Annotated in this window: 81 protein-coding genes, 1 tRNA gene and 6 pseudogenes; 43 read left to right on the top strand and 45 right to left on the bottom strand. The window is 44.6% G+C overall.

All coding sequences use genetic code 11. The annotated features are described in order from the left end of the window. Positions 1-164: 164 nt before the first annotated feature. Both F6K37_RS03740 and F6K37_RS45345 read right to left on the bottom strand, forming a co-directional pair. On the bottom strand, positions 165-641 hold the full coding sequence (locus tag F6K37_RS03740) for an FHA domain-containing protein (RefSeq protein ID WP_229414261.1): 477 nt from the start codon (positions 639-641) through the stop codon (positions 165-167). Between the two features lie 536 nt (positions 642-1,177). Further along, positions 1,178-1,648: pseudogene (locus tag F6K37_RS45345) on the bottom strand (IS1 family transposase); the annotation flags it as partial. 366 nt (positions 1,649-2,014) lie between these two features. Between F6K37_RS45345 and F6K37_RS03730 the strand changes: the two are divergent. From F6K37_RS03730 to F6K37_RS03720, 3 genes are all read left to right on the top strand, one after another. Then, positions 2,015-2,551, top strand: a complete 537-nt coding sequence (locus F6K37_RS03730) for a phycobiliprotein lyase (RefSeq protein WP_008184568.1) — start codon at positions 2,015-2,017, stop codon at positions 2,549-2,551. Positions 2,552-2,636: 85 nt separating this feature from the next. Further along, complete coding sequence (locus F6K37_RS03725; RefSeq protein WP_008184570.1) at positions 2,637-3,248, top strand: chromophore lyase CpcT/CpeT; 612 nt, start codon at positions 2,637-2,639, stop codon at positions 3,246-3,248. A gap of 268 nt (positions 3,249-3,516) precedes the next feature. Then, positions 3,517-3,840 carry a hypothetical protein gene (locus tag F6K37_RS03720; protein ID WP_008184573.1) on the top strand — a complete coding sequence of 108 codons (324 nt, stop codon included), beginning with the start codon at positions 3,517-3,519 and terminating at the stop codon, positions 3,838-3,840. A gap of 85 nt (positions 3,841-3,925) precedes the next feature. Here the strand turns inward: F6K37_RS03720 and F6K37_RS03715 are convergent, their stop codons facing one another. Next, positions 3,926-4,177 carry a hypothetical protein gene (locus tag F6K37_RS03715; protein WP_131827233.1) on the bottom strand — a complete coding sequence of 84 codons (252 nt, stop codon included), beginning with the start codon at positions 4,175-4,177 and terminating at the stop codon, positions 3,926-3,928. A gap of 687 nt (positions 4,178-4,864) precedes the next feature. On the opposite strand from F6K37_RS03715, the gene cpeB (F6K37_RS03710) reads away from it, so the two are divergent. Continuing rightward, positions 4,865-5,398 carry a phycoerythrin subunit beta gene (cpeB, locus tag F6K37_RS03710; protein WP_287248245.1) on the top strand — a complete coding sequence of 178 codons (534 nt, stop codon included), beginning with the start codon at positions 4,865-4,867 and terminating at the stop codon, positions 5,396-5,398. 104 nt (positions 5,399-5,502) lie between these two features. Then, the gene (gene cpeA, locus F6K37_RS03705; protein ID WP_287248243.1) at positions 5,503-5,997 is read left to right on the top strand and encodes a C-phycoerythrin subunit alpha; all 495 of its coding nucleotides are present in this window, start codon (positions 5,503-5,505) and stop codon (positions 5,995-5,997) included. 197 nt (positions 5,998-6,194) lie between these two features. On the opposite strand, the gene F6K37_RS03700 is transcribed toward cpeA (F6K37_RS03705), so the two are convergent. Further along, positions 6,195-6,425: a hypothetical protein gene (locus tag F6K37_RS03700; RefSeq protein ID WP_287248241.1), complete on the bottom strand. Its 231-nt coding sequence runs from the start codon at positions 6,423-6,425 to the stop codon at positions 6,195-6,197. Between the two features lie 51 nt (positions 6,426-6,476). On the opposite strand from F6K37_RS03700, the gene cpeY reads away from it, so the two are divergent. From cpeY to F6K37_RS03675, 5 genes are all read left to right on the top strand, one after another. After that, the gene (gene cpeY / locus F6K37_RS03695; RefSeq protein WP_287248239.1) at positions 6,477-7,760 is read left to right on the top strand and encodes a C-phycoerythrin alpha-cysteine-82 phycoerythrobilin lyase CpeY; all 1,284 of its coding nucleotides are present in this window, start codon (positions 6,477-6,479) and stop codon (positions 7,758-7,760) included. Positions 7,761-8,339: 579 nt separating this feature from the next. Continuing rightward, positions 8,340-9,188, top strand: coding sequence for a Uma2 family endonuclease (locus F6K37_RS03690; protein WP_071106827.1), 849 nt, complete (start codon positions 8,340-8,342; stop codon positions 9,186-9,188). Positions 9,189-9,391: 203 nt separating this feature from the next. Then, positions 9,392-9,925, top strand: a complete 534-nt coding sequence (cpeB, locus tag F6K37_RS03685) for a phycoerythrin subunit beta (RefSeq protein ID WP_287248235.1) — start codon at positions 9,392-9,394, stop codon at positions 9,923-9,925. A gap of 75 nt (positions 9,926-10,000) precedes the next feature. Next, positions 10,001-10,489 (top strand): C-phycoerythrin subunit alpha, encoded by a 489-nt coding sequence (cpeA, locus tag F6K37_RS03680; protein WP_287248232.1) that lies wholly within the window; start codon positions 10,001-10,003, stop codon positions 10,487-10,489. 450 nt (positions 10,490-10,939) lie between these two features. Beyond that, positions 10,940-11,560, top strand: a complete 621-nt coding sequence (locus tag F6K37_RS03675; RefSeq protein ID WP_044492899.1) for a HEAT repeat domain-containing protein — start codon at positions 10,940-10,942, stop codon at positions 11,558-11,560. A 114-nt stretch (positions 11,561-11,674) separates the two neighbouring features. On the opposite strand, the gene F6K37_RS03670 is transcribed toward F6K37_RS03675, so the two are convergent. Then, the gene (locus tag F6K37_RS03670) at positions 11,675-12,994 is read right to left on the bottom strand and encodes a coiled-coil domain-containing protein (protein WP_287248229.1); all 1,320 of its coding nucleotides are present in this window, start codon (positions 12,992-12,994) and stop codon (positions 11,675-11,677) included. A 149-nt stretch (positions 12,995-13,143) separates the two neighbouring features. Here F6K37_RS03670 and F6K37_RS03665 point away from each other — a divergent pair, with 149 nt between their 5' ends. Then, a complete protein-coding gene (locus tag F6K37_RS03665; protein WP_287248227.1) occupies positions 13,144-13,272 on the top strand; it encodes a hypothetical protein in 129 nt (42 codons plus the stop codon). 239 nt (positions 13,273-13,511) lie between these two features. Here F6K37_RS03665 and F6K37_RS03660 read toward each other — a convergent pair whose 3' ends face one another. From F6K37_RS03660 to F6K37_RS03630, 7 genes are all read right to left on the bottom strand, one after another. After that, entirely contained in the window at positions 13,512-15,338 is a 1,827-nt protein-coding gene (locus F6K37_RS03660) for a phycobilisome rod-core linker polypeptide (protein ID WP_287248225.1), read from the bottom strand. 355 nt (positions 15,339-15,693) lie between these two features. Next, a complete protein-coding gene (locus F6K37_RS03655) occupies positions 15,694-15,897 on the bottom strand; it encodes a rod-capping linker protein CpcD domain-containing protein (RefSeq protein ID WP_287248224.1) in 204 nt (67 codons plus the stop codon). A 423-nt stretch (positions 15,898-16,320) separates the two neighbouring features. Continuing rightward, a complete protein-coding gene (locus F6K37_RS03650; protein ID WP_287248221.1) occupies positions 16,321-17,082 on the bottom strand; it encodes a phycobilisome rod-core linker polypeptide in 762 nt (253 codons plus the stop codon). 330 nt (positions 17,083-17,412) lie between these two features. Further along, on the bottom strand, positions 17,413-18,207 hold the full coding sequence (locus F6K37_RS03645; protein WP_287248219.1) for a phycobilisome rod-core linker polypeptide: 795 nt from the start codon (positions 18,205-18,207) through the stop codon (positions 17,413-17,415). Between the two features lie 156 nt (positions 18,208-18,363). Beyond that, positions 18,364-19,158, bottom strand: a complete 795-nt coding sequence (locus tag F6K37_RS03640; protein ID WP_287248216.1) for a phycobilisome rod-core linker polypeptide — start codon at positions 19,156-19,158, stop codon at positions 18,364-18,366. 45 nt (positions 19,159-19,203) lie between these two features. Beyond that, a complete protein-coding gene (locus F6K37_RS03635; protein ID WP_287248214.1) occupies positions 19,204-19,995 on the bottom strand; it encodes a phycobilisome rod-core linker polypeptide in 792 nt (263 codons plus the stop codon). 190 nt (positions 19,996-20,185) lie between these two features. Continuing rightward, positions 20,186-21,055 carry a phycobilisome linker polypeptide gene (locus F6K37_RS03630; RefSeq protein WP_287248213.1) on the bottom strand — a complete coding sequence of 290 codons (870 nt, stop codon included), beginning with the start codon at positions 21,053-21,055 and terminating at the stop codon, positions 20,186-20,188. 299 nt (positions 21,056-21,354) lie between these two features. On the opposite strand from F6K37_RS03630, the gene F6K37_RS03625 reads away from it, so the two are divergent. Then, positions 21,355-21,540, top strand: coding sequence for a hypothetical protein (locus F6K37_RS03625; protein ID WP_287248211.1), 186 nt, complete (start codon positions 21,355-21,357; stop codon positions 21,538-21,540). Here F6K37_RS03625 and F6K37_RS03620 read toward each other — a convergent pair. Together F6K37_RS03620 and F6K37_RS03615 are read right to left on the bottom strand one after the other, a co-directional pair. Next, positions 21,528-22,391: a HEAT repeat domain-containing protein gene (locus F6K37_RS03620; protein ID WP_287248207.1), complete on the bottom strand. Its 864-nt coding sequence runs from the start codon at positions 22,389-22,391 to the stop codon at positions 21,528-21,530. The two genes, F6K37_RS03625 and F6K37_RS03620, sit on opposite strands and share 13 nt — an antisense overlap. A gap of 29 nt (positions 22,392-22,420) precedes the next feature. Then, positions 22,421-22,651 (bottom strand): DUF8630 family protein, encoded by a 231-nt coding sequence (locus tag F6K37_RS03615; RefSeq protein WP_287248206.1) that lies wholly within the window; start codon positions 22,649-22,651, stop codon positions 22,421-22,423. Between the two features lie 242 nt (positions 22,652-22,893). On the opposite strand from F6K37_RS03615, the gene F6K37_RS03610 reads away from it, so the two are divergent. Then, a complete protein-coding gene (locus F6K37_RS03610) occupies positions 22,894-23,076 on the top strand; it encodes a hypothetical protein (protein WP_287248204.1) in 183 nt (60 codons plus the stop codon). Here the strand turns inward: F6K37_RS03610 and F6K37_RS03605 are convergent. After that, the gene (locus F6K37_RS03605; RefSeq protein WP_287248202.1) at positions 23,064-23,927 is read right to left on the bottom strand and encodes a pentapeptide repeat-containing protein; all 864 of its coding nucleotides are present in this window, start codon (positions 23,925-23,927) and stop codon (positions 23,064-23,066) included. The genes F6K37_RS03610 and F6K37_RS03605 overlap by 13 nt on opposite strands. 133 nt (positions 23,928-24,060) lie before the next feature. Between F6K37_RS03605 and F6K37_RS03600 the strand changes: the two genes are divergently transcribed. Beyond that, positions 24,061-24,654, top strand: a complete 594-nt coding sequence (locus F6K37_RS03600) for a phycobiliprotein lyase (protein ID WP_287248201.1) — start codon at positions 24,061-24,063, stop codon at positions 24,652-24,654. Between the two features lie 101 nt (positions 24,655-24,755). Further along, positions 24,756-28,433 (top strand): two-partner secretion domain-containing protein, encoded by a 3,678-nt coding sequence (locus F6K37_RS03595; RefSeq protein WP_287248198.1) that lies wholly within the window; start codon positions 24,756-24,758, stop codon positions 28,431-28,433. Between the two features lie 669 nt (positions 28,434-29,102). Here F6K37_RS03595 and F6K37_RS03590 read toward each other — a convergent pair. Further along, positions 29,103-29,270, bottom strand: coding sequence for an NblA/ycf18 family protein (locus tag F6K37_RS03590; protein WP_008183188.1), 168 nt, complete (start codon positions 29,268-29,270; stop codon positions 29,103-29,105). A gap of 477 nt (positions 29,271-29,747) precedes the next feature. Here F6K37_RS03590 and F6K37_RS03585 point away from each other — a divergent pair, with 477 nt between their 5' ends. From F6K37_RS03585 to F6K37_RS03575, 3 genes are all read left to right on the top strand, one after another. Further along, a complete protein-coding gene (locus tag F6K37_RS03585; protein ID WP_008183190.1) occupies positions 29,748-30,398 on the top strand; it encodes a phycobiliprotein lyase in 651 nt (216 codons plus the stop codon). Continuing rightward, positions 30,355-30,945 (top strand): hypothetical protein, encoded by a 591-nt coding sequence (locus tag F6K37_RS03580; protein WP_008183192.1) that lies wholly within the window; start codon positions 30,355-30,357, stop codon positions 30,943-30,945. Before F6K37_RS03585 ends, F6K37_RS03580 begins: the two co-directional genes overlap by 44 nt. Before the next feature lie 355 nt (positions 30,946-31,300). Beyond that, on the top strand, positions 31,301-32,092 hold the full coding sequence (locus F6K37_RS03575) for a phycobilisome rod-core linker polypeptide (RefSeq protein ID WP_008183195.1): 792 nt from the start codon (positions 31,301-31,303) through the stop codon (positions 32,090-32,092). Here F6K37_RS03575 and F6K37_RS03570 read toward each other — a convergent pair. From F6K37_RS03570 to F6K37_RS03560, 3 genes are all read right to left on the bottom strand, one after another. Next, a complete protein-coding gene (locus tag F6K37_RS03570) occupies positions 32,072-33,034 on the bottom strand; it encodes an RluA family pseudouridine synthase (protein WP_008183196.1) in 963 nt (320 codons plus the stop codon). The genes F6K37_RS03575 and F6K37_RS03570 overlap by 21 nt on opposite strands. Positions 33,035-33,168: 134 nt before the next feature. Continuing rightward, entirely contained in the window at positions 33,169-35,961 is a 2,793-nt protein-coding gene (locus F6K37_RS03565; protein ID WP_008183199.1) for a PAS domain-containing sensor histidine kinase, read from the bottom strand. A 294-nt stretch (positions 35,962-36,255) separates the two neighbouring features. Next, the gene (locus F6K37_RS03560; protein WP_008183202.1) at positions 36,256-36,945 is read right to left on the bottom strand and encodes a C40 family peptidase; all 690 of its coding nucleotides are present in this window, start codon (positions 36,943-36,945) and stop codon (positions 36,256-36,258) included. Between the two features lie 524 nt (positions 36,946-37,469). Here F6K37_RS03560 and F6K37_RS03555 point away from each other — a divergent pair. Beyond that, positions 37,470-38,591, top strand: coding sequence for a hypothetical protein (locus F6K37_RS03555; protein WP_287248190.1), 1,122 nt, complete (start codon positions 37,470-37,472; stop codon positions 38,589-38,591). Continuing rightward, positions 38,581-38,826, top strand: a complete 246-nt coding sequence (locus F6K37_RS03550; protein ID WP_008183206.1) for a hypothetical protein — start codon at positions 38,581-38,583, stop codon at positions 38,824-38,826. Before F6K37_RS03555 ends, F6K37_RS03550 begins: the two co-directional genes overlap by 11 nt. A 182-nt stretch (positions 38,827-39,008) precedes the next feature. Here F6K37_RS03550 and F6K37_RS03545 read toward each other — a convergent pair. After that, a tRNA-Ser gene (locus tag F6K37_RS03545) sits at positions 39,009-39,097 on the bottom strand. A 584-nt stretch (positions 39,098-39,681) separates the two neighbouring features. Here F6K37_RS03545 and F6K37_RS03540 point away from each other — a divergent pair. The 3 genes from F6K37_RS03540 (at position 39,682) to F6K37_RS03530 (ending at position 46,100) form a co-directional block, all read left to right on the top strand. Beyond that, a complete protein-coding gene (locus tag F6K37_RS03540) occupies positions 39,682-41,046 on the top strand; it encodes a glycosyltransferase (protein WP_008183208.1) in 1,365 nt (454 codons plus the stop codon). A 425-nt stretch (positions 41,047-41,471) separates the two neighbouring features. After that, a complete protein-coding gene (locus F6K37_RS03535) occupies positions 41,472-43,760 on the top strand; it encodes a GumC family protein (RefSeq protein ID WP_287248185.1) in 2,289 nt (762 codons plus the stop codon). 150 nt (positions 43,761-43,910) lie between these two features. Next, on the top strand, positions 43,911-46,100 hold the full coding sequence (locus tag F6K37_RS03530; protein ID WP_287248183.1) for a thioredoxin domain-containing protein: 2,190 nt from the start codon (positions 43,911-43,913) through the stop codon (positions 46,098-46,100). A 28-nt stretch (positions 46,101-46,128) separates the two neighbouring features. On the opposite strand, the gene F6K37_RS03525 is transcribed toward F6K37_RS03530, so the two are convergent. From F6K37_RS03525 to F6K37_RS03515, 3 genes are all read right to left on the bottom strand, one after another. Beyond that, positions 46,129-47,817: a peptidoglycan D,D-transpeptidase FtsI family protein gene (locus F6K37_RS03525; protein ID WP_287248181.1), complete on the bottom strand. Its 1,689-nt coding sequence runs from the start codon at positions 47,815-47,817 to the stop codon at positions 46,129-46,131. A gap of 363 nt (positions 47,818-48,180) precedes the next feature. After that, positions 48,181-48,714, bottom strand: coding sequence for a hypothetical protein (locus F6K37_RS03520; protein ID WP_287248180.1), 534 nt, complete (start codon positions 48,712-48,714; stop codon positions 48,181-48,183). 587 nt (positions 48,715-49,301) lie between these two features. Further along, positions 49,302-49,445, bottom strand: coding sequence for a hypothetical protein (locus tag F6K37_RS03515; RefSeq protein WP_287248178.1), 144 nt, complete (start codon positions 49,443-49,445; stop codon positions 49,302-49,304). Here F6K37_RS03515 and F6K37_RS03510 point away from each other — a divergent pair. From F6K37_RS03510 to F6K37_RS03495, 4 genes and pseudogenes are all read left to right on the top strand, one after another. Further along, positions 49,444-49,743 (top strand): hypothetical protein, encoded by a 300-nt coding sequence (locus F6K37_RS03510; protein ID WP_287248176.1) that lies wholly within the window; start codon positions 49,444-49,446, stop codon positions 49,741-49,743. The two genes, F6K37_RS03515 and F6K37_RS03510, sit on opposite strands and share 2 nt — an antisense overlap. 30 nt (positions 49,744-49,773) lie before the next feature. Beyond that, positions 49,774-51,726, top strand: a pseudogene (glgB, locus tag F6K37_RS03505) (1,4-alpha-glucan branching protein GlgB); the annotation flags it as partial. Positions 51,727-52,264: 538 nt separating this feature from the next. Next, entirely contained in the window at positions 52,265-52,387 is a 123-nt protein-coding gene (locus tag F6K37_RS03500; RefSeq protein ID WP_267871974.1) for a hypothetical protein, read from the top strand. Positions 52,388-52,415: 28 nt separating this feature from the next. Then, positions 52,416-53,921 (top strand): UbiD family decarboxylase, encoded by a 1,506-nt coding sequence (locus F6K37_RS03495; RefSeq protein WP_287248170.1) that lies wholly within the window; start codon positions 52,416-52,418, stop codon positions 53,919-53,921. Positions 53,922-53,993: 72 nt separating this feature from the next. Here F6K37_RS03495 and F6K37_RS03490 read toward each other — a convergent pair whose 3' ends face one another. Then, complete coding sequence (locus F6K37_RS03490) at positions 53,994-54,200, bottom strand: hypothetical protein (protein ID WP_287248169.1); 207 nt, start codon at positions 54,198-54,200, stop codon at positions 53,994-53,996. Positions 54,201-54,374: 174 nt separating this feature from the next. Here F6K37_RS03490 and F6K37_RS03485 point away from each other — a divergent pair, with 174 nt between their 5' ends. Together F6K37_RS03485 and F6K37_RS03480 are read left to right on the top strand one after the other, a co-directional pair. After that, positions 54,375-54,929 carry a phage tail protein gene (locus F6K37_RS03485; RefSeq protein ID WP_229414482.1) on the top strand — a complete coding sequence of 185 codons (555 nt, stop codon included), beginning with the start codon at positions 54,375-54,377 and terminating at the stop codon, positions 54,927-54,929. Next, the gene (locus F6K37_RS03480; protein WP_287248167.1) at positions 54,929-55,735 is read left to right on the top strand and encodes a hypothetical protein; all 807 of its coding nucleotides are present in this window, start codon (positions 54,929-54,931) and stop codon (positions 55,733-55,735) included. Before F6K37_RS03485 ends, F6K37_RS03480 begins: the two co-directional genes overlap by 1 nt. 99 nt (positions 55,736-55,834) lie before the next feature. Here the strand turns inward: F6K37_RS03480 and F6K37_RS45340 are convergent. Continuing rightward, positions 55,835-55,972, bottom strand: a pseudogene (locus F6K37_RS45340) (Uma2 family endonuclease); the annotation flags it as partial. Positions 55,973-56,627: 655 nt separating this feature from the next. On the opposite strand from F6K37_RS45340, the gene F6K37_RS03470 reads away from it, so the two are divergent. Both F6K37_RS03470 and F6K37_RS03465 read left to right on the top strand, forming a co-directional pair. After that, positions 56,628-61,043, top strand: a complete 4,416-nt coding sequence (locus F6K37_RS03470; protein ID WP_287248165.1) for an nSTAND1 domain-containing NTPase — start codon at positions 56,628-56,630, stop codon at positions 61,041-61,043. A 61-nt stretch (positions 61,044-61,104) separates the two neighbouring features. Next, positions 61,105-61,311 carry a hypothetical protein gene (locus F6K37_RS03465; protein ID WP_131826990.1) on the top strand — a complete coding sequence of 69 codons (207 nt, stop codon included), beginning with the start codon at positions 61,105-61,107 and terminating at the stop codon, positions 61,309-61,311. A 1,176-nt stretch (positions 61,312-62,487) separates the two neighbouring features. Here the strand turns inward: F6K37_RS03465 and F6K37_RS03460 are convergent. The 5 genes from F6K37_RS03460 to F6K37_RS03440 all read right to left on the bottom strand — a co-directional run bounded on the left by F6K37_RS03460 (position 62,488) and on the right by F6K37_RS03440 (position 67,158). Continuing rightward, on the bottom strand, positions 62,488-62,946 hold the full coding sequence (locus F6K37_RS03460; RefSeq protein ID WP_008181329.1) for a BON domain-containing protein: 459 nt from the start codon (positions 62,944-62,946) through the stop codon (positions 62,488-62,490). Positions 62,947-63,133: 187 nt separating this feature from the next. Next, positions 63,134-63,853 (bottom strand): fasciclin domain-containing protein, encoded by a 720-nt coding sequence (locus tag F6K37_RS03455; RefSeq protein ID WP_008181327.1) that lies wholly within the window; start codon positions 63,851-63,853, stop codon positions 63,134-63,136. A 290-nt stretch (positions 63,854-64,143) separates the two neighbouring features. Then, positions 64,144-64,476: a hypothetical protein gene (locus F6K37_RS03450; RefSeq protein WP_131826965.1), complete on the bottom strand. Its 333-nt coding sequence runs from the start codon at positions 64,474-64,476 to the stop codon at positions 64,144-64,146. A 167-nt stretch (positions 64,477-64,643) separates the two neighbouring features. Continuing rightward, positions 64,644-65,915 carry a sensor histidine kinase gene (locus F6K37_RS03445; protein ID WP_008181323.1) on the bottom strand — a complete coding sequence of 424 codons (1,272 nt, stop codon included), beginning with the start codon at positions 65,913-65,915 and terminating at the stop codon, positions 64,644-64,646. 565 nt (positions 65,916-66,480) lie between these two features. Further along, the gene (locus F6K37_RS03440; protein WP_008181320.1) at positions 66,481-67,158 is read right to left on the bottom strand and encodes a response regulator transcription factor; all 678 of its coding nucleotides are present in this window, start codon (positions 67,156-67,158) and stop codon (positions 66,481-66,483) included. 453 nt (positions 67,159-67,611) lie between these two features. On the opposite strand from F6K37_RS03440, the gene F6K37_RS03435 reads away from it, so the two are divergent. Then, positions 67,612-71,724 carry a cobaltochelatase subunit CobN gene (locus tag F6K37_RS03435; protein WP_008181318.1) on the top strand — a complete coding sequence of 1,371 codons (4,113 nt, stop codon included), beginning with the start codon at positions 67,612-67,614 and terminating at the stop codon, positions 71,722-71,724. A gap of 878 nt (positions 71,725-72,602) precedes the next feature. Continuing rightward, complete coding sequence (locus F6K37_RS03430; RefSeq protein ID WP_008181315.1) at positions 72,603-73,079, top strand: CYTH domain-containing protein; 477 nt, start codon at positions 72,603-72,605, stop codon at positions 73,077-73,079. Between the two features lie 61 nt (positions 73,080-73,140). On the opposite strand, the gene F6K37_RS03425 is transcribed toward F6K37_RS03430, so the two are convergent. Next, a complete protein-coding gene (locus tag F6K37_RS03425; protein ID WP_008181312.1) occupies positions 73,141-73,485 on the bottom strand; it encodes a DUF4351 domain-containing protein in 345 nt (114 codons plus the stop codon). Positions 73,486-73,743: 258 nt separating this feature from the next. Between F6K37_RS03425 and F6K37_RS03420 the strand changes: the two genes are divergently transcribed. From F6K37_RS03420 to F6K37_RS03395, 6 genes are all read left to right on the top strand, one after another. Then, positions 73,744-73,959, top strand: a complete 216-nt coding sequence (locus tag F6K37_RS03420; protein WP_287248155.1) for a PDDEXK family nuclease — start codon at positions 73,744-73,746, stop codon at positions 73,957-73,959. 694 nt (positions 73,960-74,653) lie between these two features. Next, positions 74,654-74,815 (top strand): hypothetical protein, encoded by a 162-nt coding sequence (locus tag F6K37_RS03415; RefSeq protein WP_229414427.1) that lies wholly within the window; start codon positions 74,654-74,656, stop codon positions 74,813-74,815. After that, on the top strand, positions 74,742-74,927 hold the full coding sequence (ndhL, locus tag F6K37_RS03410; protein WP_229414425.1) for an NAD(P)H-quinone oxidoreductase subunit L: 186 nt from the start codon (positions 74,742-74,744) through the stop codon (positions 74,925-74,927). Before F6K37_RS03415 ends, ndhL begins: the two co-directional genes overlap by 74 nt. A gap of 30 nt (positions 74,928-74,957) precedes the next feature. Beyond that, positions 74,958-75,323: a DUF3007 family protein gene (locus tag F6K37_RS03405; RefSeq protein WP_008182190.1), complete on the top strand. Its 366-nt coding sequence runs from the start codon at positions 74,958-74,960 to the stop codon at positions 75,321-75,323. Positions 75,324-75,337: 14 nt separating this feature from the next. Then, positions 75,338-76,135: a tryptophan synthase subunit alpha gene (gene trpA, locus F6K37_RS03400; RefSeq protein WP_008182188.1), complete on the top strand. Its 798-nt coding sequence runs from the start codon at positions 75,338-75,340 to the stop codon at positions 76,133-76,135. A 334-nt stretch (positions 76,136-76,469) separates the two neighbouring features. Next, positions 76,470-77,882 carry an RNA-guided endonuclease InsQ/TnpB family protein gene (locus F6K37_RS03395; protein WP_287248152.1) on the top strand — a complete coding sequence of 471 codons (1,413 nt, stop codon included), beginning with the start codon at positions 76,470-76,472 and terminating at the stop codon, positions 77,880-77,882. A 45-nt stretch (positions 77,883-77,927) separates the two neighbouring features. Here the strand turns inward: F6K37_RS03395 and F6K37_RS03390 are convergent. Together F6K37_RS03390 and F6K37_RS03385 are read right to left on the bottom strand one after the other, a co-directional pair. Next, positions 77,928-78,617 (bottom strand): annotated as a pseudogene (locus F6K37_RS03390) (HAD family hydrolase); the annotation flags it as partial. Positions 78,618-79,040: 423 nt separating this feature from the next. Next, complete coding sequence (locus tag F6K37_RS03385) at positions 79,041-79,241, bottom strand: hypothetical protein (RefSeq protein ID WP_287248150.1); 201 nt, start codon at positions 79,239-79,241, stop codon at positions 79,041-79,043. A gap of 305 nt (positions 79,242-79,546) precedes the next feature. Between F6K37_RS03385 and F6K37_RS44465 the strand changes: the two genes are divergently transcribed. Then, positions 79,547-79,681, top strand: a complete 135-nt coding sequence (locus F6K37_RS44465; protein WP_353736812.1) for a hypothetical protein — start codon at positions 79,547-79,549, stop codon at positions 79,679-79,681. A gap of 283 nt (positions 79,682-79,964) precedes the next feature. Continuing rightward, entirely contained in the window at positions 79,965-80,750 is a 786-nt protein-coding gene (locus tag F6K37_RS03380; protein WP_287248147.1) for a Sir2 family NAD-dependent protein deacetylase, read from the top strand. 180 nt (positions 80,751-80,930) lie between these two features. Here the strand turns inward: F6K37_RS03380 and F6K37_RS03375 are convergent, their stop codons facing one another. The 11 genes and pseudogenes from F6K37_RS03375 to F6K37_RS03330 all read right to left on the bottom strand — a co-directional run bounded on the left by F6K37_RS03375 (position 80,931) and on the right by F6K37_RS03330 (position 93,840). Next, positions 80,931-81,680 carry a class I SAM-dependent methyltransferase gene (locus tag F6K37_RS03375; protein WP_287248144.1) on the bottom strand — a complete coding sequence of 250 codons (750 nt, stop codon included), beginning with the start codon at positions 81,678-81,680 and terminating at the stop codon, positions 80,931-80,933. A gap of 167 nt (positions 81,681-81,847) precedes the next feature. Continuing rightward, the gene (locus F6K37_RS03370; protein ID WP_502887725.1) at positions 81,848-82,654 is read right to left on the bottom strand and encodes a formyltransferase family protein; all 807 of its coding nucleotides are present in this window, start codon (positions 82,652-82,654) and stop codon (positions 81,848-81,850) included. Then, a pseudogene (locus F6K37_RS45335) lies at positions 82,631-83,005 on the bottom strand (ectoine synthase); the annotation flags it as partial. The gene F6K37_RS03370 and the pseudogene F6K37_RS45335, both read right to left, overlap by 24 nt. Continuing rightward, positions 83,002-84,264 (bottom strand): diaminobutyrate--2-oxoglutarate transaminase, encoded by a 1,263-nt coding sequence (ectB, locus tag F6K37_RS03365; RefSeq protein WP_287248141.1) that lies wholly within the window; start codon positions 84,262-84,264, stop codon positions 83,002-83,004. The pseudogene F6K37_RS45335 and the gene ectB, both read right to left, overlap by 4 nt. A gap of 249 nt (positions 84,265-84,513) precedes the next feature. Next, a pseudogene (locus tag F6K37_RS03360) lies at positions 84,514-85,579 on the bottom strand (IS4 family transposase). Between the two features lie 230 nt (positions 85,580-85,809). Beyond that, on the bottom strand, positions 85,810-86,475 hold the full coding sequence (locus F6K37_RS03355) for an HAD family hydrolase (RefSeq protein WP_287248139.1): 666 nt from the start codon (positions 86,473-86,475) through the stop codon (positions 85,810-85,812). A 92-nt stretch (positions 86,476-86,567) separates the two neighbouring features. Next, the gene (locus tag F6K37_RS03350) at positions 86,568-87,653 is read right to left on the bottom strand and encodes a 2-aminoethylphosphonate aminotransferase (RefSeq protein WP_071104512.1); all 1,086 of its coding nucleotides are present in this window, start codon (positions 87,651-87,653) and stop codon (positions 86,568-86,570) included. Positions 87,654-87,704: 51 nt separating this feature from the next. Continuing rightward, positions 87,705-88,850 carry a phosphonopyruvate decarboxylase gene (gene aepY, locus F6K37_RS03345; protein WP_287248135.1) on the bottom strand — a complete coding sequence of 382 codons (1,146 nt, stop codon included), beginning with the start codon at positions 88,848-88,850 and terminating at the stop codon, positions 87,705-87,707. Further along, entirely contained in the window at positions 88,851-90,542 is a 1,692-nt protein-coding gene (gene aepX, locus F6K37_RS03340; protein WP_287248133.1) for a phosphoenolpyruvate mutase, read from the bottom strand. A 304-nt stretch (positions 90,543-90,846) separates the two neighbouring features. Next, complete coding sequence (locus F6K37_RS03335) at positions 90,847-91,866, bottom strand: LicD family protein (protein WP_287248132.1); 1,020 nt, start codon at positions 91,864-91,866, stop codon at positions 90,847-90,849. Between the two features lie 765 nt (positions 91,867-92,631). Continuing rightward, positions 92,632-93,840: an HhoA/HhoB/HtrA family serine endopeptidase gene (locus F6K37_RS03330; protein WP_287248130.1), complete on the bottom strand. Its 1,209-nt coding sequence runs from the start codon at positions 93,838-93,840 to the stop codon at positions 92,632-92,634. 449 nt (positions 93,841-94,289) lie between these two features. On the opposite strand from F6K37_RS03330, the gene F6K37_RS03325 reads away from it, so the two are divergent. Continuing rightward, the gene (locus tag F6K37_RS03325; RefSeq protein ID WP_008177474.1) at positions 94,290-94,634 is read left to right on the top strand and encodes a metal-sensing transcriptional repressor; all 345 of its coding nucleotides are present in this window, start codon (positions 94,290-94,292) and stop codon (positions 94,632-94,634) included. Here the strand turns inward: F6K37_RS03325 and F6K37_RS03320 are convergent. Further along, positions 94,631-95,026, bottom strand: coding sequence for a hypothetical protein (locus F6K37_RS03320; RefSeq protein WP_287248127.1), 396 nt, complete (start codon positions 95,024-95,026; stop codon positions 94,631-94,633). The genes F6K37_RS03325 and F6K37_RS03320 overlap by 4 nt on opposite strands. 182 nt (positions 95,027-95,208) lie before the next feature. Between F6K37_RS03320 and hslO the strand changes: the two genes are divergently transcribed. Next, positions 95,209-96,093: an Hsp33 family molecular chaperone HslO gene (gene hslO, locus F6K37_RS03315; protein WP_287248125.1), complete on the top strand. Its 885-nt coding sequence runs from the start codon at positions 95,209-95,211 to the stop codon at positions 96,091-96,093. The last annotated feature ends 262 nt before the right edge of the window (positions 96,094-96,355 follow it).

Genomic DNA, 96,355 nt, shown 5'->3' with positions numbered 1-96,355 from the left:
AGCGCATTTAGTGCCCAGTTTCAGGTAAGTCCTATTTGAATGACGAATTACCAATTACCAATTACCAATTACCAATTACCAATTACCAATTACCAATTACCAATTACCAATTACCAATTACCAATTATCATAAATTACCAATTATCATAAATTACCATAAAAGTTCAATCTTCCATTTCAGTTGACTCAGTTTGATCGGATTGGGTGCTTTCGGCATTTATTAACGTATTATTGAATGAATTGATGTTCCGCTTTCCTTCAGAGGCACGCTTATCCAAAATTGTCTTCAGCCTTGCTGAAGGCATTTCTCCATTAATATGAATCTGAATTTTCGGACCCGAACTAGCTAGACGAATAATCATCCCATCGATAACCGGCATTTGGGTAATCCGCTTGCCATCCATATAGGTGCCATTGGCACCTAAACTGATAATTTCCCAACCATTAGGATTTCGCCGTAGTTCTACATGGTGACGGGAAACTACAGCGCTATAGAGAATAACATGATTATCGGTTGACCGGCCAATCCGAATCACTGATTCTGTTTCAAAGGGCCAACTTTGAACAGGCACAGACTGGAGAGGATGCAGTAGGGTTAGGGTAATCGCCGGTGTCACATCTTTCAAGGATTTTGTCCTCACGGCCTGATACTGTTAACTATCCCCCACCGACACGACGTGGGATTTCCTTGCTTATACAGCCAAAAAGGCTGCCAGAGTTAGTCATATCTGCTTAGATTGGCAAGGACTGACATGCACCCCAATTAAGGCACACCTATATTAATATAGAATTTACTGTAAACAGTGACATACTACCGACGCTGACAAGCACGGTACAGCGCGGGCTTCTTACCAACTCCAGCTATCCCTATCGGGCTTTGCCCGACGCGGGGCGCGTTCGGATACTCGATAAGCTTTATTAACGACACGGGATGCCCCTCCGCGCCGGAACAATACAAAAAGTTCTATCTCCAATGTAGCTGCAGGTGCGACCTGTGGCGAATTTAATTCGCCGACGGAAAGCGCACCTATGGAATTTTACCCATTCACAGATAACTCAAACTATTGAGTCTTTTTTCTGAAGGTCACCCTATATTCCAGGTTTTTAAGGTACAGGCGCGTAGGTGGGGCACTGGTTCCGTTGCATGGGACAGGTATAGCCCTTGTCTAGTAGGTGGTTACAGAGCAGATCGAATACTAAACAGTCCAGACCAAGACAGACCTGTTTCCATAATTCCTAACTTCACTGCAGGAACAACTTTAGTTGTGAAATGTACCCGAACAAAATTGTGAACCACCCAAAACACATCCAGGGTTCAAAGCAAATGTTGACGGGACTTAGCATAGGTATTGGCTCGACGCCTATTGGCACTATTGCGCCGCCGCATCGATGGATTAAATCCATCGATATGATTGGCATTTTTCTCGTGTTCTGGAACCTCTGAGTTTGTTTGCGGATGCTCTGGTACGGGAGCTTGGTACTTCTTGCGAGGACGACCGACCCGCTTTTTGGCTCCCTTATTCAAGAGTCTGACCCGTATGCCTTTGGGCAAGCGTTTGGGTGGACGACCCGGCTTGCCATCACGCACCAATTCATGGCAAATCTCAAACAGCAAGTTACCATAGCGGCGTTCCCCATCTGTAAACAGGCCCTCGGTCTTGGGTTTGCTCTATATAGCAGAAGTCAGAAGTCAGTGCGGCTTGTTCCTACTAGGAGCCTCTAGAAAATAGAGGGGTATGAGTAGGGGACTTCGCGAGGAATAAAAACCTCAAAAGTCTAACTGTCTAACGGATGCGGGTGAAAACCCCGCCCTTCAGGAGACATAACTGTCACAAAAGTTTACAATTACTAATGTTGAAGGATTGGAGCCACGGTGTATAACTGAAGATGTAAATCCGGGTAAAGGCTCTAATTTACTAGATTTGCGTGAGCTACAACACCACCCCCGCTGATCATTCAGCTGCTATACGCAAACAAAATTGTTAACTTTTTTAAATTAAACTACACATAGCAGATGGAGCTTACTGAATTTATAGAACGTTCTATTGGACGTTGGCGATCGCAACGCAGCGGTCATCACTTAGCGTTTAGTCACTTTGAGGAAATACGGTCAACTATTGATATCGTTGCCCTTGAGGCTGATGACTCAGCTGTGATTGACATTTGCAAACTATACAACATTGATCCCACAACTGCCTTGCATCCCTTTCGCATGAGTTGGGAAGGTGAATCAGATTGGGATGAAGACGACATCCAGTCTGGAAGTTGCGTTCTAGTCCCTATCCCCGATCCTGAAAACCCCGATCGGGGAAAACTCCTCAGAGAGCAAGGCTATGCTGAGACAATTGCAGCAGTGGGCAACTATCACCTAAGTAAAGATGGTACCTTCACTTTGTTAACGGAGTATGACCGAGCAGCTGCTGAAGAACGGATTTGGTTTGCCACACCAAATCTACGTTTTCGGGTGTCCTTGATTAAAACTAGTTCTGGTCAAGGGGTGACTACAGCCTCGTTTTCTTCAGAAATCCGTGACCTATCCCAATCGGACTGAAAGTGACCCGGTTGAACAGTTAAGGTCATAATTTAGATTTTTTTTATCTTTTTTAACCCTAAGTTTTCAATAGATTAATACACCAATGTTGTCTAGTACTACCGATAAAACTACTAGTAATTTACTCACTCTAGCTAGTTGGATGGCTGGAGATTTTAGTAACCAAAAACAAGCGATTGATAATCCTCAGCTTTACGCTCACATTCATGTTTTCTTTAGGCCCTTACCCTTTGATTTCTTTTCGGGTATTGGTTTCTACTCTGAGCAAGCCTATGACTACGATCTTTGGAGTCCCTACCGTCAGGGAGTGCATCGCCTGATTGATAAAGGTGATCATAGTTATATAGAAAATTACAGCCTTAACGATCCAATTCTTTATGCCGGGGCGGCGCGAGAGCCAGATATTCTCAAAACCATCACCCCTGATGTTATAGAACGTCGCTACAACTGTTCAATGATTTTCTGGCGAGAGGGTGACATGTTTCGCGGCAGTGTAGAACCTGGTTGCCAGTGTTTCATCCAACGTAATGGGCGTAAAACCTATCTGGTCAGTGATGTGGAATTGACTGAAACCACTTGGAGCAGCCTAGATCAGGGTATGGATGTCAATACTCATGAGCACGTATGGGGCTCAGCAGCTGGTCATTTACGATTTGAAAAACGGCAAAGTTTTGCTGACGAATTACCTGATTTGTAGCGCCGATTTCTAGTGCCTAGTTATCAGCAATAAGGGATTTGGGTGTAACCCAAATACCAACAAATACCAAGTGAATCAGGGTGGGCAAAGTCATCTAATCTAGACTACTAAAAATAAAATAACCAATTTTTTTTGTCAACCTAAAAGCTAAAATCTGATATTTTATTTTTTTGCTATTCCCTAACTGATGATTTGGTATTAGCCTAAAGCCCAAAATCTAAAACCTAAAACAACTATCATAAAATATTAATTATCATTAGAGTTGAGGATGATTTGTGTACAGCTAATGCTACCGCCGAAAGCTCAAAAAAAGATGCAGTGCTGGATTAGGAGCAGACATTTAATCTGCTCCGGTCACTTTTTTATCTTTGAGACGGTAGAATATACAACAGTTGAACGATTCTCGGAATGTGTCGAGAGTCTCGGAGGAAGTGTAATATCCGTTAAACCCATTAAAAAAATTTGGATTGGCTCCCATCGCCAAGTTATTTTGTATCAAGCTAAAGCGAGCTTACATACACCTCATCATGACCTGAAACAATACTGGATAAAATACGGGAGCTTCCGTACCAGATTTGATGAACGTTCGTGAAAAATCCCCCCACTAAACCAGTTTATAGGTAAGCTATCAGCCGTCAGCCGTCAGTGGTCAGTGGTTAGTGGTCAGTGGTTAGTGGTTAGTGGTCAGCCGTTAGGTCTAGTGACAGTTGTGATATCAAATCCAGATAATTGGGCATTGCTGAATCTTCGCGCTGAATAGGAGTAGAGTGGGCATCCTGCCCTCCCGAAAATATCCCTGTTCTGTCGGCGTTGCTGAACCAAGTAATGAATAGGAGTAGAGTGGGCATCTTGCCCGCTCGACCAGATCTCGAACGGGTGCATCTCAATGCATGCTGTTTGACATGGTGGTGCGTTACGGGCAGCAACATAACCCTGACTACGAGGCGAAAAATGAAGCCCCCCCTAACGCACCCTACGCAAAATTTTCAAAAATGAGATGCACCCTCTCGAACGGGCAAGATGCCCATTCTACAGGTGCAACCCAAGGCCGCGAGCAATCCCTCACGGCCTTGGAGGCGCGCACCTACTTTTAAAATCATTCCATTATTAATATCAAGTCCGGTTGAATACTCATAATAAAAGTGTGTCGAAGGCAGAGGGCATTTGGCAGCTATGCTGAAGCAAAGGAGTAAGGTTTCAAGGGTAATGGTTTTTGATCACTAATTATCCCGACATGATATAAGCAACGCCGATAATTGCGCACACTTACGATATCCAGACCAAACCTTTGTCCCCCTGGTCCCCTGGTCCCCTGCTCCCTTGCTCCCCTCCTGTCATAACCATGCAATTTATTAATGGATGGTACCTGATCACAGCTAAGTACATGTAAGTACATCTAATTATTAAGTTTTGTATATAGCTGCCGAGTCGGTTAAGCGACTCCTGTGTGATCGACTGGTGAGCTGGTAACGAATATTACAAATTATTACTTTGTTGTTAATAAATGAGACGGCGGTTCCGATTATCCTCTAATGTTCATATTGAGCTGGTCAAATTTAATAAATAACCAGCAAGATAGCAAACTAGTTAAGTACCTTTAATTTAAGGAGATTTCAATGCTTGACGCTTTTTCCAGAGCTGTAGTTACAGCAGATAGCAAAACCGCATGTCTCGGTGCTGGAGACCTGGCTGCTCTAAAAGGCTTTATTGCTGATGGTAATAAGCGCCTTGATGTTGTAAACGGTATCGCTAGCAACGCCAGCTGCATCGTTTCCGACGCTATTTCTGGCATGATCTGCGAAAACACTGGTTTAATTCAAGCCGGTGGTAACTGCTACCCCAACCGCCGCATGGCTGCTTGCTTGCGTGATGGTGAAATCATCCTCCGCTACGTGACCTATGCGATCTTGGCTGGTGATGCTTCTGTACTCAGCGACCGCTGCCTGAATGGTCTTAAGGAAACTTACAGCGCTCTGGGTGTACCCACCACCTCCACAGCTCGTGCTGTTGGAATCATGAAAGCTGCTGCAGTTGCTTTCGTTAACAACACCGCTAGCCAGCGCAAGTTTGACCTCACTTCCGGGGATTGTTCCTCCTTAGCTTCTGAAACTGGTGGCTACTTCGATGCAGTAGTTGCTGCTATCAGCTAGTCTTTACCTTCTGCCTAAGATAACCAAGCTCCTGCCAAAGTGAGCTGGGGAAGCCAAAAGCTAAGTATAACCTTTGTCAAAACCCATTCAGGAGATATATAAAAATGAAATCAGTTATAAGCACAGTTGTTACTGCTGCCGATGCTGCAGGTCGTTTTCCTAGCAGCTCTGACCTTGAGTCCGTTCAAGGTAGCCTACAGCGGGCTGCTGCTCGTATGGAAGCTGCTGAAAAGCTAGCAGAAGGCATTGATAAAGTAACCAAAGAAGCTGGTGATGCTTGCTTTAAGAAGTATCCTTACCTGAAAGAGTCTGGTGAAGCTGGTGATTCTCAAGTCAAGATTGACAAGTGCTACCGCGATCTTGGTCACTACCTACGCTTGATCAACTACTGCTTAGTTGTTGGCGGTACTGGTCCTCTAGATGAGTGGGGTATTGCTGGTCAGCGTGAAGTTTACCGTTCTTTGAACCTACCTACCCCTCCATATATTGCAGCTCTTGAGTTCACTCGCGATCGTGGTTGTGCTCCTCGTGACATGTCTGCTCAAGCTTTGGTTGAGTACAAAACTTACCTCGACTATGTAATCAACTCCCTGTCCTAAGGAGATCACGGTGAAAATCCGTCGCTGATTGACTAACATTTCGATCAGTACCTGGGGACTCTTAGTACGTTGCTTTGCCTGAATTGGTTGAGTACCGTCAAAGAGTCCCCTAATTGTTTTGGGGGGTTAGGGGGGTAAAACTAACTGTAAGCTACGCGAACAGCTATCAGCTATCAGCCGTCAGGTTATTATTTTATTCAAAAGTACCTCAAGTAGCGTGGCCAAAAGCCCAAAGCGGATAGCTGATGGCCAAAAGCCCAAAGCTGATAGCTGATGGCTGATAGCTGATGGCTGATGGCCAAAAGCCCAAAGCTGATAGCTAATGGCTGATAGCTGATGGCTGAGAGCTGATGGCTGAGAGCTGATGGCTGAGAGCTGATGGCTGATGGCTGAGAGCTGATGGCTGATAGCTCAATGCTTACAACCAACTAAACTTCGTAAGTCCTATTGTATATTCCTAAATCACGACTAAATCACTGATGGATAAACGTTTTGCCAATATATTTAATTTGACCGAAGATCAAGCGATCGCACTTTTAAAGACCCCCTTAGACCAGCTGGAAGACCAATCTGATCGCTATCTGGCTGCATCCCATTTAATTAACTTTCCCAGCGAGCAGTCAATCAATGCCCTGATGGAAACGGTGCAAGAACAAAATTCAGAAATGTACCATCGTATCGCTCGACGCAAGGCAGTGGAAAGCTTAGGTCGTTTGAAAGCCTCTGTAGCCTTACCCATCATTCGCTCATGTCTAGGGGATGAGGATTGTTACACGGTGGAAAATGCTGTCTGGGCAATTGGGGAAATTGGCACTCAAGATCCCGAAATTCTCGAAGAAATTGCCCAGCTACTGGAGAAGCCAGGTCAGACTTATCGAGTGATTATCCAAACTCTGGCTGCACTAGACTATAAACCAGCCCTTGAGAGGATTAAGACCTTTACTAAATCCGATAATGAACCCATAGCCAGTGCTGCGATCGCAACGGTTTGTCGGTTCACAGGGGATACCAGCGAGATGCACAAAGTGATGGCATTCCTACAACACTCTAGTGTCAATGCCCGACGAGCCTGTATTCAAGACCTGATTGATGCCCGATACTACCAAGCAATTCCTCAAATTGCCACCTGTCCTATTTCCATGGTGTTTCGAATACGAGGAATTCGCCTCTTGGCAGAGGCTGGGTTGCCAGCGGGTGATATCACCTTTGAGGAGATCGAACCATCACTGGATCAAGTGATTCGTGATCATCCTGATCACCTAGAGCTGGTTCATGAATATGACCAAATGCCCAGTTTAGAATTCTTGATTAACGAGCTATACCACACAGATTTTGGGCGATGTTATCTAGGCAGTAAAACTCTGCTCAAGTTGTCCCCAGACGCTGTTGCTGAAGCGCTACTTGCTACCTATGCTGACAAAGCCCATAACGATTATGGTGCTCACTACCATGTTGTCAAACTTTTAGGCTGGCTGAAATACGCCGATGCGTACGATTTGATAGTGGAAGCCCTACACAATAAAGCACCCCAGTTTCAGAAATCCCGTGCTGGTGCTGCTATTGCTTTGGGGAATTTAGGGGATGAACGGGCAATTCCCTTACTCCAAAACAGCCTCAATACCAAGATTTTTGACTTGAAATATGCCAGTTTAATGGCATTAGAGCAGTTAGGGGATACCAGTAGTGGTCAAGATCTGGCAGCTAATGATTCAGATTGGTTGATTCGGGAGAAAGCAGTTACTAAAGCAATTGCTAGTCATTAGCCATTAGGATTAGTCATTAGGTAAGCTATCAGCTATCAGCTATCAGCTATCAGCTATCAGCTATCAGCTATCAGCTATCAGCTATCAGCTTATGGGCAAGCTACACCGAACAGCTTTTGAATAAGCGATGCAGTCGGCCAAAGGGGGTTTCCCCCACTCGCGCTTGGGATCAAGACAACAGGTAAGCATTCGAATAATGCTGAGTTAAGTTGGCATGATAGCTTACCGCTAACGTCACATCAAGTAGCGTGCGCGTAGCGCATATGCTTAGATGGGCAAATCCCCAGACTTTCAATTCGAGAAAATCTCGAACTATTAAATTCTACCGTTTGCGCATTGCGCATAGGGGCACGCTACTTGAGGTGCGCACCCTACGCGAACGAGGTTTATTTTAAGCATGATAGCTGACGGCTGACAGCTGACGGCTGACAGCTGACGTCATTAGTAACCTTGGAAGAGCATCTTTAGTGTACTAAGCACTATTACCATGCTCTAATAATTGGTAATTGCGATCGGCTATCAAACTAGAGCAGCCAGAATAATATATAGAATCATCACCGCAATAGTCTAGGCCAGACCATGACTGAGATAGTACCTCGAGTCAAATTACCTCCTCCCTTCCCTGACCACACCCAGCTACCGGAGTCAGATGGTACATTCGTGAAAAACTTTCAAGAGCATCCCCAAAGCATAATTCTAACGGATTCGATGGGAGAGATCTTACAACAGCGACATCCTGATGGACAATATGCCATTGGGCAAGACTGTGGTATCTACTGGCGAGAAACTGACCCACCTGAAAAAGGAGCCGAAGCGCCTGATTGGTTCTATGTGCCCAATGTCCCTCCTCAGCTAGATGGTAAAATTCGTCGCTCCTATGTGGTGTGGCGGGAACATATAGCACCATTAATTGCATTAGAATTCGCCAGTGGCAATGGCGAGGAAGAACGGGACAAAACCCCGTTATCCCTCTCGACTCAAGGAGAAGTAACTAAGCCAGGGAAGTTTTGGGTATATGAGCAAATTATCCGAATTCCCTACTATGGTATTTATCAAATCAACAATGGCTCTCTTGAAGTCTATACCTTGGTCAGTGGGTTTTATCAGAAATTAACCCCTAATGAACGAGGGCATTATTCTATTACACCCTTGGGTGTAGAACTAGGCTTATGGCAAGGAAGTTATCAGAATCAAACTCAACTGTGGCTAAGGTGGTGGGATGAGCAAGGAAATCTGTTGTTGATTGGTGATGAACGAGCTGTTCTCGAAAGGGAAAGAGCTGAACAGGAGCGACAACGTGCTGAAGAAGCAGAGTCTATAGTCGAGCAGGAGCGCCAACGAACTCAAGCTGCTTTAGCAAGAGCGGCTCGGCTGGCTGAGCAGTTACGAGCAGCAGGTATTGACCCTGATCTTGAAGATACTGTTTAGCACTTAACCAAACACTTAAAAGATTATTGATACAAAAGTATACAATTAGACGGATAGAAGGAAATTTTTGTAATGTTTTGTTGCTTTGTTTCTCATAAATGGGACTAGAGTGTCAAATAGCTTTTATCGTCTAAATTGGTTAGTCAATTCATAAACGACAAGACCAATAATTTTAAGTCCTTGTTATTGATAAGGAGATTTTAATGCTAGACGCTTTTTCAAAAGCCGTAGTTGCTGCCGATTCCGCCGGTGGATTTGTTGGCGGTGCTGATTTAGATGCTCTAAAGGGATTTGTTGCTGATGGCAACAAGCGCCTTGATGCTGTCAATTTTATCGCCAGCAATGCTAGCTGTATCGTTACTGATGCGGTTGCTGGTATCGTTTGCGAGAGCCCTGGTTTAGTTGCTCCCGGTGGCGGTGTTTACACCAACCGCAAGATGGCTGCTTGTCTACGGGATGGCGAAATCGTCTTGCGTTATGTGTGCTACGCCGTTCTCAGCGGAGATAGTTCTGTACTGACTGACCGTTGCTTGAATGGTCTTAAGGAAACCTACGCTGCTTTGGGCGTTCCCACTGGTAATACTTCCCGGGCTGTGGGCATCATGAAGGCTGCTGCTGTGGCTTTTGTTAACAACACTGCATCTCAACGCAAAGAGTCTGTTACTGCTGGTGATTGTGCCTCTTTGGCTGCAGAAGTCGGTGGCTACTTCGATGCAGTCGGCAGTGCTATTAGCTAGTCTCCCTGCTTAGGAGAATTTAAATTACACTGACCTTTTGCCGAAATCAATTTTAAGACAGGAGATATCTTAATTATGAAATCAGTGTTAACCACTGTTGTTGCTTCCGCTGACCTGGGAGGTCGTTTTCCTAGCGCTTCTGACCTAGAATCAGTTCAAGGTAGCTTGCAACGTTCTGCTGCTCGTATGGAAGCTGCTGAAAAGTTGGCAGGTAACTACGACGCTGTAGCTCAAGAAGCTGTTGATGCTATCTATAAAAAGTTCCCTAACGGTAGTGGTCGGGACATCGATGCAGGTACTCAGAAAGAAAAGTGCAAGCGTGACATCGTTCACTACCTGCGTTTGATCAACTATTGCCTAGTTGTTGGTGGTACTGGTCCTCTGGATGAGTGGGGTATTGCTGGCGCTCGTGAAGTCTACAAAGCCCTAGGCATCGATGCCGCTACCTATGTTACTGGTTTGACCGTCCTCCGGGATCGTGGCTGCGCTCCTCGTGATATGTCTGCCCAAGCCTTGGTTGAATACCGGGGTTACCTTGACTATGTAATCAACTCCATGTCATAGGATTATTGCTATCCACTGTCTGTAGTGGCTAGCTGCCTCTAGTACTTTCGACTAAAGGGGTATCTTAGGAGAGTGCTGTGCCTGAAGCAGGTTCAGCACTTTCCTAAGAACCCCTTAGTTGTTGTTATCGAAAATCCTGAATCAAGTTAGTTTTCTCTAACTCAGGTTATAGACTGATGTCTACTCATATTTTTGTAAGCAGTCAGCAGTCAGCAGTCAGCAGTCAGCAGTCAGCAGTCAGCTTTATGAATCCCTGACAGCAGAGATAACAGAGATTAAACGAATGCTTACCTATTTTATTCAAAAGCACCTCAATTAGCGTGGGCTATGGGCATAAGCTGATAGCTGATAACTGATAGCTGATAACTGTTCGCGTAGCGTGTGCGTAGCACATAAGCTGATGGCTGAATGCTTACCTATTTGTATACTGATATTTACTACTATCTACTAATGTCTACAGAAGAGTTATATCAACAATTAAAACATAAAAATCCTAGACTCAGAGAAAGAGCCATGCGGCAGATTGCAGCAGAGCGCACCGAGAATACTATTCCTGAGTTGATGGCAATTTTGGGTGATGAGGATGTGGTTTATCGGCGAGCAGCAGTGCAAACTCTAGGTGTGATTGGTCTTGATGCTGTACCGGTATTGGCAGAAACTTTAACAACCAGTGAAAATAACACTGTACGAGCTAGCTGTGCTAAAGCGCTGGCTGCGATCGCTCTTAACTACTCAGAAGAAACCTTCCCAACTGTGGGGTTGCAGAGTCTACAAACCGCCCTTAAAGACCCAGATCCCGTTGTCAAAATATCGACAGTTGGCGCACTGGGAACCATTGGTCCACCAGCTTTTGAAGCCCTAGTGGCTGCTTTGGACATCGATGATATTGCCCTTCAAGTTGCTGTGCTACATGCCCTAGGTTCTTTGGGAGATGAGAGAGCTATGGAAGTGCTATCTGCTACCGCTGAAAATCAGGAAGCCGACCCCTATATCCGAGAATCAGCGGCTAGTTCGATATCACGCTTGGAACAGGTGATCAACTTTGGTTCAAGCAGAAAACGATCTCCATAATAAGACCAGAATAATCCAATTATTTGTTGTCCTTGAATGCCAAAACTATCCCCAAAACTATCAACTAAGAAAGCCAGGGGACTTGACATTATTATTGATGCTTTCGGGCACTAACTAAAACAATCTCCGGCTACGCCTCTTATTCAACTCTGCTTTGCCAAGGGTTGCCCAACGCTTTAACTCAACAATTTGTTTTTGTAAAGTGGCGATACGATCCTCTTGCTCTTGATTATGCTGTGTCAAAGACTCATAACTCTCGGTAGGTTGATTAGCGGGAGATTGTTGCTCAGACAACTGATGCTCTAACTCAGCAATACGCTTCTCTTGGTCTTGAGTTTGCTGCTGTAGAAACTGATTACTTTCTACTTGTTGCGCCGCCTGAGATTTTTGCTCTGCGAGCTGCTTCTGTAACTTTTCGACCAGATTAGATTTTTCTTGAGCCTGCTGTTGTAAAGACTGATAGCTTTCGGTTTGTTCAGCAGTTTCAGATTTTTGCTCGGCTAACTCCTTCTGTAATTTCTTAACCAGAGTAGCTTGCTGTTGAGTCTCCTGTTGTAAAGACTGATAGCTTTCGGTTTGTTCAGCAGTTTCAGATTTTTGGTCAGCTAGCTGCTTCTGTAATTTCTTAACCAGAGTAGCTTGCTGTTGAGTCTCCTGTTGTAAAGACTGATAACTTTCTGTCTGTTCAGCAGTTTCGGATTTTTGCTCGGCTAGCTGCTTCTGTAATTTCTTAACCAGATTAGATTGCTCTTTAGCCTGCTGTTGTAAAGACTGATAGCTTTCGGTCTGTTCAGCAGTTTGAGATTTTTGGTCAGCTAGCTGCTTTTGTAACTTTTTGACCAGATTAGATTGCTCTTTAGCCTGCTGTTGTAAAGACTGATAGCTTTCGGTCTGTTCAGCGGACTGAGATTGTTGCTCCGCTAGCTGCTTCTGTAATTTCTTAACCAGAGTAGCTTGCTCTTTAGCCTGCTGTTGTAAAGACTGATAACTTTCGGTTTGTTCAGCAGTTTGAGATTTTTGTTGAGCTAACTTCTGTTGTAAGTCTTCAATCAAATTAGCTTGCTGTTGAGCTTGCTGTTGTAAAGACTGGTAATCTTCTTGGGATACACCAGAACCACCAGGCTCAGACACATCAGGTTGTAGCGGTTGCTCACCCTCTATAACTTGAATCTTGGTTGGAGATTTTGTGGCTCCATTGTTGGGGGATGTTTCCTTTGCCTCCGGTGGATTTTCAACGGTGATGGTCATCCTTGCCTGCTGGCATGCGATCGCAATATTACCTCTGGCGATACGCTCAATTAGTTCCGAGCGGGACAATCCAGTATTCTGAGCCATCTGAGTCAACAAGCCAATGCCTGTAGGGGTCAGGGATATCCCCACCTTAGACTTACCTTCTGAATACTGGCTAGAAGTTTTACGGCTTTTCTTGGCCATTGGCTTTTCCTCCGGATCGGCTATTTAAAGTCTATATATTTTACTGTTAAAAGTACCTCGTTCAAAGCTTTAGTTGAAAGGTAAGCATATGCGCTACGCGCACGCTACTTGAGGTGCGGTCAGCGGTCAGCGGTCAGCTTAGAATAAAATTGAAAGTCTGGGGAAAAGCCTATCAGCTTTGTGGCACAGGCTTTGGCCTTGGCCGTTGGCCACGCTACGCGAATGGCCACGCTGTGCGAACGACGCTGGGACTTCACTCAGCATTATTCGAATGCTGACCTCTTTTATGCAAAAGCTCTTCGCAAAGCGTGCGCGTAGCGCATAGGCTGATAGCTGAATGCTGATAGCTGAATGCTGACGTTGAAAGCTTTAGTTAAAAGCTTATATTTTCCAGGTAGTTGTTGAAGGTTGACCGCTGTCAGTAAACTCTCAACAGTCAACCTTCAACAACCTACACATTTCTATGGCAACTGGCCATAGAGCTAATAGCAGCTCTAATAAGTACTAAGTTTTTCCTCTAATAACTACGAGGACGCCATTTATTCAACTGGGTTTCTGCAATCATAGCTAAACGGCGCTGATCAGCAATCTTTTCTTGTAAGGTGGCAATTTCGTTCGTTTGTTTTTCAGACTTTTGTTGCAGAGCTTCATAACTGTCTGGCTCTACAGTTGCTGCTGCCATGGGGATTTGGTCCGCAATGCTGGTGAAACCACTACCACCATTGGTCGAAGAACTGTAAGACTGCCATTTGCTATACTGTGATTCTCCAAAGCTAGCCAATGGTCGTAACTCTGCCAGCTGTTGCTGCAAGGTTTCCAGCAGTTCTTCTTGCTCTTGGCATTTCCGTTGGATGGCTTGATAGGCTTCTGAGCGTTTTTTCTCCGCTTCTGGGAGAGCTTGCTTCGGTTGGATTTTGGGCTTGAGTACTTCATCCAATAAGGCTTGAATATCAGTAACTGGGGCTTGCCCAAGGGGATTATTGTAAATAATCGATTTATTCAGCCTTGATGGATTCCCTGACAAATTGTCTTTATCAGAGCTAGAAACGCTGGGCATCAGCACCAACATGTTAGTAAACCCAAGCAGCTTTTTGCCTGTTTGGGTTTTATAGCCCCGGTAAAAGGGTACAGTATCCTCCCCAAACACCTCTTGGTACTCGTCACTATCGATATAGGAATCAATATCCGCCTCGAAACCTCCTTGATCAAGTACTTGGCTGTGATAGAAGGTCTCAGAGTAGTCATCAGGAGCACGACCGAGCAAATGCTTAAAATTCAGCTCGATTGACCGGTAGCGGGGACAGATATCGAAAAACCTTGACCGATACAACTCGGACTTGGCCACCTGACGCACAAACTCACGGACAGTGATTTGGCCCCGCTTGATCTGGGATTCGGGGACAATTAGCCGTTCACTCTCCATGACATGGGCATTTCCCAAAACCTGACGGTAGACTGCTCGAATCACAGTCTCGATTTCTGCTTCCGAGCGACCTGGCCACAGCTCAATCGGATCAATTTCTTCCCAGGCTTGATACTGGCGTTGCCAGGTTTGAGTCGTGTTTTGTTCGAGTTTTTCAGCTTCTGTGAGAATCTTAGGTGCTGTTTGAGTTTCTGCCGGACCTGCTGGTTGGGCTTTCTTGAGACCTAGAACATTAGCCAGGAGTTTATTGACATCAGTCGGTTTTACTACATCACCAGCTCCAGACAGCGGCTCCATATTACTGGGGCTATTGGTCATCAGGGACTGATTCAACCGAGACCAATTCCCCCGCCAAACATTTGCTTGATCGCTACCGGCTGCACCACGCAACAGTTTTAAGATATGGGTAAATCCCACTGTACTCTTACCTATCTGGGTTTTGTAGCCCCGATAATAGGGAACCTGGTTTTCCCCAAAAGCCAGCTGGTATTCTTCGCTATCGATATAAGAATCGATTTCAGTCTCATAACCACCTTTATCAAGCAGCGTAGTATGCTCAATAATTTCCTCATAGCTTTCGGGAGCTCGACCAAGGAGATGCTTGAAATTCAACTCAATGGCTCGGTTACGAGGGCAACTGTCGAAAAATCGGGAGTAGTAAAGCTCAGATTTAGCCACTTGCCGCACAAATTCCCGGACAGAAATTTCTCCGTTTCTGAGTTGAGATTCGGCAACGGTGAGCCGCTCACTGTCCATGACATAGGTATTCCCCAACACTTGCCGATAGACAGCCCGAATCACAATTTCTATTTCTTCTTCAGAATGACTAGGCCACAGTTCAACTGGGTCTGTTTCTTGAAATGCTGCCACCCCTAATTGTGCGGCTCGTGTCAGTACAGGGTTTATAAAACCAATTACCATCTAAAAGACCTCCCAATCCATTGTTGTCAAAGACAGTTAATCAACAACTAATAAACAACTTTTTTTTGACGAAGACTACCTTCTTCAATAATTCATCTTCAATTCAATAGTATTTATCCTTGAATGTCCAAAAAATTGATTGAACACTGTAAGTATTAATTTATTAACGGTCAAGTATTATTGGTTAAGGTGACGCTTTCCATATCGTCTTGGTTGACTGACACGCTAGTTGCACTCAGAGATTTAATTGATTTGTAAAACTGTTGACCATTAACAGTCAACAGTCAACAGTCAACAGTCAACAGTTAAACGAAAAAATTTGTACGGTGCAGTAGTCAGCTCAACCTACTTTGTTTTAACTAACGTGGACACTAGCCACCTTAGCACCCATACGGCTAATGTTCTTCATTGCCTCAGCTATACAGCTATAAGGAACCTTCATCGTATAGTTACTTGTGCGCATTACATCTTGGCGACACAGACCTGTCACCTCTAGTACAACTGTGCGATCGCTATAATCACTCAGAGTGCTAGTTCCATCTGTAATCATTCCTGACATCGCTAAAGTACCTCTAATTTATTAAGTGTTGAATTCAAAAAGTCTCAATCTAACTGCCAATAGTTAATCAATAGTTAACCAATAGTTCACTAGGCAATAGTGTTAGTTTTTGGAAAATAGCTGTTGATTGTTCACAACCTATTTCCAAAAACTAACATCTAGATACTTAGCTCAGATCAACTACTGAATCCGTAAGCATTCAGCCGTCAGCATTCAGCCGTCAGCCGTCAGTCTTCCGCTTATGCCCATAGCGCACGCTACTTGAGGTGATGCGCGAATAAGCGATGCAGTGGCCTCACGGGGTTTTCCCCCACTCGCGCTTTGCATCAAGAAAAGAGCTAAGCATTCGAATAATGCTGAGTTACGTAAAGCTGATAGCTGATAGCTGATAGCTGATAGCTTACCTGAATCCTGACAGTCAACCTAACCGATTTCAGTAATACTGACAATTTTGCTGCCCATTTTGTGGATATTTTGAATCCTCGCCGACAGCTGATCGTAACCCACTTCATAGGTAGCATTACTCCGCTTAAAGCGAGAACCAACACCAGCTTTAGCTACAGTAACCTTATAGCGTTTGCCAGTATTGGCGTAAGTACCTGAACCCCCAGCAGGAGCAGTAATCTTGGTAGACAGATTAGAGGCTAAATCACTAATCAGGGTAGCTTGGTTACTGCTATCACTGGTAGCATATCCCCGCATCAAAGAAAACGTCCGATTAAAGGCTACGTTCTTAATCCCAACTTCGGTAGTATTACTACGAGGATAGGGGACAATAAACTCCCCAAAATTCAACTGATACTCTGCGCTATCGATATAAGAATCGATTTCCGCATCGTAGCCAGCAGTGTTATAAATTTGAACGTGTTCGGAAATTTCTGTTTGATCCTGGGGAGCACGACCTAGAAAATGCTTGTAGTTGAGCTCAATGAAACGATATTGGGAAGCAGAATCAAAAAACAGGGACTTATACAAGTCTGATTTAGCCACCATGCGCACAAAGCCCCGTACACTGATGTCTCCATTGCGCAGCATCGCTTCAGCGGTAGTTAAGCGATCGGATTCCAGCAAGTGCGGGTTACCTAGAACCTGTTTGTAAACTGCGCGAATCACTGTCTGCACATCATCTTCTGTTGCACCAGCACGTAACTCTACTGGGTCAGCATCCATTACCCAAAGTGACATTTAAATTCCTCCTAAATTCTTTGCTCAAATTTAGCTGACTTACACAGCTATTCACTTACCAGTTATCAGTTATCAGTTAACAGTTAACAGTTTTTCTTGATTACCATTAACTGTTGACTTGTAAGCATTCAGCTATCAGCTATCAGCTATCAGCTATCAGCTAGCAGGCGCTTTAACTGAACGGGGTGGGATGAGTAAAACGAGCAGGGATTTTCAACTAGCTGTACCAGCCCGTAAGGTTGTTTACTAATTCCCGTTGATTAGCTGACGGCTGACAGCTGACGGCTGAATACTTACGTTGACTTAGTAACTGATAACCGGGCTCCTAGATCAAGTTAACTCAGTAACACTGAGAATCTTGCCACCGCTTTTATGAATACTCTTCACTTGTTCAGAGAGTTGTTCGTAGCTAACCTGATAGTTCAGCTGGCTATATTTATTCAAGCGGGCTACACCAGCGCATGTGGAAACAGCAATCTGGTAACGCTTGCCAGTATTACCATAACCTGCACCATTTCCAACTGCTGGAGCTTTAACTTGTGGAGATATATTACCAGCTACAGAAGTAATTAGCTGGGCTGGTTTTCCACTATCACTGGTAGGAGAGCCTCGCAGTAACGAGAACATCCGATTAAAGCCCACATTCTTTATTCCAGGTTGGCTACGGATGCTGCGGGGATAGGGAACGATGTTATCGCCAAAATTCTCAAGATATTCGTCACTATCGATATAGGAATCGATTTCAGCTTCATAACCCTCTTGATTGTAAAGGCTGACGTGCTCAGAAATTTCAGCTTGATCTAGGGGAGCACGACCTAGCAAATGCTTGCAATTAAGTTCAATGAACCGATAGGGAGAAGACACCTGGAAAAATCGGGATTGATACAGGGCTGATTGAGCCACCATGCGCACAAAGCCACGGACACTAATATCCCCATTCCGCAACATTGATTCCCCATTGGTGATTCGCTCGCTATCCATCAGATGGGCATTGCCCAAAACCTGCTTGTAAACGGCTCGAATTACCGTCTGCAGATCCTCTTCAGTAGCATAGGGTCGCAGTTCTACTGGGTCACCTTCAAAGGCATCTAGACCAAGGGTGGCTGATACCGTTAAATTCCCCATTCTTATTTCTCCTAAAGTGAGTTTGATAATGATATAATCGTTGGTTAAACCTAGTTTGAGGTAATTTCCCCAAACCTAGGGTCAGCTATTAAGGAGCTATTAAGCTATTATTAGCCGACCCTGAGTTTATATCAAATGGTCAACGTTCAACCAGCATTACAAAACCTCAGTAATGCTGGTAATCTTTCCACCACATTTATGAATGTTCTGAAATTGTTGAGACATTTGACTGTAGTTAACTACCCGCTCGGTCTTGCTAAACTTATTGAGTCGAGCAGCAGCAGTTGAGGTAGAGTAAATAATCCGGAACCGCTTCTCTGTGTTACCACTAGCTGCGCCATTGCCAATCGCTGGTGGAGTAATTTTCGTGGACATATTCGCAGCCAAAGAAGAAATTAACTTTGCCTGTGTATCACTGTCACTGGTAGGAGAGCCCCGTAGCAATGAGAACATCCGATTGAACCCTTCATTTTTGATCCCCACTTGAGTGCGGATAGACCGTGGATAAGGGACGGTGTACTCACCAAAGTTTTGAATGTATTCGTCGTTATCGATATAAGAGTCGATTTCAGCGTCGTAGCCCTCTGTATTATATAGTTGGACGTGTTCAGCAATCTCTGCCTGGTCCTGAGGAGGGCGTCCTAACAAGTGTTTGAAGTTCAGCTCAATGAACCGGTACTGAGAAGAACTGTGAAAGAAAAGTTTCTGATACAATTCAGATTTAGCCACTACCCTGACAAACTGACGCACTGTAATATCGCCATTCCGAAGTAGGGCTTCAGCACTGGAGAGGTGATCGCTCTCCATAATATGTTCATTGCCCAAAACCTGCTTGTAAACAGCTCGAATTACCGTTTGTAAATCCTCTTCAGTGGCAAAAGGCCGTAATTCTAATGGATCACCTTCAAAGGCATCCAAGCCTAGAGTAGCTGAGCGAGTTAAATTTCCCATTTCTATCTCTCCTTTAAAACTTCCGAAAAGACCAAACCCCAGACATTAGGAGATTTCTGTAATGCTGACGATTGTCCCGCTAGTGCGATTAATCCGTTGAATTTGGGGTGTCATCTTGCTGCCAGGAACAATGTACTCAGTGGTACTACGACGGCGACGACCGCTGTACATCGCACCGCGCACTACAATTTTGAACATCTTTTCGGTAGCATCAGCATAAGCTGCAGCACGACCACCTGCCAGTGGCACAATTTTGCTGGTGCTATTGGTGGCAACTGCTTCTACCAAGCAAGAGCTTTTTATGGAGCTATCAACTTCTGAATTACCCCTTACCAAGGAGAGGGTACGGTTATAGCCCACCTGCTTTTGACCGATTTGGCTACTAGAACCACAATAGTAGGGTACGGTATCATCCCCAAAATTATTTTGGTATTCGTCACTATTGATGTAAGAATCAATCTCAGCATCGTAGCCCTGCTCAATACAGATGCGGATGTGTTCCGCAATTTCTGTCTGATCCAGGGGAGCACGACCCAATAAATGCTTAAAGTTCAGCTCAATAAATCGGTAGGGCGCACAGGATTCAAAATACCGAGCGCGATAGAAATCTGATTTTGCCACAGCCCGGACAAATTCCCTGACAGTGATGCTGCCATCGCATAATTGCGATTCAGCATTCACTAGCCGCTCGCTCTCCATAATGTGGGGGTTGCCCAAAACTTGACGATAAACTGCCCGAATTACAGCTTGTACTTCATCAATGCCACTAGTGGGCCATAGTTCAAAGATCAAATCTGAATCTAGACCAAACTTGGCAGTAGGCGCTGTACTGACCATTTAAATTTCTCCTTGCAAAAAACTTATTCAAACTAAAGGGGATTTTCCTTGCCAAAACAAAGCAACCAACCCTTAATTTCACTGCACCTCTACCTTCTTTGGCAGCAAACTAGTTGGCTTGCTGCCAAAGCACGCAGACATACACGAACTTTTCCAGATTAGAAACGTTTGAATCCCGATTGAATCCTAATTACACAACGGTGATGCTGGCAATCACGCCACCTTGCTTATGAATCCGCTGGTACTCTTTGGAGAGCTGATCAAACGGAACCAGGTAGACCTGGTTACTGCGCCGGAATTTGGATACCCGATTCACTGCACCAGGGGACTTATAGCCAGTTACCTCAATGCGGTACACCTTACCTTCAGCAGTAGCTCCAGCACCATGACGAGTTCTGGCACCCAATGGCGTCTCTTGGAAAGACCAGCCAGATACACCACCAGATGGGGGAATCACTGCTGTAGGAATTTCTTGAATTACATTCTTATTTAGGCAGGGAGTATTGCCAGCCAAGCTCCCTTTGAAATCGCTACTAGATGCTCCTCGCAACAGTTGGAACATGTGGGTAAACCCAACCATCTTCTTGCCTGTTTGGGTTTTGTAGCCCCGGTAGAAGGGAACGGTGTCTTCCCCATAGACTTCCTGGTATTCGTCACTGTCGAGGTAGGAATCAATCTCTGCCTCGAAGCCCCCTTCATCCCAGATAATACTGTGAGCCTTCATCTCATCGAAGCCATCGGGAGCCCGACCAAGTAAATGTTTGAAATTCAGCTCAATTACCCGGTAGCGGGGGGATTTGTCGAAAAACCGGGAGCTGTAAGCATCGGATTTAGCTACTGCCCGCACAAATTCCCGAACGCTGAGTTCACCTAGTTTGAACTGAGACTCTGGGACAGCGAGGCGCTCACTTTCCATGACATAAGCATTGCCCAATACTTGCCGATAGACCGCCCGAATCACGGCCTCAGCGTCCTCGCTTGAGATACCTGGCCACACTTCAATTGGATCTGTGTCTTCAAATAGGCCGACACCTAGCTGTGATGCTGGTCCGAATGCCATTAACAGATTCTCCTAGATAGCAACAAATTTTTTAATCAGAGTTTTCTCAGGGTGTTTAAAAAACTTTACAAGCTTTTAAACAACAACATAACCTCTCTCGCGACTCCTGATGGAGGAATCTTGGGAGCTCATAGCTCCTGTGAGCGAGATTGTGTCAGTGTTTTACACCTTCACACATTTATTTATACAATGCCCTGATCACCCTAAATTATCAAGATTTGTAAACTTCTGGGATTCTCTGTGATTGAAACTGACGACTATCTTAGAAATTCTGAATTATAAAGTATGAATTATGAAATATGACTTATGAAGTATCGAATGATTGTTTTATTTTTCACTCATGCTTTTCAAGCTACTCTCAACCTAACCCCAAGGTCAAACAACCTCTAACCTTTAACCTTCAACCCTTCAACCCTTCAACCCTTCAACCCTTCAACCCTTCAACCCTTCAACCCTTCAACCCTTCAACCCTTCAACCCTTCTGAATTTGTGCGATCGCTACCTTGACCAGTTGGCGAATTTCCTCTCGCTCATCGGATAACTTGGCTGTTAAGGCAGGTAAAGCCGCTTCATCCTTCAGCTTCCCTAAAGATAAGATTACCCTCCGCCTCACTTCTTGGCTGGGGTCTTCCAGTAACGGGATTAAATGGGGAACCCCTACCTGGGGGTTAAGTTGGCTCACCGATGTCGCTGCTTCTGCACGAACATTGACAGATTCATCTTTCAGTGCTACCAGGAGAATTTCTGTAGCCTGGTCATTACCCGGTTCATCCACCAAATTAGCGATCGCACCGACTACTGCCATCCGCACATCTTCTGATTCCGAGTGGATTGCCTGATACAGGTGCTCTGCTGCTTCTGATCCAATGAACGCCAGTGCCCAAGAGGCATGACCTTTGGCAGTTTGGGGATAATCTGCTGATTCCAACACCTCAATCAACTTTGGCACAGCCGCTTCTCCCATTCTGGCTAAGGCTCCAGCCGCTGAACTCTTGACCACTGTATCCTCATCATTTAACAAAGCATTGATCAGGGTAGGAACCCCCTGGGGATCCCTGATTTTTGCTAAAGCCTTGCCACAAGACCTGCGCACCACCGGGTTTGGGTGATTAGCTAGTGCTTCGAGCAAAAACGGAGAAGCTGGCTTACCAATTTTGCCGAAGGCTTCCACGAATCCCAGTCTGACCATGCCCCGGCTATCAGCCAGGGATTCAACCATCTGTTTTAACTGTTGCGCATTAGTAATATCAACGTTTCCCTCAGTAAGTTGGCTATTGACATCAGCCAGCAAACGGTCAGTTTCAGAGGGAGCTGGTGGTTGAGTTTCCGTAACCATGGGTAATTCAGTTGCTTGAGTCAGTTGCTTCAGGATGATGGCAAAGAGGATTCCTGGGGGCGGAGATCTTCCAGAGCAGTGTCAATCTTTACAATTTCCGGGTGTTTTTTGATATGCTCCATGACCGCTTTTTTAGGCAATTTCACCTTCTCGGCCATTTTCATCACATCATTAACGAGTCTTTCGCGATATTTCTCTAGTTCAGTAATAACTTCCTCAATTTCTGCCGCTGATGGCTTTGCTTCTTGACTCTCAGACATTTTGGTGACGTTCTTAAATGGTGATTATTGTATAATAAGGTTACAGCTTTCAAGTTACAAGTTACAAGTTACAGGTTACAGGTTACAAGTTACAGGTTACAGGTTACAGGTTACAAGTTACAGGTTACAGGTTACAAGTTACAGGTTACAGGTTACAGGTTACAGGTTACAGGTTACAGGTTTCAACCTTCAACCTTGGCCAAAAGGCCACGCGTGCGCGTTCAACCTTCAACGCTTCAACCTTGGCCAAAAGGCCACGCGTGCGCGTTCAACCTTCAACCTTGGCCAAAAGGCCACGCGTGCGCGTTCAACCTTCAACGCTTCAACCTTCAATCTTCAACCTTGGCCAAAAGGCCACGCGTGCGCGTTCAACCTTCAACCCCTTAACCTTCAACCTTCAACCCCTTAACCTTCAACTACGATGACTGGCCCCTAAGCTTTCCCGAGTATTGCTGCGAGTATAGGGATTCCAGGTGTCTAGATCTTTATATGGTTGATTCAAGAGCATGGAACGGGTGGCTTCACTGATGCCTTGAGCCATGGTAAAGTCAGCGCCAGCAATATTTTGTACATGGTTTAAATCTGCTCCAGTCAGGTCGGCTCCTCGCAAATCCGCTCCCTCCAGCTCCACTCCACTCATACGGGCATTGCGCAAGCAAGCCCCGGTCAGGAAAGCCTTCCGTAAGTTGGATCCACTCAAAGCAGCATCCTGCAAATTAGCACCGGTTAAATCCGCTCCGCTGAGATAGCCTCCTATTACTCTAATCCCTTGCAAGTCAACTCCCCTGAGATTAGCAGTATTGAGAAAAGCACCATTGAGATTAGCACCAGGCCCAACAGCCCCAGAACTTTTGTAGCGAAATCCTTCTGGCCAATTGGTTTCCCGGTCATACAGGGCTACTTGTAGGTTGGTTTCATTTAAGTTAGCCATGGTCAAATTAGCCTTCCTTAAATCTGCCCGGTTTAGATAAGCCCCTTGCAAATCAGCGCCAGTCAGGTCAGCGCCAGTGAGATTAGCTCCCCTGAGATCAGCTCCCCTCAGATTCGCTTCCCGCAAAATTGCCTGACTAAGATTAGCCCCAGTCAAGGTAGCTTGGCTCAAATTAGCTTTATGTAGGTTAGCACCACTGAGGTTAACCTGGTACAAGTCTCTCTGACTCCAATCAACGCCCTCAAGATTAGCATCAGAGATATACTCTCCGGCTTGGAACCGTTTTAAGATATCCATAGCTTGGTTGTTAGTGCGATCGCTTAACCGAGTTTGACTAATTGTCATTACTAAACTCTACCTGGAACTGCCAGGGTTATTTTACCGTTCTGGTGGGAACACAGGATATTAAAAACCATTACTATTTCTAGGGTAGGGGCTAGCTCTACCCATCTATCACTAATAGGAGGTTCAAGCAAAAATGCGACTCAAGCCACCCATGACCATGATGGACTTCTTTCGCAAAAGCGAGGGCAAGTGGTTTACTCAACGCACAGTTCATCACTTTGATAACGCTGCCGATGAATCCGGAGAATCCAATCTGATTGTTCAAGTCATCGAAAAAGATAACCCTAAAGTCAAAGCCGTGTGTGACCTCCAAAGCATTGACCCAAGCCAGGCGATGGGGGGAGCGAGCTTTATGTGGCAAATCAATTTAGATGACCGGGAACCAAATTCCAAATATGCCGCAATTCTGATTGATGTTCCAGACGATGAAACTAAGCTTAGTGGTAAATTGATTCGAGACCAGGGCTATGTGGAAAGTATTCCGGTAGTGAGTCGGTATTGGTTTGGCAAAGACGGCATCCTCACCATTGATACCAATTATCAAAACAATCAGGGTCAAGAACGTTGTTGGTTTGTCACCGATGATTTTCGTGTGCGAGTCAGCACTGTGCGCATGATGAATGGTATCAATCTCATGACTTATTGCTCTGAACGCCGCTGTGTTTCTAGGGAAATGCTGGAGCAAATGATTGAAACTAATCGCGCTAGAGCTATGGCGGCACAATAGTAATTAAGTCATTAAAACTTAATTATCTGATCAAAATAATTCAACTCGGAGCATATTTACTTAGATTACTCCTAAGTTTACCTATAGGAGGCTAAGTAAACATGAAAATATTGCAATCGCTAGTAATTTTTGGTGCCATCAGTCTGAGTGGATACTATGGGATTACCCATTCAGTGAATCCCGTTCTAGCTCAGATTGTTCCGGATCATACCTTGGGGGATAATCCAAGTGTTGTTAAACCCAATGTAGAGGTTAAAGGACTTCCTGCTGACTTGATTGAAGGTGGAGCAACCAGAGGGGAGAACCTATTCCATAGCTTTTCTGATTTTAATGTTGGGGACTTGCAGCGGGTTTACTTTGCCAATCCCGCTGGCATTAACAACATTCTCAGCCGAGTAACTGGTAGTAACATCTCCAAGATCTTCGGAACCCTGGGAGTAGATGGTGCCGCCAATTTGTTTTTGCTCAATCCTAATGGTATTGTTTTCGGAGCCAATTCCCAATTAGATGTAGCCGGTTCCTTTGTCGGAAGTACCGCTAATAGTGTAGTGTTTGGCAATGGCACCGAGTTTAGTGCTACCAATCCCGAAGAACCACCCCTGTTAACCATTAACATTACTCCGGGATTGCAGTATGGCCAGAATCATCCTCAGCCGATCGTAAATGCTGGCAATTTAGCTGTGGGACAGGGACAGAATGTCACCTTAGTTGGTGGGAGTGTGATTAGCACTGGGGATATCCTAGCATCAGGGGGTGAGATTAATATATTAGCGGTCCCTGCTGAAACCTTAGTGCAATTGGGGCAAGCTGGACAGATTTTGACACTATCCACCCCAAAGGTGCCATTAACACCATCCGCTCCGGCCTCTGTCACTGAATTTTTGAGTAGTTTGGACCATGACACTGGCGTAACAGTTTCCAGTGACGGTCAGGTAACACTTACCGATTCCGGTACTGTAGTGCCACTTGAGCCAGGAACGGTGATGATCTCTGGTACCCTAAGCGCTGCCAACCTCTCCCCAGGACAAACCGGCGGCAAAGTAACGGTATTAGGAGATAACGTTGGCTTGTTTGACAGTGCATCAATTGACGTTTCTGGAGACAGTAGTGGTGGAAATGCACTAATTGGTGGGGATTTCCAAGGTCAAGGACAGCTGCCATTGGCCACAGCTACCTATATCGCTCCTGAAACCACCATCAAGGCTGATGCGGTTAGCACTGGTAATGGTGGTCTGATTCTGATTTGGTCCAATCAATCGACTCGCGCCTATGGCACCTTAACGGCACTGGGGGGATCCCAATCAGGCAATGGCGGTTTAATCGAGACATCCAGTGCAAATTTTCTCGATGTTACGGGAGTTAGAGTCGATGCTAGCGCCCCAAATGGTTTAGCAGGAACATGGTTACTTGACCCGAGGAATGTTACTCTTGGCTTTGCCGATACATCCAATGGCACCTTTGATAGTAATTCCAATATCTTCACTCCCACTGGAGATGATGCCGTGGTGAATATCCCAGATATTGAAGCTCAACTCAATGCTGGCACTAATGTCACTATCACTACTGGAACCACAGGCGCTCAGGAAGGAAATATCACCGCAGATGGCTTTGGCATTACCAAAACTACACCAGGGGAAGTCACTCTAAGTTTGCAAGCGGCCAATGATATTAGTCTCAAAAACTTTGGCATCAATGCCAACAGTGGTTTCCTGAATCTAGTCCTGGAAGCGGATAGTGACAATTCCGGTAGTGGTGATGTGGAATTGATGAATGCGGGAATTGATACTGGCGGAGGAGCAGTCACCATTACTGCGGCTGGTGCGATCGCATTGGAAAGTATCGGAATTAATAGAAATAACAACCGTACCGATCAGGCACCACCAATCACCGTGATCAGTGATGAATCCATATCCCTCAAAAGTGCTGGAATCAATAGCCTCACCTCTGGGAATAATGGAAATGCTGGAGACGTTATCGTTCAAACCGGTACCCTTACCCTAGAAGAGGCGGGGATTGGTAGTACGACAGAGGGTAAGGGGGATGCTGGCAATATCACTGTTACTGCTGCTGACTCAGTTGTGGTCACAAACAACAGTGGTATTAGTACCAACACTCAAGATAACAGTAGTGGCAATGCTGGAGAGATCACCATCACCGCCGGTTCTTTATTGTTTGAAAATCAAAGTGGTCTTGGCAGCGATACTCGAAACAATAGCAGTGGGGATGCTGGAAAAATAACCATTACTGCTGACTCACTTGTGTTCAGAGAACAAAGTGGTATTGGTACCAACACAAGAAATAACAGTAGTGGCAATGCTGGAGAGATCACCATCACCGCCGGTTCTTTATTGTTTGAAGGCGAGGATAGTGGTATTGGCAGCGATACTCAAGACAATAGCAGTGGGGATGCTGGAAAAATAACCATTACTGCTGACTCACTTGTGTTCAGAGAACAAAGTGGTATTGGTACCAACACAAGAAATAACAGTAGTGGCAATGCTGGAGAGATCACCATCACCGCCGGTTCTTTATTGTTGGAAGGTCAGGAAAATGGTATTGGCAGCGAGACTCAAAACAATAGCAGTGGGGATGCTGGCATAATAACCATTACTGCTGACTCACTTGTGCTCAGAGAAGGCAGTACTATTGGTACCAGAACGATTAATGACAGTACTGGGGATGCTGGCATAATAATAATTAATGTTGACTCCATCTCCCTAGAAAACAATAGTGCTATTCTAAGTACTACCGAAACTACTGGCGAAATAGGAACAATCACACTCAATGCCAACTCCATTTCCCTCTCAGACAGCAGAATTACTACAGCTGTAGAGGAAACAGCAGTTGTTAACTCTCAACCAGACCCAGAGCCTAACATCATCATTCGGGGAAGCTCGCTCTCCTTAACTAATAACGCTCAAGTGACTGCTAGTAGTTCTGGCCAAGGAAATGCTAGTGACATCTTGGTAGAGGCTGACTCTATCTTCCTTGAAGAAAGTAATATCTCTACTGAAACCGTTAGCGGAGACGGTGGCAATATTACTCTGACCCTACAGGATTTATTACTATTGCGCAACGGTAGTCAAATCACCACTAGCGCCGGTACCGAAGACCAACCAGGAGATGGTGGCGATATCACCATTAATGCTGATTTAATTGTGGCCTTCCTGGAAGAAAATAGCGACATCACCGCTAATGCCTTTGAGGGCATGGGGGGTAATATTACACTTACCGCTGAAGGGATCTTTGGGTTCAACTTTCCGGATCAACTAACCAACTTGAGTGATATCATCGCCAGTTCTGAGCGTGGTGTAGACGGTGACATACAAATCAACATCCTTGGGGTTAATCCCTCTCATGGTTTAGTAGAACTCCCCACTACTGTAGTTGATCCATCTACACTGATTGCCGCTAGCTGCACCGACAATGTCAAAGTAGGATCAAACAGTTCCAAAGGGGATGAATTCATTATTACTGGACGGGGTGGCTTACCTCCGAGTCCCCTTGACCCAATCATCAGCCAGACGGTGATAGCAGATTGGGTGACCATAGATAACTCGGCAACAGAAAATGATCAGAGTCAGATCACTCCTGCTGCTAGGGAGGAGTCGGCTCGAAAGCTTCCAAGGCGGCGAATTGTAGAAGCTCAGGGTTGGCTGATTGGCCCTGATGGTACCGTTATTCTCACTGCTTTCCCTACCACCCCCGATACCTGGGCTAACTCTTCATTGAAATCCCCCTCTTGCCAGGATCTCAGGAGAATTAGTAATCGCTCCTAGGGATTAATCCTTTGGTGGGCAGTGCTTAGCTTGGCTATCACCAGGTTGATGAATCGGTCTGATGCACTGCCCACCCTACATCTCTGCCCACCCTAGATCTAGCTAGGGATTAATCCTGTGGTCGCTAGTGCTTAGCAACGCCCTTGGCCAGCTTGATCAATCTCTGTGTGGCCGATAAGCTCGACTAGCTCAGTGGGTTGGTTGCCCAATTTTGCCTAAGTGCTGATTGACCTGAAACGGAAGATAATCGCAAGTAACGCAAAAATCGAGCACCCCTAATCTCATCATGTGTGCTAGAATTCGGAGGAAGCTTAAAGTCAGCACTATGCAAGCTAGTTCCTAGTCTAAATTCAAGATTGTAAATTTAAACCATTAACAGCCAAGGGGTCTTGGTAAGAATTCCTTGACTATCTAATTACCTAAGTATCTAATTCCCTGAGTATCTCGATGTTCTTACGTAAGTCGAAATTGCTAAAATACACTATTATTATCTAGTAGTAGCCCAGCAAGGGCTAAAGCGCTAGGATGGCTATTAGCAGGTTCAGATCAGCAGCGAAGGTTTAGATTATAGGCGTTCCCATGCTGGTGTAGATTATTCCACTTTAGGTACGACTGAGGCACCCCTTAAAACAAGTCAAGCAAAGTGAAACCTTCGCAGCTAATTAAGAGTTAAGCGTTTTTGAGTAGATGGCGGAATAGATTCTCCTTAACCATCATTTGACGCAAAACTTCCAAGAGATAGGACTGAGCCTCCTCCTGGCTCAAGAGCTTGACTTGGTCTTGGTAGATTTTCATCTGGAACTGTTGCTCCAAACTTAGCTTTCCAGGCGTTTCCATAGGTTTACTCCTAAGCTTACATACGTTGATTAGGGCAGGCGGACGAATGTTCCGACTGCTCTTTTTTTTGGCCGTTGTTAATCAATCTAACACACTTATAGAATACTGTCGATTCTGTCAAGCAATAAGTAATCAAAGATACAAATTGTAATAAAAATCCGGAAAGGCATTATTTACCCTTGTGCCTGTATGTCTGATAGGCTGAGCTCTTTGAATACCGATCATAAATAAATATTGATGGGGAGATGGGAAGATTTTGATTAAAAGTAATTATTCGGACATGATATTACGCAAAACCTGAGGCCAAACCCACCTATATAGTGGCACAATTCCAGTTAGTATCAGTATATGTAGCGTACCAGCGGAAAAGCTGATGGCTTGGGCATCGATGGCTTGTTTGGAAAAATCTCAGGAATATGCAAAAATTAAAGTTTAAGTAAAATTTAAGTAAAAACTCGGTAAACCAAATACTATAATATGGATCCAATTATTGATGCCATGGAATTTTTCCAGCTCAGTGCTGGCAACTGGCGATCGCAACGCACGACCCATCACCTAGCCTTCCGACAAGCAGAGAAGGGAGAGTTGGACATAAATGTAGCTACCTTAGAGGCTGATCATCCCCAAGTCATTGAACTGTGTGAGCTTCATAAGATTAACCCGAGTTTGGCAGCAGGTGGAGCTTTGGTCAGTTGGCAGGGCACAATGGCTTGGGATCAGAGTGATGACGGTCACAAAGACTCGACGGTGATGGTGGTGGTTCCAGATGCCGACTCTCCTAGAAAAGGTAAGTTATTGCGGGAAAAAGGTTACGCTGAAACCATGCCAGTAGCTGGTCTTTATAAAATGGATGCTCAAGATGGGCTAGTGCTGATTACGGAATATGAAACCATGAGTGCTCATGAGCGTTTCTCGTTTATCACTCCATCTCGGCGGATGCGTACCAGTATAGTGAAACGTTTTGGTGGATTTAGCAGCGCATCATTTTGTATCGAAACCCGGATTGACTCTAATTTAGATAATGGGGCTAGTGCTGGCGCTAATACTGGGGCTAATATTGGCGTGACATCTCAAAAACAACAAAATGTCTTGGCACCGGAAGAGTATTATTCAATCTTGGGCTGGTGATTCCACCATCAGCGATGATCCTTTAATCCGGGGCTACCAGTATCTGAATGCTGTGGGTCAGCTGGCTTTAGACCCAAGTATGGTAGAGATCACTGATAATGTTAAAGAACGCGATCGCATTTATACCTGGATTGGCAATCACATTGATGCCATTAATGGTGAACTCCAGACTTGCCTAGAAGCCTGTCATAGCTGCTATCATGATTCCGGATCTCCCCCAATGCGGATTTTGGCAACCCCTTTAGGGGAAAAGTTTGGTATTGATGGCTTTTGCAACATCTTAGCCACTCCGGCGGTGATATTAATTGATGTCGGACGCATTGCACGGTCTGATTGGTTGAGTATTGTCATCCATGAATATGCCCATGCTCATTTAGGTTCCCCTGGTCACGATCAGCGTTTTTTTGATGTCATTTCCCATCTCTGTTTGGGTCTAGGATTAAAACCGCCACGCTGGCAGTTAGATCTCGAAACTTACCTACGGGATTGGCCAGAGTGTCCATCCAAGACTAATCCACTGTCTTTTTGGATGGGGTATGGAGGGTAGGAGCGATAGGCGAAGGTTAAGCCAGAGCCTAAGGAGGCTATTGTCTAATTCTTTTGGGCTATCCTAATAAATATTAAAAATTATTGCTTTGATTAACGTTTTAATTAATCAAAATTAATAACCTATTCGTGATTGAGGCGATTAACTTAAAAAGGGATACTCAGAGTAATCCCAAAAGAGTACCCTTAGTTGATGAACCGATGACTATTGGCTATTGACGGCTGTCCCGGCTATCACTAGTCGCTTTAGGGATTAAAATATCGATTAAAATATAATTTTTTTATAGACTGACACAGGATTCATTATATATTTGATTAAGGTTTGTAAGATTTTCTAAGAATACGGAGATAAAAACGTGGCTATTCCTTTACTAGGCTACGCCCCTGTGACGCAGAATGCGCGCATAGATGGGTATGAGATACCAGGAGAAGAGCAACCCAGAATTTATTCCACTGAAAACTTGCTCTCCCCCGGGGACATGGATGCCCTAATCGAGGCAGGATACCGTCAGATCTTCTTCCATGCCTTTGCTTCGGATCGTGAACCGTTCCTGGAGTCTCAACTCCGCTTCGGTCAGATCACAGTGCGGGACTTCATTCGTGGGTTGTTGCTTTCTGAAACCTTCAAGACCAGCTTCTATGACAAAAACAGCAACTATCGGGTTGTAGAGCAGTGCGTGCAGCGGGTGCTTGGACGTGATATCTATGGCGAAAGGGAAAAATTAGCCTGGGCAGTTATAATTGCCACAAAGGGTATCCAAGGCTTCGTCGATCAACTGCTCGACAGCGAAGAGTACATGGAGAATTTTGGGTACAACACCGTCCCCTATCAACGGCGTCGAGTGATTCCCGGTCGGCCTCAGGGTGAAACACCATTCAACATCAAATCTCCACGTTACAACGAATACTACCGTGCAGTACTGGGCTTCCCACAAATCATTTGGCAGACCCAGGTGCGCAGTTACGTCCCACAAGACAAGAAGGCCAAGTTAGGGGATCCGTCTCTGTATATGGGCATGGCACGGGAACTGTCTCCCCAAGGCAACACTATCCCACGAATATCAGCTATAAACATCGATTACGAATCCTTAGTGCCATATCGGGCTCAGGAATCTCCGCAAAAGGAACTAGCTGAAGCGAAGTCGTAGCACGTCTAAGAGTTTGATCAAGGCTAGGGGGGGAGGGGCAACAAACTCAATCCACTCCCCAGAAACGGGATGCTGTAGTTGTAGTCGCCAAGCGTGAAGTGCTTGACCCGGTAGATTAACACCGACAGAACGAGCACTGCTGTAAACGGTATCTCCAACAATGGGATGACCAATATAGCTACTGTGGACACGAATTTGGTGGGTGCGACCAGTTTCTAATTGGAAATGCATGAGGGTATAGTTGCCCAGTCGTTCTCGGACTTGCCAATGGGTAATAGCTGGGCGTCCCCCTTTTTCTACTGGCACGACAGCCATTTTCTTGCGGTCTACAGGATGCCGTCCAATCGGTTGGTTAATGGTGCCAGACTCAGCAGACGGAGCACCGTAGACTACACCTAAATATTGTCTTTGAGCAGTTTTGGCTTGGAGTTGGGCTTGTAGATGTCCATGAGCCTGGTCAGTTTTTGCGATCGCAATTGCACCAGTTGTATCCTTATCCAAGCGGTGGACAATCCCTGGACGCTGAACACCACCAATACCTGTAAGTTTAGGGCAGTGGGCTAAAAGGGCATTGACAAGAGTACCACTTTCATGGCCAGGTGCGGGATGAACTACCAAACCAGCAGGTTTATTGATAATAATCAGAACGTCATCTTCATAAAGAATGTCTAAGGGGATGACTTCCGGTTGTAATTCCAGGGGTTTGGGGTCAGGAATGGTTAAGGAGATCCGATCGCCTAGCTGAACTTTAGCTTTTTTTGAGATACACACGTGATCATTCACTTGCACGTTGCCTTGTTCAATCAGCTTCTGGATACGAGAGCGAGACAAGTCAGGTGTTTGTTGGGCAATATAGCTGTCAAGGCGATAACTGGGAGTGGAACCAGTAGACTTGCTAGTTTCCTGAACTTGCAAGAATTTGATAGAAAGCTGAGGGGTCATTGTTGAGCGTTGATTGTCAACCGAACTGAGAATTAGGAATACAGAAGACTTTAATTATGTATTCATTATCAATAATTAACAATTAACTAAAGCCGATCAACTATTGTAGAAGTGATTAACCGGATTTGATATTATTAATTATTTGGGTTCGTAGCAAAGTGCAGCGGTAGGGTAACCGTAAATGTAGTTCCCACCCCAACTTCACTGTTTACAGCAATTGTACCCTCGTGCAAGTCTAAACATTTTTTGACAATTGCTAAACCCAGTCCAGTCCCAGGGATGCTGCCAACATTACTTGCTCTTTCAAAGGACTCAAATAGTTGATATTGGTCTTTTTTAGGAATACCGATCCCCTGATCTTGGACCTGGATTACTGCGGTCGAAGAATTGCAATTGAGTTCAAATTTGATAGTACCTCCTTCTGGAGAATACTTAATGGCATTTAAGAGCAAATTGTTAACGACATGACTCAAAAGTCTTTCATCGATTAGGACATCTTGGCAACTACCATGACTAAGGAATATCAGGTTATGGTTAAAACCCAGGTTAATTTTGATATTTTCGAGTATGTCCTGACACAAAGCAACTAAATCCATGGGTTCTGGCTCAAACTTGAGTTTCCCGGCATCGGCTTTCCCAATGGTTAGAACATCATCCAAAAGTTGAGTCATCCGGAGCACAGCATGCTGGATTTTATCATGGTGCTTCAGTTTTTTCTCAGCGGACAATTTTTGCTCATAGCGTTGCAGCATTTGAGCAGAAGATTGAATGGTAGTCAGGGGCGTACGAAACTCGTGAGAAACTAATGAAACGAAACCTGAGCGGAGTTGACCGAGTTCTTTTTCCTTAGCCAATGCCTTACGAATATCTGCTTCTGCTTGCTTGAGTTCAGTGATATCCCTTCCCACCGCCTGGCATTCTATAAAGTGGCCATGTTCATCAAACATAGCTCGATCACTCCACTGCTGCCAGCGAATTTCTCCAGAGTCGAGAAGAACTCGGTGTTCGTAAGTGTTGATCGGATTCTCTACAGAAAGAGAACGGAAGTTCCGGGTCACAATGTCTTCGTCTTCCGGAGGCATTTTTGGCAAAAATACTTGCCCTACTAATTCAGATCGGTCTTTGCCAAAATAGCGGCAGTAAGCATCATTGACAAACGTTAGGGTGCCATCAAGTTTCAACCGACAGATCAGTTCAGTTTGATCTTCAATGATGGCACGAAATCGTTCTTCACTGTGTCGCACCGCCTCCTCTGCCTGCTTGCGTTCTGTAATGTCTTCAACCATGCTCAAAATACACAGGATTTCTCCTGCTTGATCTCGCATAGCCATCATGGTTAAATTACCCCAGAGGGTATCTTGATTCTTTTTTAGGTAACGTATTTCTAACTTAAAACTATCAATTTCTCCTTGTATGACCTGCTTAATATAAGGCTTGGCTTTTTCTAGGTCTTCAGGATGAGTAATTGCCAAACCATTGAGAGCCATTAGTTCAGACTTGGTGTATTCGAGCATTTCATAAAAAGCCCGATTCACCTGAATAAACTGATAATCCAAATCTGAAAGTGACATTCCGATAGGTGCTTCATCAAACACCCTTCCAAATTGGGCATCTTTCTCGTCTAAAGCCGCTGCTGTATTTAGTCTCAATTGCTGATAGGCTTGGCGTAGTTCTACCTCTGCCTGCTTGCGCTGGGTAGTATCTTGGATAATCCCGATAACTTGATAAATATTTCCTTGCTCATTTAGCAGGGGAATATAGGTAGCAAGGACAGTGAGTTCACCAACCTCTGGCAAAGTCAGAGTAAGTTCTTCGACTTGTGGTGTACGGGTTTCCACAGCCTTTTGTAGCAGTTTCACATAGATATCCTTAAATACAGGTGGATAGATTTCCTCGTCAGTGTGACCCAGTAGTGGTGAATCAGACACTCCAGTAAGCTTAACGCCTTGTTGATTGATAAACTGGAGCCGCCGCTGGGCATCATAGATCATAAATGTACCGGGGAAATTATCCACTGCTAGGCGAAATCTTTTTTCGCTCAGGCGTAATGCCTCTTCTGCCTGTTTGCGCTCCGTGATGTCAACAATTAACCCCAGCACACGATTGAGATTACCCGAACTATCTAGGTAAAACTGTCCTTTGTTCTCAACCGTGATGTATGTGCCATCCTTCTTACGGATCCGATACTCAAGATGAATAGGCTCCTTAGTGACAATCACCCGTTCTATGGTGTGTCGGTATCGTTCTAAATCATCAGGATAAATTAATTCATCCCACCCTTGCCTAGTGTTGGTGAGTTCTCCTGGGTAATAACCCAATACTTGTTCAATATTGTGACCCCAAATCAATTCATTTGTCTGGGTATTCCATTCGTAGAGCAACTGACCACTGATTTTACTAACCGCTTCATAGCGATAAAGCCATTCGGTTAATAGAGCAAAGTAATTTTTGAAGTTTTGCTGATCTCGATTCAGATTTTCACAGCCCTTACTACCTTCATAGGAGCCAGTAGAGTTACCATCGTCCAATCCAGATTTTAGCTCTTTAATGCTAGTGATATCTTTAGCAACAGCATAGAAAAGACCCTGTTCATCCTGTGAAATTCTCCAAGCCAGCCAACGCAAGCTACCATCTTTGTGGTAAATTCTATTCCGGTATTCGACTAGTTTTCCTTGACCACAATCACGAAGGGCATTGAGAGTAACTTCCCGATCTTCTGGATAAATCCACTCAATCCAAGGTCGCGATCGCAATTGGGAGCAAGTCCAACCTAGAACCTTTTCCCAAATCGGATTGAGTTGTTGAAAATATCCGTTTTGACCAAAGGTGCATAATAGATCAAGTGATAAAGAAAACAAGATCTTTAGGGCGGACTCTGCCTCTGCCATTGTTTCAGTACTTTTTATGTGAGACTGAGTGGTGTTCATTGCTGGGCTCGATCCGTCAGAAATTCTACAGATAAGCTAGGGATACATCTACCCACAGTCTTCCCTCAATAATCAGTATAATCACAAGATCATCAGCAGGAGTATTTTAGAAAGCTCAGAAGATTTCTCTAAGGAAAGGAAATTTTGAGGACATTTTGTGGTAATATTTTTTAGTCTTTTGCCCTGAAGCCCTGCTGAGAGCTTTACAGTAAGCCTGATTGGCATGTTCTCTTCGAGCAGTACCGTCCTAGATAACTGTGCTAGATAATTGGGCTAGATAATTGGGCTAGGTGACTAGGGCTGATAACTTGCCACAACTCGCCCAGCTCCGTAGCGCTGTCGGTAATAATACTTTGTTATCTCATCCCCTTGTTCTGAAAGCTGGTCAATTGCAATCCCATTACGACCATGATCAATACCCGAACTATGAATGTAATCACCATCACCTAGATACAATCCTACATGGTTCACTTTTTGGGCGGTAGCGAAAAAGACCAAATCTCCTGGTTGTAATTCCTCCATTCTAATGGTTTGGGTGAAAGCTGCTTGCTGATAGGAATCTCTGGGTAACCAAATCCCCGATGCTGCAAACGCTGCTTGCATCAACCCTGAACAGTCATAGTTGGGAGCTACTGTACCCCCCCAAAGGTAGTAGGGATTTTGGTGCATTGCTGCTTTAGTAAACCCAATCACCGCTTTTATTCGTGCTTGGATTTGAGCTGGAGACAGAGAAATGGGGCGATAAGGAGTGTTAGCTATGTCCAGTAGAGCCAAATCCGACACAGGCAACCAACCAGAATAGTTATCTTCGCACAGACATACTTCTAAGGCATTACCGACAGGTGGGACAGACTTGACCCACAAGTGCCTTCCCGTAGCTGCTTGTGTTGTTAAACGCTTACAGTTGGGCGAATCATAGAGGTTGAGATTAGCAAGACAGTAGTATTCCAAATCATTGGCTCGTAATTGCTCAAGCAAAACCATAGTATAGGAAGCGGGAACTCACACTCAGATTATGGTCCTTTTCTAGAAGGATAAACAACTAGGAAGATTAAGCAGCGAAATCAACCGTTGCCCCAAGAGCCACCTTTCCCTAACTGCCTCATGATCAAATTACTCTGATCGAGCGCCTCAGGAGCTGGCAAGTGGACTTACCCCACTCAGAGGAAAAATCAGGGGCCAACGCCAATCGGTAATTTCCGATCGGGCAACCGGAAATAGAGAATTGCAGAGGTTTTACAGGTGTAGATGCCTAAGTCCTGTGTTAGTGATGTTTACGCAGGGCAAAACTAAAAGCCAAAATGAGGTTATTCTGCTCTTTGTATCTGGTAAAGTTCAAGGGATGAGTAGACTATCCTAGGATAGGGTTCAAATTTTTGAGTACCTGACCTGATCTGATGTGACTAGCAGCTACAAGTTACTGACCAAGAACTATAACTTTTAGCTTTTGGCTAACTGCTAAGTTTGTTACCCCTAACCAGTCACCAAGTAGTTTTTGAGGAGTGAGTGTGAAGAGTAATTTTCCTAAGACCCTTTCGATCCAACTGAGTATGGCAGTATTGACGATGGTCAGTTACCAGCTGTCTGCTACTGCTGAAACACCTCGCTATAATTCATCGGTAAAGCAATTTACCCAGACAGCAGCAGCCGTCAGACCTGAGCAATTAGCAGCAACTTCCACCATCACAGTTGACCCTAATCGATTTAATCCGGAAACTACACAAACTCCTAAAAATATATTCAGACCAACTAGTCTGCCATCAGGGAATCTCAACACTATCACTGACCATCGAGCTAATTCCCGTTTAGGGCAATTGGACAGGATAGGAGCAGCGGTTCGTGCCAGTAAGTCGGTAGGGTCTCCTAGTGAATTAGTCAACCGCTCCCAATTCAATGGCTCAGTTGCACCAATTGCTGACTATACAGTCAGACAGAAGCAGGTACCATTAGCCAATTTAGAAACTATCCAGGAGTATCCTGCTGATCCCCCCAAACAAGAGCTAGAACCGATCACTGAGGAATACCAAACACCTTCTCAAGAGTTTAATAATCCTGTGGTAGCTCCACCGAGACCAGGGACTTTAGCTACATCTGTGGCAGCTCTAAAAATACAACTAGATCAAGCCACCTCTGACACCTCACCAGCCATCTCCTATGAAGTAGGCACCCCTGTAGCTCAGAGAAATATTGATCCTACTGGCAACAGCCTTGGGGTTGGAAACTATGTTGGAATTGGCGGTCATATCGGTTTTACTGATGATGGCACCAATATTGGTCGAGGTGGCTTTATGATTAACGGCAAATATGATTTATCCCCCACCTTATCAGTTCGTCCTAGCATACTAATCAATGATGATGCTACCTTTGTGATCCCAGCTACTTACAACTTTATTTTCCAGGATGAACCGTTTGATCCGCCTACTTACTCAGCTTTCGCTGGTGGTGGTTTGGCTTTTTCTACAGGTGATGACAACAATGTGGGTTTAATCGTTACTGGTGGTGTTGATTGGCCATTTGGACCCAATTTTGTGGCCAATGCTGCCTTAACTACTGGAATTTTTGTTGATGGTGCCGCAGATCTCGGAATTTCCTTTGGCATTGGTTATAGCTTCTCTAACTTTGGCAAGTAGAAAAGGGACAAATATAGCAGAAGTCAGAAGTCAGAAGTCAGAAGTCAGAAGTCAGAAGTCAGAAGTCAGAAGTCAGAAGTCAGAAGTCAGAAGTCAGAAGTCAGAAGTCAAACTCTTGCGCTTCTTGATGCAAAGCGCGAGTGGGGGAAACCCCCAAGACCGTAATGGTGCGCTTGACCTTGGCGAATTAAATTCGCCACGGGTCGCACCTCTGCATCGCTTACAAAGGGTGTGAGACTAATGTCGATGTCCTAACTGCCCTGGCGACTGCTATATAAGCAAAGGAGGGATAAGATTCAGTAATGACCCATCTTATCCCTCCTTTTTTACAAGGATCTAGGTAGACTGCTTCCCCAAGCAAGGAAAGTTGGATTTTTGCCAAAAGTAGATTTTTGCAAGTTAGTTGATGATACTCAACGGAGAGGGAGGGATTCGAACCCTCGGATAGGCCTGAACCTATCAACAGATTAGCAATCTGCCGCTTTCGACCACTCAGCCACCTCTCCAAGGTGGTGTCAATCCATAATAGCACATTTTTGAGGTTGTCAACTGCTAGTAATGTAAATTTTCTGATTAGAAACCATGAGCGATCGCTCACACCACTGCAATAGGAAAATGCAATACGAAAATTTATGATGACTCTCGGACTCTCCCAATCTCTGTCTTGATGCAAAGCGCGAGTGGGGGAAACCACGGCAAAGCGCGAGTGGGGGGAACCCCCAAGACCGTAATGGTGCGTTTGACCCGTAATTAAATTCGCCACGGGTCGCACCTCTGCCTCCCCAAGACCGCCCTGCATCGCTGAGAGATCTACTATTTTTAAGTGAGGGAGATTCAGCCTAATACGTGGGTGAAAGCCCAGAAGCATCTTGAATCTGAAAGTATACCATATAATGTCCCCACTTAAGTTATAATTTATATAAATAAATTGTTAAAAATTTACTTCTGTTCACTGATGTGTTAAGCACACCTGAGAGGTTAAAATTTGTTAAGTGAGTGTGTAAAAGCTCGACGCTGAGGGTTTAGCCGGATAGAGGTCAGACTCCCCATACCTGAAAACCTTCTGTAAGCTCCAACATCAAAAAAGCCTATGAATACGAAAAATACACAGCACATTGCTCTGATCTCCGTTCACGGAGATCCAGCGATAGAAATCGGTAAGGAAGAAGCTGGAGGACAGAATGTGTATGTGCGCCAAGTGGGTGAAGCTCTTGCTAAGCAAGGGTGGCAGGTCGATATGTTTACTCGCCTCTCCAGTTCCAATCAAGCCACAATTGTTGAACATACTCCAGGTTGTCGCACTATTCGCCTAACTGCTGGTCCAAAAGCATTTGTGCCACGGCAGGAGATTTTTGAATACTGTGGTGAGTTTTTAAGCCAATTGCTTGAGTTTCAGGAGCAATCAGGCATTGACTACTCAATAGTACATACAAACTACTGGCTTTCAGCTTGGGTAGGTATGGAGTGGAAGAAGCGTCAATCCCTTCTTGATGCAATAGCGAGTGGGGGAAACCAACGGCAGTCGCTCATGGGGGGAACCCCCAAGACCGCGCTGCCTCCCCAAGACCGCGCTGCATCGCTCATTCAAGTTCACACCTATCACTCCCTAGGCGCAGTTAAATACGAGTCAGTAGAAACAATTCCGAAGATTGCTGCTACTCGCTTGGAGATAGAAAAAGCAGTGCTAGAAACATCAGAACGCATTGTTGCTACATCTCCCCAAGAAGAAGAACACATGCGTACGCTAGTTTCAAGTAAGGGCGACATTGATATTATTCCCTGTGGCACCGACATTGACAGATTTGGCAAGATTAACCGCTTAGAAGCACGGCAAAAACTTGGGCAAAGCCCTGAAAACAAAATCATCTTTTACCTGGGAAGGTTTGACGAACGCAAGGGCATTGAAACCCTAGTTCGAGCTGTTGGTTGCTCCCAGTTACGGGGTGATGCTAACTTAAAGCTGATTATTGGTGGTGGTTCTCGTCCCGGAGAGAAAGATGGTATGGAACGCGATCGCATTGAAGGGATTGTAGCTGAATTGGAACTGCAAACTATCACTACATTTCCTGGACGCATTGCTGATGAACTACTGCCAGCTTATTATGCTGCAGCTGATGTTTGCATAGTACCAAGTCACTACGAACCTTTTGGTTTAGTTGCCATCGAAGCCATGGCTAGTGGCACCCCTGTAGTAGCTAGTGATGTCGGTGGTCTTCAGTTTACCGTTGTATCTGAAGAAACTGGCTTACTGGCACCACCCAAAGATGCTAGTGCTTTTGCGGCTGCTATCGACCGGATTCTCTCGGATCACGACTGGAAAAATCAACTTGGTTTAGGGGCAAGAGCAAGGGTAGAACATATGTTTAGCTGGAATGGTGTTGCCCATCAGCTGAGTCAGCTCTATAAGAGCTTGCTGGAAGCAAAATCCGAGAATTTGGCAACAACTAGTGCCTGAAATCTATTGGGCACATTCATTCCCTGGCAATCAGGATAGATCTCAAAGGTTAAAGGATAAAGTTAGGACGCTACTATTCCTTTTGCCTTTTTCGTTAATCCTATTCATCCTGATGGGTGGCATAACTCTTGTATCTGTAAATTGGGAAAGTTTGGTAAATTGGATATCCTCTATTTTGTTGGCGATAGCCTCTTGCTGAGGAATGATATTACATGAACTTTCTTGTTTTCACCTTCAAGCAAGGAAAATTAAAGGTTATTGCTGTTCGCGTAGCGTAGCCCTTCGGGCTAATCGATACTGATCACAATCAACCGCGTTCATCATTGCCTCTGTTGCTGTAACTATCATGTAACTAGGGTTTATGCATCCTACCAGTTATCCAATCTCCAATTCCCAATCCCCAAGTACCAAGAAGAACTTGAATTATGGGTTCCCAAGGAGCTTATAAGCCTTCCCTATCTAACCATAGTGGTCAACACCAGTATCGATCTTCTCCACAACTAACAGGGGGAGCCTATGACTTGGAAGCCAGCAAACTCGATCTGCGTCGTATATTAGCTGCTGCTCGTCGTCGAGCTGTCTTGATGGCAGGGGTGGCCCTTACTGTGACATCGGGAATTATTGCCAAAACCTTAAGTGCAGTTCCGATCTATGAAGGCAAATTCCAGCTGTTACTCGAACCCATATCTGGTGAAAACCCGTTGGAGTTGCAGGGCAAACCCGGGGTAAATAGCATTGCTGCTCCAACTAAAAGTTTCGACTATGACACTCAAATTCAGGTATTAAGCTCTCCTCAGGTTATGTCTGAGATTGTGGAGCAAATTCAAACCCAATATCCAGAAATAAACTATCATACTCTCCGGGAAGGAATCATGGTATCCCGACTGCGAGAAACCAAAATTTTAGAAGTTGCCTACCAAGATTCAGACCCGGAAAGAATTCAATTTGTTTTGGAAAAGGTTGCTCTCGGATACATCGAGTACTCTAAGCAACAACAACAGGCTAGCATCAGACAAGGCATTCAATTTGTCTCGAATCAGCAGCCTAAAATACAAGGGCAAATTAATCAGCTCCAGCTACAACTCCAGCAACTCCAGCAGAAGTACAACCTGATTAATCCACAACTTCAGGGTCAACTGTTGACAAATCGGGTCAATGCTATTGTCGAACACAGAAAAGCTACCCAAACTCAGCTCCGAGAAACGATTATACTGTATGGGAAACTCAAAGGTCAGTTGGGGCTATCGTCACAGCAAGCGGAAGCAGTAGCTAAGCTTATAGAAACACCCCGTTATCAACAATTGCTCAGCCAACTTTCTAACCTAGAAAGTCAGATGGTGTTGGATTTGGCACAATTCAAGGAAAACCAATCTACCTTTGACGGATTAAGGCAACAACAGCAAAATTTACTCCCCCTGTTAAGTCAGGAAGCAGAAAGGGTGATGACTAGCCGTATTCAGGAGTTTGGTGGCAATCCTCAATCGGCTTCTTCAAGTACACTTCGCCTCAATTTGATTCAGCAGCTAGTAGAGACGGCGAACCAAATCAAGGTTTTAGAGATGCGCCAGGCCGCCATCACTAAAGGGGAAAGTCTGATGAGTGAACAACTCAAACAACTAGCTGTGATTGCCAATCGATATACAGAACTCAAGCAGAAGATTGAGGTAGCAACAGAAAGCCTCAACCGCTTTGAGTCAGTTCGGGAAACTTTGGAACTTGAGTCAGCTAAAACCAGCATCCCTTGGCAGACAATTGTCGAGCCGCAACAACCTCAAAAACCAATATCCCCCAATTTGCCTGATACTTTGCTCCTAAGTGCAGTAGCAGGGATAGTTGCAGGTGCCACAGCTGGGTTTTTAGCAGAAAAGTTACATCACTTACTGAACAGCACCGACGATATAAAAGAGTATACTCGCTTACCAATATTAGGCACAATCCCCTTTAACAAAGAACTCCAGAAATCCAATACCGTTACTGGTGTGGGCATAATACCTGAGCCGGAAGCCTCAGCTCCACAACTCGGCGTGGGATCTGGTAGTTACCAGATTTCTCCTGTTTTAGAGGCCTTTCGCTCTCTTCAAGTTAATCTCCAATGTCTGTATTCTGAGAAACCCATTAGCGCTATAGTGGTAAGTTCTGCTGAACCAGCAGATGGTAAATCCACTACAGCTATATTTTTAGCCCTGGCAGCAGCAGCAATGGGGCAAAAGGTTTTACTGGTGGATGCTAATCTGCGCTTTCCTCAGATTCATCAAAAAATGGATTTACCTAATTTGTGGGGACTGAGCGATGTTCTTTCTAGCGAAATCAAGGTTGATGATGTGATTCAGCGATCGCCTCTGGAGGAAAATCTCTGTGTCCTAACTGCTGGTCAAATTTCCACCGACCCCACCCGACTTCTCAATTCCCCAAAGATGCAGAATTTAGTTCAATATCTCAAAGAGCGGTTTGAGCTGGTAATTTTTGATACCCCTCCCCTACTTGGTCTGGCGGATGCAAGACTTCTGGAGCCTAATACCGATGGGATATTGATGGTCGTAGGTTTAGGTAAAGCTAACCAAGTTTTGTTTAAAGAAGCTCTCTCGGAATTGAGAATTGCTCATAGCACAGTATTGGGTATAGTTGCTAATGGTTTAAAAGGTTACACAACCAGAGCCTATGATTACTATCATTATTACTTCGGTAATACTCTTGAGGAAACCAAAGTTTCATAGTGATTGGTCATTGGTGATTGGTGATTTTTAACAACCCTAAGAACAAAGAGTGAATCATAAAGGAATAACGACAAATAACTAACGACAAATACATCAATGATTAAGTACTCACCAAGGTAGACTTAAGATGAAGCGACTACTGAAGCTGTCATGACTAACCGCCTTGCCCAATCCCAAAGCCTTTATCTACGTAAGCATGCTGAAAATCCGATCGATTGGTGGCCTTGGTGTGAAGAAGCGCTATTAACAGCTAAAAAACAAGATAGGCCAATTTTCCTGTCTATCGGTTACTCTAGCTGCCACTGGTGTACGGTGATGGAGGGCGAAGCGTTTTCCCATCAGGCAATTGCCGAGTATATGAATGCTAATTTTATTCCGATTAAGCTAGACCGGGAAGAAAGGCCGGATATTGATAGCATTTACATGTTAGCATTGCAGATGATGACAGGTCAAGGAGGCTGGCCCCTTAATATTTTCCTGACACCCGATGACTTGGTACCCTTTTATGGAGGTACCTACTTCCCACTGGAACCACGCTACGGACGACCGGGGTTTTTGCAGTTGCTCCAATCAATTCGTCGCTTCTATGATTTAGAAAAAGGCAAGCTTAACACTTTCAAAGAAGACATCCTGGGATACCTCCAACAGGCAGCAGTACTACCCGAATCAGAGCAGCTTGGTGATGATTTGCTCTTTATCGGTGGGCAAGTTAGTGTGGGTGTCGTTAATGCTCTTAATCCAGGTCCACGTTTCCCAATGATTCCCTATGCCAGTATGGCACTACGGGTTACTCGCTTTGATTGGGCATCGGAGTATAACCCAGAGCAGGCTTGTGCAAAGCGGGGACTAGACTTAGCTAAGGGCGGTATTTACGATCATGTCGCTGGGGGTTTTCATCGCTACACAGTTGACCCCACTTGGACAGTACCCCACTTTGAAAAAATGCTCTATGACAATGGGCAGATTATGGAGTACTTGGTAGATTTGTGGAGTGCAGGGATTCAGGAAGCCGCTTTTAAACGAGCGATCGCAGGAACAGTTCAATGGCTCAAGCGCGAAATGACCGCTCCAGAAGGTTTCTTTTATGCTGCTCAAGATGCAGATAATTTCGCGACCCCAGCAGACACTGAACCTGAAGAAGGGGCGTTTTATGTCTGGAGTTATTCAGAACTAGAACAACTGCTAACCCCATCGGAGTTGAAAGCAATTGAGGAGGAATTTACTCTGACCAAAGAGGGCAACTTTGAAGGCAAGAATGTATTGCAGCGCCGTTACCCAGATCAGTTTTCCCAGAACACTGAAGCTGCTTTGGCTAAACTGTTTGAAGCACGTTATGGTGCCAAACCGGATCTTCTGGAAACCTTTCCACCAGCCAAGACTAATCAAGAGGCAAAAACCCGGAACTGGCTCGGTAGAATTCCACCAGTAACAGACACCAAAATGATTGTTGCCTGGAATAGCTTAATGATTTCTGGTCTAGGGCGAGGCTATAGTGTGTTCCATGAACCGGACTATTGGCAACTAGCAACAGTTGCTGCTCAATTCATCCTCAACAATCAATGGGTAGCAGGACGATTCCACCGACTAAACTATGATGGTCAACCGGCAGTGCTGGCTCAGTCTGAGGATTATGCCTTGTTTATCAAAGCTCTACTGGATTTACATCAGGCAAGTTTGTCAGTAGAACACGCTTCACCAGTTAAACAACCTTGGCCAAAAGGCCACGCTACGCAAACAACAGTTGAACGTTCAAACCTGCCACCGACCAACCTTCAACCGACCAACCTTCAACCGACCAACCGGCAACCGACTAACCTGTCACCGACCAGTTGGTTAGAGAAAGCTATTAAGGTTCAGGAGGAGTTTGATGAATTGCTGTGGAGTGTCGATAATGGTGGTTACTATAATGCTGCCACTGACCCTAGTGATCAACTGTTAGTACACGAGCGTAGTTATACCGATAATGCCACACCATCTGCCAATGGGGTAGCGATCGCAAACCTAGTACGTCTGGCTTTACTTACTGAAGATCTCCGATACCTTGACCGAGCAGAGCAAGCCTTGAAAGCATTTAGTAGCGTGCTCAACCAATCCCCTCAATCCTGTCCCAGTATATTTACTGCTTTAGATTGGTACCGCAATTGCACTCTGATTCGCGCTGGCGCTGACCAACTTACCTCCCTGATCTGTGGGTATTTCCCCGTCAGTGTTTATCAATTAGATACCCATCTGCCAGATTCAGTTATTGGTTTAGTTTGTCAGGGACTTAGTTGTAAACCAGCAGCAACTAACACTGATCAGTTATTAGCACAGGTGCGGACAAGTCAAACCAGAGCTTGAACTCTAGTCATTTTAAAACCGAGTTTTCCTACTGCCGGAAATTTTGAGATGATGGTGGAATTCGCTCAATGGCAATCAGTGCTTCTATAACTGATTTGACTAATGGTGCAGCTACGGTAGAACCAAAGGCAATGCCTTGGGGTTCATCCACTACTGCTAAGACCACATAGCGGGGAGATTCTACGGGCAAAATGCCCACAAAGCTAGTTATCTTGGCATCGCTGTAATAGCCCCCAGTAGGACTGGCTTTCTGAGCCGTACCGGTCTTACCAGCAATCCGATAACCAGCAATGCGGGATGCCTTTCCAGAACCATCGGTTACTACAGTTTCCATCATTTCCACCACTGTCTGAGTAGTGTTGGGGGAAAATACTCGTCTCGGTACCGGACGCCGTGGTTGCCAGTGGGGATTCCCTTTGGTGTCAAACAATCCCCGAACCACATGGGGAGTCACTAGCTTACCACCATTGGCAAGGGCACCTAGCATCTGAGTTAGCTGAATTGGGGTTAAGGAAAAACCTTGACCAAAGGAAGCCGTAGCTGGTTCAATTGGCGAAACTTTAAACTTGTACTTACTTTTGAGCTGTCCAGCGGTCTCAGCTGGTAACTCAATTCCTACTTTTTGCTTTAAGCCTAGCTTCTCTAACCAGTCATAGTAAACCTCAGGTTTCATCTTTCTGATCATCCGCACCATGCCCACATTGCTGGAATGTTGCAGAATCTTGCTGGGATTGATCATGCCCCGAGCGCCTACTGATTTATAGTCATGGTTGAGAATCGGCCATTCGCCAATTTGAATCTTGCCAGTGTCGTTGAACAAGCTTTGGGCTGTAATGGTACCAGTTTCTAATGCGATCGCAACGTTTAGGGGTTTGAATGTAGAACCAGGCTCATACAAGTCTGACAGCGCCCAATTTTTAAACAAACTCACATCGAATTTGGAGTACTGATTGGGGTTGTAGGTTGGCTCACAAACTAGGGCTAACAAGGAACCATTGTGTACATTCATCACTATGATACTGCCACGCTCTGCATTAAACTTCTTGAGGGTTTGCTTGAGGGCAGAGCGAGCCGCTCGTTGCAGGCGAGTATCGATAGTTAGTTGTAGCCGCAGGTCATCAAGGTGCATGAATCCTTCTGGCACATGACCTGGCATCAAGGCTCCATTCCCAGCACGGCTCAGTCGGATGTTTCGGATCTCCCGTTCTAGGAACTTTTCTTGGGTGTATTCTAGACCCGCTTGACCCCGATGATCGAAAATGTTTACATAACCCACCACATCCGATGCCAATTCATTTTGGGGATAAAAGCGGGAGTATTGTCGAATCAACTCTAAACCATCTAAGTTCAACCGAGAAATTTGGTCAGCGATCGCTTCTGGGATCGTATTGCCCAAGCGAATACCACTCTTGCGTTTACCGAACCGCTCCTCCAAATCTGTTGGTGTTTTTTTGATCATCGGAGCCAGCAAAGCAGCAATTTCCTGTAAGGATTTTTTGAACAACTTCGGGTGAGCATACAATGTATAGACAGGTCGGTCGATGGCTAAAACATTCCCCTTCCGGTCAACAATAGGACGGCGAGGTACAAACGGCCGCATATATACCATTTGCTGCCGCCGTGCTTTTTCCTCTAGGGACGATCCCTCTGAAACTTGCAAACGGTATAAATTTAGCAACAGCCCACTGCCGCCTGCCATCATTATTACCCATATCATTAGCAGTCTCAAACGGTTGTTTCCCAGTGACTTACCGGGTTTCATAGGGGTTTACGTGACTATCATTGTTTAACAAATATACCTAAATAAATATACTTAAACAGACACACTTAAGTGACATACTCCCGACACTGGCCTATCGGCACAGTGCGGGCTTCTTACCAACACCACCCAAAGGTATCGGCTTTCGCCGACGCTGCGCGAACGGTTACTCGGTAAGCTTTATTAACGACACGGGATGCCCCTCCGCGCCGGAACAATACAAAAAGTCTTGCTTTTAGTTGGCAGGTGGCGGTTAGCTCTTAATTTATCTTCCCTACCATCTCTAGTCTATCACATTAGACCCTATGCCTAGGCACAAAACTAGTAACCCAGGGGTGTTATTTTCTTGGGTTTTGGCTCAGGAGGTTTGGTGAAAGCGGTAAATGGCTGGCGCTGAGGACGTTCAGGAGCTCGTTTCATAAAAATTGTATTACTTGGATTGGGAGTAACCAGCCCTGTAGCTGGATTTTCAGCCTGTTGAGCGAGTTGATCTTTGATCACTTCCGTTGTTGCTGTCATATTGCGCTCATCTCTTTGCAGCTCCTCTAGCTTACGATACTCTTGGCTCCATTGTTGCTGGCTGTAAACTGTCCAAGAATAAACCGTGACCGCAGTAGCAATTAGTGTAAATGTTACTAGATCTGAGCCACGTTTTAATAATAGTAATGCTTTCAACAAAAATGGTGTTTGCTGCTGCAAAACACTCAGGTTTTCAACCTTTGGCTTAGGGGTTTTGGGTGAGTTCATAGTATGTGTGGGAGGTCGTGCTATCCTGGAACGTTTGTCTTTTGAAATAGCCAATGATTGCTGAGACCGATTTCTTTGAGTGCGAGCAGAGGGAGGAACAGCATTCATAAAAAACTCCTTAGTTATTGGAAACACCTATGGCAAACCGGTAACTTTTAATCAGGGCAGGAAAACTATCTGATGGCCGAGACTACTGACTGACTTTCTGATGGTGAACCAGAACAGGTGCAGTTCTTAACTGTTTCGGGGTTTGAGCCCGTGACAATGCCTATCCTTTGCCGTTGAAGCAAGACGTAACCAATGCCCATGCTAAAGTTACTGGCGGTAGATTCCTCCCCGTTTAAAGACCTAGTTCTAGAGCAAAGAAGTGGATATTTGACCCTAAGCTAGGAACCTTAACCCTTACCAGTAACCTAGACCTCTGAGGTCTTAGGCTGGTCAGCTAACTCAAGAAGCGCTGCTAACCAGGATTAACTTGGTAGCAGTTATTACTAGCTAGAAAGATGATGCTAGAACGCAACTATCTTAGCATCAGCTCAGATTCAGGAGGAATCCTTAGTTAGCGACAGACGGGGATTTGTGATACCCTAGGAATTATTAGTAAAAATCACAAACAAACCCCTGAGAAAACCCATAACCCTAGCCATCACCTTCAGGTTAGACCAAAACAGGAAACAAATGCGCAAAGTGTGCGCTCAGGTAGCGTGGCCGTAGGCCAATCCCATCAATGGAAATCCCTGTAAATAAATCACACAGCCAAGCTTATAAATCCAGACGCCACACCCACTCGTGAATCGGTTGAGATAGGATTTGATTAACGACTCAATCCTGTTGGTCATGGCTAAATTGTTGAAATTGTTAGGAATTGGCCTAGAATTAACTATCGCTATACTTCTAGTTAGACCAGCTTGGTGTTTACCACCTCCGGAGGATGTACCGGAAGAGGTGTTGAGAACTGAGATTATTATTGAAGCGCGATCGCCTCTTGATGGCAAGCCACTTAGTGCCGCTGAATACGCCCAACTGCAAGATGCCATAGCACAACGCTCAACCAAACCTGGCCTTGACCCCAAGATTAGAGAATTGATTTTTCTGCTGCAACTGAGGGATTTGTTTCGGACAATCCTTCCCTTCTAACGGTGATATTGCCAGACCTGTATACCCTTAATGTCTTCAAGAATTACTCCCGAACAAATTGACCGGATCGTAGGAAACCAACATCATAACCCCTTTGAGGTGCTTGGTTCCCATAAATTTGAGCAGGATGGTAAGGTTTGTTGGGTAGTGCGGGCTTATCTACCAAATGCAGAAGCAGCATGGGTACTTCTGCCAACGGAAAGGAAGTCTTACCCCATGGAATCGTTACACCATCCTCACTTCTTTGAGGTGGAAATTGAAATACCTCGGCTGGCTAATTACCAACTGCGGATTAAAAAAGGCGGACGCGAATGGGTTAGCTATGACCCCTATGGCTTCCGTTCTGCCAAACTAACCGAGTTTGATTTGCACTTATTTGCCGAAGGGAATCATCACCGCATCTACGAGAAACTGGGGGCTCATCCTACAGAAATTGATCGGGTTGAGGGAGTCTATTTTGCCGTTTGGGCACCTAATGCTCGTAATGTTTCAGTCATCGGAGATTTTAATGATTGGGATGGGCGTCAACATCAGATGCGCAAAGGAGCCACCGGTATCTGGGAACTATTTATTCCTGAACTGGGAGTAGGAGCAGCCTACAAGTACGAGATTAAAAATTCCGAAGGTCATATCTATCAAAAATCTGACCCCTATGGTTTCCAACAAGAGGTCAGACCGAAAACTGCTTCTATTGTTACCGACTTGGATGGCTATGAGTGGCATGATCATGACTGGATGGAGCATCGGCGTCACACTGACCCCTTGAGGCAACCGATTTCTGTCTATGAGATACATCTGGGCTCTTGGCTTCATGGGTCCTCAGCTGAACTTCCTCAGGGAGCAAATGGTGAAACCCTAACGGTGGTAACCGTTTCAGACCTCAAACCAGGAGCCCGTTTCCTGACTTACCGAGAACTAGCCCAAAAATTAATTCCTTATATCAAAGAATTGGGCTTCACCCATATCGAAATCTTGCCTTTGGCGGAGCATCCCTTTGATGGGTCTTGGGGCTATCAGCTTACCGGTTACTATGCTTGTACCTCGCGCTATGGTAGCCCACAAGACTTGATGTTTTTGATCGACCAGTGCCACCAAAATGGGATTGGGGTAATTTTGGATTGGGTCCCCGGTCATTTCCCCAAAGATGCTCATGGTTTGGCTTTCTTTGATGGTACTCATCTCTATGAATACGCGGATCCCCGTCAGGGTGAACATCAGGAGTGGGGAACCTTAGTCTTCAACTATGGCCGTAACGAAGTGCGGAATTTTCTGGTAGCTAACGCTTTGTTCTGGTTTGATAAGTACCACATTGATGGGATGCGGGTGGATGCCGTAGCATCTATGCTCTATCTAGACTATTTACGTGGGGATAGACAATGGATACCAAACCAGTATGGGGGTCGGGAAAATCTTGAAGCGGTGGATTTCCTCAGGCAAACTCATCACGTAATTTTTGGTTATTATCCTGGTGTTCTCTCCATTGCGGAAGAGTCAACGGATTGGCCGATGGTCTCTTGGCCAAATTATTTAGGAGGTTTGGGATTTAATCTGAAGTGGAATATGGGCTGGATGCATGATACCCTAGACTATTTTAGCATGGATCCCTGGTTTCGCCAGTTCCACCAGAATAATGTTACCTTCAGCATGTGGTACAACCATGCTGAGAATTATATGCTTGCCCTATCTCATGATGAGGTGGTTCATGGCAAGAGTAATATGCTCGGGAAAATTCCCGGGGATGAGTGGCTCAAGTTTGCTAATCTCCGCTGTCTGTATGCTTATATGTTTGCTCACCCAGGTAAGAAAACTCTATTTATGAGTATGGAGTTCGGTCAGTGGAGTGAGTGGAATGTCTGGGGAGATTTGGAGTGGGATTTGTTGCAATATCAACCCCATAAAAATTTGAAGCAGTTTATTACTGACCTGAATTATTTGTATCGTAGGGAACCAGCGCTTTATACTCAGGATTTTGACCAGGACGGGNTCGTCGGGGCCAATCTTGCTCTTGGCTGAGTTCTGATTTGAACTTGGCCAGGAAAGCCGATTGATGACGGGGCTTATCCCAAGCGATTTTTCGGTATTTTTCCTTGAGTAATTCGGACTGCTGCTGCTGAACCTCAAGGATGGCTTGGTAGAGGTAAAGGCTAATTTCGTTGATCGCGGCAGAGTCATTCACGAATGGTTTCTGGTAGATTTGGTGAGTAATTTTGGGCTGAATACAAAAGCAGATCTATGAACCCAGTATATGTGAAATAGCAAAGGCAACAGGGAACAGCGGATCTCGGAACAGCGGATCTCGGAACAAAAATTCCCACAATTCCTACAGGGATCCCTCAAGGATCAGCAGTGGGTAGTGGAAAAATTCGAGTTCCATAGAACTCAGCTGTTGGTAGATTGAAGGAGCTTCCAGCCAGAAGCCAGGAGTCGTTAGGGTTAAATTTGTTATTATAGCGCTGTCTTGATGCAAAGCGCGAGTGGGGGAAACCCCCGCAGGTCGGCGCTGCATCGCTTCTGTTGAGTAATGAGCTATACAGAATTTTTCGCCGATTCCCTGTCATCTGCTCCCTATTCCCTATTCCCGACTCCCGACTCCCCTTACCCCAAGACTAAAGTCCCTCAGCCAATTGATAACTGGTATAGTTAAGAGTGACTCAGCTTAACAAATTGTAATCATGGCCAGAGACCTAAGGGGATTTATCCAAGAGCTAGAACAGAAGGGGCAATTGCGGCGGATTAAGGCTTTAGTTGACCCAGATTTGGAAATTGCTGAGATATCAAACCGGATGCTACAAGCGGGTGGACCTGGCTTGCTGTTTGAGAATGTAAAAGGGTCATCCTTTCCGGTTGCGATTAATTTAATGGGAACAGAAGAACGGGTTTGCTGGGCGATGAATCGGTCAAGCCCGGAAGATTTGGAAACTCTGGGCAAGAAGCTAGGGATGCTGCAACAACCAAAGCCACCTAAGAAGATTTCCCAGGCGGTGGAATTTGGCAAAATTTTGTTTGATGTGGTGAAAGCTAAACCAGGGCGAGACTTTTTCCCTCCTTGTCACCAGGTGGTGGTGCAGGAAAATGATTTGGATTTGAATACATTACCCCTGATTCGCCCTTATCCCGGTGATGCTGGCAAGATTATTACCTTAGGATTGGTGATTACGAAGGATTGTGAGACTGGTATTCCTAATGTGGGGGTTTATCGGCTACAACTGCAGTCTAAGACTACGATGACTGTGCATTGGCTGTCGGTTAGGGGTGGAGCACGACATTTGCGCAAGGCGGTGGAGAGAGGACAGAAATTAGAAATTGCGATCGCACTCGGTGTTGACCCCCTGATTATTCTGGCCGCTGCTACTCCCATACCGGTTGACCTTTCCGAATGGCTCTTTGCTGGACTCTATGGTGGGTCTGGGGTTAACCTAGCCAAATGTAAAACCTTAGATTTAGAGGTACCAGCGGATTCTGAGTTTGTCCTGGAAGGCACGATTACTCCAGGGGAAATGTTGCCAGATGGTCCCTTTGGTGACCACATGGGGTATTACGGTGGAGTGGAGGATTCCCCGTTGATTCGCTTCCACTGTATGACTCACCGCAAGGATCCGATTTATTTAACTACCTTTAGTGGGCGTCCACCGAAAGAAGAAGCGATGATGGCGATCGCACTCAATCGGATTTATACCCCGATCCTGCGGCAACAAGTCTCAGAAATTGTGGATTTCTTCTTGCCCATGGAAGCTCTGAGTTATAAAGCCGCCATTATTTCCATTAAGAAAGCCTATCCAGGACAAGCGCGACGGGCTGCTTTGGCGTTTTGGAGTGCTTTGCCTCAATTTACTTACACCAAGTTTGTGATTGTGGTAGATGAGACTATTAATATTCGCGACCCCCGTCAAGTGGTGTGGGCGATTAGTTCTAAAGTTGACCCAGTGCGGGATGTGTTTATTTTGCCCAATACTCCCTTTGATAGTTTGGATTTTGCTAGTGAAAAGATTGGCTTAGGGGGACGGATGGGTATTGATGCTACTACTAAGATTCCACCGGAAACGGAACATGAATGGGGCGCAACTTTGGAGTCAGATGGGGATGTAGCAGCTATGGTAGATAGGCGTTGGGCTGAGTATGGGTTAGGGGATTTGGATTTGAAGGATGTTGATCCCAATTTGTTTGGGTATGATATGTAATTTATACATCAGCGGTCAGTGGTCAGTGGTCAGCGGTCAGCNGACAGCGCTGGGTGGCACAAGTGGCAAGTATTAATGAGAAGTTAAATGAGCAGGTAATTGGGTAATGGGTAATGGGTAATGGGTAATGGGTAATGGGTAATGGGTAATGGGTAATGGGTAATAGGTAATAGGGAATAGGGAATAGGGAATAGAAAATAGGGAATAGGGACTTCGGAGCAGGGACTTCGGAGCAGGGAGCAGTGAAACAATTATGTGTACCTCATTTGCTAGTCGCAATCGCGCCGAAGCGTGAGGGACTAAGATCTGGCACCAGTACAAAAAAACTTAATAACGGCAGTGATAACAATCAATTTCAGTACTTAAAAAGTCAAATCTTATCACTGTTCCCTGTTCCCTATTTCCTGTTCCCTACCTTGACAGGTAAATTTTAAACTTGAATTGTAGGAGTGAATGATGGCAAGTTTAGCATCGGTTGTGCCTTTAGGAGCAAACGCGGCTTACGCTGGAGTAACTGGGGCGTTGGGAGCTCGCCTTGATCCCTACCAAGGCTTTAATTTCCTGATTGAAATTGAGGGGTTAGTGACTGGTGGGTTTATCGAAGTCAGGGGTCTAGAAAGTGAGATTGAACTAGAGGAGCGTCCTGAGGGAGGTCAGAATCGGTACGTTCATCAGCTACTAGGTCGAACCAAATATCCGAATTTGACCCTCAAACATGGTTTGACAGGTATTGACAGTTTGTGGACTTGGTATCAGGCCACTAGCCGGGGTGTAATTCGGCGCAAGAACGGCACAATTATGCTGCTAGACCGCCAACAGATACCAGCCATGTATTGGAATTTCAAGCAGGCTTTGCCAGTGAAGTGGACTGGTCCAGAGTTTAATGCCAGCAGCAATGAAATTGCTTTCGAGACCATTGAGTTAATTCACAAGGGGATTAGCAAACCACTTCTGAGTCAAGCACTATCTGGAGGACGAGCCGTTGCTGGACTAGCGGGAGCATTGTGATGGCATCTCAACCTCAGGTCAGTAACAATCAGACTTGGTCAGAGAGTCTCAACCCACAACTGACGAGGCGACTTCTGCGCCCAATCGTCAGCCCTGGTGTGATTGGTACTCAAGTCGCAGGGTCAATTATCTCCCGGGTCCAAGGGATGACCAACCAACTGCCCTTAATGGCTAAGTTGATTCAACGCCAGCATCGGTTAGAGGGTCAATCAGCAGAAGCAGTTCCTATCGTCTATGCTCAGCCAATCCGGCCAGCAGCAGAACCGGTAGAGACGGGACATGTTACTTCTCCAATTACCTCTACCAATGTGGCCTCTCGAACTAAAGTAACAGGAGAAGAACTACCTTTGAGATCAACTAGATTTCAGGTGGAAAAAGAAACCTCAGTACAAAAAAGTACAGGGTCAAATTCCCAGAAATCTACAGAAAACCCTACACCCCAAACTTCAAGTTCAATCCCCTCTGAAAGGGGCAAATCTGGGACAAAACCATTAATTGTCCAGGCAAAATTTGTCAACTCCACTAAGAGGAATTCCCGGAGAGTAGATTCTGATAACAAACCCCTAGTTTCTGGTCTTGAATCGTCTAGGGAAACTAGACTATCCTCTGACTTATCCTGGCCAGTTGTGCAAGCCAAACCCATAGACTTCTTGCAGAAGTCGGGAACAGGGAACAGGGAACAGGGAACAGTGGACAAGAATTTAGACAAACACTATCAGAAAACTACTTTACAGTCTAAGCGATCGCTAGGCAGTTCCGGAAACCTGACCCAGTCGCCAGTAATCTCAGAAAAGAAGTGGCAGTGATAAATGAGTTCAAAAAGAATCGGTTGCGCCGTGTACTTGGAGACTTGTTCGCACGGTGCGTTGGGGACGAAGCGGGAGCAATCCCGCTGACTTACCCAATCCACTGGCGGTGCGCTCAATTCGTAGATCTCGATTGGCTAAACAGAATTCAGAAAACTGGGCAGGGGTCATGGGGATGATCCCAGGAAGATTGACCATCACAGGGACAGTTTGGGTTTGAATGAGTAGCCTAGTCATTATAGGGTTTTTATCTAGGTTGTAAACATAATTCTTGTATAAAAAAGCTTGCATACAAGAGGAACCCACCCCTAACCCCTCCCAGGAGGGGAAAGGCAAGAGGGGAAAGAGATACGAAGTTTTATTGGACAGTAAAAAAATACCTCCTAGGTTTACATCTCATTTATAAACCCTATATACGCCAATGAAAGTATGTAAAGATTTATTACGAAACTAAGAATTTCTGCGTAAAGTCAACAGATTATCCTGGGGAATAAATAGGGAGCATCCCACTGCTGTGTGAGCGTGATTATACCGCCCACATATAGCAGAAGTCAGAAGTCAGAAGTCAGAAGTCAGAAGTCAGAAGCGGTGCGACCCTGGTGATTTCTAATCACCATCAGAATGCGCACCAAGAGAGTATTACTCTTGCGCTTACTTAGGTTTGATACTTTTGTCATGTTCTAACTGCCCTGTCTTGATGCAAAGCGCGAGTGGGGGAAACCACGCCAGTTGCTCATGGGGGAGACCCCCAAGACCGCACTGGCTCCCCAAGACCGCGCTGCATCGCTGGCGACTGCTATAAAAAGATATTTTTGCCAAAAAAAATGGGATGCTAACAATCAAGAGTATTCAAGTTATCTTTATAAGTGCTTTTAAGTGCTTTTAGCAGAACATGTTTTCTCGAAATCTCGCCTTTATCACCGGCATCAATAACTACACAAACGGCATTTCCCCCCTCAACACTGCCGTAAACGATGCCAAAAAACTAGTGGAAATTCTCCGCAAAAAGCATGATTACGAAGTCTGGGAATGCTTAGACGAAGTGGCAACTCTGTCTAACTTTAACAAATTTTTATCCCATACCTTACCCGAAAAAGTCACTGAAAATGACCGCTTATTATTTTACTTTGCTGGTCATGGAGTCGCTCTCAATGGGGATGATGGTCCGGCTGGTTACTTAATTCCTCAAGATGCTTTACTGGGGGATACTAATAGTTATCTGCCCATGACGAAGTTACACGATGCTTTAAGTCAATTACCCTGTCGTCATTTCTTGGGTATCCTCGACTGCTGTTTTGCTGGTGCTTTTAAATGGTCGAGTACTAGGGATTTATTAACCTCGCCAGAAGTAATTCACCAAGAACGATACGACCGTTTTATTAGTGACCCAGCCTGGCAAATTATTACTTCTTCAGCTTCTGACCAAAAAGCCCTCGATAACTTTAATTTAGATAGCGAACGCGGTCAATTCGGCAATCATTCCCCTTTTGCTAGTGCATTATTAGAAGCCCTAGAAGGGGCAGCAGATATCTATCCTCCTGCTACGAATGGTAAACCGGCTGGAGATGGGGTAATTACAGCCACAAAATTATATTTATATTTACGGGATCGAGTCGAAATTCCCACAGAAAAATGCCGTCTACGACAAACGCCCGGTATTTGGTGTTTAAATAAGCACGATAAAGGCGAGTATATCTTTCTTTCTCCCGGACATGAACTTAATTTACCACCAGCACCACCATTGGATGAGTCACAAAATCCCTATCGCGGTTTAAACTCCTTTGAAGAGGAACACAGCCAACTATTTTTCGGTAGAACATTACTAGTAGAAAAGTTAGAAGATTTTGTCAAAGCTAATCCCCTGACAGTGGTGTTGGGTGCTTCCGGTTCGGGTAAATCTAGCTTGGTAAAAGCCGGATTAATTCCCCAGTTGAAACAGGAAAATACCGGTAAATGGTCGATAGTGTCACCAATTCGTCCCGGAGAAAACCCCTTCCAAGCTCTCAATAAAGCCCTGGTTGAGGCCGGATTACCAAAAGTCGAGTTACAAAACCCACAAAAAACTCTCACTGAAAGTATTGCGGTTTGGGTTAAAAACAATCCCAAATCCAAGTTATTAATCTTTATTGACCAAAGCGAAGAAATCATTACACTCTGTCAAGATGAACAGGAGCGCCAGGAATTTTTCCAACAGATACTGGCAGCAATTCATGGCTATCGGGAGCAATTACGAGTAGTATTAAGCCTACGTTCTGATTTTGAACCCCACATCTGTGATTTGGGCTTAACGTTGGCACCGGAAATAGTAAATCAATTGGGAACCACGGTACTGATAAATCTTTGGCAAAGTGGACGATTTATTGTACCGGCGATGACACGAGGGGAACTAAGGGAAGCGATAGAAAAACCGGCTCAAGCACGGGTGATGTATTTTCAGCCCCACGAATTAGTAGAAAAATTAATTGATGAAGTGGCGGATATGCCCGGAGCATTGCCCCTGCTGTCTTTTGCCTTGAGCGAACTGTATCTGAAATACTTAAGACGACAACGGGAGGCACAATACAGGGGTATTACTATTGACCGGGCGTTGACTCAAGGCGATTATATTGAATTGGGGGGAGTAATGCGATCGCTAACTCAAAGGGCGGATGAGGAGTATCAGAAGCTAGTTAATGAAAACCCCGCTTATGACCAAGTGATCCGTCATGTGATGCTGCGGATGGTGGCACTAGGTGGGGGTGAATTAGCCCGTAGGCGGGTACCTTTATCGGAATTGGAATATCCACCAGCGAAAAATAGTTTAGTCAAGGAAGTAATTGAGCGTTTTAGCACAGCACGGTTATTAGTAGAAGGACAAGATGTTGAGGGGAATCCTGATGTAGAACCTGCCCATGATGCTTTGGTGCGGGGTTGGCAAAGGTTGCTGGAGTGGAAACATTTAGATGAGGAAAATTTACTTCTACAACGGCGGTTGACTCCTGCGGCGGTGGAGTGGAAAAGCCAGCAACAGGCAAAGTTTCTTTGGAATGCTAACCCTCGTCTTGATTTGTTGAATAAAGAACTCAATTCTGAGGACAACTGGTTTAACCAAGTAGAAGTTGAGTTTGTGCAGCGTAGCGTCAGGCGAAAAAGCTTCAATACTCGTCGGAATTGGGTTGTTGCGATCGTAGTTATGCTGGGGTTAGGTACAGGTTTAGTATTTTCTTTGATTGGACAGAGAGATGCTTTGATCGGCCAAGTCAGGGCTGATCGGCAATCCGCCGAAGCAAACTTAGAATTAGGTCAAGATTTAGAAGCTTTGGTTGCTAGTTTACGAGCGGGTAAATCTCTAAAAGATTGGCCGGGATACTTATCCTTATTCAAGCCAGAAAATGAGCTTAAAACTCAAGTATTACAAACTTGGCGAAAGGTATTCTATTTAGCGAAAGAACGTAACCGCATAGAAGTGCCTGAAAACTTTAATAAGATGTTTTTTACGTCTGATCATCGGTTACTGATTGCTACAGCAGAGGATGGTACTGTCCGCTTACAAGACTTCAAAGGCACAGAACTACCCAAAGTATTTTCAGGACATAGAGGTGAAGTCAATCTTGATATTAATAAGGATGGTAGCTTATTAGCAACTATTGACGATAAATGTACTGTTCGCCTATGGAACTTGGAAGGAAAACAGGAAGAGCCACCAAAGCTTGAAGAATCTATCCTACATTCTAAAAATTGCGAATATAGCACAGGGCTCAGTTTCAGTCCTGATGGCAAGAAGCTTGTAGCCTATAGGAAAGCAGGCTCAGACTCTATCATCTACCTGTGGGACTTAACGGGAAATGAACCGAAGCTATTAAAAAATGCTCAAGACAATTTCATGACTATTAGCTTTAACTCCGATAACCAGCTAGTTGTAGCTACCCAATCTGACAATACCCTCCGCTTGTCAGACTTTATGTTTGGCACTCAGTTAGAAGAGTTTAAACATAATGATAGGCTTAATAGGTGTTATTTTTGTGATTATGAACTCTATGATAACCTCGTTTTTAGCCCTGATGGTAACTACTTTGCCGCCATCTATTATAAGGATGCAAGCACTGCCCTGGTTGGTAGTTTAAGCAAGAACAGTTTGGCGTATTATAAACCCATAGACAGCGTTTTAGAAATCAATACAAACAACAGCGTTTCAGAAATCAGTTTTGATGCCAATAGTCGTCTAATTATCGGTCAAAATACTAATGGTATGATTAGTGTTTATAATCCAGTTTATAATTTTTTTGAACTGAAAGAAATGAAAGGGCATCAAGGTAGTATTCGTGAGGTTATTTCTAGCTCGAATGGCAAAATTGCTAGTCTAGGTGATGACAAGACTATTCGCTTGTGGGAAATAGAGAACAACCAACAAGTGGAAGAGTTAAGCCCAATTGAGGGGCAGTTTAAAAGTCTCAGTATCAGCCCCGATGGCAAGCAACTAGCTGCTGTCAAAAAAGATGGTACTGTCCATTTGTTGGAGTTGAAGCGTAAGGATTTGAAGCAATTTAAGGATATTAAAGGCAAAATCAGCCAAATCATTTTTAGCCCTGATGGTCAGCAATTGGCTGCACTAGACGAAGAGAATACGATTCGCATCTTGAATCTAAATGGGAAGGAATTGTATAAACCAAAAAAAATTGAAAAAACAATTAGCCAGCTTATTTTTAGTCGTGATGGTCAGCAATTGGCTGCCATGCACTGTGATTATACTATCTGTGATAGTACTATCCATCTGTTTGAGTTGAACAGTAAAACTAAAACCTTGAAAAAAGTGTCCAAGAAGAGTTATCCTAGGGTTTACCCGGAGAGTCATATCGTTTTTAACTCGGATAACAAGCTGTTGGCAATGAGTATTAAAAATGAATTAAAGAAACATAATAAAATCTTATTAGAATTGGAGTCTCATAAGCAATTAGTTGGGTTTGAGGATGATAATGGCTACATCAGTAGTGAAAAAAATGGTCTTGATATTCAGGGTAACTTATTAGCATCTATTGGGGACAGCTATGATATTCATGTATGGGATATCTCAGGAAAACGATTGACTACTTTAAAAGGAAAAGGGCAGCCAACAAACCAATTAACCAGTATAAGTCTTAGTGCTGATGGTAGCTTAATAGCTACCCTTGACGAGAAGGGTACTGCAAAGTTATGGCAGTTTGGAGGATTGGATGAACTGCTATCCAAGAGTTGTGATAGGGTGCGTGACTATCTTGAGAATAACCCCAATGTTGACAAGAGGGATCGCAATCTCTGCGACAATGTATATAGCAGTCGAAGTAAAGCTTAAGACATATTTATGCTCCCTGCTCCCTTTCAAGCAAAATACTTTGTCCTAAACTATACTTCGGTTGCTATACCAAAATTGGCGATCACCGAAGACTAATCGCACTCCAAAAACTCTTGGCACACAAGAGCGATTGGCCTACGGCCACGCTACGCGAGTCACGCGTTCGCAAAGCGTGGCCGTAGGCCTCAGCTTCCGCGCTTATGCGATTGGCCTACGGCCACGCTACGCGATGAAGCTTCGCTTCCGCGCTTATGCGATCGCTCTCTAAAAACTGTTGGTACGAAAGGGGAGCAGGTCAAAGTTGTAGAAGATATGAACTATCAGAACATCCGGGAAGGTGAAGGATGTTCTGATAGGACTTTGCCAGGGTTGCCCCCTGGCAAATCAGGAATTGTGAAGGATGTTTGGTGAAGGAAGATGAAGCAGGATGAAGGATGAGTTGGGATGTTATTGCTTTCCAGCAGTTGCTGACTAACTCGAGAAGAATGTACTATAGCGCTTTTTATCCTCATGAGGTACACATATTTTTTTCCCTCTTCCCTCTTCCCTCTTCCCTGCTCCCTGCTCCCTGCTCCCTGCTCCCTGCTCCCTAAAACCCAAAAAATTGTACCTTACTAGATTAAAAACCGCTATAGTTGATCTGGAGTTATCCAAATTTGAGTGCAGCTCAGCTGTACTTGTGGAAAGTTAAAGTACAGAAATCGGTCAAGGATTGGGGTTAACCCAAACTTGACCGATTTTTTTTATTGGGAATAGGGAGTAGGGACCAGCTGACAAGGGTAGGTTTTTTACTTTGGAGATAGGTAATAGGTAATAGGTAATAGGTAATAGGTAATAGGTAATAGGTAATAGGTAATAGGTAATGGGGAATGGGTAATGGGTAATGGGTAATGGGTAATGGGTAATGGGTAATGGGTAATGGGTAATGGGTAATGGGTAATGGCTAATCGGAACCCACCCCTAACCCCGACCAGGAGGGGAAGAGCGGGAGATGGGTCGGTAATCGGTGGAAATTCTGGTAGAAAATCCGACAGACATATTTGGCGAAATTTATTCCCAATGCCAGTACGTACTCGCCCTGCTAGGTAAAAAACCTACCCAAGTGAGGTAGGGATCAGGGAGTAGGGAGTAGGGAGTGTGGGGAGGGTGAACTGGGGTGAATGGGGTGAGTCGAGATCAAAAAATTGGTGCTAACTCGAAAAATTCCAAAATAGGGTTTTGAGATCGTCTTAAGGGTGTAGAGACAAAAGACAGAAAATAAAAACTTTGTCCAATGTCGAAACCTGAAAAGGTTTTCCTAGTAAACGTCAAATCAACTCAACAACAAAAGTCACCTATCACTATGGCAAAAGCAATAGGCGACTAACTCCTCTCTATGGATTAGATAATTACATCAATTAGGTAACATTGGCAACAACGGATTGGTACTTGACCAGATCAGCGATCAGCTGTTTGGCTCTTTGACAGTAGCTTGAACATCAACACTCTGAACACCTTCAACCTGGATTGCCAAAGGTGCAATCTGACTCAAGTCATCATCAGACGATACTTTTCCTGAGATAGTCACAATTCCCTCTGCGGCTTCAACTTCCAACTTGCTATTGGGGAGATTGGTTTCTAAATTATTAAGTACTAAACTGGCTAGTTGGTCATCTTCATCAAGGTTTTCTAAGTTACCCAAGGCTTGATTTGGCTCTTGAGTAGTTACAATATTCGACTCGATTTCCTCTTGGGTTCCTTTGACCATGGCATCGCCTTGGTTTCCCTCAGACCGTAAGGTTACTAGTTGTTCATCGTTTTGATCTATAGAGTAGGAGGCTTCATCACTTGTCTTAGCCTCATCGCAAGCAGCAGCACCAAACAGAATCACTCCACCTAGTAAAATTGGCATCAACTTATTCATCTTTGATTTCTCCTTGTTTTCTCCTTGTATTTACTCCAATCCAGTCCGGTTAATCACTTCATATTTAGGTAAATCGCGATATATTAAGTGTTAAGTATTAAGTCAAACTTTACACTATCAAATTATCGAATAAACCTAACTAATAAGTAGTCAAACGGACGGGATATAATTCCCACAAACACCAAACTTATTCAGCAGGTGCGCTTGACCTTGGCGAATTTAATTCGCCATCTGAATTTGGCATGACTCCTGTTGGTGCTGGTTCCGATTGAGCATGAGATCTTGAGGGCAAAATTACATGGTTAACAACATGAATAATGCCGTTACTGGCTTCAATATCTGCTTGAGTTACCTGAGCATTGTTGACAGTAACATTACCGTCTTCACCCACGTGTACTGCCACCGATTTTCCAGCCATAGTGATAATTTCTCCCGACTGGATTTGACTGCTAGGAACTGCACCACTTACAACATGATACTCTAGCAGCTTTACCAGTACCTCTTTGTTTTCTGGTTGTAGTAGACTGTCTAAGGTATTTGCTGGCAGTGCAGCAAAAGCGTCATCGGTGGGAGCAAAAACAGTGTAGGGTCCTTCACCAGCCAAGGTTTCCGTTAAGCCTGCTGCCTCAATTGCTTTAACAAGGGTTTGGAATTGATCATTGCTCGCAGCTTGCTCTACAAGGTTACTGGCTGTAGATTCAGCCTCAGTGGTAGCTGGCATTTCTACCTTTTCACCCTCTTGAAGGGGTTTGCTCAAGGAATCGGGGGCGCTTTCTACCATAGACTCAGTTGCACCATTGACAGCATCTTTAACTGAGTTTTCGGTTTTTTCTTGCGCTATTGCCGGGAAACTGATCAGAGCACTTAATCCCAGAATACCTGTTAGCAACTTAATGCGAGTTTTCATTTAGATCATCTCTCCTGAATGCTAGGTATGGTTAACGCTTTCCAACTAATTTATCGAGCTATAGTGACCGAGGTATAGATAAGCATTCAGCATTCAGCATTCAGCTATCAGCTTATGTGCTACATCACAGCGTCGAAGCCTGTGCCACCCACGCTACTTGAGGTGCTTTTGAATAAAACAAGTAAGCATTGGTTTAATTTCTGTTACGTCAGCTGACGGCTGTTTGCGTAGCGTGAGCTCAAAGCTCACGGCTGACGGCTGAATACTTAACATTCTCACTGATTGGAAAGCTAATTTAGATCAAGTCTAGAAGCCTGATGATTAATTAACCAAATTTTCCGACCATTCCCCATTCCCCATTCCCAAAAGGGGGAGTTTATCTGTTGCAGGTATTTAGAGAATTGGTATTGGTATTTGGTATTGGTATAAGAAGGATGATTTCCTCCTAGGCACAATCTGCCTATAGACGTTTTGGCAAGTTCTCCGAAAATTTTGAGGGTGCCAGAGTCTAAATTACCCTGAATTTCATCTTGTGCCTGTTGGGGGGTTAGACCTGCTAGAATCAAGCCTGTAAATACCCACCCTAACCCGGAACTATTGTTATTGTTTAGTATTTGCTGCATTTGATTCACCACAGTACCTCCCAACTAAATTGATGATTTCCTGGGCTTCATATTTTGAGATTATTACCCAAAAGTAAAAAATTCGGTAAGGATAGAAATTAGGGAGTAGGGATTAGGGAAATGGTATAATGATCAGACAATAAAATCCCAACCTAGAAGCTATTTTCCTAAACCAGCGGTAAACGTATCTCAAAGCAGCTACCAACCCCAACCTCAGACGTAAGGGTGATTTTTCCCCCATGATTGTGAGTGATTGCTTGAGCGATCGCAAGTCCCAAGCCCGTACCCCTCTCTCGGCGAGAACGAGCTTTATCCGCACGCCAGAAGCGATCAAACACAAAAGGCTGATGTTCAGGGGCAATACCAATGCCAGTGTCCTCAATCATGACCAGGGCACAGCGATTCTGTTTGGCAACAGTAAGAACCACTTTTCCTTTAGGGGGTGTGTATTGCAGGGCATTCTCTAGCAAGTTGGAAAATAAACGGGTCAGTTGCCCTTCATCCCCAATGACAGACACTGTTGTCAGGCAGTGATATTCCAAGGTAATCTGCTTATCTTGAGCAAATGATTCTAACAATTCCACCACATTCTGCAAAACTGTGTTGAGGGAAATTGGGACTGACTTTCGGGTCGGAATTGACAAAGCAGCATCAGTGCGAGCTAAAAATAGTAAGTCTTCTGCTAAGTTGCTCATCTGATCCGTCGCGCTAGCAATAGCCACTAACTTCTTAGCATCCTTGGGATGAATTCGCTCAGGATGATTTCGCATCACATCCACAGAGGCTTTAATTGCTGTCAGAGGACTGCGCAATTCATGGGAGGCATCAGCAGTAAACTGTTTAAGCTGCTTAAAACTTTGCTCAATCGGCTCAAGAGCTTTCTGGGTCAGCCAAAGTCCACCGATACCAACAAACCCTAGAGCGATCATTCCTCCCATTCCTAATCCCCAAAATAGTTGGCTTTGGACAATTTCTACATCCTCTGTGGATTGACTGGCTCGAATATAGCCCTCTAGGGATGGTTGGCTTGGTTTCGAGGTGTCCTTAAAAACAGAAATTGTAAACGTCCTAATTGGCTCTGATGTCTCGGGGAGTTGTAGAGTCCACGAACCCAGTTTTGGCGGGAAACTCAACACAATCGCACCTCGGCTTGCCAATAGTTTACCCTTATCATCAAACCATTCTAGGCTTTGTTGATCTCGGTTAAATATATCTCGCCAGGGGACTTCATCAACTTGTTCAATGTATTGACTCCCTTTCTCTTCTACTTCAGTAAATGAGGGGGCGGCGGATTGGGCTAAAGTCCGTAGTTTTTTGTCAAGTTGCTGGTACAGACTCTGTGTTAAAAAAACATACACACCCGCACCAAATACACTCAAAATTGCGGCCATTACCATCAGGTAATACAACAAAAGACGCCAGCGTAGACCTTTAAACATCTGGTAATTAGTAATTAGTAATTAGTAATATAAAACGAATTTTAAGTGCGTTTTATCAAGGAAAAAAGCAAAAGGCAAAAGGCAAAAGGCAAGGGTGCATCTTAAACTTGTAAATCTATAACTAAAGGAAGTGTGGGGCGGGGGCGCGGGAAGTGTGGGGCGGTTGGGGAGAGGGGGAGATAGGAACCCACCCCTAACCCCTCCCAGGAGGGGAATATAGGGAGATGGGGGAGATTTTTATTAAGGGTAATGTCATAAAATGATATTATACTTCTATTGTCCTGAGTGTTTTTGCATGCATTGAGATGCACCCAAAGGCAAAAGGGGAGTGTTATCTATCTTTTTTATTTGATTTTACGCTATATACAGTTTAAATGCACAACAGCTTAATCGGTAATTAGTAATTGGTAATTGGTAATTGGTAACTGACCCAACTATACTTGATATCATTCCTTAGTTCAGGAATACCGTCAACCTGCCAACCTGCCAACTTTCAACCTGCCAACCTGCCAACTTTCAACCTGCCAACCTGCCAACCTTAAACAGTAACAACTGAATAGTTAGATTAGGGTTTTTCTTTCAGACGATAACCCAAACCATAGACTGTCTCAATTAAATCAGAAGGAGCTCCTGCTGCCTCCAGTTTCTGTCGTAAACCTCGGATATGAGCTTTAACGGTTGCTTCTTCTGGTAGTCGTTCAAAGGACCAGAGGTTTTCCAGGATTTGAGCACGGCTAAACACACGGCGAGGATGGCGCAGGAAAAATTCCAGCAGAGCATACTCTTTTGGACTTAGGGACAAGAGGCGGTCTTCATAGAACACTTCACAGGTACTGGGGTCAAGGCGGAGAGAATCCCATTCCAGTACAGGTGGTAAGGTAGTATTTCCCCGGCGCAGTAAGGCCCGAATCCTAGCGGACAACTCCCCTAAATCAAAGGGTTTGACTAGATAATCATCTGCACCAGCATCCAGTCCGACAATTTTATCACTGATGGTATCCCGAGCCGTCAGCATTAGAATGGGAGTAAGGTCGCCTTGGGAGCGCAACTTTCGGCAAAGGGTAATACCATCCATCTTTGGTAGCATTACATCTAACAAAATTAAATCATAGCTGAAGCTCTCTACTAGTTCCTTACCTATTTGACCATCATGGGCAACATCCACGACATAATGCTGGTCGGTGAGGTCTTCAGCAAGGGCGTCGGTAATCCGCTGATCATCTTCTACTAGTAAAATCCTCATCTTCAGCACCTCTGAATGATTACCTGAGTTTTATCTTTGATTATGACCAATTTTTTTCACAACTGTATAAAAATCGGGGAGTTTTCCATGATACTGGCAAGATAATTGATATTCAGTCAGGTTAATCAGTTACCAAATCGTCCCGGTCTTTTTGGGAATGGGTTATGGGGAATCGGAAACTACAGCATTGTTAGTTTAAATGTAGAAATAAAACTAATAAAAATAGGAAACTTCGGCTCAGCTTGGCAGCGCTTTTTGATACTGTTGTCGTCAATTATTTTTCCCTTGTCCAAAATGCCCTTGTCCCAAGTTGCTGACAACTGCGCCGAAGTCTAACTAGCAATTATTCTCAATCATGGCATGACTTACCCAAGGGCACTGGGAGGGTTAGCCGATCAGTACGATTATGATCAAATATGATCGAAGTGTAAAGAATTATTTCGAGCGGGTTCCATGAAACGCATTGTACTGATAGCAGGATTTGAATCCTTCAACGCTGACTTGTACCGCAAAGCTGCTGAGTTGGCAACCATACGCTGTCCGGAACTGGATATTAGAGTATTTAGCGATCGCGAAATCACTGGCAACCCTGATACTGTAGACGCTGCCCTCAAAGATGCCCAAGTCTTCTTCGGTAGTCTACTATTCGATTATGACCAAGTGTTATGGTTACGCGATCGCATTCAACACATCCCGATCCGCTTGGTATTCGAGTCAGCTCTAGAACTGATCAGCCTGACTCAAATTGGTCAGTTCAAAATTGGGGATAAACCCAAGGGGATGCCCAAGCCAGTAAAATTTATCCTCGACAAATTCAGCAACGGTCGGGAAGAAGACCGCTTAGCCGGTTATATCAGCTTTTTGAAAATTGGTCCGAAGCTGCTGAAATATATTCCTGCTAGAAAAGTCCAAGACTTGCGCAATTGGCTAATTATCTACGGTTACTGGAATGCTGGTGGCTCAGACAATGTGGCATCTATGTTCTGGACCTTGGCAGAGAAATACTTAGAGCTGAAAGTGGGAGAAATTCCGCCGCCAGTGGAAACTCCAAACATGGGGCTACTCCATCCGGACTACGACGGGTATTTTGAATCCCCACGACAATACCTAGAATGGTACAAAAGCTTCAAAGTTAAACAATTAAACGTTATTGGGCAAAGCCCTACCAGCCCGCTAGCTTCTCAACACAACCTTGGCCAAAAGGCCACGCTACGCTCTCAACCCACTAACCTTCAACCCACCAACCTTCAACCCACTAACCTTCAACCCACCAACCTTCAACCCACCAACCTTCAACCCACCAACCTTCAACCCACCAACCTTCAACCCACCAACCTTCAACCCACTAACCTTCAACCTGCCAACCCTAGAGAAAACCCTGTTGTTGGTATTCTGCTTTATCGCAAACATGTAGTTACAAAACAACCTTATATTCCCCAGTTAATTCGCTACTTTGAGGAAGCTGGATTAACTCCTTTACCCATCTTTATCAATGGTGTAGAAGGTCATGTAGCCGTGCGGGATTGGATGACATCTGCTTATGAAACCCAACAGCGGCAACTGGATAACGTAGAAACTCCTTCCCTGTCTAAAGACGCTGTAGAAGTTGATGCCATTGTTTCTACCATCGGTTTCCCGTTGGTAGGGGGTCCAGCTGGTTCTATGGAGGCAGGAAGACAGGTGGCTGTAGCTAAACGTATTCTCACTGCTAAGAATGTCCCTTATTGTATTGCTGCACCCCTACTGATTCAAGATATTTACTCTTGGACAAGACAAGGGATTGGGGGATTGCAAAGTGTCGTCTTATATGCATTGCCGGAATTGGATGGAGCAATTGATACTGTACCCCTAGGTGGTTTAGTCGGAGAAAATATTTATCTGATTCCCGAACGAGTTAAGCGACTGACTGGACGGGTGAAGCGTTGGATTCAACTCAGACAAACCCCACCAGACCAAAGACGAATTGCGATTATTCTCTATGGTTTCCCTCCTGGGTATGGAGCAACAGGAACAGCAGCCTTATTGAATGTACCGCGATCGCTTCTTAAATTCCTCCACGCTCTCAAGGAACAAGGTTACACTGTTGGGGAATTACCAGAAGATGGGGAAGAACTAATCCGCTGGGTGAAAGCAGCAGACGAAGGCTTGAATGGTAAAAGTTCTAACCAGCAACCAGCAACCACCAACCACCAACCATCAACCACCAACCACCAACCATCAACCAGCAACCACCAACCATCAACCATCAACCAGCAACCTTCAACCTTCAACCTTCAACCTTCAACTAGTAACCTACCCTTCTCGAACGCCAAAGGCGAACAACCACCAACCACAGTTAACGTTAAAACCCTAGAAGAATGGCTAGGCTACTTGCTAACTACCCGTATTGAAAAACAATGGCAATCCTTGACTGGTACAGGAATCAAAACCAATGGGGATGAGTTCGAGATTGGTGGGATTGAGTTAGGCAATGTCTGGATTGGGGTACAACCACCCTTGGGTATTTCTGGAGACCCGATGCGGTTGATGTTTGAGCGAGACATGACCCCACATCCCCAGTACAGTGCCTTTTATAAGTGGTTACAGAATGATTTTGATGCCCATGCGGTGGTGCATTTTGGCATGCATGGCACCGTGGAATGGTTGCCTGGTTCGCCCTTGGGGAATACCGGGTATTCTTGGTCGGATATTTTGCTAGGAAATATTCCGAATCTGTATATCTATGCCGCCAATAATCCTTCAGAGTCAATGTTGGCCAAGCGTCGCGGTTATGGGGTGTTGATTTCCCATAATGTACCCCCTTATGGTCGGGCTGGTTTGTATAAGGAGTTGGTCGTGCTACGGGATTTAATCTCGGAGTATCGGGAGGATCCTGAAAAGAATTATGCCTTGAAAGAAGCAATTTGTAAAAAGATTGTCGATAGTGGCTTGGATACGGATTGTCCCTTTGAGGATGCTAAGGGCTTGGGAATTGCTTTCAGTCCAGAGAATGCCCAGATGTTTAGTGCTGATTCATTTAATCGCTATCTTGTCAAGTTGTACAACTACCTGCTAGTGGTCGAACAACGATTGTTTTCCTCTGGGCTGCACACTCTAGGTCAAGTGCCTGATTCGGAACAGTTAGAGTCTTACCTGCGGGCTTATTTTGGGGAAGATGTCTCGGAAGGAATAGTTAAGGCCATTGTCGATGGAGAATTTGAATCCCAAACACCAGAAGCACGTGAACAGGTCGAGGATCAGAAGGTTGAGGAGGCGTTACGGATTGGTGAGTTGTTGATGCAGACTGGAGAGGAGTTGACGAATTTGTTGCGGGGGTTGAATGGGGAGTATATTCCTCCAGCTCCTGGCGGGGATTTGTTGCGGGATGGTCCTGGGGTTTTGCCAACAGGACGGAATATTCACGCTTTGGATCCTTATCGGATGCCCTCTCCGGCAGCTTATGAACGAGGAAGGGAGGTGGCCAGGAAAATTATTACCCAGCACCTTGAGGAACATCAGGAGTATCCGGAAACTGTTGCGGTAATGCTATGGGGATTGGATGCGATCAAGACTCGTGGGGAATCCTTGGGGATTTTATTGGAGTTAGTAGGTGCAGTACCTGTTAAAGAGGGAACGGGACGGATTGTACGGTATGATTTGATGCCCTTGGCTGAGGTAGGTCATCCTAGAATTGATGTGTTGGCAAATCTCTCAGGGATTTTTCGGGATAGTTTTGTCAATATTGTTGAGCTGCTAGATGATTTGTTCCGTAGGGCGACTGAGGCAGATGAACCGGAAGAAGAGAATTTTATCCGCAAGCATGGGTTAGCTTTGCGATCGCAAGGGGTAGACAATGTTTCTGCTCGGTTGTTTTCTAATCCAGCCGGGGATTATGGTTCTCTGGTCAATGACCAAGTAGTCGATGGTAATTGGGAATCGGGGGATGAATTAGCCAATACATGGCAAAGCCGCAATGTATTTAGTTATGGAAGGCAAGATAAAGGTCAAGCCCGTCCTGAAGTCATGGAGCAGCTGCTAAAAAGTACCAGTCGTATAGTCCAGGAAATTGATTCAGTGGAATATGGGCTGACGGATATTCAAGAATACTATGCCAATACTGGAGGCTTGAAGCGAGCAGCCGAGAAGCAAGGGGGTAAAACCGTTAATGCCAGTTTTGTGGAAAGTTTCTCAAAGGATACTACACCCCGGAAGCTAGAGGATTTGTTGCGGTTGGAGTATCGGACAAAGTTACTCAATCCCAAGTGGGCTGAAGCGATGGCCCATCAGGGGTCTGGGGGAGCTTATGAGATTTCCCAACGGATGACAGCATTAATTGGTTGGGGGGGTACTGCTGATTTTCAAGATAACTGGGTGTATGACCAAGCAGCAGATACTTATGCCTTGGATGAAGAAATGGCCAAGAGGTTGCGACAGGCAAATCCTGAGGCATTTCGGAATATTGTAGGCAGGATGTTAGAGGCAAATGGGCGAGGATTCTGGGAACCGGATCAGGAAACCTTACAGAAGTTACGGGAGTTGTATGACCTCGCCGATGAGGAGATTGAAGGCGTGACGGCTGTAGGATAAGAGGGTGTGGGGTGAGCGAGTGTGGTAATCGGGTGAAAATCTGGCGTTGCTTATTCTGGGTATGGTTTTGCCCCCCTAACCCCCCAATTCTGGGGGGAATAAGACCTTCAAAGTCCCTTCCGGTGCGCGCCTCCTAGGGCGAGTAAATCGCCCTTGGGTCGCACCGCAAAGTTGGGGGATTTAGGGGGCTTTAACTTTCACCAGATGAACGCGAATTCATTCCTTAATTCAGCAACGCCGAAAATCTTGCTCGTAGTCATCCCGATTGCTAAACCTGAAAATCTTTCACTGACTGGTTCACCCTACACTCGTTTACCCTACATTAGTTTAGCCAATCGATAAGAGTGTGAGTATAGTTCTTTTATCCTAACTATACTCGTTCACCAGATGTTATGGCCTTTGCCTGAATAGCCTTGTTCGCTAGACTCTTTGGTTTGCTTTTCTAACTCTTCAGCTAATTTGGCAAATTTTTTCATTTCATCAATTAATGCTGCTGCTCCACTATTTTGGGTTTTTGATTCTTGGTAAATCGACGTTTATCCTAATAATTTTATGTACATTAGTTATTTACCTGAGTCGCACGGATGAGTTTATATATGAGTAACTCTATAAAATTTGCTCTATTATTTTTATATTTCGTCGGACAATAAATGAATCCGGATTAAGTCTGGTGGTTGACTATGAAGGTATTGCTAACTAAATAGGCAAGATTGTCAAGTTTTTGATTACTATAGCAATAAGCATAATGGTTCGGACTTGCTCGGATTTTAAAATTGACAATCAACAATAGTTAATGAACAATGGTCAATTTTAAAGTAACCAATGACTAATAATACCTATACACACTATACACACTATACACACTATACTTTGTACCTATGGCAACGGAAATCGAACGCAAATTTCTAGTAAAAGGCGAAGAGTGGCGGAAACTAGGCACTGGTAGTGTTTATCGCCAAGGTTACATTCGTACAACCAACCGCACTACTGTCCGGGTGCGCCTGGTGGGAGATCAAGGATATCTTACTATCAAAAGTCCAAAGGTGGGTTTTTCTAGAAAAGAGTATGAGTATCCTATCCCAGGCTCGGATGCTCAAGAAATGCTCGATACTTTGTGCCAGGGTCCCCTAATTGAGAAAACTCGTTATAAAATTGAACACGCTGGCTTGATTTGGGAAGTGGATGAGTTTGCTGGGGATAATCAAGGATTAATTTTGGCAGAAGTTGAACTAACTGATGAAAATCAGCATATTGAACTACCAGAATGGATTGGAATTGAAGTATCTGATGATCCGAGATACTTCAACTCCAATTTAGTTCAGCATCCCTATAGTCAATGGTTACACAGAATCTAGGCTATAGGGTGTGGGGTGTGGGGTATGGAACAGAATTTGGATTTATATATCAGGAGTTGTTTTAATCAGCGGCTTCCGGTAGTGCTGGCAGATGCTCTACTAATTGCTCAAGAGATTCTACATCAATGGCCACATCCATTAACTGTTCTAACTTTTCGACACTCAACCCCTTAACACGAGCTTGAATCTCAGGGGATAGGTCTCCAAAGCGCCTGTGAAGCAATCGTAGTAGCAGTCGCTCAGCTCCTTCCTGACGACCTTCTTGACGACCTTCTAAAATACCTTCCTGACGACCTTGCTTAATTCCCAACCTTTCGATACTCGTGACATACTTCATGTTGACCTCCTGTTCGTACTGGTTAAGTTCTTCACTAAAGGCTTGTTCTAGTCCTTCAGGTAAGTGCATTACCAAAATTATTGGGTTTAAAGCCTCGTGGTTCTAGGACGGCTTTTCTTTTAGACTTCGTATTGAAAGTTTGCACGCTAGTGTGCTATTGTAAAAGTATAAGCAATAAACTTTTGTACCAGCTAGATACTATCTAAACATAAGTAGGCAACGTAAAAAATATGTAGAGCTTACATATTGCGTAATTGGGTCTAACGACTTAAATGTCTATGAAAAATTTAGATAAAAAAGTATCTAGTTAAATAGATAAAGAAAGCGATGCAGCGCGGTATTGGGGGTCTCCACCATGAGCGACTGCATCAAGACAAGGTACGGTGGGGCACACCGAAACCTAGGTCAAAGACCAAATACGCTTGTGGAGAGGAGACCTCTATTTATCCTGGCTCCGGCCTGGTTAAACAAGTCACCCCGTGGAAGCAAGAATCCCCGTCCTTCCAGGGCGGGGAGTGTCAACCAGTCGATGAAGTGATATAAGTTTAGGATGTCTTGTCCGCTGCTGGGTTAATCATTAATTTTCTCTAGTTCGGCTGATTAATCTAATTAATCACCAAACCCTGTTTCCCTGCTCTGAAAATATCTCTTTCGTAGGTAAAAATGGGGGCGGTGGGACTTGAACCCACACGACCGTTTAAGGTCAACGGATTTTCATTCTCCCGTAGCTTTCGCTACTGCCATAGCTGGCTCTTGAGAATTGGACTCTCCCTTTACCCTCGGCTTAACGTTAGGGTAGCTCCCGTCGAGTCTCTGCACCTTCCGAGAGGTTTTCCCGGCTTGGCTCAGGATTGCCTTATCTGTTACCAGACTTAGGTTTCCCTGAATTTGAGAGCATTCACATGACAGATTTCTCTATCAGTGCTCAATTTCCTTAAGTCCGTAGCGTCTACCATTCCGCCACGCCCCCTGGTTGAGTTAGATAGCTGTGGGTTTGTCTTTACCCATCAACCTCTGTGATTTCACTGTTTTCTATTTAAACATGAACTGGGTCTACTATGCAAGTATACTGTTGTTGAAATTTTCAAGAGGGGGCAAACTCTGGCTTTGGGGCAACACAGGGCAGCATGTTCGACCTAAGGTAGTATAGTAGGGTTGAGCGATTGACCTTGGCCTTTGGGCCACGCTAAGCGAATGGTCACGCTACGCGATGCTCCGTAGGAGCTGCTAAAAGCGATTGACCGTAGGTCACGCTACGCGATCGCATTTTTGTCTTCTGTGTCCTAAACCAAAATTCTATGATTACTGCGATACTGTACCTGTCTTTGGCAGGAGCCTACTTATTGGTATTCCCTCTCGCCATCTATCTTTACCTACAGAAACGGTGGTACGTTGTTAGCTCCTTCGAGCGAGGCTTCATGTACTTCCTGGTCTTCTTATTCTTTCCAGGTTTATTACTCTTCAGTCCAATCTTAAACCTCCGCCCCAAGCGGCGTCAGCCACAAGGGTAAGTCAGTTACTTAAGCGATCATTAGTAATTCATGCGACGAATTGACGCGATTGGAATTGCCCTTGGTATCTTTGCTGCTGGCGGCATAGCCTACTTGATCTTTCAGCTGGCTGGGTACGATCAAATTAAAGCCGGGATTTGGAGTCAAGTCCTCTTGGTTGGGGGGTTATTTGGGTGGGTGCTAACCTACTTGTTTCGAGCCCTGACCCAAACCATGACCTATAACCAGCAGGTGAAAGAGTATAAAGATGCTGTCCTGCAAAAGCGGCTCGAAGAAATGACACCAGAAGAACTTGCCCAACTCCAAGCAGAGGTGGAACAGGAAAAGCGTTTGACTAAGGCAGAGGGCGATTCCTCTATATCCCCTCTTAAGCAGGAGGGGCAGGGGCAAAACTAGATGACGAATGACCAATGACAAAAATTTCCGATTGCTTCGGATCCCTGAGATCTAACTCCCAGTGTGCTCTGATTCCTTTTATTACCGCTGGGGATCCCGATTTAGAAACCACAGCCAAAGCCTTGCGGGTACTCGACCAATCTGGTGCTGACATCATTGAACTGGGAGTACCCTATTCCGATCCTTTGGCCGATGGTCCAACTATCCATGCTGCTGCTACTAGAGCATTACAAAAAGGTGTGCAGTTGGATGATGTTCTGGCAATGGTAAAGGAGGTTAGCCCAGAGTTACAAGCGCCAATTGTCTTATTTACCTACTACAATCCCATTCTCAACCGAGGGATTAATTCGTTTTTAGAGCAGATTGCTCAAGTGGGGGCGAAAGGGTTAGTGGTGCCTGATTTACCCCTCGAAGAAGCTGAAATTTTGCTGAAACCCGCAGCAGAGCTTGGGATTGAAGTGATATTGTTAGTGGCACCAACTTCACCAACAGAACGGATTGAAGCGATCGCTAAACAGTCTCAAGGCTTTATTTACTTAGTCAGTGTTACCGGTGTCACCGGGATGAGAACTCAGCTGCAATCACGGGTAAAAGACTTACTCAATCAGATGCGTGATGTAACCGATAAGCCGATCGGGGTTGGCTTTGGTATCTCCGAGCCAGAACAGGCTAAGCAGGTCAAAGATTGGGGAGCAGATGCCGTGATTGTAGGTAGCGCTATAGTAAAGCGTTTGGCAGATGGGACGCCATCAGAAGGGTTGTCAGCCATTGGAGACTTTTGCCAAAGCCTGAAATTAGCGATTACAGAGTGAAGCCATGGTTACTCAGGCTTGGCATTTACTGTCTAGGATACCGATCACAAACTACTGATCGGATTAATCCTTCGTATTTAGATTCTGTTTGATATCCAGATACATTCTCGGATTGAAATTCTTTCTGGGATTTATGGATTTCGTTTCCAAACACTGTTACGTAACTCCCAAAGCTGAAAGCCCCGCGTTTTTAAACCGGGGATGAAAGCTCATAGCGACTTTAGTCGCCGTGAAAAAAAACTTGGTGAGGACTTGACAGATTATGCTAGGCGTGTTAGCACAACAATATATCAAAAGAGATCGAAATTCGTTCGCGTAGCGTGATCGAAGGTCAATGATTATTATTGAGTTCAAAGCATATGGTAACCCTCATCAGTATCTAGCTATTGACGAGGCTATTCGGACGGTTAAATTTATTCGCAATAGCTGCATTCGTCTGTGGATTGATAACAAAGGGACAGGGAAATATGACCTCAGCAAGTACAGTAAAGTACTGGCTAAAGAGTTTTCCTTTGCTAATGAATTAAACTCAACGGCTCGACAGGCTGCGGCTGAAAGAGCATGGTCATCGATTTCTCGCTTTTTTGAGAATTGCAAGAAAAAAGTTCCTGGGAAGAAAGGTTTTCCGAAATTCCAAAATCATTGTAGATCGGTTGAATACAAGCAGTCAGGATGGAAGTTATCCCCTGACAAAAAGTCGTTCGCGAAGCGTCGGCTTTGCCGAATCACCTTCAGTGACAAAAAAGGAATCGGAAAGCTAAAGCTCAAGGGTACATGGGATTTGTGGCGCTTCGACAAGAATCAAATCAAGCGAGTTCGCATAGTAAAAAGAGCTGATGGCTACTACATTCAGTTTTGCGTTTCTGTTGACGTAAAAGAACAATTAGAACCGGCTGATGCCACTTTGGGATTGGATGTAGGGCTAAAAGAATTATACACCGATTCTAGAGGAAATACCGAACCTAATCCCCGTTTTTATAGAGCCGGTGAAAAGCGCTTAAAGTTTTATCAACGCCGAGTTTATCGGAAAAAGAAAGGCTCATCCAACCGAAAAAAAGCCATTAATAAATTAGCTAGGCAGCACCTCAAAATAAGTAGGCAACGTGAAGAACATGCCAAGAGACTGGCACGTTGCGTAATCCGGTCTAACGACCTGGTCGCCTATGAAGATTTGAGAGTCAAGAATCTAGTCAAAAATCACTGTCTAGCTAAATCTATTAATGACGCTGGTTGGTATCAATTTAGGAAATGGTTGGAGCATTTTGGTCAGAAGTTTGGCAGAGTCACTGTTGCAGTGAATCCTGCTTATACAAGCCAAAACTGCTCAGAATGCGGCGAGGTAGTAAAAAAGTCACTATCAACCAGAACCCACGTCTGCGAATGTGGCTGTGAACTAGACCGTGACCACAACGCCGCGATCAATATTTTAAAGAGAGCCTTGGGTACGGTGGGGCACACCGGAACCTGGATCATAGATCCCAACGCTTCGGGAGATCTGACCTCTACTGTTCTTGGTTCCGGCCAGGTTCAGCAAGTCGGGTCGTTGAGCGAAGAATCCCCGGGTCTAATGACCGGGGAGTGTCAAGAAATCCTCTTTCATACTGATAACTGTCCAACCACGAGCGTCGGCCTCCCGGAGAGCATTCTCGGCACCTGTATCGTATACATATTCCCGGGGATCATCGTGGTGAACCAGCATCATCAAAGCTGGACCGTCTTGGTCGTCAGTGTACTGAAGCATTTCTAAATCACCATCGGAATTACCAATGGTAATAATTGGTTTTTTACCAATGTAGCGGTCAATGTCCACTACTTTACCTTCGTTATTATTAATGGGTTTGACCAGTATTGGTGTCTTAATCAAAACATGAGAGCCATCGTCTTTGGTAATAAACTTGGTTTGGACGGTGGTACCAATAATATTTTCAGGGGGAACACCGTAGGCATCTTCAGCATAGGAGCGAATGAAATCAAGTCCCGCCCCAGAACAAATATAGACCTTGAAATCATTACTCCTGAGATAATTGACCAGTTCAACCATGGGCTGGTAAGTAACCTTTATGTATGGAATACCAAAGTCTGGATGCTTTGAATTATCCAGAAAGAACCTCGCCTTCTGTTTATAGTCTTCCGGTGTTAATCCCTGCAGTTTCAGGTCTTCAAAAATGGCATTCCTTTTATTTGAAAAGGCATTCCCTAGCATATCTTTGATAAATAACCCGTAAATATTTTTGGGTTTTTCATTCCACAGGGTTCCATCATTATCAAAGACCGCGATGCGATCGCCTTGACGAACGTAGTTATCACTGTTGGGGTTGGTAACCTCTTGCACAAAGTCAAAAATCCCTTGCTTAGCCGCACCCTGATTCCAAGACAGTAAGGGGTCATAGTCTGCAGCAGCAGGGGGACATCCCAGAAAGCCTCCTAGGCAAAACACTGATAAGAGAATCGATAGGAAAACTAAGAACGTTCTTTTTTTCATGAGCTAAGATTTATCGGCTGTAATTGCTGATCTGCTTCAAGGCAAACAACGCTATTTTTACCGACCAAACCAATCTTGTCAATATAGCGCTACGCGCAAGGCAAAAGGCAAAAGGCAAGAGGCAAAAGTTGACGTGCATTAGCGCACCGAGGGAGTAGGTTTTTAAATTTATAGTCAAAGGGAGAGTGTGGGATTCCCGATTCCCTGTTCCCTAAAAACCAAGAACGAAAGTACCTAACAGCAATTGCAAACCGCTGAACCCTGAAAGCTGACCGCTGATTGCTGTTAGCGCAGCGTGTGCAGCGCATATACTTACAAAAAAAATAGCCGTAGAAATACTATCTACGGCTATGTCAATCACATATGTCAGAAGTTTCCAAAAACCTTGGTGAAGGGGGGAAACCCCCCCAGAAAATTAAGGTGTTATGGCAACAACCAATACTTGGTCATAGTCGTCATTACTTCACCTGGAATATCAGTCGGTTCCAGAGGAGTCCATTCGGCAATCTCGGCATAGCCTAGGGCATACAGCATCTGCATACTATGTATTACTGATTGACGAGGACCTTTCAGAGTGTGCTGAGTAGGTTGTTTCTTGAAATTGCGAGTAAAGGTTTCTGACATTGTGATAAAGTTCAACTTGGTTTACAATGATTATTGTAATGATTATAATTGTAATTGTCAAGGGTTTTAAAAAGTTTTTTTTGGGAGTTTTAGGGTTTGTTAAAAAAAGCTATTGCATAGGATTTATAAAGCATACGGCGTGGCTGATTATGGGTATGGTTTCGCCCCCCTAGCCCCCAATTCTGGGGGTAACAAAACTCTTAAAATACCCCGAGCAATCCCTCGCTCGGGGTATTTAGGAGGCTTTAATAAAACCAGATAATCGCGCATTCATTCCTTAATTCAGCAACGCCAGAGAGGCAGCTATAGCCCTAGGGGTAACTGATCGGACATTGAGAAATTGGGAGGCTGTTGGCAAAATCCAGTCCACTAAGACTAGTAATGGTAAGTGCCTGAAAGATAGATATATAAATGCTTTCAGTAGTGTTTGCACTTCGTGACACCGTCTCTAGCATTAAGCCGAATAGCTAATTTAAGATTTACTTGATAAATCAGCTTTCAGGCAGACGACTCATGAATACAGTGCTTCAACTCGTTTTTCGATATAGATTACAGGCTACTCAGCACGTCATTGAGTTCTCTTTAGATTTTCTTGACAAATTAGCTCTAAATATGCCATAATGCACTGCTATGGTTAGTCTAAACTCCAGTTATTTAGTTTATTTCCAGAAATGTTCTAAAATTACAAGGCTGTTTTTTCTAAAAATATCAATAATATGACGAATGGATAAGGTTATTAGTGCTGTCGCTGATTGTATTCTCCAGGCAGATTCTATTCTTTTCATAGCTGGAGCGGGTTTATCTGCAGACTCTGGGCTACCTACATATCGTGGTGTTGGTGCACTTTTTGAAGGTGTTCTCACTCAAGAAGGTATACCAATCGAAGAAGCAATGAGTAACAATATGTTACAAACTCGTCCTGAAGTAGCTTGGAAATATCTGTGGCAAATTGGAGAAGCTTGTTATAAAGCAAAATTCAATCGTGCTCATCAGGTAATTGCACAAATTGAGGCTTGGAAACCCAATACATGGGTATGGACTCTGAATGTAGACGGATTCGAGCGCGCTGCTGGTAGTAAAAACTTGATTGAAATACATGGACGACTCTCGGAACTATATTGTGTAGATTGTTCTTACAAGACAACTGCAGAAGAACTCCTCGCTGGATATAGTAGACCCATGGAGTTACCACCCATATGTCCAGCTTGTGGAGGATTAATTCGTCCTGATATGGAGTTATTTGGTGAAGATCATATGAGTTCGTCAGAAGAAACTTTCAAGATAGTAGATAATATTTCCTTTGATCTGATTTTTTTGATCGGTATCTCCAGAGACTACCCATACATTACTAAACCTTTGTATAGAGCTAACAGGTTAAACTTACCCATAGTAGAAATTAATCCTGCTGAGACTGTACTTTCAGAAATAGCTGATTACCAGATCAGATCTACTGCTGCTGATACATTAGATAAATTGTGGAGTATATGCCAAGAGCGACGGGGAAGCTAACTCTTGGCAGGGGTGGGAGGAAATATTGCTTTGCTTGTCAAATGCTTCTATACCGTTTGAGCGACTTTTGCCTACTCTTTTTGCAGAATGGCACACGATCCGGACATTCTCGCTCCTCTCAAATTTAGTCATGGCAAGAACATAGGGGCGAATGGCCATTCACCCCTACTGACTTCAGATCTACTCAGGTTTAGTTGCTGCTATAAAAACCATGCGATCGTTAAATTTCAACACTGACTTATCCTGATATTTTTCTTCGATTTCCTTTAAACCTGCTGCCAATTCAGTATCATTAAATTCAGAAAGCATAGACATATAACGATTTTCTACCATTTCAAAATACTGATTTTTTGGCAATTCTAAAGGGTACTCAATCATATCCATATCAACAACAAAACCTACTTGCTCAAGTAAATTAATCATTTCTTGATAGCGAGGTTGGTTTTTTTCAAACAACTCTAGTGCTTTCGTAAATAAAGGATGATCGATATTAGGTGGCCACAACAATAATAGAAAAATTCCCCCAGGAGTTAATCTTTGATATAAATTCTGGAATAGTATAAATTTTTCCTCTATATGATGGATAGCTTCTTTTAAGAAAATTTTGTTATAAATACCTGGGTTTTTAGAGAATTTGACTCCATCCATTTCTATGGGATTTAATCGACTATTTGCCGGAATTTTTTCTAGCATTTCAGCAGAAGTATCAACGCAAATAATCGGTTGCTGTAATTGAACTTGATGGAGAATTTCTTGGCTATAAATTCCTGTTCCACAACCAATATCTACCAAACTATCTGTGGGAGTTAGGTGTAGATGTTTGATGATTTTTTTAGTTGTGAATTTAATATATTCAGGAGAGTAGGACCAGAGATTATCGAAAATCTTGGCGATATTTTTGTAATGATTTTCGGAATGGTTATACATCATAATTAATATTTGTGCTCAAATTTTTGACAAACTTTTGATATTATAAACAATTTAATCCCTGTTGTAAAATTGCTAATATTTGGGTTAAAATACCTGCAAGTAAAGCCTCTCGATCTAACCATAAACCAGATAAATATTCACTATAAATAATACTTTTATACTATTCCTTAAACTTCTTCAAAACGGTACTCGCCGCTCTCCAACTTTTGAATTGCAGCGGACTTAATTTCAGGCGGGCATAAACGAAACACTTTCTTACCGGGATTCTCAAAGTTCCCTTGCGCTAAACTTTGCACCCCACCAGCTTTAAGAAAACAGAGCGCTTCCAGCAACAGTTCTCCGCACAGTCGGTTGATAGCAGCCAGTAGTTGTGGGTAAGTGGCTCTTGGCTGTAGATATAGCCTCTGTCTTGCAATTATCGGCCCGCTATCGACCCCTTCGTCGATGAAATGCACGGTAACGCCTTGGGGGAGATCGTGAACGATCGACCAAAGATAGGGATTATTCCCCCTAACAGTCGGCAAATATCCAGGATGCACATTAACAATACCCAGCTCGGGAATGCGTAGGATATTATTGTTGCGGATAATCCGGGTATCCCCCAGCACAATCAGATCTGGGCACAACGCTGTCAGTAGTTCTTCAGATTGTGCGTCGTTATGATTGGCAGTCTCGACACAGCGAACATTGCGTCCAGCGAGAATCTCTGGCAGGGATCGAGGCAATGGGGTTTCCGCTGCAATCTTTTGCAATTGCTTCTCAAGTTCCTGCCTACCTGCCGTAGCCAAATCGGAACACTCCTCAATCACGAGCGCAGGTTCCAATCCAGCCTGGATCAGGCGATCCAGCATGTAATTTCCTCTGGGGTGTCCCTTAAGATTTAGGTAAGCAAAGGTCATGGGATCTTTTTTGCGGTTTACTATGAATTGTCGCGCATCCGGATCGGCCTGGTAGGAGCCGTTCGGGAGATGCACTTCTGGACTACTAAGGGGAGGATTAAACACGCATATGATCCGCATATCCTTGCTGGCCCTGAGGTAATGCTCCTCATGTAGATTCAGAGCATACAGAGTACCGGGGGTGAGTTTATAAATATTTCCACTCTCAATAACTTCTATTTCACCTTCACCTTCCACACAATACAACGCCTCCACATGATTTTTAGACCAGATAGGTGTTTCTGTCTTGGCAAATATAATGGTGTCATGAAGAGAGAATCCCATTTGATCCTCTTTCAAGAGTAACTGCCGACTCACCCAGTTTTTATTCTCAGCAAATACCTCATGTTCGGTTCCGATAATCTCTTGCAAACGACGTAAGATCATGCTTGATCCTCTTGTGATTCAAACGATTGCTTAACTGATTTTTCAATAATATCGAGACCTTCAAGGAGCAACTCATCTTCAATGGTTAAAGGCGGAAGCAATTTTAGAACCTCATTGTACGGTCCGGCAGTCTCAATAATCAACCCCTGTTTAAATGCGTTTCTGGATACTTTGCGGCCAAAACCCTCTTCAGGAATTTTCAAGCCCTGGATTAATCCCTTCCCTCGAACTTCCATGTTCATCTCTTTGTATTGGTTGGCTATATTTTGCAGCCTATCTTGTACAACCTGGCTTTTTCTGATTACCGCATCTTTTAAACCGTCATCTTTCCAATAATTCAACAAGGATATCGATGCAACAAAAGCCAGGTTGTTACCCCGAAACGTTCCTGTATGCTCTCCCGGTTTCCACTGGTCATGTTCCGGCTTGATGAGCACCAAAGACATGGGAAGTCCACCACCGATCGATTTTGCCATCACTACAATATCTGGGCTGATTCCAGCATCTTCAAAACTGAAAAATGAGCCGCTTCTGCCGTTACCCACTTGGATATCATCTATGATCAGCAGAATGTCAAAGTCTATGCAGATCTGTTGAATCTCTTCCAGCCAATCCCTGCTGGCAACATTAACTCCACCCTCGGCCTGTATTGCTTCCAGGATGATGGCTGCAGGTATATCAATGCCACTGCTTGGATCCTCAAGCATTCTTCTTAAGAAAGAGGCTGTATTATGCTCAGGACCAAAATAGCTGTCATAGGGCATGAAGCTCACGTAGGCATCCTGTAAAGAGAAATTATTCCGATAGTATGAGTTGCTTGTAACACTCAGTGCGCCCTGAGTAAGGCCGTGGAATCCGTTGGTAAATGCGATAATGCCGCGCCGTTTTTTTACGGTTCGACTGAGTTTTAGAGCAGCCTCGATTGCGTTCGTCCCTGTGGGACCAGTGAACTGCACTCTGTATTCAAGATTCCGAGGAGTCAGAATTAAATCTGAAAATTGTTCGAGAAACTCTTTTTTAGCGCGGGTCTCTTTGTCCAAGCTCAGAAGGATGCCATCCTCTTGCAAGTAAGCAATTAAGGCCGCACTTACTTCCGGGGGATTATGTCCGTAGTTTAGGCTCCCAGCGCCTGCAAAAAAATCAATGTATCTTTTGCCTTCTTCACTGTAAAGCAAAGCATTCTTCGCCTTTTCAAAGACTGCGGGGAACGATCTGCTGTAAATGCGTACATTGGATTCGAGTTTTTCAAAAATACTCATACTATGACTAAGTATATATCATTTTCATTAAACGCCTGTAGTGAATTGGTTTCATAGTTCAAGCCACCATACAAGATAAACTTGATCGAGCTGATTACGAATTATAGCCCATAAATTGTAAGGTGCTGTGAGGAAAAAGCCAGATCTTTGCGAATCCCAACACCGAAAAAAATAGACCCAAAAAGATTAATAATGCTCCAGCAATATGGTTCAAAACAACCAAATATATTGGGTTTAATAGTTTTTTCACTAAGTACAGGACAAAAATCGAAGAGAGTAACGAAACTCACCATCAAACTGAGCTAAATTAAGAAACAGACGGCGAAGGTAATCAAACCCATGGCGAAAAAGACTCTTAGCTTTACGTCCATGGTTTTTGATGACAATCGGTTGGAATTGACATAGCCATTGACCAGTGCGAAAAGCCCAACACAAAGCAATAGTGAGCAAAGCAAACAAGCGACTCAAACGCTCAGGATCTTGTAAATGGGTATCTTCGAGGTTGAAACCACGACTCTTAAAAATGCCAAACAAAGTTTCGATACCCCAGCGGTGAGCGTAATCATTGAGTAGATTCGGAGGGCTTTTTGGAGGAGCTACCACCACCACTAAAGAATTATCTTCGAGACGAAGAGCCTCCACATCCACCCAATGACCCCACAAAAGGCGAGTGCTCAAGAGTCTTTGAGATTGACCAATCTGAAGATGGGCAAACACCACACGAGCTGGGAAGGTAGTGTGACCATCTCCCAAGCGTACGCTATGACGAATACGAACCCTGAAGGGCATCATGGGTTGTGAAAGCCAATAATCTAGCCACTGTTGTCCCACAAATTCTCGGTCAGCAGCAACATAAGCAATTTGGTGTTCACAAAACAGTTCAATAAACTCCTCACACAAGTCTATACGTTCAGCGGTGTGGGAGTTTCCTTTCTTGTCAAGCATCCACCACAACATGGGAAAGGCTACTCCGCGCCGGAACAATACCCAAGGTGAAAATATTGAAGGTTTGGTGACCAAATTGCCACTGGGTGCGGTAAGGGCTTAAAACCCAAGGCTCAGGGATTGCCATTATTGAGACGACTAGTTGAGCTAGACCATAGTAGTCTAGCTCAAAGTCTCGGAAGAATCTTTGTAGCCGTTTGTAGTTCGATGCTGTTTTTGCTGTACCCATAAACCCGGTGGCTAGTTCCGCAAAGTTTACAGTTTTGACCCGAAAAAGAGCAATCAGAAACAAAGCCAGGAAACTGAGTCGCGCTCCATGCCATTTCAGATCAGGTTTTAATGTTTGCACCAGCAAGTTAACCTGGTTCATAGGGGTTTCGTCGAAAATTGTGATTATTTCCATGAAACCCTTTTCCTCTCTATCTTTTCAAGTTTTTGTCCTGTACTTAGGTTTTTTCATCCTGGCGCTGGTAAGCTAGGAATGATGGAGTTTGGGTGAAGAACACACCAAAGGCACGCTTGGGCGGCATCTTCCATTGTATAGCGAGTGTTTTTGCCCGTTCGCAAGTCTGGCAGAGATTTCAGANGTTTGACTACTGTTTAACTAACCTTATATGTTTCAAATGTATTATTTCCTTTACCATAACCCCAAGAGGCGAAATAACACTTAACTTTTGAAGATTTACACAAATTCTCTATCCTATCATCAACTAAAACAGCCTGATTATAGTCTGAATGGTTATCTAAAAACTTTTCAATAAAATCTACTTTACCGCCATATTTTACAGAATGACTATAATCAAATACTTTTAGATCGGGTATTTTAATATTGAAATAGTTTTTTAAAATTAAAACATCATCCATATTTTTACGAGTTAGAATAAAATAATCTTTGGTGTTTTTTGGATTTGTCAGTGTTTTTCCATAATCTGTAAGACTATGTAACCCACACCACCAATTTAAATGATGATTTTGATAAAAATTTCTAATTTTTTTGAATTGTTTACTATAACTATCTACTTCTTTTTGATTTACATCTTTACGAATTTTGTGAAAGTCTTTTATAGTTTGATTTTCTAAGGCTTTAAATAAACAATATTCATCTGCATCTGAGTAAATAAGATGACAATTATTTTTATATAATTCTTTATGTTGATTATCATGAAGAGGTTTGTCGATACCATGATATGCAAGTACGCCAATGTGATACCATTCTTCAAGAGAATCTACGATTACCCCATCAAAATCTAAAAAAATAGCTTCCATTTTTTACTGCGAAAAAGACCTCTCCAAAACTATAAAAAATATGTGTGTAGCTCCAAAAATTAGGAGCTAGCATTTTAAATTTATATTCCCTGTTAATTCTTAAACAAGCCATGAAAACAATCCAGCAGACGGTCTAGATCACTCGGTTGGATATCGCCCATATTAGCTATCCGGAAAATCTGGTTTTTGAGTCCCCCCTGCCCCGCATAAATCACAAAACCGGATTCTTTGAGCGTGTCATGGATTTGGTCATAGCTGTAGCCTGGGGGCAATTTGAAAGAAGTCAGGACACAGCTATAATCCTGCACATCCAAGAGCGGTTTGATCTCGAGATTTTGCAGACTTTGCAAAATCTGCTGAGCACGCTCAGTGTAAGAGCTGTTTCTAGCCGACTGTCCCCCCATGTCCTCCATTTCCTTGAGAGCCTCCTGGAGCCCATAAGCCACCTGTACTGCTTGGGTAAAGGGCGAATAGCCCCTTGCCTGCTCTTGATGATAGCGATAGAGATCTAAGTAAACGGTCCCAGCGGCAGAGGGGCGAGTTTCGAAAATGGATCGCTTTACCAACACAAAGGATAGACCAGGCACACCATGCAAGCATTTATTGGCCGTTGCAGCACAGGCTTCTAAATTCCAAGGGGCAAACTCAATGGCCTCAGCCCCAAAACTGGAAACACTATCAAGTAGCAGTGCGACATTGTAGCGCTGACATAGTTGACCCAACTGAGCCACATCATTGAGCCGTCCAGTGGTGGTTTCGTGATGAACGGCAATCACATGGGTAATGGCTGAATCCTGGCTCAGGCAGGTTTCAACCTCTTTCAGGTTCATTGGCTCGTGCCAGGGAGCCTTGATCACCTCCAGGGACTTACCGTGAGCCTTGATCATTGCTGCCATGCGTTCACCATAGACCCCATTTGTTACCACTAAAGCCTTGCCATCCTGAGGCACAAGGGTTGATAGCATTGCCTCTACGGCACAAGTGCCGGAACCGGTAAGTAAAATCGCTTCATAGTCCTCAGCGGCTGCGGGATACACCTTGGCTAGGCGGGCTTTGATATCTAGGGTCAGCTCAGCAAACTCAGGTTCACGATGGCACAGGTCTGGCTGGAGTAAGGCACGGCGCACCCGCTCGCTTAGGGTAACAGGGCCAGGGTTGAGTAAGATGGTCCGGTTCATGTTGATGTAAAGCTTAGAGTTTGGCTGGATTGAGATCGAATCAAGGTGTGATTACGGCGATTTGATAAACTGCCGTAAACGTTGAGCAACTTCTAGGGGGGTAATGTGGGGCCGAGGTAATTTTTCAGGAATACCAGGCTTAATCTTGGCGTGAATGAACATTAATTCCTCGGATGGGTCTTGGGTCAAAGCTTTCACCTCTTCAGGGGTTGTGGCTACAGCAACTTGTTTGTAACCACAGGCTTTTGCGATCGCACCAAAATCAATGGAGGCCGACACCGTGGACTGTCCCCCTGTGGATTCATGGCGCTGATTGTCTAGGAGAATATGCCGCAAGTTGGGCGGACGTTCATAGCCAACGGTGGCTAACGCTCCTAGGCGCATCAAAGCGGCACCATCGCCATCGACCACAATCACCCGACGGTGGGGCTGAGCCAGGGCCATGCCCAGGCCGAGACTGGAGATACATCCCATGGAACCAACCATGTAAAGTTGATTAGCTTGGTCCTGAATGGCATACAATTCCCGACCGGTGTAGCCCGTAGTGGCCAACAGAATGTCTTCAGGCCCAGTTGCAGCTTGGATGGCTTGCAGCATGTCACGACGGGTGAAGGAGGGGTTCTGTGGAAGGGGGAGAGCCTCAGCAGGGGTGATCGAGAGGGGCTTGACGGTTAATTGAGAGCTTAACTGGCAAGATTCTACCGAACCCTTTTGCATCACCAGGGCATAGGGCGTCTGATGCTCCTGCATATGGGCAACTGCCCGGTCTAGAGTCGGCTCAACCTGGTCTATTTCCGTGGGAAAAGGTTCCCATGGCACCTGGATTAGATCTAGCAATTGGGGAGTAATGGCTCCCATCAGCTGGTGCTGGGGTTCGTCCGGTGCCCCACCGGGTTGTCCTCGCCAGGTCACAATCACCAAGATGGGAATTTTAAAGGTTTGATTCAGAGAAGTGAGGGGATTGACAGCGTTACCAAACCCCGAATTCTGAAACATGACCACACTGGGCACTCCAGCCAACTCGGCACCGGAGGCGATCGCCACGGCATCCCCTTCATTGGCAGCCCCCACATAGCGGAGATGATCAGAGTCAATCACAGTGTTAATAAAAGATTTGAGGTAGGAGCAGGGCACCCCTGTGTATAACCCAAACCCCTTTGCCTGAGCCGCTCGGATAAAGTCTTCGGATTTGATCATCTAGAAACTTCCAGCCTTGAACAGATCTTCGACTTGATCGATATCGAGCCAATGCCCTTTGATATAAAGCACATGTACCCGATGGCCATGGCTGATCAACCCATTAATCAGAGTTGGCATTCGTCCCTGTTGCCGCACCTGCTCTGACTGGAGCAGAGTATTAAGGGTATCCCGTAATTTCTGCTGCCCCTGTTGGGACACTTTCAGCAATCCGGTCCATATGCCACAGATTTCGCCCTCGGGCAGGTCAGGGGTGATTTGCTGTAGATAAACATGTTGATAAAATGCCTGAGTCGAGTCGGGTAGAGAACAGGCAACGTAATCGGGTCGGATCTGCTCGGCTTGGCGGTGCTGACTCGAATCTATAATGACCACAAAGTCATGATCAACCCCTGACAGCATTTGCAGAATGTACTTCTTGAACAGAACATCACCGTAGCCAATGATCCAATCCTGTCCATCCTGGGGCAACTCCTGCAAGCCTCGACTCAGGGAAACGAGTTCACCTGTGGTGTCATAGTCGTCGTTATCTACATAATCGAGGCCAGGTAAGTTGACAACTTCCTTTTTGTAGCCACGCACCACAGTGATGTCTTGAATACCGACATTGTGGTGCTCTTCCACAATCCGTGATAGCAGGGGTTGACCGTGCAGATCTACCATGCACTTGGGTTTATCTTTAGTGAACTCACCCAATTCAATCCCGCGCGAGGCGGCTAGCAGAATCGTGCGGATCCCAGCAGCAGCGTTCTGGGGTAAATAGCGCTGCTCCGCTTCCAGGTGTTCGGCAACCCCTTGAAGCCGGAAGATCTCAGACACAGGGACGATCTCGTCTTCAACATTCAGCAGGTTCTGCTCTAGCATTAACCTCTGAGCCACCTTTTGGGTCATGGTAACGGAAGCTCGGAGCAGGTGATTCGCCCAAATGGCGATAGAGAAGCCAGCATCCCTAAAGACTTCAGTCGGTGTTGCGTAGTACTTGGTCGGTACAATCACCACTGGCGAGCGATCGCCCCACTCCCGTTTGAAGGCCAACACTTCATCAGGCACATGCAAGGAGCTGTGGATCAAAATGCCATCCGCTCCGGCATCGTAATAGGCTTGGGCTCGCCTTAATGCTTCTGAGAGCCCCCAACCGGCAATAAACGCTTCTACCCGGGCAATCAGGACAAAGTCATCATCACTTTGGGCATCTTTAGCGGCCTTGATTTTGCCGCAGAACTCGTCCATGTCAGCCAGGGGCTGAGCTGTGCCCTTAATAAAGCTATTGGTTTTGGGGAAGAGTTTGTCCTCAATACAGACACCAGCGACACCACGCTGCTCTAATTTTTTGACCAAGCGTTGCACATTGTTAAAATTTCCGTAGCCCGTATCCCCATCCAGCAGAATTGGGATAGAAGTGGCATCGGACATGAACTCAACTACTTCCAAGACTTGAGTCCAACTTGCTTCGTTGTTATCACGCACACCCAACTGGGCAGAAATGCTGAGGCCACTGCCCCAAATGCCCTGAAAGCCTGCCTCTTCAGCAATCTTAGCGCTGATTCCATCATGGGCCTCTATCAGAAACTCTAACTGATTAGAGTTCAGCAGTGTTCTAAGTTGTGTTGTTTTTCTAGGTTGTGTTGTTTTTCTAGCTTGCGTTGCTTTTCTAGGTTCTGTCGTTTTTCTAAATTGTGCTGTTGTTTTCATGTGGCATCCTAAAATTGCAACAATGTTTAACCAAAGCGGTCTAGGGGATAGGCAAGATTTTCATCTTTGTTAAGGATCTCAATCGATCATGAGCCACTCAAAACACAGTTAACTCAGGATTAGCTCTCTAATCCCTGATGCTGCTGTCGGCTCATAGCCTTTCAGCACTACTTGACTAGCAGTGTTTAGAGACATGACAAGCTTACCTAGCTCCCAGCCCTTCCATGGTGGGGAAGAAATCAGGGGAGTTAGGGAAACCAGTGCAAAGGCTCAATAGCCTTATCTAACGACGTTTAACGAACCTTTAAACTAAATTTAAAATAATTTTAACCTTTTTTGTGCTCAATGAATATCGCTTCGGATCGTGATCAGGTCCTAGTGCGACATTCAAACGATGATTCCAAATCCTGCAAACCTTTAAAACGTCTTGCCCGTATCCTCTTTTGAGATACCTCTCGGCCTGGTTGGGTCCATAAATCTTAAAATTGTAGAATTGAAACTCTCGCAAAGGAAAGATCTCATCGAGATCTGGATACTGAGGATGTCCCCCTTCAGAGGGCAATCTCCTTTGGTCATAGATATAAATTTCAATCCCGTCAGTTATTTTGTAAAGATTTTTTTCGATCTTTCTAAAGTAGAAACCATGATCATTGAGGAGAGTTTCTAAAGTAAATAATTTCTGGAAATCTGCCTCTGTCATCTCAATATCAATGTCATCATCCCAGGGAATGACTCCTTCGTGTCGCAGAGCACCGATTAAAGTTCCTGAAATAGCCCAGTAAGGGATATGATGCTGTCTAAGGAGGGAATCAAGGAACTGGAAATCTTGGCGCAATTGCCAATGTATTGGTTTTAATTTCTCAGCCAAAGCAACCACCATGTCTGCGATTGTCCCTGTCATTTTTGACTCAATGCCCTTCTCGATGGCATAGTTGTAATCCGCGATCGCTTCAGCAAGTCCTTCTTGTTTTGTCAGCGCCTCGTGGGGTTGCGCTGATAACACATCTGACTCTAGCGCAAGGGCTTGCTGATACATGGTGGCTGCTTGTATCACTTGACGGGCACAGCGATCAATTTCTTCTAATCCCTGGGATGATATCTGAGCAGACAACAATAGGTACCACAGCTGCTCGTGAAATTCCTCGCAGTCCGGTTTAATCTTAATCGCTTTCAGGTAACAGGCAATTGATTCGACCCACTCACCTTGTTGGCAGTAGAGTTCTCCCAATTCTAAATAAAGTTGAGGATTATCTGGTTGTAGCTCAATGTTTTTCTGGGTGTTGGCGATTGCCTGTACTAGATCATCTGGTGAATTTCTTGACACTCCCCCTCCTATAACAACGCAGGGCTGTTTCATTGTCAATTTTTCGGTTCGCTAAAGCTCCCGAGTGGCAGCGGTTTCGCCCCTGTTTTTATATTATTAAAAATAGTATAAAAAAACGGCGATTTGCTTGACATTAACGGGCTTTGAGCCCCTCACCCAGGAATTTTAGCATCGAGCAATGTTACAGCCCTGCTATAACAAAGGGGATTCTTACTTGGCCGTAGGCCACGCTAAGCGAACAACGAGCTGTCTTGCCTATTCAGGTCTGAACCAGAAAAGGTAGAGGACAATTATCTATAAGCGTATTGGATCAGCGGATCCAGGTTTCGGTGTGCCGGAAACTAAACCATAGAATAGTGGAGCCTTAATCAAAAAGGTTAAAAATTTTTACACAAGCGCCGACTAACTATAAAGGCTCCACTATTTTTACGGTAACTTCTAACCCCACCGTACCTAAAATAGTTAACAAGTTTAAGTTAACAAGTTTAAGTTAACAAATTTAGATGAACATTTTTTTGATCAAAGACTTTCATAGATGTCCAAATCGTTAGACTTGATTGTGCAACATGATTATCTCAAAACATGTTTTTTACACTGTCTAATTATTCAATATCATGTTTATTTAGAACATTAATTATTCCTTTATATTAACACGGTGCTACCAAACTGTCAATACAAAGATGCTCCTTTGGAGCCTTCAGTTGCGAACAAAAAAAAAGCCCTCCTGTAAGGACGGGGCTTTAGACCCAAATTTTTTGGTAATCACTAATTAGGATTTTTTAGTGCATCGGTGCGGACAAACACGCTAGTAGTCTGCTTACCGCGCCTTACTTTTATTTCTAGAACCTTATTTACTCCACTATTTTCCACAAGGCGCTGTAGTTGTGTGGCATTAGTAACAGATGTTCCATCAATTTGAACAATTATGTCCCCACGACGCATACCAGCATCAGCAGCTGGTGTATCCGGCATTACTTGAATTACCAAGACACCATTGATTTCTGGTAATAGTAAAACAGAGTTGGGATCATTGTTGTTCTCTTGTGCTAGTTCCGGGGTTAGGGTTGTCATCCGAACACCGATATATGGATGGACAACTTTTTGCCCTTGGGCTAGTTTGTTGGAAATCTCTTTGACTTTGTTGATGGGAATAGCAAAACCAATTCCCATGGCATTAGCCCGAATAGCAGTGTTGATGCCAATAACTTCCCCTGTAGCATTCAACAACGGACCACCAGAGTTTCCAGGATTAATAGCAGCATCGGTTTGTATAAAGTCCAGTCGCTTGTCGGGAATACCTGCCTGAGCGCTGGAGCGTCCTATGGTGCTGACAATTCCCAAAGTCACTGTATTATCTAGCCCTAGGGGGTTACCAACAGCAATAGCCCAATCTCCAACCTGAACTTGACTCGAATCCCCTAGAGAGACAATCGGTAAGGAAGTACCGTTAATTTTGACAACAGCTAAGTCAGTGAATTCATCAACACCCTTGACTTGACCATTAAACTTGCGCCCATCCTTGAGGGTAACGGTTACTTTATCTGCACCTTCCACAACATGGGCATTAGTCAGTAGGATGCCACTGTTGTCAATGATAAAGCCAGAGCCTTGACCTTGTAAACGTCTTTCTTGGGGAATTTGGGCTGAAAAGTCATCACCGAAAAAGCGCCGGAAGAAGGGGTCATCAAACAAGGGATCGACGCGCCTGGAAACTGTGCGCTCGGTGTCAATACGCACCACTGCTGCTCCAACCCGATTCACCGCTGCTGTTACAAAACTGCTATTACTAGCTTGCTGTGGACTTAGCAGTTGTTGGGCGATCAGTGGCGGAGTTACTGAGTCTGTGCTGGGTACAGGAGCAGCCTTGGAGGGAGATACACGATAAACGCCAACTGTCAATAAGACTCCAAGTAAAATAGCCAAGAGATAGTTACTAATTGAGCGAAGCCAAATCGAAAATTTAGTTGATGACATAGTATTATCGTATTCTTCTGGTTAATTTTGGGGAATACTATTGCTAAGCCAATCCCACGACCTAAAACCCATGGGATTTACTTGGCTTTGGCTAGTGGTTAGTAGTCAGTTGTTGCTGACCCTTAGTGTTAACCCCTAACTCAAGTTTACCTTCCCTGATATTCCTCCCACCCAGAGCCAGGAGTGGGTTTCGAGGCAGATTTGTAGGATTGTGGATTAGTTGCTACAAGCATCTAATCGCTATTTTGAGAGTTATTACTATGACGTTAGTAGTACCTGGGCGAGTTCCAGACGGTGCGACCCTAGGAGGCGCGCACCGAGAGTGAGAGAGGTTGACCTCAAGGGGTGATCAGCCCTTGAGACCCGAAGAAGTTAAGCTTAATAATTATCAATAATGATATACCCAGGAAGTTGGTTAACCTTGGACTAATAAAACTAATAAAACCGCTATGATCTCGAAAGATAGAGAATATGCCCTGACTCAAGAACTGAATCACAACCATAGTGAACATACCCATGGTCACGTCCATGATGAAGAATCTCTGAGGCGAATTATCAATCGCCTGTCTCGAATCGAGGGGCATATTCGAGGGATTAAGACTATGGTGCAAGAAAGTCGCCCCTGTCCTGATGTTTTGGTACAGATTGCTGCAGTTCGAGGGGCTTTGGATAAAGTGGCACGAATTATCCTAGATGAACATTTAAGCGAGTGTATCGGTCGTGCCGCTGAGCAGGGCAACATTGAGGTAGAAATTGAGGAGTTGAAAGCCGCTTTAGATCAATTTTTACGTTAGGAGTCAGAGGCTTTATGCTGTTCTACAAACTGACGTAGCCTCAGCAAACTTAAGGTTTGACCCCAATTCAAGGGTAACAAAGACACCCCTTCTAGGCGAGATTGTACCCAACCATCTCCCCAATACCATTCATGATAACCATCAATTCCCTGGCTCAAGAGCAGTCTTAAACAGTTCGGCTGAACAAGCTCAACTTTGTGTTGTACTGCTACTGGCCCGATGGAAGAAGTAAAGGTCAATCCTAAATCTAGCTGTTCGGGTAACTCGGAAGATAAATTCTCCGGCCACAACCACTGGTGCAGTTGCGCGGTATAGAGCAGACTATCCCGGATAACATTTTGTGGTGCTTCGACTTCAATCCTCAGATGACTTTTTTGAAAGATTCCTAGCATTTTGGTTAGATCGTCCTTACTCGTAGGAAATATTTGTAATTATTGTGAATGAACCAATGGGATAAATCCCGTCTGTTGTTTTAATGCCTCGGCTAAAAGGAGAGGGCAAGCAAGGGACTCGATACTTTCTCAATACTTTGTAAAATAAACATTAATTATATTAAGAAGTGTAAGAGTTTTCTATGGCTGACCAGTTAATTCGCGCCACAGCAGCTTCAGGGGGTATTCGCGCAGTTGGTGTGATTACTACACGCCTGACGGAAGAAGCTAGACAACGTCACCAACTCTCTTATGTGGCAACGGCTGCCCTAGGTCGTACCATGTCTGCAGGTCTTCTGCTGGCTTCTAGTATGAAGCGAGCAGAGTCGAGGGTCAATATTCGGATCAATGGCAATGGTCCACTGGGTGGAATTATGGTGGATGCAGGATTAGATGGTAAAGTTCGAGGTTATGTAGACAACCCAGAGGTGGAACTGCCACCAAATAAGAAGGGCAAATTAGATGTGGGTGGTGCTGTTGGTAAGGATGGTTTCCTATACGTGGTTAGGGATGTGGGTTATGGCTATCCCTATTCGAGTACAGTAGAGTTGGTTTCTGGTGAAATAGGTGATGACATCGCTCACTATCTGCTAAATTCGGAACAAACCCCATCAGCGCTGGTGGTTGGTGTATTCGTAGGTGCTCAAGGGGTCACTGCGGCTGGGGGTATTTTAATCCAAGTTATGCCTAAGGCAGCAACGGATGAGGCATTAGTTCAAACTTTGGAATCTCGCATTACCAAACTATCAGGTTTTACACCACTGCTCCAAGCTAACCAGACCTTACCAGAGATTTTTGAACAGTTGCTGGGGGATATGGAGCTAGAGATTTTTCCAGAAACCCAGATGCTGCATTTTAACTGTGGTTGCTCCTTTGACCGGATGTTGGGGGCTCTGAAAATGCTGGGAAAAGAGGAACTTCAGGATATGATAGAAAAAGACGGTGGCGCTGAGGCAACTTGTCATTTTTGCTCAGAGGTCTATCATGCCAATCCCGATCAACTATCTCAATTGATAAAAGAATTGTAAACTCAGTAGCTACTGGACTTCCTACTGTAACTGGAAGATTAGAATCCTGACTTGTAAAGGATTGCAAGAAATATGGATCAGCATATAAACTCAACCAGAATTATAAGAACACTACTATAAGATAGGGTGTAGACTCTATATGTGTAAGGTGGGTAAAATCTCAACAACTGAGGTTGCTGTAAACAACCTGCTGTCTTCCGGTGTAGGGAGTGTGGAAGTGAATTATGACCAGAAATAGAGAATTTCCAGACCGTTGGCCAAC

The sequence above is a fragment of the Moorena sp. SIO4E2 genome, assembly GCF_010671945.1.
Lineage (GTDB): Bacteria > Cyanobacteriota > Cyanobacteriia > Cyanobacteriales > Coleofasciculaceae > Moorena > Moorena producens.
The sequence above is the reverse complement of the archived record's forward strand: the minus strand, read 5'-3'. Positions and strand labels throughout refer to the sequence as shown.

Coding starts and splice junctions, on each gene's coding strand:
- F6K37_RS03730 (WP_008184568.1), top strand. CDS start 2,015: ATGGAGCTTACTGAATTTATAGAACGTTCTATTGGACGTTGGCGATCG.
- F6K37_RS03725 (WP_008184570.1), top strand. CDS start 2,637: ATGTTGTCTAGTACTACCGATAAAACTACTAGTAATTTACTCACTCTA.
- F6K37_RS03720 (WP_008184573.1), top strand. CDS start 3,517: ATGATTTGTGTACAGCTAATGCTACCGCCGAAAGCTCAAAAAAAGATG.
- F6K37_RS03715 (WP_131827233.1), bottom strand. CDS start 4,177: ATGTTGCTGCCCGTAACGCACCACCATGTCAAACAGCATGCATTGAGA.
- cpeB (WP_287248245.1), top strand. CDS start 4,865: ATGCTTGACGCTTTTTCCAGAGCTGTAGTTACAGCAGATAGCAAAACC.
- cpeA (WP_287248243.1), top strand. CDS start 5,503: ATGAAATCAGTTATAAGCACAGTTGTTACTGCTGCCGATGCTGCAGGT.
- cpeY (WP_287248239.1), top strand. CDS start 6,477: ATGGATAAACGTTTTGCCAATATATTTAATTTGACCGAAGATCAAGCG.
- F6K37_RS03690 (WP_071106827.1), top strand. CDS start 8,340: ATGACTGAGATAGTACCTCGAGTCAAATTACCTCCTCCCTTCCCTGAC.
- cpeB (WP_287248235.1), top strand. CDS start 9,392: ATGCTAGACGCTTTTTCAAAAGCCGTAGTTGCTGCCGATTCCGCCGGT.
- cpeA (WP_287248232.1), top strand. CDS start 10,001: ATGAAATCAGTGTTAACCACTGTTGTTGCTTCCGCTGACCTGGGAGGT.
- F6K37_RS03675 (WP_044492899.1), top strand. CDS start 10,940: ATGTCTACAGAAGAGTTATATCAACAATTAAAACATAAAAATCCTAGA.
- F6K37_RS03670 (WP_287248229.1), bottom strand. CDS start 12,994: ATGGCCAAGAAAAGCCGTAAAACTTCTAGCCAGTATTCAGAAGGTAAG.
- F6K37_RS03660 (WP_287248225.1), bottom strand. CDS start 15,338: ATGGTAATTGGTTTTATAAACCCTGTACTGACACGAGCCGCACAATTA.
- F6K37_RS03655 (WP_287248224.1), bottom strand. CDS start 15,897: ATGTCAGGAATGATTACAGATGGAACTAGCACTCTGAGTGATTATAGC.
- F6K37_RS03650 (WP_287248221.1), bottom strand. CDS start 17,082: ATGTCACTTTGGGTAATGGATGCTGACCCAGTAGAGTTACGTGCTGGT.
- F6K37_RS03645 (WP_287248219.1), bottom strand. CDS start 18,207: ATGGGGAATTTAACGGTATCAGCCACCCTTGGTCTAGATGCCTTTGAA.
- F6K37_RS03640 (WP_287248216.1), bottom strand. CDS start 19,158: ATGGGAAATTTAACTCGCTCAGCTACTCTAGGCTTGGATGCCTTTGAA.
- F6K37_RS03635 (WP_287248214.1), bottom strand. CDS start 19,995: ATGGTCAGTACAGCGCCTACTGCCAAGTTTGGTCTAGATTCAGATTTG.
- F6K37_RS03630 (WP_287248213.1), bottom strand. CDS start 21,055: ATGGCATTCGGACCAGCATCACAGCTAGGTGTCGGCCTATTTGAAGAC.
- F6K37_RS03625 (WP_287248211.1), top strand. CDS start 21,355: ATGACTTATGAAGTATCGAATGATTGTTTTATTTTTCACTCATGCTTT.
- F6K37_RS03620 (WP_287248207.1), bottom strand. CDS start 22,391: ATGGTTACGGAAACTCAACCACCAGCTCCCTCTGAAACTGACCGTTTG.
- F6K37_RS03615 (WP_287248206.1), bottom strand. CDS start 22,651: ATGTCTGAGAGTCAAGAAGCAAAGCCATCAGCGGCAGAAATTGAGGAA.
- F6K37_RS03605 (WP_287248202.1), bottom strand. CDS start 23,927: ATGACAATTAGTCAAACTCGGTTAAGCGATCGCACTAACAACCAAGCT.
- F6K37_RS03600 (WP_287248201.1), top strand. CDS start 24,061: ATGCGACTCAAGCCACCCATGACCATGATGGACTTCTTTCGCAAAAGC.
- F6K37_RS03595 (WP_287248198.1), top strand. CDS start 24,756: ATGAAAATATTGCAATCGCTAGTAATTTTTGGTGCCATCAGTCTGAGT.
- F6K37_RS03590 (WP_008183188.1), bottom strand. CDS start 29,270: ATGGAAACGCCTGGAAAGCTAAGTTTGGAGCAACAGTTCCAGATGAAA.
- F6K37_RS03585 (WP_008183190.1), top strand. CDS start 29,748: ATGGATCCAATTATTGATGCCATGGAATTTTTCCAGCTCAGTGCTGGC.
- F6K37_RS03580 (WP_008183192.1), top strand. CDS start 30,355: ATGTCTTGGCACCGGAAGAGTATTATTCAATCTTGGGCTGGTGATTCC.
- F6K37_RS03570 (WP_008183196.1), bottom strand. CDS start 33,034: ATGACCCCTCAGCTTTCTATCAAATTCTTGCAAGTTCAGGAAACTAGC.
- F6K37_RS03565 (WP_008183199.1), bottom strand. CDS start 35,961: ATGAACACCACTCAGTCTCACATAAAAAGTACTGAAACAATGGCAGAG.
- F6K37_RS03560 (WP_008183202.1), bottom strand. CDS start 36,945: ATGGTTTTGCTTGAGCAATTACGAGCCAATGATTTGGAATACTACTGT.
- F6K37_RS03540 (WP_008183208.1), top strand. CDS start 39,682: ATGAATACGAAAAATACACAGCACATTGCTCTGATCTCCGTTCACGGA.
- F6K37_RS03535 (WP_287248185.1), top strand. CDS start 41,472: ATGGGTTCCCAAGGAGCTTATAAGCCTTCCCTATCTAACCATAGTGGT.
- F6K37_RS03530 (WP_287248183.1), top strand. CDS start 43,911: ATGACTAACCGCCTTGCCCAATCCCAAAGCCTTTATCTACGTAAGCAT.
- F6K37_RS03525 (WP_287248181.1), bottom strand. CDS start 47,817: ATGATATGGGTAATAATGATGGCAGGCGGCAGTGGGCTGTTGCTAAAT.
- F6K37_RS03520 (WP_287248180.1), bottom strand. CDS start 48,714: ATGAATGCTGTTCCTCCCTCTGCTCGCACTCAAAGAAATCGGTCTCAG.
- F6K37_RS03510 (WP_287248176.1), top strand. CDS start 49,444: ATGGCTAAATTGTTGAAATTGTTAGGAATTGGCCTAGAATTAACTATC.
- F6K37_RS03515 (WP_287248178.1), bottom strand. CDS start 49,445: ATGACCAACAGGATTGAGTCGTTAATCAAATCCTATCTCAACCGATTC.
- F6K37_RS03500 (WP_267871974.1), top strand. CDS start 52,265: ATGAGCTATACAGAATTTTTCGCCGATTCCCTGTCATCTGCTCCCTAT.
- F6K37_RS03495 (WP_287248170.1), top strand. CDS start 52,416: ATGGCCAGAGACCTAAGGGGATTTATCCAAGAGCTAGAACAGAAGGGG.
- F6K37_RS03485 (WP_229414482.1), top strand. CDS start 54,375: ATGATGGCAAGTTTAGCATCGGTTGTGCCTTTAGGAGCAAACGCGGCT.
- F6K37_RS03480 (WP_287248167.1), top strand. CDS start 54,929: ATGGCATCTCAACCTCAGGTCAGTAACAATCAGACTTGGTCAGAGAGT.
- F6K37_RS03470 (WP_287248165.1), top strand. CDS start 56,628: ATGTTTTCTCGAAATCTCGCCTTTATCACCGGCATCAATAACTACACA.
- F6K37_RS03460 (WP_008181329.1), bottom strand. CDS start 62,946: ATGAATAAGTTGATGCCAATTTTACTAGGTGGAGTGATTCTGTTTGGT.
- F6K37_RS03455 (WP_008181327.1), bottom strand. CDS start 63,853: ATGAAAACTCGCATTAAGTTGCTAACAGGTATTCTGGGATTAAGTGCT.
- F6K37_RS03450 (WP_131826965.1), bottom strand. CDS start 64,476: ATGCAGCAAATACTAAACAATAACAATAGTTCCGGGTTAGGGTGGGTA.
- F6K37_RS03445 (WP_008181323.1), bottom strand. CDS start 65,915: ATGTTTAAAGGTCTACGCTGGCGTCTTTTGTTGTATTACCTGATGGTA.
- F6K37_RS03440 (WP_008181320.1), bottom strand. CDS start 67,158: ATGAGGATTTTACTAGTAGAAGATGATCAGCGGATTACCGACGCCCTT.
- F6K37_RS03435 (WP_008181318.1), top strand. CDS start 67,612: ATGAAACGCATTGTACTGATAGCAGGATTTGAATCCTTCAACGCTGAC.
- F6K37_RS03430 (WP_008181315.1), top strand. CDS start 72,603: ATGGCAACGGAAATCGAACGCAAATTTCTAGTAAAAGGCGAAGAGTGG.
- F6K37_RS03425 (WP_008181312.1), bottom strand. CDS start 73,485: ATGCACTTACCTGAAGGACTAGAACAAGCCTTTAGTGAAGAACTTAAC.
- F6K37_RS03420 (WP_287248155.1), top strand. CDS start 73,744: ATGCAGCGCGGTATTGGGGGTCTCCACCATGAGCGACTGCATCAAGAC.
- F6K37_RS03405 (WP_008182190.1), top strand. CDS start 74,958: ATGCGACGAATTGACGCGATTGGAATTGCCCTTGGTATCTTTGCTGCT.
- trpA (WP_008182188.1), top strand. CDS start 75,338: ATGACAAAAATTTCCGATTGCTTCGGATCCCTGAGATCTAACTCCCAG.
- F6K37_RS03395 (WP_287248152.1), top strand. CDS start 76,470: ATGATTATTATTGAGTTCAAAGCATATGGTAACCCTCATCAGTATCTA.
- F6K37_RS03385 (WP_287248150.1), bottom strand. CDS start 79,241: ATGTCAGAAACCTTTACTCGCAATTTCAAGAAACAACCTACTCAGCAC.
- F6K37_RS03380 (WP_287248147.1), top strand. CDS start 79,965: ATGGATAAGGTTATTAGTGCTGTCGCTGATTGTATTCTCCAGGCAGAT.
- F6K37_RS03375 (WP_287248144.1), bottom strand. CDS start 81,680: ATGATGTATAACCATTCCGAAAATCATTACAAAAATATCGCCAAGATT.
- ectB (WP_287248141.1), bottom strand. CDS start 84,264: ATGAGTATTTTTGAAAAACTCGAATCCAATGTACGCATTTACAGCAGA.
- F6K37_RS03355 (WP_287248139.1), bottom strand. CDS start 86,475: ATGGAAGCTATTTTTTTAGATTTTGATGGGGTAATCGTAGATTCTCTT.
- F6K37_RS03350 (WP_071104512.1), bottom strand. CDS start 87,653: ATGAACCGGACCATCTTACTCAACCCTGGCCCTGTTACCCTAAGCGAG.
- aepY (WP_287248135.1), bottom strand. CDS start 88,850: ATGATCAAATCCGAAGACTTTATCCGAGCGGCTCAGGCAAAGGGGTTT.
- aepX (WP_287248133.1), bottom strand. CDS start 90,542: ATGAAAACAACAGCACAATTTAGAAAAACGACAGAACCTAGAAAAGCA.
- F6K37_RS03330 (WP_287248130.1), bottom strand. CDS start 93,840: ATGTCATCAACTAAATTTTCGATTTGGCTTCGCTCAATTAGTAACTAT.
- F6K37_RS03325 (WP_008177474.1), top strand. CDS start 94,290: ATGATCTCGAAAGATAGAGAATATGCCCTGACTCAAGAACTGAATCAC.
- F6K37_RS03320 (WP_287248127.1), bottom strand. CDS start 95,026: ATGCTAGGAATCTTTCAAAAAAGTCATCTGAGGATTGAAGTCGAAGCA.
- hslO (WP_287248125.1), top strand. CDS start 95,209: ATGGCTGACCAGTTAATTCGCGCCACAGCAGCTTCAGGGGGTATTCGC.